This window comes from Pseudomonas sp. 8209 (assembly GCF_028682105.1).
In the GTDB taxonomy this organism is placed as follows: Bacteria; Pseudomonadota; Gammaproteobacteria; order Pseudomonadales; family Pseudomonadaceae; genus Aquipseudomonas; species Aquipseudomonas palmensis.
In genome coordinates, this window is the sequence record NZ_JANIAH010000008.1 from 57,672 (window position 1) to 170,585 (window position 112,914).

General features: G+C 63.6%; 111 protein-coding genes and 1 other RNA gene (2 of these 112 running past the window's edge). 56 read left to right on the plus strand and 56 right to left on the minus strand.

Annotated features, from left to right (window positions below):
• On the minus strand, positions 1-1,304 hold the 5' portion of the coding sequence (gene ftsH, locus NP552_RS18190) for an ATP-dependent zinc metalloprotease FtsH (protein WP_043863825.1). 604 nt of this gene lie to the left of the window's left edge; the window shows 1,304 of its 1,908 coding nt (coding positions 1-1,304); its start codon is at positions 1,302-1,304; its stop codon lies off the left edge, out of view.
• Between the two features lie 212 nt (positions 1,305-1,516).
• Positions 1,517-2,140 (minus strand): 23S rRNA (uridine(2552)-2'-O)-methyltransferase RlmE, encoded by a 624-nt coding sequence (rlmE, locus tag NP552_RS18195; protein ID WP_043863826.1) that lies wholly within the window; start codon positions 2,138-2,140, stop codon positions 1,517-1,519.
• 101 nt (positions 2,141-2,241) lie between these two features.
• Between rlmE and yhbY the strand changes: the two genes are divergently transcribed.
• A complete protein-coding gene (yhbY, locus tag NP552_RS18200; protein WP_038606752.1) occupies positions 2,242-2,550 on the plus strand; it encodes a ribosome assembly RNA-binding protein YhbY in 309 nt (102 codons plus the stop codon).
• A gap of 12 nt (positions 2,551-2,562) precedes the next feature.
• Here the strand turns inward: yhbY and NP552_RS18205 are convergent, their stop codons facing one another.
• The 8 genes from NP552_RS18205 to grpE all read right to left on the minus strand — a co-directional run bounded on the left by NP552_RS18205 (position 2,563) and on the right by grpE (position 12,906).
• Positions 2,563-2,958, minus strand: a complete 396-nt coding sequence (locus NP552_RS18205) for an MFS transporter (RefSeq protein ID WP_104571925.1) — start codon at positions 2,956-2,958, stop codon at positions 2,563-2,565.
• A 28-nt stretch (positions 2,959-2,986) separates the two neighbouring features.
• Complete coding sequence (gene greA, locus NP552_RS18210; RefSeq protein ID WP_078481340.1) at positions 2,987-3,469, minus strand: transcription elongation factor GreA; 483 nt, start codon at positions 3,467-3,469, stop codon at positions 2,987-2,989.
• Positions 3,466-6,687 (minus strand): carbamoyl-phosphate synthase large subunit, encoded by a 3,222-nt coding sequence (gene carB, locus NP552_RS18215; protein ID WP_043863828.1) that lies wholly within the window; start codon positions 6,685-6,687, stop codon positions 3,466-3,468. The genes greA and carB overlap by 4 nt, the downstream gene beginning before the upstream one ends.
• Positions 6,688-6,794: 107 nt before the next feature.
• Complete coding sequence (gene carA, locus NP552_RS18220) at positions 6,795-7,931, minus strand: glutamine-hydrolyzing carbamoyl-phosphate synthase small subunit (RefSeq protein ID WP_043863829.1); 1,137 nt, start codon at positions 7,929-7,931, stop codon at positions 6,795-6,797.
• Between the two features lie 267 nt (positions 7,932-8,198).
• Positions 8,199-9,002 carry a 4-hydroxy-tetrahydrodipicolinate reductase gene (gene dapB / locus NP552_RS18225; protein ID WP_043863830.1) on the minus strand — a complete coding sequence of 268 codons (804 nt, stop codon included), beginning with the start codon at positions 9,000-9,002 and terminating at the stop codon, positions 8,199-8,201.
• Positions 9,003-9,015: 13 nt separating this feature from the next.
• Entirely contained in the window at positions 9,016-10,140 is a 1,125-nt protein-coding gene (gene dnaJ, locus NP552_RS18230) for a molecular chaperone DnaJ (protein WP_043863831.1), read from the minus strand.
• Positions 10,141-10,332: 192 nt separating this feature from the next.
• A complete protein-coding gene (gene dnaK, locus NP552_RS18235; protein WP_043863832.1) occupies positions 10,333-12,249 on the minus strand; it encodes a molecular chaperone DnaK in 1,917 nt (638 codons plus the stop codon).
• A gap of 102 nt (positions 12,250-12,351) precedes the next feature.
• The gene (gene grpE, locus NP552_RS18240; protein ID WP_043863833.1) at positions 12,352-12,906 is read right to left on the minus strand and encodes a nucleotide exchange factor GrpE; all 555 of its coding nucleotides are present in this window, start codon (positions 12,904-12,906) and stop codon (positions 12,352-12,354) included.
• Between the two features lie 229 nt (positions 12,907-13,135).
• On the opposite strand from grpE, the gene recN reads away from it, so the two are divergent.
• Complete coding sequence (gene recN, locus NP552_RS18245) at positions 13,136-14,809, plus strand: DNA repair protein RecN (RefSeq protein ID WP_054916543.1); 1,674 nt, start codon at positions 13,136-13,138, stop codon at positions 14,807-14,809.
• Positions 14,810-14,917: 108 nt separating this feature from the next.
• On the opposite strand, the gene fur is transcribed toward recN, so the two are convergent.
• Positions 14,918-15,322 (minus strand): ferric iron uptake transcriptional regulator, encoded by a 405-nt coding sequence (gene fur, locus NP552_RS18250; RefSeq protein ID WP_043863835.1) that lies wholly within the window; start codon positions 15,320-15,322, stop codon positions 14,918-14,920.
• Between the two features lie 97 nt (positions 15,323-15,419).
• Between fur and NP552_RS18255 the strand changes: the two genes are divergently transcribed.
• The gene (locus NP552_RS18255) at positions 15,420-15,944 is read left to right on the plus strand and encodes an outer membrane protein assembly factor BamE (protein WP_043863836.1); all 525 of its coding nucleotides are present in this window, start codon (positions 15,420-15,422) and stop codon (positions 15,942-15,944) included.
• A 57-nt stretch (positions 15,945-16,001) separates the two neighbouring features.
• Here NP552_RS18255 and NP552_RS18260 read toward each other — a convergent pair whose 3' ends face one another.
• Entirely contained in the window at positions 16,002-16,313 is a 312-nt protein-coding gene (locus tag NP552_RS18260; protein ID WP_078481341.1) for an RnfH family protein, read from the minus strand.
• On the minus strand, positions 16,306-16,740 hold the full coding sequence (locus NP552_RS18265) for a type II toxin-antitoxin system RatA family toxin (RefSeq protein ID WP_043863838.1): 435 nt from the start codon (positions 16,738-16,740) through the stop codon (positions 16,306-16,308). Before NP552_RS18265 ends, NP552_RS18260 begins: the two co-directional genes overlap by 8 nt.
• Before the next feature lie 170 nt (positions 16,741-16,910).
• On the opposite strand from NP552_RS18265, the gene smpB reads away from it, so the two are divergent.
• The gene (gene smpB, locus NP552_RS18270; protein ID WP_043863839.1) at positions 16,911-17,393 is read left to right on the plus strand and encodes an SsrA-binding protein SmpB; all 483 of its coding nucleotides are present in this window, start codon (positions 16,911-16,913) and stop codon (positions 17,391-17,393) included.
• Between the two features lie 99 nt (positions 17,394-17,492).
• Here the strand turns inward: smpB and NP552_RS18275 are convergent, their stop codons facing one another.
• Entirely contained in the window at positions 17,493-18,260 is a 768-nt protein-coding gene (locus NP552_RS18275) for a GntR family transcriptional regulator (RefSeq protein WP_043863840.1), read from the minus strand.
• 253 nt (positions 18,261-18,513) lie between these two features.
• Between NP552_RS18275 and NP552_RS18280 the strand changes: the two genes are divergently transcribed.
• The 14 genes from NP552_RS18280 (at position 18,514) to NP552_RS18345 (ending at position 35,990) form a co-directional block, all read left to right on the plus strand.
• Positions 18,514-20,181: a lactate permease LctP family transporter gene (locus NP552_RS18280; RefSeq protein WP_043863841.1), complete on the plus strand. Its 1,668-nt coding sequence runs from the start codon at positions 18,514-18,516 to the stop codon at positions 20,179-20,181.
• 68 nt (positions 20,182-20,249) lie between these two features.
• Positions 20,250-21,395 (plus strand): FMN-dependent L-lactate dehydrogenase LldD, encoded by a 1,146-nt coding sequence (gene lldD, locus NP552_RS18285; protein WP_274097000.1) that lies wholly within the window; start codon positions 20,250-20,252, stop codon positions 21,393-21,395.
• A 74-nt stretch (positions 21,396-21,469) separates the two neighbouring features.
• The gene (locus NP552_RS18290; RefSeq protein WP_274097001.1) at positions 21,470-24,280 is read left to right on the plus strand and encodes an FAD-binding and (Fe-S)-binding domain-containing protein; all 2,811 of its coding nucleotides are present in this window, start codon (positions 21,470-21,472) and stop codon (positions 24,278-24,280) included.
• A gap of 147 nt (positions 24,281-24,427) precedes the next feature.
• The gene (locus NP552_RS18295; RefSeq protein WP_274097002.1) at positions 24,428-24,709 is read left to right on the plus strand and encodes a hypothetical protein; all 282 of its coding nucleotides are present in this window, start codon (positions 24,428-24,430) and stop codon (positions 24,707-24,709) included.
• A gap of 101 nt (positions 24,710-24,810) precedes the next feature.
• Positions 24,811-25,202, plus strand: a transfer-messenger RNA (tmRNA) gene (gene ssrA / locus NP552_RS18300).
• Between the two features lie 187 nt (positions 25,203-25,389).
• On the plus strand, positions 25,390-26,646 hold the full coding sequence (locus NP552_RS18305; protein ID WP_274097003.1) for an integrase domain-containing protein: 1,257 nt from the start codon (positions 25,390-25,392) through the stop codon (positions 26,644-26,646).
• Positions 26,647-27,597: 951 nt separating this feature from the next.
• Entirely contained in the window at positions 27,598-28,578 is a 981-nt protein-coding gene (locus tag NP552_RS18310; RefSeq protein WP_274097004.1) for an integrase domain-containing protein, read from the plus strand.
• Complete coding sequence (locus tag NP552_RS18315) at positions 28,575-28,850, plus strand: hypothetical protein (protein WP_274097005.1); 276 nt, start codon at positions 28,575-28,577, stop codon at positions 28,848-28,850. The genes NP552_RS18310 and NP552_RS18315 overlap by 4 nt, the downstream gene beginning before the upstream one ends.
• A 212-nt stretch (positions 28,851-29,062) precedes the next feature.
• Positions 29,063-29,950 carry a sce7726 family protein gene (locus NP552_RS18320; protein WP_274097006.1) on the plus strand — a complete coding sequence of 296 codons (888 nt, stop codon included), beginning with the start codon at positions 29,063-29,065 and terminating at the stop codon, positions 29,948-29,950.
• Positions 29,911-30,837 carry a sce7725 family protein gene (locus NP552_RS18325; protein ID WP_274097007.1) on the plus strand — a complete coding sequence of 309 codons (927 nt, stop codon included), beginning with the start codon at positions 29,911-29,913 and terminating at the stop codon, positions 30,835-30,837. The genes NP552_RS18320 and NP552_RS18325 overlap by 40 nt, the downstream gene beginning before the upstream one ends.
• A 527-nt stretch (positions 30,838-31,364) precedes the next feature.
• On the plus strand, positions 31,365-31,748 hold the full coding sequence (locus NP552_RS18330; protein WP_274097008.1) for a nucleotide pyrophosphohydrolase: 384 nt from the start codon (positions 31,365-31,367) through the stop codon (positions 31,746-31,748).
• 24 nt (positions 31,749-31,772) lie between these two features.
• Complete coding sequence (locus NP552_RS18335) at positions 31,773-33,641, plus strand: DUF2075 domain-containing protein (RefSeq protein ID WP_274097009.1); 1,869 nt, start codon at positions 31,773-31,775, stop codon at positions 33,639-33,641.
• Between the two features lie 519 nt (positions 33,642-34,160).
• Entirely contained in the window at positions 34,161-34,592 is a 432-nt protein-coding gene (locus tag NP552_RS18340) for a hypothetical protein (RefSeq protein WP_236177062.1), read from the plus strand.
• Between the two features lie 360 nt (positions 34,593-34,952).
• Positions 34,953-35,990: an ABC transporter substrate-binding protein gene (locus tag NP552_RS18345; RefSeq protein WP_043863846.1), complete on the plus strand. Its 1,038-nt coding sequence runs from the start codon at positions 34,953-34,955 to the stop codon at positions 35,988-35,990.
• Between the two features lie 63 nt (positions 35,991-36,053).
• On the opposite strand, the gene NP552_RS18350 is transcribed toward NP552_RS18345, so the two are convergent.
• Positions 36,054-36,668 (minus strand): helix-turn-helix domain-containing protein, encoded by a 615-nt coding sequence (locus NP552_RS18350; protein WP_054916367.1) that lies wholly within the window; start codon positions 36,666-36,668, stop codon positions 36,054-36,056.
• A gap of 181 nt (positions 36,669-36,849) precedes the next feature.
• Between NP552_RS18350 and NP552_RS18355 the strand changes: the two genes are divergently transcribed.
• The 5 genes from NP552_RS18355 (at position 36,850) to NP552_RS18375 (ending at position 43,026) form a co-directional block, all read left to right on the plus strand.
• Entirely contained in the window at positions 36,850-37,986 is a 1,137-nt protein-coding gene (locus NP552_RS18355) for an NAD(P)/FAD-dependent oxidoreductase (RefSeq protein WP_274097010.1), read from the plus strand.
• 28 nt (positions 37,987-38,014) lie between these two features.
• Positions 38,015-38,395, plus strand: a complete 381-nt coding sequence (locus NP552_RS18360; RefSeq protein WP_058540570.1) for a RidA family protein — start codon at positions 38,015-38,017, stop codon at positions 38,393-38,395.
• A gap of 96 nt (positions 38,396-38,491) precedes the next feature.
• Positions 38,492-39,547, plus strand: coding sequence for a YkvI family membrane protein (locus tag NP552_RS18365; protein WP_043863850.1), 1,056 nt, complete (start codon positions 38,492-38,494; stop codon positions 39,545-39,547).
• Between the two features lie 118 nt (positions 39,548-39,665).
• On the plus strand, positions 39,666-40,445 hold the full coding sequence (locus NP552_RS18370; RefSeq protein WP_043863851.1) for a class I SAM-dependent methyltransferase: 780 nt from the start codon (positions 39,666-39,668) through the stop codon (positions 40,443-40,445).
• A 289-nt stretch (positions 40,446-40,734) separates the two neighbouring features.
• A complete protein-coding gene (locus NP552_RS18375) occupies positions 40,735-43,026 on the plus strand; it encodes an autotransporter family protein (RefSeq protein WP_274097011.1) in 2,292 nt (763 codons plus the stop codon).
• 82 nt (positions 43,027-43,108) lie between these two features.
• On the opposite strand, the gene NP552_RS18380 is transcribed toward NP552_RS18375, so the two are convergent.
• From NP552_RS18380 to NP552_RS18390, 3 genes are all read right to left on the minus strand, one after another.
• Entirely contained in the window at positions 43,109-43,450 is a 342-nt protein-coding gene (locus tag NP552_RS18380) for a type II toxin-antitoxin system HicB family antitoxin (RefSeq protein WP_043863853.1), read from the minus strand.
• Positions 43,450-43,698, minus strand: a complete 249-nt coding sequence (locus tag NP552_RS18385; RefSeq protein WP_078481358.1) for a type II toxin-antitoxin system HicA family toxin — start codon at positions 43,696-43,698, stop codon at positions 43,450-43,452. Before NP552_RS18385 ends, NP552_RS18380 begins: the two co-directional genes overlap by 1 nt.
• Positions 43,699-43,942: 244 nt before the next feature.
• Positions 43,943-44,953, minus strand: coding sequence for a zinc-dependent alcohol dehydrogenase family protein (locus NP552_RS18390; RefSeq protein WP_274097012.1), 1,011 nt, complete (start codon positions 44,951-44,953; stop codon positions 43,943-43,945).
• A 141-nt stretch (positions 44,954-45,094) separates the two neighbouring features.
• On the opposite strand from NP552_RS18390, the gene NP552_RS18395 reads away from it, so the two are divergent.
• The 3 genes from NP552_RS18395 to NP552_RS18405 all read left to right on the plus strand — a co-directional run bounded on the left by NP552_RS18395 (position 45,095) and on the right by NP552_RS18405 (position 49,121).
• The gene (locus NP552_RS18395) at positions 45,095-45,595 is read left to right on the plus strand and encodes a sigma-70 family RNA polymerase sigma factor (protein WP_043863856.1); all 501 of its coding nucleotides are present in this window, start codon (positions 45,095-45,097) and stop codon (positions 45,593-45,595) included.
• Position 45,596: 1 nt separating this feature from the next.
• Entirely contained in the window at positions 45,597-46,544 is a 948-nt protein-coding gene (locus tag NP552_RS18400; protein ID WP_274097013.1) for a FecR domain-containing protein, read from the plus strand.
• Positions 46,545-46,649: 105 nt separating this feature from the next.
• The gene (locus tag NP552_RS18405) at positions 46,650-49,121 is read left to right on the plus strand and encodes a TonB-dependent siderophore receptor (RefSeq protein ID WP_274097014.1); all 2,472 of its coding nucleotides are present in this window, start codon (positions 46,650-46,652) and stop codon (positions 49,119-49,121) included.
• A 66-nt stretch (positions 49,122-49,187) separates the two neighbouring features.
• Here the strand turns inward: NP552_RS18405 and NP552_RS18410 are convergent, their stop codons facing one another.
• The 4 genes from NP552_RS18410 to NP552_RS18425 all read right to left on the minus strand — a co-directional run bounded on the left by NP552_RS18410 (position 49,188) and on the right by NP552_RS18425 (position 51,621).
• On the minus strand, positions 49,188-49,778 hold the full coding sequence (locus NP552_RS18410) for an HAD family hydrolase (protein ID WP_054916361.1): 591 nt from the start codon (positions 49,776-49,778) through the stop codon (positions 49,188-49,190).
• On the minus strand, positions 49,775-50,644 hold the full coding sequence (gene tesB / locus NP552_RS18415) for an acyl-CoA thioesterase II (protein WP_043863859.1): 870 nt from the start codon (positions 50,642-50,644) through the stop codon (positions 49,775-49,777). Before tesB ends, NP552_RS18410 begins: the two co-directional genes overlap by 4 nt.
• A gap of 75 nt (positions 50,645-50,719) precedes the next feature.
• Positions 50,720-51,289, minus strand: a complete 570-nt coding sequence (locus tag NP552_RS18420; RefSeq protein WP_274097015.1) for a GNAT family N-acetyltransferase — start codon at positions 51,287-51,289, stop codon at positions 50,720-50,722.
• Positions 51,290-51,303: 14 nt separating this feature from the next.
• Positions 51,304-51,621, minus strand: a complete 318-nt coding sequence (locus NP552_RS18425; RefSeq protein ID WP_274097016.1) for a TonB-dependent receptor — start codon at positions 51,619-51,621, stop codon at positions 51,304-51,306.
• A 106-nt stretch (positions 51,622-51,727) separates the two neighbouring features.
• Between NP552_RS18425 and NP552_RS18430 the strand changes: the two genes are divergently transcribed.
• Together NP552_RS18430 and NP552_RS18435 are read left to right on the plus strand one after the other, a co-directional pair.
• Positions 51,728-52,420 (plus strand): histidine phosphatase family protein, encoded by a 693-nt coding sequence (locus NP552_RS18430; RefSeq protein ID WP_274097017.1) that lies wholly within the window; start codon positions 51,728-51,730, stop codon positions 52,418-52,420.
• A 2-nt stretch (positions 52,421-52,422) separates the two neighbouring features.
• Complete coding sequence (locus tag NP552_RS18435; RefSeq protein ID WP_274097018.1) at positions 52,423-53,268, plus strand: phosphatase PAP2 family protein; 846 nt, start codon at positions 52,423-52,425, stop codon at positions 53,266-53,268.
• Here NP552_RS18435 and NP552_RS18440 read toward each other — a convergent pair.
• Complete coding sequence (locus NP552_RS18440; RefSeq protein WP_043863863.1) at positions 53,234-53,659, minus strand: EamA family transporter; 426 nt, start codon at positions 53,657-53,659, stop codon at positions 53,234-53,236. The two genes, NP552_RS18435 and NP552_RS18440, sit on opposite strands and share 35 nt — an antisense overlap.
• A 98-nt stretch (positions 53,660-53,757) precedes the next feature.
• Between NP552_RS18440 and NP552_RS18445 the strand changes: the two genes are divergently transcribed.
• The gene (locus NP552_RS18445; protein ID WP_274097019.1) at positions 53,758-54,672 is read left to right on the plus strand and encodes a histone deacetylase family protein; all 915 of its coding nucleotides are present in this window, start codon (positions 53,758-53,760) and stop codon (positions 54,670-54,672) included.
• 151 nt (positions 54,673-54,823) lie between these two features.
• Complete coding sequence (locus NP552_RS18450) at positions 54,824-56,059, plus strand: TIGR03862 family flavoprotein (RefSeq protein ID WP_274097020.1); 1,236 nt, start codon at positions 54,824-54,826, stop codon at positions 56,057-56,059.
• 96 nt (positions 56,060-56,155) lie between these two features.
• Here the strand turns inward: NP552_RS18450 and NP552_RS18455 are convergent, their stop codons facing one another.
• The 3 genes from NP552_RS18455 to yedA all read right to left on the minus strand — a co-directional run bounded on the left by NP552_RS18455 (position 56,156) and on the right by yedA (position 59,337).
• The gene (locus NP552_RS18455; protein ID WP_274097021.1) at positions 56,156-57,487 is read right to left on the minus strand and encodes a DEAD/DEAH box helicase; all 1,332 of its coding nucleotides are present in this window, start codon (positions 57,485-57,487) and stop codon (positions 56,156-56,158) included.
• A gap of 66 nt (positions 57,488-57,553) precedes the next feature.
• Positions 57,554-58,408 carry a hypothetical protein gene (locus NP552_RS18460; protein ID WP_146094979.1) on the minus strand — a complete coding sequence of 285 codons (855 nt, stop codon included), beginning with the start codon at positions 58,406-58,408 and terminating at the stop codon, positions 57,554-57,556.
• A complete protein-coding gene (yedA, locus tag NP552_RS18465; protein ID WP_058540581.1) occupies positions 58,405-59,337 on the minus strand; it encodes a drug/metabolite exporter YedA in 933 nt (310 codons plus the stop codon). Before yedA ends, NP552_RS18460 begins: the two co-directional genes overlap by 4 nt.
• A gap of 152 nt (positions 59,338-59,489) precedes the next feature.
• Here yedA and NP552_RS18470 point away from each other — a divergent pair, with 152 nt between their 5' ends.
• On the plus strand, positions 59,490-59,948 hold the full coding sequence (locus NP552_RS18470) for an Lrp/AsnC family transcriptional regulator (RefSeq protein WP_043863869.1): 459 nt from the start codon (positions 59,490-59,492) through the stop codon (positions 59,946-59,948).
• Here NP552_RS18470 and NP552_RS18475 read toward each other — a convergent pair.
• The 3 genes from NP552_RS18475 to NP552_RS18485 form a co-directional block, all read right to left on the minus strand.
• Complete coding sequence (locus NP552_RS18475; RefSeq protein ID WP_043863870.1) at positions 59,945-60,550, minus strand: 3'-5' exonuclease; 606 nt, start codon at positions 60,548-60,550, stop codon at positions 59,945-59,947. The two genes, NP552_RS18470 and NP552_RS18475, sit on opposite strands and share 4 nt — an antisense overlap.
• Before the next feature lie 18 nt (positions 60,551-60,568).
• Positions 60,569-61,048 carry a LabA-like NYN domain-containing protein gene (locus NP552_RS18480; RefSeq protein ID WP_043863871.1) on the minus strand — a complete coding sequence of 160 codons (480 nt, stop codon included), beginning with the start codon at positions 61,046-61,048 and terminating at the stop codon, positions 60,569-60,571.
• 96 nt (positions 61,049-61,144) lie between these two features.
• On the minus strand, positions 61,145-61,900 hold the full coding sequence (locus NP552_RS18485) for a DUF2076 domain-containing protein (RefSeq protein WP_253086434.1): 756 nt from the start codon (positions 61,898-61,900) through the stop codon (positions 61,145-61,147).
• Positions 61,901-62,052: 152 nt separating this feature from the next.
• On the opposite strand from NP552_RS18485, the gene NP552_RS18490 reads away from it, so the two are divergent.
• A complete protein-coding gene (locus NP552_RS18490; RefSeq protein WP_043863873.1) occupies positions 62,053-62,727 on the plus strand; it encodes a hypothetical protein in 675 nt (224 codons plus the stop codon).
• A 63-nt stretch (positions 62,728-62,790) separates the two neighbouring features.
• Positions 62,791-63,870: an endonuclease/exonuclease/phosphatase family protein gene (locus tag NP552_RS18495; RefSeq protein WP_274097022.1), complete on the plus strand. Its 1,080-nt coding sequence runs from the start codon at positions 62,791-62,793 to the stop codon at positions 63,868-63,870.
• A gap of 3 nt (positions 63,871-63,873) precedes the next feature.
• Here the strand turns inward: NP552_RS18495 and hrpB are convergent, their stop codons facing one another.
• Positions 63,874-66,399, minus strand: a complete 2,526-nt coding sequence (gene hrpB, locus NP552_RS18500; RefSeq protein ID WP_274097023.1) for an ATP-dependent helicase HrpB — start codon at positions 66,397-66,399, stop codon at positions 63,874-63,876.
• Between the two features lie 118 nt (positions 66,400-66,517).
• On the opposite strand from hrpB, the gene NP552_RS18505 reads away from it, so the two are divergent.
• Positions 66,518-66,937 (plus strand): hypothetical protein, encoded by a 420-nt coding sequence (locus tag NP552_RS18505; protein WP_043863875.1) that lies wholly within the window; start codon positions 66,518-66,520, stop codon positions 66,935-66,937.
• A 21-nt stretch (positions 66,938-66,958) separates the two neighbouring features.
• Entirely contained in the window at positions 66,959-67,831 is an 873-nt protein-coding gene (locus NP552_RS18510) for a cation diffusion facilitator family transporter (protein WP_054916351.1), read from the plus strand.
• 90 nt (positions 67,832-67,921) lie between these two features.
• On the opposite strand, the gene NP552_RS18515 is transcribed toward NP552_RS18510, so the two are convergent.
• The gene (locus NP552_RS18515) at positions 67,922-68,719 is read right to left on the minus strand and encodes a DUF6515 family protein (protein WP_078481375.1); all 798 of its coding nucleotides are present in this window, start codon (positions 68,717-68,719) and stop codon (positions 67,922-67,924) included.
• Positions 68,720-69,119: 400 nt separating this feature from the next.
• On the opposite strand from NP552_RS18515, the gene NP552_RS18520 reads away from it, so the two are divergent.
• Together NP552_RS18520 and NP552_RS18525 are read left to right on the plus strand one after the other, a co-directional pair.
• On the plus strand, positions 69,120-69,596 hold the full coding sequence (locus NP552_RS18520; RefSeq protein WP_043863878.1) for an Lrp/AsnC family transcriptional regulator: 477 nt from the start codon (positions 69,120-69,122) through the stop codon (positions 69,594-69,596).
• Between the two features lie 55 nt (positions 69,597-69,651).
• On the plus strand, positions 69,652-69,855 hold the full coding sequence (locus NP552_RS18525) for a DUF2788 domain-containing protein (protein WP_043863879.1): 204 nt from the start codon (positions 69,652-69,654) through the stop codon (positions 69,853-69,855).
• On the opposite strand, the gene NP552_RS18530 is transcribed toward NP552_RS18525, so the two are convergent.
• The 4 genes from NP552_RS18530 to NP552_RS18545 all read right to left on the minus strand — a co-directional run bounded on the left by NP552_RS18530 (position 69,852) and on the right by NP552_RS18545 (position 75,745).
• Complete coding sequence (locus tag NP552_RS18530; protein ID WP_043863880.1) at positions 69,852-70,481, minus strand: pseudouridine synthase; 630 nt, start codon at positions 70,479-70,481, stop codon at positions 69,852-69,854. The two genes, NP552_RS18525 and NP552_RS18530, sit on opposite strands and share 4 nt — an antisense overlap.
• 6 nt (positions 70,482-70,487) lie before the next feature.
• Positions 70,488-71,960 (minus strand): AMP nucleosidase, encoded by a 1,473-nt coding sequence (gene amn, locus NP552_RS18535; RefSeq protein ID WP_043863881.1) that lies wholly within the window; start codon positions 71,958-71,960, stop codon positions 70,488-70,490.
• Positions 71,961-72,029: 69 nt separating this feature from the next.
• On the minus strand, positions 72,030-73,682 hold the full coding sequence (locus NP552_RS18540) for an acyl-CoA dehydrogenase family protein (protein WP_274097024.1): 1,653 nt from the start codon (positions 73,680-73,682) through the stop codon (positions 72,030-72,032).
• Between the two features lie 74 nt (positions 73,683-73,756).
• Positions 73,757-75,745 carry a sensor histidine kinase gene (locus tag NP552_RS18545; protein ID WP_274097025.1) on the minus strand — a complete coding sequence of 663 codons (1,989 nt, stop codon included), beginning with the start codon at positions 75,743-75,745 and terminating at the stop codon, positions 73,757-73,759.
• 261 nt (positions 75,746-76,006) lie between these two features.
• Here NP552_RS18545 and NP552_RS18550 point away from each other — a divergent pair, with 261 nt between their 5' ends.
• The 4 genes from NP552_RS18550 to NP552_RS18565 all read left to right on the plus strand — a co-directional run bounded on the left by NP552_RS18550 (position 76,007) and on the right by NP552_RS18565 (position 79,519).
• On the plus strand, positions 76,007-76,804 hold the full coding sequence (locus NP552_RS18550; protein ID WP_054916370.1) for a hydroxymethylpyrimidine/phosphomethylpyrimidine kinase: 798 nt from the start codon (positions 76,007-76,009) through the stop codon (positions 76,802-76,804).
• Between the two features lie 23 nt (positions 76,805-76,827).
• Entirely contained in the window at positions 76,828-77,454 is a 627-nt protein-coding gene (thiE, locus tag NP552_RS18555; protein WP_058540588.1) for a thiamine phosphate synthase, read from the plus strand.
• 11 nt (positions 77,455-77,465) lie between these two features.
• Positions 77,466-78,746 (plus strand): glutamate-1-semialdehyde 2,1-aminomutase, encoded by a 1,281-nt coding sequence (hemL, locus tag NP552_RS18560; protein ID WP_054916347.1) that lies wholly within the window; start codon positions 77,466-77,468, stop codon positions 78,744-78,746.
• Between the two features lie 224 nt (positions 78,747-78,970).
• Positions 78,971-79,519 (plus strand): tetratricopeptide repeat protein, encoded by a 549-nt coding sequence (locus NP552_RS18565; protein WP_058540589.1) that lies wholly within the window; start codon positions 78,971-78,973, stop codon positions 79,517-79,519.
• Between the two features lie 8 nt (positions 79,520-79,527).
• Here NP552_RS18565 and NP552_RS18570 read toward each other — a convergent pair whose 3' ends face one another.
• Positions 79,528-79,854: a DUF1820 family protein gene (locus NP552_RS18570; protein WP_043863886.1), complete on the minus strand. Its 327-nt coding sequence runs from the start codon at positions 79,852-79,854 to the stop codon at positions 79,528-79,530.
• Between the two features lie 129 nt (positions 79,855-79,983).
• Here NP552_RS18570 and miaB point away from each other — a divergent pair, with 129 nt between their 5' ends.
• The 5 genes from miaB to lnt all read left to right on the plus strand — a co-directional run bounded on the left by miaB (position 79,984) and on the right by lnt (position 85,294).
• Positions 79,984-81,312 (plus strand): tRNA (N6-isopentenyl adenosine(37)-C2)-methylthiotransferase MiaB, encoded by a 1,329-nt coding sequence (gene miaB, locus NP552_RS18575; RefSeq protein ID WP_043863887.1) that lies wholly within the window; start codon positions 79,984-79,986, stop codon positions 81,310-81,312.
• A gap of 122 nt (positions 81,313-81,434) precedes the next feature.
• Positions 81,435-82,436: a PhoH family protein gene (locus NP552_RS18580; RefSeq protein WP_043863888.1), complete on the plus strand. Its 1,002-nt coding sequence runs from the start codon at positions 81,435-81,437 to the stop codon at positions 82,434-82,436.
• Positions 82,429-82,923, plus strand: a complete 495-nt coding sequence (gene ybeY, locus NP552_RS18585) for an rRNA maturation RNase YbeY (RefSeq protein WP_043863889.1) — start codon at positions 82,429-82,431, stop codon at positions 82,921-82,923. The genes NP552_RS18580 and ybeY overlap by 8 nt, the downstream gene beginning before the upstream one ends.
• A gap of 5 nt (positions 82,924-82,928) precedes the next feature.
• Positions 82,929-83,768 carry an HlyC/CorC family transporter gene (locus tag NP552_RS18590; RefSeq protein ID WP_043863890.1) on the plus strand — a complete coding sequence of 280 codons (840 nt, stop codon included), beginning with the start codon at positions 82,929-82,931 and terminating at the stop codon, positions 83,766-83,768.
• 8 nt (positions 83,769-83,776) lie between these two features.
• Positions 83,777-85,294: an apolipoprotein N-acyltransferase gene (lnt, locus tag NP552_RS18595; RefSeq protein WP_274097026.1), complete on the plus strand. Its 1,518-nt coding sequence runs from the start codon at positions 83,777-83,779 to the stop codon at positions 85,292-85,294.
• Here the strand turns inward: lnt and NP552_RS18600 are convergent.
• Both NP552_RS18600 and NP552_RS18605 read right to left on the minus strand, forming a co-directional pair.
• Positions 85,291-86,052 carry a YdcF family protein gene (locus NP552_RS18600; protein ID WP_058540592.1) on the minus strand — a complete coding sequence of 254 codons (762 nt, stop codon included), beginning with the start codon at positions 86,050-86,052 and terminating at the stop codon, positions 85,291-85,293. The genes lnt and NP552_RS18600 overlap by 4 nt on opposite strands.
• 134 nt (positions 86,053-86,186) lie before the next feature.
• The gene (locus tag NP552_RS18605) at positions 86,187-86,504 is read right to left on the minus strand and encodes a hypothetical protein (protein ID WP_043863893.1); all 318 of its coding nucleotides are present in this window, start codon (positions 86,502-86,504) and stop codon (positions 86,187-86,189) included.
• Positions 86,505-86,741: 237 nt separating this feature from the next.
• Here NP552_RS18605 and leuS point away from each other — a divergent pair, with 237 nt between their 5' ends.
• From leuS to NP552_RS18630, 5 genes are all read left to right on the plus strand, one after another.
• Positions 86,742-89,348: a leucine--tRNA ligase gene (gene leuS / locus NP552_RS18610; protein ID WP_054916346.1), complete on the plus strand. Its 2,607-nt coding sequence runs from the start codon at positions 86,742-86,744 to the stop codon at positions 89,346-89,348.
• 58 nt (positions 89,349-89,406) lie between these two features.
• The gene (locus tag NP552_RS18615; protein WP_054916345.1) at positions 89,407-90,012 is read left to right on the plus strand and encodes an LPS-assembly lipoprotein LptE; all 606 of its coding nucleotides are present in this window, start codon (positions 89,407-89,409) and stop codon (positions 90,010-90,012) included.
• A gap of 39 nt (positions 90,013-90,051) precedes the next feature.
• Positions 90,052-91,089 (plus strand): DNA polymerase III subunit delta, encoded by a 1,038-nt coding sequence (holA, locus tag NP552_RS18620; RefSeq protein WP_058540594.1) that lies wholly within the window; start codon positions 90,052-90,054, stop codon positions 91,087-91,089.
• A gap of 137 nt (positions 91,090-91,226) precedes the next feature.
• Positions 91,227-91,391, plus strand: a complete 165-nt coding sequence (gene arfA, locus NP552_RS18625) for an alternative ribosome rescue factor ArfA (protein ID WP_054916343.1) — start codon at positions 91,227-91,229, stop codon at positions 91,389-91,391.
• Between the two features lie 61 nt (positions 91,392-91,452).
• Positions 91,453-92,769 (plus strand): lytic murein transglycosylase, encoded by a 1,317-nt coding sequence (locus tag NP552_RS18630; RefSeq protein ID WP_043863897.1) that lies wholly within the window; start codon positions 91,453-91,455, stop codon positions 92,767-92,769.
• Between the two features lie 135 nt (positions 92,770-92,904).
• Here NP552_RS18630 and lipA read toward each other — a convergent pair whose 3' ends face one another.
• From lipA to NP552_RS18690, 12 genes are all read right to left on the minus strand, one after another.
• Positions 92,905-93,927 (minus strand): lipoyl synthase, encoded by a 1,023-nt coding sequence (gene lipA, locus NP552_RS18635; protein WP_043863898.1) that lies wholly within the window; start codon positions 93,925-93,927, stop codon positions 92,905-92,907.
• 2 nt (positions 93,928-93,929) lie between these two features.
• A complete protein-coding gene (lipB, locus tag NP552_RS18640; protein WP_274097027.1) occupies positions 93,930-94,577 on the minus strand; it encodes a lipoyl(octanoyl) transferase LipB in 648 nt (215 codons plus the stop codon).
• Positions 94,577-94,852 (minus strand): DUF493 domain-containing protein, encoded by a 276-nt coding sequence (locus NP552_RS18645; protein WP_043863900.1) that lies wholly within the window; start codon positions 94,850-94,852, stop codon positions 94,577-94,579. Before NP552_RS18645 ends, lipB begins: the two co-directional genes overlap by 1 nt.
• A 76-nt stretch (positions 94,853-94,928) precedes the next feature.
• Entirely contained in the window at positions 94,929-96,089 is a 1,161-nt protein-coding gene (locus NP552_RS18650) for a D-alanyl-D-alanine carboxypeptidase family protein (protein ID WP_043863901.1), read from the minus strand.
• A 135-nt stretch (positions 96,090-96,224) separates the two neighbouring features.
• Entirely contained in the window at positions 96,225-97,226 is a 1,002-nt protein-coding gene (locus NP552_RS18655) for a septal ring lytic transglycosylase RlpA family protein (RefSeq protein WP_043863902.1), read from the minus strand.
• Positions 97,226-98,236, minus strand: a complete 1,011-nt coding sequence (gene mltB, locus NP552_RS18660; RefSeq protein ID WP_043863903.1) for a lytic murein transglycosylase B — start codon at positions 98,234-98,236, stop codon at positions 97,226-97,228. Before mltB ends, NP552_RS18655 begins: the two co-directional genes overlap by 1 nt.
• Before the next feature lie 17 nt (positions 98,237-98,253).
• Complete coding sequence (rodA, locus tag NP552_RS18665; protein WP_043863944.1) at positions 98,254-99,357, minus strand: rod shape-determining protein RodA; 1,104 nt, start codon at positions 99,355-99,357, stop codon at positions 98,254-98,256.
• Positions 99,358-99,388: 31 nt separating this feature from the next.
• The gene (gene mrdA, locus NP552_RS18670) at positions 99,389-101,341 is read right to left on the minus strand and encodes a penicillin-binding protein 2 (protein WP_054916341.1); all 1,953 of its coding nucleotides are present in this window, start codon (positions 101,339-101,341) and stop codon (positions 99,389-99,391) included.
• A gap of 15 nt (positions 101,342-101,356) precedes the next feature.
• Complete coding sequence (gene rlmH, locus NP552_RS18675; protein ID WP_010222895.1) at positions 101,357-101,824, minus strand: 23S rRNA (pseudouridine(1915)-N(3))-methyltransferase RlmH; 468 nt, start codon at positions 101,822-101,824, stop codon at positions 101,357-101,359.
• A 9-nt stretch (positions 101,825-101,833) separates the two neighbouring features.
• Positions 101,834-102,259 carry a ribosome silencing factor gene (gene rsfS, locus NP552_RS18680; protein ID WP_088514344.1) on the minus strand — a complete coding sequence of 142 codons (426 nt, stop codon included), beginning with the start codon at positions 102,257-102,259 and terminating at the stop codon, positions 101,834-101,836.
• Positions 102,260-102,303: 44 nt separating this feature from the next.
• Positions 102,304-102,990 carry a nicotinate-nucleotide adenylyltransferase gene (gene nadD / locus NP552_RS18685; protein WP_043863906.1) on the minus strand — a complete coding sequence of 229 codons (687 nt, stop codon included), beginning with the start codon at positions 102,988-102,990 and terminating at the stop codon, positions 102,304-102,306.
• Positions 102,991-102,992: 2 nt separating this feature from the next.
• Positions 102,993-104,264 (minus strand): glutamate-5-semialdehyde dehydrogenase, encoded by a 1,272-nt coding sequence (locus NP552_RS18690; RefSeq protein WP_043863907.1) that lies wholly within the window; start codon positions 104,262-104,264, stop codon positions 102,993-102,995.
• A gap of 190 nt (positions 104,265-104,454) precedes the next feature.
• Here NP552_RS18690 and NP552_RS18695 point away from each other — a divergent pair, with 190 nt between their 5' ends.
• Both NP552_RS18695 and NP552_RS18700 read left to right on the plus strand, forming a co-directional pair.
• On the plus strand, positions 104,455-105,147 hold the full coding sequence (locus tag NP552_RS18695) for a DNA-3-methyladenine glycosylase (RefSeq protein WP_043863908.1): 693 nt from the start codon (positions 104,455-104,457) through the stop codon (positions 105,145-105,147).
• Between the two features lie 4 nt (positions 105,148-105,151).
• Complete coding sequence (locus NP552_RS18700; RefSeq protein WP_274097028.1) at positions 105,152-106,468, plus strand: bifunctional DedA family/phosphatase PAP2 family protein; 1,317 nt, start codon at positions 105,152-105,154, stop codon at positions 106,466-106,468.
• A 3-nt stretch (positions 106,469-106,471) separates the two neighbouring features.
• On the opposite strand, the gene NP552_RS18705 is transcribed toward NP552_RS18700, so the two are convergent.
• From NP552_RS18705 to NP552_RS18715, 3 genes are read right to left on the minus strand one after another with little or no spacing between them, the layout of a single operon-like run.
• On the minus strand, positions 106,472-107,062 hold the full coding sequence (locus tag NP552_RS18705) for an LON peptidase substrate-binding domain-containing protein (protein WP_043863910.1): 591 nt from the start codon (positions 107,060-107,062) through the stop codon (positions 106,472-106,474).
• 9 nt (positions 107,063-107,071) lie between these two features.
• Positions 107,072-107,782, minus strand: coding sequence for an LrgB family protein (locus NP552_RS18710; RefSeq protein ID WP_173925073.1), 711 nt, complete (start codon positions 107,780-107,782; stop codon positions 107,072-107,074).
• Between the two features lie 2 nt (positions 107,783-107,784).
• Positions 107,785-108,147 (minus strand): CidA/LrgA family protein, encoded by a 363-nt coding sequence (locus tag NP552_RS18715; RefSeq protein WP_043863912.1) that lies wholly within the window; start codon positions 108,145-108,147, stop codon positions 107,785-107,787.
• A 170-nt stretch (positions 108,148-108,317) separates the two neighbouring features.
• Between NP552_RS18715 and NP552_RS18720 the strand changes: the two genes are divergently transcribed.
• From NP552_RS18720 to NP552_RS18730, 3 genes are all read left to right on the plus strand, one after another.
• Positions 108,318-108,773, plus strand: a complete 456-nt coding sequence (locus tag NP552_RS18720) for a MaoC family dehydratase (protein WP_274097029.1) — start codon at positions 108,318-108,320, stop codon at positions 108,771-108,773.
• Positions 108,774-108,860: 87 nt separating this feature from the next.
• Positions 108,861-110,582 (plus strand): C13 family peptidase, encoded by a 1,722-nt coding sequence (locus NP552_RS18725; protein WP_274097030.1) that lies wholly within the window; start codon positions 108,861-108,863, stop codon positions 110,580-110,582.
• 26 nt (positions 110,583-110,608) lie between these two features.
• Positions 110,609-111,250: an oxidoreductase gene (locus NP552_RS18730; protein ID WP_043863915.1), complete on the plus strand. Its 642-nt coding sequence runs from the start codon at positions 110,609-110,611 to the stop codon at positions 111,248-111,250.
• Between the two features lie 90 nt (positions 111,251-111,340).
• Here NP552_RS18730 and NP552_RS18735 read toward each other — a convergent pair whose 3' ends face one another.
• The 3 genes in view from NP552_RS18735 to mpl are tightly spaced (each overlapping or abutting the next) and all read right to left on the minus strand, a layout consistent with a single transcriptional unit that may run on beyond the window.
• Positions 111,341-111,631 (minus strand): YceK/YidQ family lipoprotein, encoded by a 291-nt coding sequence (locus NP552_RS18735; protein WP_274097031.1) that lies wholly within the window; start codon positions 111,629-111,631, stop codon positions 111,341-111,343.
• Positions 111,628-112,257, minus strand: coding sequence for a flavin prenyltransferase UbiX (ubiX, locus tag NP552_RS18740; RefSeq protein ID WP_043863917.1), 630 nt, complete (start codon positions 112,255-112,257; stop codon positions 111,628-111,630). Before ubiX ends, NP552_RS18735 begins: the two co-directional genes overlap by 4 nt.
• A protein-coding gene (gene mpl, locus NP552_RS18745) for a UDP-N-acetylmuramate:L-alanyl-gamma-D-glutamyl-meso-diaminopimelate ligase (RefSeq protein ID WP_274097032.1) crosses the window boundary here: on the minus strand, positions 112,254-112,914 show its 3' portion. It continues 689 nt past the right edge of the window; only the last 661 of its 1,350 coding nucleotides appear in the window; the start codon falls outside the window, past its right edge; it ends in the stop codon at positions 112,254-112,256. The genes ubiX and mpl overlap by 4 nt, the downstream gene beginning before the upstream one ends.

Sequence of the window (112,914 nt, forward strand, 5' to 3'; positions counted from 1 at the left end):
TTGTACACCGGGTCGTGCTCGGGCACCACGCGACCGACGATGGCGTGACCCGCCTCGTGGTAAGCGGTGTTCTGCTTCTCTTTCTCGGACATGACCATCGACTTGCGCTCGGCGCCCATCATGATCTTGTCCTTGGCCAGCTCGAACTCCTTCATCTCGACCACACGCTTGCCGCCGCGCGCAGCGAACAGCGACGCCTCGTTGACCAGGTTGGCCAGGTCGGCACCGGAGAAGCCGGGCGTACCACGGGCGATCACGGCAGGGTTCACGTTGTCGCCGATCGGCGTCTTGCGCATGTGCACCTTGAGAATCTGCTCGCGACCACGGATGTCGGGCAGGCCCACGACCACTTGGCGGTCGAAACGGCCTGGACGCAGCAACGCAGGGTCAAGCACGTCCGGACGGTTGGTAGCGGCGATCACGATGATGCCGTCGTTCATTTCGAAGCCGTCCATCTCCACCAGCAACTGGTTGAGGGTCTGCTCGCGCTCGTCATGACCACCGCCCATGCCGGCGCCACGGTGGCGACCGACGGCGTCGATTTCGTCGATGAAGATGATGCACGGTGCGTGCTTCTTGGCCTGCTCGAACATGTCACGTACACGGCTGGCACCGACACCCACGAACATTTCGACGAAGTCGGAACCGGAAATGGTGAAGAACGGCACCTTGGCCTCACCCGCAATGGCCTTGGCCAGCAGGGTCTTACCGGTACCGGGCGGGCCGACCATCAGCACGCCGCGCGGAATACGACCGCCCAGGCGCTGGAACTTGCCTGGATCCCGCAGGAACTCGACCAGCTCGCCAACCTCTTCCTTGGCTTCGTCGCAACCTGCGACGTCGGCCAGGGTGGTCTTGACCTGGTCTTCGGAGAGCAGGCGCGCCTTGCTCTTGCCGAAACTCATCGGCCCACCCTTGCCACCGGCACCGCCCTGCATCTGGCGCATGAAGAACATGAACACGGCGATGATGACCAGGATCGGGAAGCTGGCGACCAGCAACTGGGTCCAGATGCTTTGTTGTTCAGGCTGCTTGCCTTCGACCACGACGTGGTTGTCGACCAGGTCGCCGATCAGGCCGTTGTCGGCGATCGCGGGACGCACGGTCTTGAAGCTGTCGCCGTCGGTACGCTTACCAATGATGACTGCACCGTCGACCGTCACACGCTCGACCTTGCCATCCTTGACCTGCTGAATGAAGTCGGAATAGTTGAGGGTCTGCGGCTCGTTCGGGCTGGAGAAGTTGTTCATCACGGTCACCAGGACCGCGGCGATGATCAACCACAGGATCAGATTCTTTGCCATGTCGTTCAATTAGCTACCCTCTGAGGCAGGCCTTAGGCGCAGCCGTGCCTCGCATGATAATCACCGGCTTAACTTACTACATTACCTACATGTCTGCAGGCGCCGTCTGTAACCCTTTGTGAAACCTAGACTACACGATGTTCATCCAGGTCAGGCAGGACATCCGATTGGAAATAGCTATCGGATACCCTGGAAGCTGCCGGCCTGAAGCCCTACTCGCCCTTGTAGCCACGCCCCAGCATGTACTGCTCGCGGGAGCGATCGCGTGAAGAATCGGGCTTGAGCATCTGCACCTTGTCGAATTTCTTGCGGGCGTCCTTGAGGTAGACGTCAAACCCCTCGCCCTGAAAGATCTTGATCAGAAAATCGCCACCCGGCTTGAGTACCCGGGTCGCCAGATCAAGGGCCAGCTCGCACAGGAACATGGCCTTGGGCATATCCACAGCGGGCGTACCACTCATATTGGGGGCCATATCGGAAATCACAAGGTCTACGTGCGAATTACCGACCGCCTCGAGAATCTGCGCGAGCACTTCATCCTGGGTAAAGTCGCCCTGGATGAAGGTAACGTCGGGAATACTGTCCATTTCGAGGATGTCAGAGGCGATCAGACGCCCCTGACCGCCAATCAGACGACTGGTCACCTGCGACCAGCCACCGGGCGCCGCGCCCAGATCGATCACGCTCATGCCCGGGCGGATCAAACGGTACTTTTCCTGGATTTCGAGCAATTTGTAGCTCGCGCGCGAGCGATATCCGTCCTTTTGCGCCTTTTTGACGTAAGGATCGTTGAAGTGTTCTTTCAGCCAGCCAAGGCTTGTCTTGGAACGCGCCACTGGGCACCTCGATGATAAGGGTCGTGATTAACTGGGCGGATCCACGGGCCCTCGGGTAAAATGGCCGCCATTTTTACAGAATCTAGACAAAGGGTCAGATTATGCCGCTCAATAACGAGCAGAAGAAACAGTACAAATCCATTGGCCACGACCTGAAACCAGTTCTGATTGTGGCAGGCAACGGCCTGACTGAAGGGGTTATCGCCGAACTCGAGCGCGCCCTGGCCGATCACGAACTGATCAAGGTAGAGATCCGCTCGGAAGACCGCGAAGAACGTGCCGCCGCCATTGCCGCACTGTGCAAGGCCGGTCGCGCCGAACTGGTGCAGACCATCGGCAAGAAGGCACTGATCTATCGCCGCAACCCGCAGCCCAACAAGCAACTGTCGAACATCCACCGCTACAAGTGATGTTCGCGCCGTTCAGTGGCGCGCCTTGCGCGCCCTGCCCGGCGGCGGCTGCAGCACCAGCAGCAAACCGCTGAGGCCCAGCACCAGGTAGCAGAACAGCTGCCAACGCAACTGCCCCGCCCCGCCAACCCGCAAGACGAAATACATCACGCACGCCGCCACTGCCATCAGCAGCAGTTGCCCACGCATGTCTCGCCACAGGCTGGCCATCCCTTCGGCCTGAATCAGCACCAGCACCTGCACGCCGCAGCCCGCCGCCGCAAAGGCGACCAGCAGCGACGCGGCCAGCACGCCAAAATCTTCGATCAACAGCGGCGCCAGGCCAATCTGGCCCAGCACCGGCAGTACCGCAAAATGCAGCATCCACACGCCGCCGACCCAGAGCACCTGGGCCAGCTGCCAGATCACTGCCGACGCGGCAAAGCCGCGCGGGCGATCAAATGTGACGGACTTCGACAATCTCGTACTCGACTGTGCCGCTCGGCGTCTTGATCACCACAGTGTCACCCTCTTCCTTGCCGATGATGGCGCGGGCGATCGGAGCACCGACCGAGAGCTTGCCGTTCTTGACGTCCGCCTCGTCCTCACCAACGATCTGGTAGGTCACCTGATCGCCGGTTTCGGTGTTTTCAAGGTTCACGGTGGTACCGAAGATCACCTTGCCCGTGTGGGCAATGGTGGTAACGTCGATCACTACCGCATTCTGCAGGCGGCCTTCGATATCGCGGATACGCGCCTCGACCATGCCCTGTTCTTCACGGGCAGCGTGGTACTCGGCGTTTTCCTTGAGATCGCCCAGCTCACGGGCTTCGCCAATCGCCTGGCTCAGGCGCGGGCGTTCGGTCTTGCTCAGGAAGAGATGCTCTTCCTCCAGGGCGCGAGCGCCCTGAACGGTCATCGGGTATTTGGTAATACTCATGCTTTGAGTCCTGCATGCAGATCCTGCAAGCGACGTACGGTTTTTTCCGGACCGAACTTCAGCGCTTCGCAGATGGCTTCACCGGCCGCAATGGTCGTGGTGCAGTAGATCTTGTGCTGCAACGCATTGCGACGAATCGAGTAGGAGTCGGCAATCGACTGGCGACCTTCGGTGGTGTTGATGATCAGCGACACTTCGTCGTTCTTGATCATGTCGACCACGTGCGGACGACCTTCGGTCACCTTGTTCACGCGACGCACTTTCAGGCCTGCCGCCTCGATGATCTTGGCGGTACCGGCCGTGGCAACCACTTCGAAGCCCAGGTTGATCAGGTCGCGGGCAACGCCAGCCACCTGCGGCTTGTCGTCGTCACGCACGCTGATGAACGCGGTGCCGCCGGTCGGCAGCACTTCGCTGGCGCCCATCTGGGCCTTGGCGAAGGCTTCGCCGAAGGTGTCGCCGACACCCATGACTTCACCGGTGGACTTCATTTCAGGGCCGAGGATCGGATCGACGCCCGGGAACTTCGCGAACGGGAACACCGCTTCCTTCACGCTGTAGAAGTTCGGAATGATTTCCTGGGTGAAACCGATCTCTTTCAGGGTCTTGCCGGCCATGACGCGAGCCGCAATCATCGCCAGCGAGGTGCCGATGCACTTGGACACGAACGGTACGGTACGCGAAGCACGCGGGTTGACCTCGATCACGTAGATCTTGTCGCCCTGCAGCGCCAGCTGCACGTTCATCAGGCCGACAACGCCCAGCTCCAGTGCCATCTTCTTGACCTGGTCGCGCACTTCGTCCTGCACGTGGGCAGGCAGCGAGTACGGCGGCAGCGAGCATGCCGAGTCACCGGAGTGAACACCGGCCTGCTCGATGTGCTGCATGATCGCGCCGATCACCACGTCGGTGCCGTCGCAGACCGCATCCACGTCCATCTCGATGGCGCAGTTGAGGAAGTGGTCCAGCAGCACAGGGCTGTCGTTGGACACCTGCACCGCTTCACGCAGGTAGCGCTTGAGTTCGTCCAGTTCGTAGACAATCTCCATCGCACGGCCGCCCAGTACGTAGGACGGGCGCACCACCAGCGGGTAACCGATGACGCCGGCGGCACGAATCGCTTCGTCTTCGCTGCGCACGGTGGCGTTTGGCGGCTGCAGCAGGTTCAGGCGCTGAACCATCTGCTGGAAGCGCTCACGGTCTTCGGCGCGGTCGATGGAGTCCGGGCTGGTACCGATGATCGGTACGCCGGCTTCTTCCAGGGCACGGGCCAGTTTCAGCGGAGTCTGGCCGCCGTAGTGCACGATGACGCCCTTCGGCTTCTCGACACGCACCACTTCCAGCACGTCTTCCAGGGTCAGCGGCTCGAAGTACAGGCGGTCGGAGGTATCGTAGTCGGTGGAGACGGTCTCCGGGTTGCAGTTGACCATGATGGTCTCGTAGCCGTCTTCACGCAGGGCCAGTGCCGCATGGACGCAGCAGTAGTCGAACTCGATGCCCTGGCCGATACGGTTGGGGCCGCCACCCAGGATCATGATCTTGTCGCGGGTCGACGGGTTGGCCTCGCACTCTTCCTCGTAGGTGGAGTACAGATAGGCGGTGTCGGTGGCGAACTCGGCTGCGCAGGTATCGACGCGCTTGTAGACCGGGAAGATCTCGAGCTTGTGGCGGTGACGACGCAGGTTCTTGTCGGTGATGCCCAGCAGCTTGGCCAGGCGCTGGTCAGAGAAGCCCTTGCGCTTGAGGCGCAGCATCAGTGCCTTGTCGATATCGGCCAGGCCCAGGGTCTTGACCTTCTCTTCTTCCTTGATCAGGTCTTCCATCTGCACCAGGAACCAGCGGTCGATCATGGTCAGGGCGAAGATTTCATCCACGCTCATGCCCGAACGCATGGCGTCGGCCACGTACCAGATACGCTCGGCGCCCGGCACGGTCAGCTCGCGCTTGAGGATGCTGGCAGCTTCCGGGCTGGCCAGGTCGACTTTCGGGTCCAGCCCGCATACACCGACTTCCAGGCCGCGCAGGGCTTTCTGCAGCGACTCCTGGAAGGTGCGGCCGATAGCCATGACTTCACCCACGGATTTCATCTGGGTGGTCAGGCGGGCATCGGCTTTCGGGAATTTTTCGAAGGCAAAGCGTGGCAGCTTGGTGACGACGTAGTCGATCGACGGCTCGAACGAGGCCGGCGTGCGACCACCGGTGATGTCGTTCTGCAGTTCGTCGAGGGTGTAGCCAACAGCCAGCTTGGCGGCGATCTTGGCGATCGGGAAGCCGGTGGCTTTCGAGGCCAGGGCCGAGGAACGCGAAACCCGCGGGTTCATCTCGATCACGACCATGCGGCCAGTGTCCGGGCAGATACCGAACTGCACGTTGGAGCCGCCGGTTTCGACACCGATTTCACGCAGCACCGCCAGCGAGGCGTTGCGCATGATCTGGTATTCCTTGTCGGTCAGGGTCTGTGCCGGTGCGACGGTGATCGAGTCACCGGTGTGCACGCCCATCGGGTCGAAGTTCTCGATGGAGCAGACAATGATGCAGTTGTCCTTTTTGTCGCGGACCACTTCCATCTCGTACTCTTTCCAGCCGATCAGCGATTCATCGATCAGCAGTTCCTTGGTTGGCGACAGGTCCAGACCACGGGCGCAGATTTCTTCGAATTCTTCACGGTTGTAGGCGATGCCGCCACCAGTGCCGCCCATGGTGAAGGACGGACGGATGATGCACGGGAAGCCCAGCTTCTCGAGCACCGCATTGGCCTCTTCCATGCTGTGGGCGATACCCGAGCGCGGGCATTCCAGGCCGATGGCCTTCATGGCCTTGTCGAAACGCGAGCGGTCTTCGGCCTTGTCGATGGTGTCGGCGTTGGCACCGATCATTTCCACGCCGAATTTTTCCAGGACGCCTTCGCGCTCCAGGTCCAGTGCGCAGTTCAGCGCGGTCTGGCCGCCCATGGTCGGCAGCAGCGCGTCAGGGCGCTCCTTCTCGATGATCTTGGCCACCGACTGCCACTTGATCGGCTCGATGTAGGTGGCGTCGGCCATGGCCGGGTCGGTCATGATGGTGGCCGGGTTGGAGTTCACCAGGATGACGCGAAAACCCTCCTCGCGCAGGGCCTTGCAGGCCTGGGCGCCGGAGTAGTCGAATTCGCAGGCCTGGCCGATCACGATCGGGCCGGCGCCGAGAATCAGGATGCTTTTGATGTCTGTACGTTTTGGCATGGGTTGTCACTCAAATCCGCGGGTCAGTGGGCAAGCTGTGTCGAACAATCCACTCGAGGAGCGCCTGAACGCGGCCTGTGCCGGTTCAGGGCTGCCTCCGGGGGTGCTCAGCGGCGCTTGGCCATGGCATCGATGAAACGATCAAACAGTGGCGCGACGTCGGTCGGGCCCGGGCTCGCCTCAGGGTGACCCTGGAAGCTGAAGGCGCTCTTGTCGGTGCGTTCGATGCCCTGCAGGGTACCGTCGAACAGCGACTTGTGGATGGCGCGCACGTTGCCTGGCAGGGTCGCTTCATCTACCGCGAAACCATGGTTCTGGCTGGTGATCATCACCACGCCGGTGTCCAGGTCCTGGACCGGGTGGTTGGCACCGTGGTGACCATGACCCATCTTGACGGTCTTGGCACCGGAGGCCAGGGCCAGCAGCTGGTGGCCCAGGCAGATACCGAACACCGGCACTTCGGTTTCGAGGATTTCGCGGATCGCCTGGATCGCGTAGTCGCAAGGCTCGGGGTCGCCCGGGCCGTTGGACAGGAACACGCCATCGGGATTGAGCGCGAGCACTTCGCTGGCCGGGGTTTGCGCCGGCACCACGGTGACGCGGCAGCCGCGCTCGACCAGCATGCGCAGGATGTTCAGCTTGACGCCATAGTCGTAGGCCACGACGTGGTACGGCAGCTCGGCGGCGTCGATGGTCGGGTGGCTGTCGGTCTTCAGGTTCCACACGCTGGAGCGCCACTCGTAGCGGCTCTTGGTGCTGACGACCTTGGCCAGGTCCATGCCCTTCAGGCCCGGGAAGCCGCGCGCGGCTGCGATGGCCGCCTCTTCAGAAATGTTGTCGCCAGCCAGGATGCAGCCGTTCTGCGCGCCCTTCTCACGCAGGATGCGGGTCAGGCGACGGGTGTCGATACCGGCAATGGCCACCACATTGTTGGCCTTGAGGTAATCGGACAGCGACATCGTGTTGCGCCAGTTGCTGGCGATCAGCGGCAGGTCACGGATGACCAGGCCGGCCGACCAGACCCGATCGGACTCGGCGTCTTCCGGCGTGGTGCCGGTGTTGCCGATGTGCGGGTAGGTCAGGGTAACGATCTGCTGCGAGTAAGAAGGGTCAGTCAGGATTTCCTGATAGCCGGTCATTGCGGTGTTGAACACCACCTCACCAACGGTCTGACCGTCGGCTCCAATGGCCTCACCGCGAAAAATGCTGCCATCGGCAAGGGCGAGTATGGCTGGCTTAGTCAAGAAGACCTCCCAAAAATAAAGCCTGAAGGGGCGATCGCAGGTTGCAAAAAAGCGGAATGACGTATAGACACGTCACCCCGCTTTCTTCGTCGAATTATCTGCGCGCTTTTAGTGGACACACTAAAGCTGTAGCTTACAGAAAAAGGCTTTTTCGGTCTACCACTGATGTGCCTGAAAGGCATGGGAATGCGACAGAAAGTCGCTTGTTTCAAACGCTCGGCCAGGGAGGCCGGCGAAGGGGCCGCATGGCAGCCCCTGGTGCAGCGATCAACGCAGGTCGAGCACGTCCTGCATGTCGTACAGGCCCGGCGCACGCCCATCCAGCCACAGCGCGGCACGTACCGCACCCTTGGCGAAGGTCATGCGGCTGGAGGCCTTGTGGGTGATCTCCAGGCGCTCGCCGTCAGCGGCGAACAGCACGGTATGGTCACCCACCACGTCGCCGGCACGCACGGTGGCAAAGCCGATGGTCTTGCGGTCCCGCGCGCCGGTCTGGCCTTCCCGGCCATACACGGCCACTTCCTGCAGGTCACGACCAAGTGCATTGGCCACCACCTCGCCCATGCGCAGCGCGGTACCCGACGGCGCATCCACCTTGTGACGGTGATGAGCCTCGATGATCTCGATGTCCACATCGTCGCCCAGCACGCGCGCCGCCATGTCCAGCAGCTTCAGGCTGAGGTTGACGCCAACGCTGAAGTTGGCGGCAAACACGATAGGGATGTCCTTGCCCGCCTCGGCCAGCAGTTGCTTCTCTTCAACACTGAAACCGGTGGTGCCGATGACCATCGCCTTGCCCGCCTTGCGGCAGAACGCCAGGTTCTTCAAAGTCACCGAAGGATGGGTGAAGTCGATCAGCACATCGAACTCGTCGACCACCCGATCCAGATCACCCGACAGCGGCACACCAATACGCCCCAGCGCCGCCAGCTCGCCGGCGTCAGCCCCGACCAGCGTGCTGTCCGGACGATCCACGGCGGCGGTCAGGCCCGCCCCCGGCGTCTGCTGCACTGCCTCGATCAGGGTCTTGCCCATCCGCCCTGCCGCGCCCATTACCGCTATACGTCGCATGCCCTGTTCCTTCTTACAGATCGCCGAAGAAGCGCTTCACGCCTTCGAACCAGCCATTGGCCTTGGGAGAATGGCAGCTGTCGCCATCCAGCGAAACACGCAACTCTTCGAGCAGCTCACGCTGACGACGGCTCAGGTTGACCGGCGTTTCTACCGCCACCCGGCACATCAGGTCGCCCGCACCACCGCCACGCACCGGCGCAACGCCCTTGCCGCGCAGACGGAACTGCTTGCCGGTCTGGGTCCCCTCGGGGATCTTCAGCTTGACCCGGCCATCGAGGGTCGGCACTTCCAGCTCGCCACCCAGCGCCGCATCGGTGTAGCTGATCGGCACTTCGCAGTACAGGTGCTTGCCGTCGCGCTGGAAGATCGGGTGCTCGCGCACATTGATCACCACGTACAGGTCGCCGGTCGGGCCACCCTGGGAACCTGCCTCGCCTTCGCCCGACAGGCGAATGCGGTCACCGGTATCGACGCCGGCCGGCACCTTGACCGAGAGGGTCTTGTACTCTTCGACACGGCCTTCGCCATGGCACGAATCGCACGGGTCGGTGATGATCTTGCCCTGGCCGTGACAGCGCGGGCAGGTCTGCTGCACCGAGAAGAAGCCCTGCTGCATGCGCACCTGGCCAATACCGCCGCAGGTCGGGCAGGTCGAAGGCGACGAGCCCTTCTTGGCACCCGAGCCATCGCACGGCGCACAGTTGACCAGCGTCGGCACACGGATGTTGACCGTGGTGCCGCGCACGGCCTCTTCCAGGTTCAGCTCGAGGGTGTAGCGCAGGTCGCTGCCACGCTGAGCGCCACCGCGACCACCGCCCCGGCCACCGCCGAAGAAGTCGCTGAACACATCACCGAAGATGTCGGAGAAGTTGGCGCCACCGAAACCGGCACCGCCGCCACCCATGCTCGGGTCGACACCGGCATGGCCATACTGATCATACGCAGCACGCTTGCTGGCATCGGAGAGCACTTCGTAAGCCTCGTTGGCTTCCTTGAACAGCTCTTCCGAGGCCTTGTCATCAGGATTACGGTCCGGGTGGTGCTTCATCGCCAGGCGACGATAGGCCTTCTTCAGGTCGGCCTCGCTCGAGCCGCGCTCGACTCCCAGAACCTCGTAATAGTCACGCTTTGCCATAATTCTTTGCACTCTTGAGGACGTTCGGCATACCTCGGCGCATACCGCGCTGTGCCGCCAGCATTCAAGCACGCTCGAATGCTGTAAAAATTCGGGTATTCCAGACACGCCAACGCGGGAGCAAGCCCCCGCGCGGCGACATCCTACCAGTCACTGCCGAACAGCAGTCAACCGGGCGACAACCTGTAGCTATTACTTGTTGTCTTTTACTTCTTCGAACTCAGCGTCGACCACGTCGTCGTGCTTGGGCTCTTCAGCTTCTGGCTGAGCACCGCCCTGAGGCTGTTCGGCCTGCTCGGCGTACATCTTCTGAGCCACTGGCGCGGAGACCTTCGACAGCTCTTCGACCTTGGCTTCGATGGCAGCCTTGTCGTCGCCTTTGACAGCGGCTTCCAGGGCGACAACGGCAGCTTCGATAGCAGCCTTCTCGTCCGCGGTTACCTTGTCACCGGCGTCGGCGACCATCTTGCGGGTCGAGTGAACCAGCGCGTCACCCTGGTTGCGGGCAGCGGCCAGCTCTTCGAACTTGCGGTCTTCCTCGGCGTTGACTTCAGCGTCACGCACCATCTGCTGAATTTCTTCCTCGGACAGACCCGAGTTGGCCTTGATCACGATCGACTGCTGCTTGCCGGTCGCCTTGTCCTTGGCACCTACGTGCAGGATGCCGTTGGCGTCGATATCGAAGGTCACTTCGATTTGCGGTACGCCACGTGGTGCTGGCGGAATCTCGGCCAGGTCGAATTTACCCAGCGACTTGTTCTGCGCGGCTTGCTTGCGCTCGCCCTGCAGCACGTGAATGGTCACGGCGCCCTGGTTGTCGTCGGCCGTCGAGAACACCTGCGACTTCTTGGTCGGGATGGTGGTGTTCTTCTCGATCAGCGCAGTCATCACGCCACCCATGGTTTCGATACCCAGGGTCAGCGGGCTGACGTCCAGCAGCAGCACGTCTTTCACGTCACCAGCCAGTACGGCGCCCTGAATGGCAGCACCCATGGCGACAGCTTCGTCAGGGTTCACGTCCTTACGTGCTTCCTTGCCGAAGAAGTCGGTCACCAGCTTCTGCACCAGTGGCATACGGGTCTGACCGCCGACCAGGATCACGTCGTTGATCTTGCTCACGTCGATACCGGCGTCTTTCAGCGCGATGCGGCATGGCTCGATGGTGCGCTGAACCAGGTCTTCGACCAGCGATTCCAGCTTGGCGCGGGAAATCTTCACGTTCAGGTGCTTAGGACCGGTGGCGTCTGCAGTGATGTACGGCAGGTTCACGTCGGTCTGCTGGCTCGAGGACAGCTCGATCTTGGCTTTTTCGGCAGCTTCTTTCAGGCGCTGCATGGCCAGCGGGTCACCCTTGAGGTTCATGCCGCTTTCTTTCTTGAATTCGTCGACGAGGTAGTCGATCAGACGAATGTCGAAGTCTTCACCACCCAGGAAGGTGTCGCCGTTGGTAGCCAGTACTTCGAACTGGTGCTCGCCGTCGACTTCAGCGATCTCGATCACCGACACGTCGAAGGTACCGCCACCCAGGTCGTAGACGATCACGGTGTGATCACCCTTGGCCTTGTCCATACCGTAGGCCAGTGCGGCTGCGGTCGGTTCGTTGATGATGCGCTTGACGTCCAGACCGGCAATGCGACCGGCGTCCTTGGTAGCCTGACGCTGGCTGTCGTTGAAGTAGGCAGGTACGGTGATGACCGCTTCGGTCACTGCCTCGCCGAGATAGTCTTCGGCGGTTTTCTTCATCTTTTTCAGAATTTCGGCCGAGATCTGAGGCGGAGCCATCTTCTGGCCGTTCACTTCCACCCAGGCGTCGTTGTTGTCAGCCTTGACGATCTTGTAAGGGACCATCTGGATGTCTTTCTGAACGACTTCTTCGTCAAAACGACGGCCGATCAGACGCTTTACCGCGTACAGGGTGTTGTGCGGGTTGGTCACCGCCTGACGCTTGGCCGACTGGCCGACCAGGATCTCGCCGTCATTGGCGTAGGCAATGATCGAAGGGGTGGTACGAGCGCCTTCGGCGTTCTCGATGACCTTGACGTTGCCGTTTTCCAGAATGGAGACACAGGAGTTGGTGGTCCCCAGGTCGATACCGATAATTTTGCCCATGTTAACTCTCCCGAAACTTTGGATTTGGTTGCCGCAGCGGTGGTTGCCAACTGCGGTAGCACTTAAACGCTTGACACTTAAATGGGGGCCGCCAGGCTAATTTCAAGCCTTCTCGTCAATAGAGGGCGAAACCGGAGCCGGAGCCTTGCTGACCACGACCATGGCCGGGCGCAGCAGACGCCCATTGAGCTGGTAGCCCTTCTGGAACACCTTGAGCACGCTGTTGGGCTCGACGTCCGCACTCTCCTGCATGGCCATGGCCTGGTGCAGTTCGGCGTTGAATGGTTCGCCGTGCGGGTCGATCGCCTCGAGGTTGTAGCGCTTGAGGGTGTCGTGGAACATCTTCAGGGTCAGCTCGATGCCTTCACGCATCGGGCGGATGCTCTCGTCTTCGGCGCTGGACAGCTCCAGGCCGCGCTCAAGGCTGTCGATCACCGGCAACAGGTCACCAGCGAATTTCTCAAGGGCGAACTTGTGCGCCTTCTCGACATCCTGCTCGGCGCGACGGCGCACGTTCTGAAGGTCTGCGGCGGTGCGCAGGGATTGATCCTGGGCCGCCGCCAGTTGCTCTTCGAGCACCTGCACGCGCGTGCTCAGCTCATCGCCGGCCGCCTCGGCGTTCAGATTCTGTTCATCCAGCGTCTGTTCGTCAGCCATAAAATCTCTCCTTTGCAATTTCGTCAGCGAACTTACTCGCACGTCTGCCGGCTATATGGGGTCTGAAAATGCAGCTTCAAGGGCTGATGAACAGTCCGCAGCATTACCCTCATAACCCCTTGCGATCAAAACCCTCACCGAGCAACCGAATCAAACTAAGCACAAGCATTGTCAGGCGATTTCAAAACACTGTATAAATAACCAGACCTTACGCCTGGGAGCCGCCCCAATGCTGGTGCATCTTTCCGTACACAACTACGCCATCGTCGAACACCTGGACCTCGAACTCGCCCGCGGGATGAGCGTCATCACCGGTGAAACCGGGGCCGGCAAATCGATCATGCTCGATGCCCTCGGCCTCACCCTGGGTGATCGCGCCGACAGCGGCGTGGTGCGCCCCGGGGCAGACAAGGCCGACATCCTGGCCACCTTCGACCTGGGCGACATTCCCGAGGCCCGTACCTGGCTGGCCGAGCGCGACCTGGACACCGACGGCCCGTGCATACTGCGTCGGGTGATCACCGCCGAAGGCCGCAGCCGCGGCTATATAAACGGCACGCCTTGCCCGCTGGGCGACCTCAAGGCCCTGGGCGAGCTGCTGATCGACATCCACAGCCAGCACGAACACCAGTCGCTGCTGAAGACCGACACCCATCGCCGCCTGCTCGACGAATACGCCGGCGCCACCGACCTTGCACGCCAGGTGCAACTGGCGGCGCAGCGCTGGCGGCAGACCCGCCAGGAGCTCGAGCGGCTGAGCAATTCCGGGGACGAACAGCGCGCGCAGCACCAGTTGCTCAGCTATCAGCTCGAAGAGCTGGAAAACCTCAACCTGGGCGAAAACGAACTTGAGCTGCTGGAACAGGAACACAAGAACCTGACCAATGCAGAGGCCCTGTTCGGTATCTGCCGCCAGGTCATCGACCATTGCAGCGAGAGCGACTCGGGCAATGTGCTCAGTGCGCTGACCGTCAGCCTCAATCGCCTGACCGCCGTACAGAATGCCCCCAAGGCGCTGGCCGAGGCGGCCAACATGATCGCCAGTGCGCAGATTCAGGTAGAAGAAGCAGTGGGCGAGCTCAACCGCTTTCTCGACCATTTCGACGCCGACCCCGCGCGGCTGCAGCAGCTGGAAGAACGTCTCGACGCCCTGTACACCCTGGCGCGCAAACACCGCGTGCACCCCAGCGAGCTGGCCGACCTGCAGCAACGCTTGATGGAGGAGCTCGAAGGCCTCAACGCCAACGACGAGTCCATTGCCCGACTGGGTGACGAACTTGCCGCCTTTGCCCGCCATTACCAGGAAAAGGCCTCTGAGCTTAGCCGCCTGCGCCAGCAGGCCGCGACCCAGCTGGCTGGCGCGGTGGAGCTTGAGATTCAGCGCCTGGGCATGCCTGGCGGACGCTTCAGCATCGAACTTCGCCCCAACAGTGGCGAAGACTTGTTGCCCCAGGGCCTGGAGCAGGTCGAACTGCTGGTCAGCGCCAACCCTGGCCAACCGCTCAAGGCACTAGCCAAGGTGGCTTCCGGTGGTGAGTTGTCACGGATCAGCCTGGCGATCCAGGTCATTACCGCTCAGACCTCGCGCATTCCGACCCTGGTGTTCGACGAAGTCGACGTGGGTATCGGCGGCCCGACTGCGGAAATCGTGGGGCAGCTGTTGCGTCGCCTGGGCGAGCGTGGGCAGGTATTGACGGTCACCCACCTGCCGCAGGTTGCCGCGCAGGGCCACCATCACCTGTTCGTGCACAAGGTGCGCAACAGCGATGCGACCCATACGGCGGTAGCGAGCCTGGGCAAACGCGAGCGGGTCGAAGAGGTGGCGCGCATGCTGGGCGGCATCGACCTGACCAAGGAATCGCTGGCGCATGCCAGAAAGATGGTCGTCACCAGCAAAGCCTGACTGCCCCCGCAGGAGCCGGCTTTGCCGGCGTACAACATTACAGCCCCCACAAAGCACGAAGGCGACCCCAGGGTCGCCTTCAATGCCGTGCAATTCAAAGCAAAGTGCTTACTTTTTCTTGCGCACGTACAGCACGAGATTGTGATCTACCAACTCGTAGCCGTGCTCCAGCACGATTTCCTTCTGGCGCTTTTCAATTTCGGCATCGAAGAACTCGATGACTTCGCCAGACTCCACGTTGACCATATGGTCGTGGTGGCCGCCGTCGGCCAGTTCAAACACTGCATGACCGCCGTCGAAGTTGTGACGAACGACAAGACCTGCCGCCTCGAACTGGGTCAGAACACGGTAAACCGTGGCCAGACCGACGTCCTCGCCTGCCTCCATCAACGCCTTGTAGACGTCTTCAGCACTCATGTGGCGCTGCTCGGTGGAGTCGAGCATCTGTAGAATCTTGACTCGAGGCAGGGTCACCTTGAGACCGGCTTTGCGTAATTCGCTATTTTCAACCATGGTCAGCTTTCTCGCCGATGCTGCTTCGCAGCTTCTCTGAATACGGGTATGATCGGGGTTTACGTTGTCCAGCCAAGATAGTGGAAGTCGCCCACCGATGCAAAACACCAAGCTCTTGCTAACCAGCCTCACCTTTGTGGGACTGCTCGCACTCGCCGGTTGCTCGTTCCCCGGGGTTTACAAAATCGACATCCAGCAGGGCAATGTCGTCACGCAGGACATGATAGACCAATTGCGGCCGGGAATGACCCGCCGGCAAGTACGGTTTATCATGGGAAACCCTCTGATCCAGGACACCTTCCACACCAACCGTTGGGACTACCTGTACAGTCTGCAACCAGGTGGGGGCGAGCGCCAGCAGGAACGGATGAGCGTGTTCTTCAACGAGAACGACCAGCTCGCCAGCCTGTCGGGTGACTTCATGCCGGGCGTGAGCCGCGATCAGGAAATCCTTGGCGGTGCAGCGGGCACCACTGTCAGCCCTGCCGAAGGCGAGACACCTGCCAAGCAGGAAGCCCCCGCCAAGCCTGGCTCGCTGGAAGACACGATCCAGCGCGACGTCGATACCATCGAAGTCATCCCGGTTCCAGTGCCGGAACCGCTGGACACCTCGCCGCAGTAAGCAAGGCGCAGGCAATAAAAAGCCCGGATCATTCCGGGCTTTTTATTGCGCGGCGTTTCACCGCTTGGCCTTCTTGAACACCCTGGCTACCTTGGCCGCGCGCTGTTTGCGCACCTCCTTGGGGTCGATCAGCAGCGGCCGATACAGCTCGATCCGATCACCCGCCTCGACCGGATGCTGCGACGCAACCACCTTGCCAAAGATACCCATCGGGCAATCCCCGATCGACACCCCCGGCAACTGCCCGGCGATGCCCGACAAGCGTACCGCCTCGCTCACCGACGTACCCGCTGGCACCTCCAGCGCCAGCAACAGCTGCTGCTCGGCGGTGGCGTAGACCACTTCGATGGGCAGCATCGGCTCAGCCATTGAGTTGCTTGGCCCGCTGGCAGAACGCATCCACCAGGGTGTTGGCCGCCTGGTTGAAGATCGGCCCCAGGGTGGCGCGCACCAGCGGCCCGGCGTAATCGAACGACAGGTCCAGGCTGATCTTGCAGGCCTTGTCGCCGAGTGCCTTGAACGTCCACAGCCCGTGCAGCTGATTGAACGGCCCCTCCTCAAGGTTCATCTCGATGGACTGCCCAGGCACCAACTCATTTCGCGTTACAAAACTCTGGCTCATGCCGCCCTTGGCCGCCTCGACTCGCGCACGCATCAGGGTCTCGCTCTGCTCCAGCACCGTGCTGGAGGAGCACCACGGCAGAAATTCCGAATAGCGGGCGACGTCATTCACCAGGTCATACAGCGCCTGAGCGGGGTACGGCAACAGTGCCGAACGTTGAATATGGGTAGTCATCCAGGCGTCACTTCCAAAGCTGAGCGGTAAACACGATGCGAATGCCGAGGGGCGCCACATAGCGCATCAAGAGGAAAAACAGCGCGTATTGTCCGGGATTCACTCCAACGGCTCAAGCGTACCGCTACCCCGTAGCCGACAGCGCGACGACTGCCTATAATGCCGCCCCTATGGCTAAACAAAAGAAGCATCCGACAGGGACCATCGCGCAGAATAAAAAGGCGCGTCACGATTACTTCATCGAGCACAAGTTCGAGGCCGGATTGGTCCTGTCCGGTTGGGAAGTAAAAAGTCTGCGTGCCGGCAAGGCGCATCTTGTGGACAGCTACGTGCTGCTCAAGGACGGTGAAGCATGGCTGATGGGTTGCCATATCACCCCCCTGACCGCGGCCAGCACCCACGTGATCGCCGACCCGACCCGTACCCGTAAACTGCTGCTCAATCGCCGCGAGCTGGAGCGCCTGTTCGTGGGCGTACAGCAGAAGGGCTATACCTGCGTGGCCTTGTCGATGTACTGGAGCAAGCACTTGATCAAGTGCGAGATTGCCCTGGGCAAGGGCAAGAAGGAATACGACAAGCGCGATACCCAGCGCGAGCGTGATTCCGATCGCGAGTTGCAGCGCGCCGTGCGCAGCAAGGGCCGCGACGAGTAGGCACGCCTGCTCTAGCCACTTTGCCAGCAAGGCCGGCTCCTACAGGCCAAGCGAAACCCTGTAGGAGCCGGCCTTGCCGGCGAAAGCCGCAACGCTTGTCTAGCGCCCGTTGCGCCGCTCTGCCCGCGCGACCCGCTGCACTTCCTGACGCACCTCTTCGAGCACCTCCTGCACATACAGAATGTGCTGGCTCGACACCTCCCGTGCATCCTGCGCACGCCCTTCGACAATCGCCAGGTACAGGTCCCGGTGCTGCGCAATCAGCATGTCGCGGGTCTCGCTGCGCTGCTTGTACATACCGCCGATGTTGGTCACCACGTTGCGCTTGAGCAGGTCGAACAACCCGCGAATGGTATGCAGCAGCACCGCGTTATGGCTGGCCTCGGCAATCGCCAGGTGGAACGACGCATCCGCCGCCCCTTCCTCGGCGCGGCTCACCTCATCGGCACGCGCATAACAGTCCTGCAGCGCATCGAACGCCACCTTCAACCGCTCGCGATCCACCGCGGTGGCACGCAATGCGGCGTAATAGGCACACGACGCCTCCAGCGTATGACGAAACTCCAACAGGTCGCGTTCGACCTCCGGATTGTTCTCCAGCAATTGCAACAAGGGGTCGCTGAACGTCGAACCCATCGACTGGGCAACATAATTGCCGCCACCCTGTCGGCTCACCAGCATGCCCTTGGCTACCAGCTTCTGGATCGCCTCGCGTAACGACGGGCGTGACACCCCGAACTGCTCGGCCAGTTGCCGCTCGGCCGGCAACCGCTCACCGGCGGTCAAGGTGCCTTCAAGAATCATCCCCTCAAGCCGCTCGACGATATCGTCGGACAAACGGCGTTGGCGGACCTGGTTGAAAACCATCACATGCTCTCCACAATCCCGAGTTCGTTCGGGGCCGCCTATTTTGGCCTATCGGTGCCCACGCCACACCCACCAGTTGGCGAATTTCGAAGCCGCTCAGCCGACCTTTTTTCAACCGTCCGACGAAAGTTTTAGCGGGGCAAATTGACACACCCACCACAGGGCTCTTAACCTAGCGGCTCGACATTGTAAATTGGTATGACCAATTAGCCAATGCCACTGCATGACCAACAACAATTAGGGGCCACCCCATATGCAAACCTGGCAACAACTCTATAGCCCGCTTGGTAGTCTCGGCCTGTCCGCCCTGGCGGCAGTCATCCCTATCGTGTTCTTCTTCCTGGCGCTGGCCGTGTTCCGCCTCAAGGGTCATGTGGCAGGCAGCATCACGCTGGCGCTGTCGATCCTGGTCGCCATCTTCGCCTTCCAGATGCCCGCCGACATGGCCCTGGCTGCTGCCGGGTACGGTTTTGCCTATGGCCTGTGGCCCATCGCCTGGATCATCGTCGCGGCGGTGTTCCTGTACAAACTGACGGTCAAGAGCGGCCAGTTTGAAGTGATCCGCAGCTCGGTGCTGTCGATCACCGACGACCAGCGTCTGCAGGTTCTGCTGATCGGCTTCTGCTTCGGCGCCTTCCTGGAAGGCGCGGCAGGCTTCGGCGCACCCGTGGCCATTACCGCTGCACTGCTGGTGGGCCTGGGTTTCAACCCGCTGTACGCCGCCGGCCTGTGCCTGATCGCCAACACTGCCCCGGTGGCCTTCGGCGCCCTGGGTATCCCGATCATCGTGGCCGGCCAGGTCACCGGTATCGACGCCTTCAAGATCGGCGCCATGACCGGTCGTCAATTGCCGCTGCTGTCGCTGTTCGTGCCGTTCTGGCTGGTGTTCATGATGGACGGCCTGCGCGGCGTCAAGGAGACCTGGCCTGCAGCCCTGGTGGCCGGCCTGAGCTTCGCCGTCACCCAGTACTTCACCTCCAACTTCATCGGCCCGGAACTGCCGGACATTACCTCGGCACTGGCCAGCCTGATCTCCCTGACCCTGTTCCTCAAGGTCTGGCAGCCCAAGCGCTCGATGACCACCGCCACCGGCAGCGTCGGTGCAGCCGTGGTCAACGGTGGCGGCAGCCAGCCTTCGCCTTACAGCTTTGGCGAGATCTTCAAGGCCTGGTCGCCGTTCCTGATCCTCACCGTGCTGGTCACCATCTGGACCCTCAAGCCATTCAAAGCGGCCTTTGCCGCCGGTGGTTCGATGTACAGCTGGGTGTTCAACTTCGCCATCCCGCACCTTGACCAACTGGTGATCAAGACCGCGCCGATCGTCGCCGCCCCGACCGCCATGCCGGCGGTGTTCAAGCTCGACCCGATCTCGGCCACCGGTACCGCGATCTTCTTCTCCGCGCTGCTGTCGATGCTGGTGCTGAAGATCAACTTCAAGACTGGCCTGACCACGCTGAAGGAAACCTTCTTCGAACTGCGCTGGCCGATCCTGTCGATCGGCATGGTGCTGGCCTTTGCCTTCGTCACCAACTACTCGGGCATGTCGTCGACCATGGCCCTGGTACTGGCCGGCACCGGCGCAGCGTTCCCGTTCTTCTCGCCGTTCCTTGGCTGGCTGGGCGTGTTCCTGACCGGCTCGGACACTTCGTCCAACGCGCTGTTCAGCTCGCTGCAAGCCACCACCGCGCATCAGATCGGGGTCAACGACACCCTGCTAGTGGCCGCCAACACCAGCGGCGGCGTTACCGGCAAGATGATCTCGCCACAGTCCATCGCCGTGGCATGTGCGGCCACCGGGCTGGTTGGCAAAGAGTCGGACCTGTTCCGCTTCACCCTCAAGCACAGCTTGTTCTTCGCCACCATCGTCGGCCTGATCACCTTGATCCAGGCGTACTGGCTGACCGGCATGCTGGTTCACTAAAGTGAAAGAGGCCGGGCGCCCCAAGGGCGCCCGGCAGCTGCCCCTTTCAACCGACGCTGCGAGACACCATGATCATTTCAGCCTCTACCGACTACCGCGCCGCAGCCCAACGCAAGCTGCCGCCCTTCCTGTTCCACTACGCCGACGGCGGCGCCTACGCCGAGTACACCCTGCGCCACAACGTCGAAGACCTGGCCAGCATCGCCCTGCGCCAGCGCGTTCTGAAGAACATGTCCGAGCTCAGCCTCGAGACCCGCCTGTTCGATGAAACCCTGAGGATGCCCGTGGCCCTGGCACCGGTCGGCCTGACCGGCATGTACGCCCGGCGCGGCGAGGTGCAGGCGGCACGTGCCGCGGCGGCCAAGGGCATCCCCTTCACCCTGTCGACCGTGTCCGTGTGCCCGATCGAGGAAGTGGCCCCGGCCATCGACCGGCCCATGTGGTTCCAGCTCTATGTGCTCAAGGACCGCGGCTTCATGCGCAATGCCCTGGAGCGTGCCAAGGCCGCCGGCGTGACCACCCTGGTGTTCACCGTGGACATGCCCGTACCCGGCGCACGCTACCGTGACGCCCACTCCGGCATGAGCGGCCCGAACGCACCGCTGCGGCGCATGTGGCAGGCCATGACCCACCCCCAGTGGGCGCTGGATGTAGGCCTGCTGGGCAAGCCCCACGACCTTGGCAACATCTCCAAATACCGCGGCAGCCCCACCGGCCTGGCCGACTACATCGGCTGGCTGGGCGCCAACTTCGACCCGTCGATTTCCTGGAAGGACCTGGAATGGATCCGCGAGTTCTGGGATGGCCCGATGGTGATCAAGGGTATTCTCGACCCGGACGACGCGCGCGACGCCGTGAAGTTCGGTGCCGACGGCATCGTGGTGTCCAACCACGGCGGTCGCCAGCTCGACGGCGTGCTGTCCAGCGCCCGTGCCCTGCCGGCCATCGCCGATGCGGTCAAGGGCGACCTGAAGATCCTCGCCGATTCCGGTATCCGCAGCGGCCTGGACGTGGTGCGCATGATCGCCCTGGGCGCAGACACCGTACTGATCGGCCGTGCCTTCCTCTATGCCCTCGCCACCGCAGGCGAAGCGGGCGTGAAGAACCTGCTCGACCTGTTCGAAAAGGAAATGCGCGTGGCCATGGTGCTGACCGGCGCCAAGTCCATCAGCGAGATCACTCGCGATTCGCTGGTACGCGAATTCGGCGCCTGACCGCCTGCCCCATCACCGCCTGATTGTCCGGGGCACGCGGCGCGATAGACGCCGTGGCCCCGCGAGGAGTTTGCATGAGCCTGCCCACCGCGTTTCTCGACTCGGTTGAACGCCTGATCCCCCGTGAGCGCCGCTTCGACGACCCCACGTCTACCCTGGCCTTCGGTACCGACGCCAGCTTCTACCGGCTGATCCCCAAGCTGGTGGTGCGCGTGGAAAGCGAAGACGAAGTGGTGGGCCTGCTCCAGCTGGCCCAGCGCGACCGCGTGCCGGTGACCTTCCGCGCCGCCGGCACCAGCCTGTCGGGCCAGGCCATCAGCGACTCGGTGCTGATCGTGCTGGGCGACAACTGGAACGGTCGCGAGATTCGCGAGCAAGGCCGGCAGATCCGCCTGCAACCCGGCGTGATCGGCGCCCAGGCCAACGCCTGGCTGGCGCCGTTCGGACGCAAGATCGGCCCCGACCCCGCGTCCATCAACGCCTGCAAGATCGGCGGCATCGTTGCCAACAACGCCAGTGGCATGTGCTGCGGCACCGCCCAGAACACCTACCACACCCTGGCCGGCCTGCGCCTGGTGCTGGCCGACGGTACCCGCCTGGACAGCGAAGACCCGGCCAGCGTCGCGGCCTTCCAGAGCAGCCATGCCGACCTGCTCGAATCGCTCGCGCGCCTGGGCCGCGAGACCCGCGCCAACACCGAACTGGCTGCGAAAATCCGCCACAAGTACCGGCTCAAGAACACCACCGGCCTGTCGCTCAACGCCCTGGTCGACTACGACCAGCCACTGGACATCCTCAACCACCTGCTGGTGGGCTCCGAGGGCACCCTGGGCTTCATCAGCGCGGTTACCTACGACACTGTGATCGATCACCCGCACAAGGCGTCGGCGCTGATCGTGTTCCCGGACGTGGAAACCTGTTGCACCGCCGTCACCGTGCTGAAAAACCAGCCGGTATCGGCCGTGGAACTGCTCGACCGGCGCAGCCTGCGCTCGGTGCAGGACAAGCCCGGCATGCCGGCCTTCGTGCAGCAGCTGTCCGAGGGTGCGTGCGCCCTGCTGATCGAGTCCCGCGCTGCCACCCAGACACTGCTGCACGAGCAGCTGGGCCTGATCATGGCCTCGCTGGCGCAATTTCCGGTCGAGAAACAGGTCGACTTCACCGAAGACGCCAAGGAAAACGCCAAGCTCTGGGCCATCCGCAAGGACACCTTCCCGGCCGTCGGCGCCGTGCGCAAGACCGGCACCACGGTCATCATCGAAGACGTGACCTTCCCGGTCGAGCAACTGGCCATCGGCGTCAACCGCCTGATCGAGCTGTTCGAGCGGCACCACTATGACGAAGCCATCCTGTTCGGCCATGCGCTGGAGGGCAACCTGCACTTCGTGTTCACCCAGGGTTTCAACAGTGCCGAAGAGGTCGCCCGCTACCAGGCGTTCATGGACGACGTGGCACACCTGGTGGCGGTCGAATTCGGCGGTTCACTCAAGGCCGAGCATGGCACCGGGCGCAACATGGCGCCGTTCGTCGAACTGGAATGGGGCCACGATGCCTACCAGCTGATGTGGACGCTCAAGCGCCTGCTCGACCCCAACGGTATCCTCAACCCGGATGTGGTGCTCAGCGACGACCCGCAGATCCACCTTAAAAACCTCAAGCCGTTGCCGGCCGCCGACGAGATCGTCGACAAGTGCATCGAGTGCGGCTTCTGCGAACCGGTATGCCCGTCCAAGGGGCTGACCCTGAGCCCGCGCCAGCGCATCGTGATGTGGCGCGACATCCAGGCCAAGAAGCGCGCCGGGGTCGATACCACCGCGCTTGAGCGCGACTACCAGTACCAGGGCATCGACACCTGCGCCGCCACCGGCTTGTGCGCCCAGCGCTGCCCGGTAGGCATCAACACCGGCGAACTGGTGAAGAAACTGCGCGCCCAGGCTGCCAGCCACGTGAAGACAGCCGACTGGCTGGCGGAGCATTTCCACACCGCGCTAAGCGGCGCCCGCCTCACCCTGCGCGCAGCCAACGGTGCCCGCCGCCTGTTGGGCGCGCCACGGCTGGCCCGCATCAGCCAGTCGTTGAGCAAAGCCAGCAACGGCCGCCTGCCGCTCTGGACGCCGGCCATGCCGCAGCCCCTGCAGCCCATCCAGTTCAGCCCGGCGAGCAACGATGCGCGGCCCCGCGTGGTGTACCTGGCGGCCTGCGTATCGCGCGTCATGGGCCCGGCCGCTGGCGATCGCGAACAGACCTCGCTGCTGGACAAGACCCGCGGCCTGCTGGAAAAGGCCGGCTACCAGGTGGTGTTCCCCGAGAACCAGGACAGCCTGTGCTGCGGTCAGCCGTTCGCCTCCAAGGGCTATGCCGAACAGGCCGAACACAAGCGCCAGGAACTGATCGGCGCGCTGCTGCATGCCAGCCGCGGCGGGCTCGACCCGATCTACTGCGACACCAGCCCGTGCACCTTGCGCCTGGTGCAAGACCTCAAGGACTCGCGCCTGGACCTGTATGACCCGGTGCGCTTCATCCGCACCCACCTGGTGGACAAGCTGGAGTTCACCCCGCAGGACGCACCCATTGCCGTGCACGTGACCTGCAGCACCCAGCACCTGGGCGAAAGCCAGGCCCTGATCGACCTGGCGCGGCGTTGCAGCAAAGAGGTGGTGATACCCGAGGGCATCCACTGCTGTGGGTTCGCCGGCGACAAGGGCTTCACCACCCCCGAACTGAACGCACATTCACTGCGCAGCCTAAAGGACGCCGTGCAGTACTGCAGCGAAGGCATCTCCACCAGCCGCACCTGTGAAATCGGCTTGAGCGAGCATGGCGGCATCGACTATCACGGCCTGGTGTACCTGGTGGACCGGGTTACCAGAGCCAGGGCGCTGTGAGCCAAGGCGGCTCCTGCACACCGGCAGGAGCTGGCCTTGCCGGCGAACCGGCCATCTGCCACAACATCCGTCTGAACCCCTGGCATCGGCCGCAGTCCATGCAAATAGGCCCCTTATCCTGAGGCCTTCCCAGCCAAGGAGATTCACATGAAGCGTACTGCGATTACCGGACTGTTCCTCAGCGCCGCACTGCTAGCCTCGCCTGTGTTCGCGGCGGATAAAGACTTGTGTGCCAGCAACCTGCAGAAGATCGACGACCAGATGGCAACCATGGGCGCGACCTCCGAAGGGCTGGACGATGCGCTGAAGCAGCACGTGGCTGACGCCAAGGCCGCGCAGGCGGCGGGCAACGACAAGGATTGCATCACCATCAGCGCCAAGGTGCTGTCGCGCCTCGAGAAGACCGACAAGGGCGGCAACGGTCAGTAACCTCGGTGGGCGACCGGACCGGTAGTCGACGTCGCCCGACCGATGGCGTATACTCCGTCACATGCACCCGAAACGGTGCTAGCGCTAGAGCAGTAAAAAATGGGGCCGATTAGGATTCGACGCCGGTGATGAAACTCTAGGTGCATGCCGAGTTGGTAACAGAACTCGTAAATCCACTGTTGCAACTTTCTATAGTTGCCAATGACGAAAACTACGAGGGTTACGCTCTCGCTGCGTAAGCAGCCGAGCCCGCTCTCCTGGTAGCTTCGGCTCCAGCAATCACTAGGGGATGCCTGTAAACCCGAAGTGATTGTCATACAGAACAGGATCGTCGTGTAGCACGTTGGGGGCAAAGCGACTAAAACTTACCCAACTCGTCCAAAGCACCCTGCCCGTCGGGCGGCTGCGGATTAACTCAATAGACACGGCTAAGCATGTAGTACCGACAGCGGAGTACTGGCGGACGGGGGTTCAAATCCCCCCGGCTCCACCAAATGATCAAAAAAAGACGTCCACGGACGTCTTTTTTTGTGCCTGAACGCCAGTAAATACGCGGCCTCCAGCGCTTTTGCGGTCTTTTGAGAGTTTCTGAGTTCCAGCCATTCGGGTATTCCAGACGGTATTCCAGTCCATCCGGTGCTAATCTTTGGAATACCGAATCAGTGCCTGAGGACAATCTCATGCCTGCTCAAACTCTCCGCCTCTCAGATCGACAGCTCAAGGGAGTCAAACCCGCGTCCAAGGATTACGTCCTCACGGACGGTGACGGTTTGCAGCTCCGAGTACGCAGCAACGGCTCGTTGCTGTGGAATTTCAACTACCGCGAACCGGTGACCAAGAAGCGCATCAACATCGGCTTTGGGACCTACCCCAAACTGTCACTGGCGAACGCACGAAAGAAGGCAGTCGAAGCGCGCGAGCTGCTCGCGCAGGGCATTGATCCGAAGGTGCAGCGCGATACGCTGAATGAGGCCAAGCGCGCAGAAACGGAACATACCTTCGAGAACGTGGCCACCGCCTGGTTCGAGCTTAAGAAAGACTCGGTCACCCCGGCCTACGCCGAGGACATCTGGCGGTCGCTCACGCTGCATGTGCTCCCCGACTTGAAAACGACACCACTGGTGAAAATCATCGCGCCGATGGTGATCGGATTACTGCGCCCTATCGAAGCGAAAGGCAGCCTGGAGACGGTCAAGCGTCTTAGCCAGCGGCTAAACGAGATCATGACCTACGGCGTAAATTCCGGCTTGATCTTCGCCAACCCGCTCAGCGGTATCAGGGCAGTATTCAAGAAGCCCAAGAAAGAGAACATGGCCGCGCTTCCACCCGAAGAGCTCCCCGAGCTCATGCTGGAGATCGCGAATGCCAGCATCAAACGCACCACCCGCTGCCTGATCGAATGGCAGTTGCACACGATGACTCGCCCCGCCGAGGCGGCGACTACCCGCTGGGCGGACATCGACTTTGAACGGCGTGTCTGGACTATCCCACCGGAGCGGATGAAGAAGCGCTGTCCACACAGCATCCCGTTGAGTGATCACGCTGTCGCACTGCTGGAGTCACTGAGAACTCACAGCGGCCATCGCGAATACGTCTTCCCGGCAGACAGAAATCCACGTACCCACGCCAATAGCCAAACGGCCAACATGGCGTTGAAACGCATGGGCTTCCAGGATCGCTTGGTCAGCCACGGCATGCGCTCGATAGCCAGTACGATCTTGAATGAACATGGCTGGGGCCCGGAACTCATTGAGGTCGCACTGGCGCACGTCGATAAGGATGAGGTGCGTAGCGCCTACAACCGAGCCGACTACATCGAGCGCCGGCGCCCGATGATGGCCTGGTGGAGTGAGTACATCCAGAAAGCCGCCACCGGCAGCCTGCTCGCCTCAGCGTACGGCCAAGTCAGAGACAAGAACGTGGTGCCGATTCGCTAGCGCTGTACAGGCGCAAGAACTGCAGCAACAACTGAACGTTCAAGGTTCGGGGCAAGCAGCCTCGCTTATCCGCTTCTAAGCGCGGGTCCATCCAAACAGGGCTGCAAAGCCGCCCTGTTTGGATGGACCTTACTTTGAAGAGCTAAAAGCGACCACGTTGTCCAGGATTTACCACGGAATTCCACCGGTGGATAACCGTTCTTCAAGTCCAAATTGGCGCTGAATTTAGAACCTTGACCGGGTTTATCCACAGGCGTAGAACTGGCCGTGCAAGCGCTGTCGATGACAGCAACCCAGGTGGCCCGAACCTTGAAGGTCACGCCGCTCCCGCGGTGGTTCCCCCCATAAGGCGATTAGCGTCCGGCAGCTCGCCCGGTCACCTCCCCGGTGATGGATGCCTACTTCAGATCATGGCCCTCGTGCGCCAGACGACACTTCCTACTCCGCTGCCCTGTAGCAAACTATCCGCTTGGCCGAATCTTGCGCCAACCTGCGCCCGTCTCTTTCTTCTGGAAAGAGACGGGCGCTCATACCACTGCTGCAGCCCATATAGAACTTGGCTTTGCCGCAATCCTCCTCATGACAATCGGCGTGACAAACACCGAAGTCACCAACAACAGCGATGTAGATGATGGTGCCGCAGCCATGGATTGGACTGCACCTGGCTGACAGTCAGGCATGCCCCTGTCATCGCATCGCTGCCTTCACCCGACTCAGGATCTCGCGGCACTGGTTTCGTCAGCCAACGCAGCCTCCACCCGCCCACCGGTTTCGGTGTTCAGGAGGCCAGATCATGAGATGCCCATGCTCCCGGTCGTAAGGAGCCGTCAGTCCCGCGTTAGTGGACACCCCCACAGGCCGCAGGGGCCTTGATCCCTGATAACACTCAACATTCTTGGCGGGATGACGTGGGGAACATTTTCAAGGTTTAGCTTGGAGAGGAGTTTGATCATGGCACTCGTGGGGAGACGGGATGGGCGCAATTTTGGCTGGGGCCGGCAACTGAGCTATGCCGGGCCACAGGCAATACGCGATATGTTTGGCGGCGGGCATTACGGCACGGTCAAGGCACACTGTGATCGGTGGCAGGCATTCGTGAAGTGGTGCCACTCCGAACAGGGACCCGGTATCAATGATGCACGGCAGATTGATCGGAAGGTACTGGTCGACTATACGGCGTATCTGCGCGACGCGGTTTGGCGCGGTGACCTCGCCATCAGCACTGCACAAAACCGGCTATCCAGCGTTAACAGGACCATGGCGGCGCTTCGCGGTGATCAGTGCGTGAAATTGCCAAGCCCGAGCAAGGCGCTGGCAATGCAGCGCAACGGAGTTCGCCAGTCGATGCCACAAGGCCAGGACCGCGAACAAGTTAAGCAGATCGTCGATGCACTTTGCAGTCGTGATCAGAGACGGGCAGCAGCGATCGTTGTGTTGGCGCGAGCCACCGGCATGCGCTTGCGTGAGGCTATTTTGGCTGATCTGCCACGGCTAATCCGAGAGGCTAAAGACCTAGGCAGGATTAATATTCAGGATGGAACCAAAGGCGGCCGCGCCGGGGCCTCGGCGCCACGTTGGATAGCAGTGGACGACCATATTCGTGGCGCACTTGGATTCGCATGGCAGGCGTCACCTGTAGGTAGCCGCAACCTGATTGCGCCACACGAAAGCTACCTAAGTTTTCTGCAAAAGATCATCCGCCCTGCGCGGGACATCTTGCATGCACAGAACCTCAAAGGCTTCCATGAACTACGAGCGGCGTATGCATGTGAGCGTTATGAGCAAATCACTCAACACCGCGCGCCGATCAGCGGCGGCCAATGTTGCGTGGCAGACAGGAGCCTTGATCGTGAAGCTCGAAGGCAAATCAGCTATGAGCTGGGGCACGACCGGATCGACGTAGTCGCTGCCTACATTGGAGGAAGGACATGAGCAAGCCATTCGATATGGAGTTGTTCTTGGCTGGCGTACTGACCGGCTCACACGCAACGCAGCAACGTCATTTACGCCAAGCGAAGCTCATTCAGAGTGAAATTGCAGAGCGTTGGCAGCGAGAAACCCCATGGGCTTGGCAGAGGAAGCATGTGACATGGCTTCTCGAACATCGCATGAGCCAGCGCAGTGAGGCGACGCGGTACTACTATCTGCTAACGGCCAGGCTGCTCGCACGGCGCCTAGAAAAGCCATGGCTTTTCAGTCTCTGAGTGAGAGCGACAGCTTTCGATCCACCAGCCGCTCGTGAAGGGCATCTGACACTCAGGATCTACCGTTAAACTATAGCCCCTAGCCACCAGCAGCTTGGGTTTGTGCGGAGCCAGGGCATACGCGAGCGTGGTAATGTGCGCCAACCGCAAGCTTCTCTAAATTGGTTTTTGATTTTTTTACTCATAATGAAATCGTTGATCGGATATAAAACATGTTGAATTTCAACGAGATAGCTAAAATTTTTTCCAGCAGCAACATCAATTCCGTTTCGGGGGGCGATCTGTCCCTTGTCACGAGAGTGGCTAAATGCTATCAAGACAGCTTTGATGACACCTTTACTGTTGCTAGCGTATTTGAATTTTGTTATCACCTACTGTGCAGGGAATATCGCAATGAATACTATTATAAAAATTCTATTGCAAAGAAAATTCTCCTCGGAAGACATTCAATAAACAGTTCGACTATGCTCACTGAATTCAGAGTAGGTGCAAACAAAGCAGACTGCGTGATCGTCAATGGCATATCAACATGTTATGAGATAAAAACCGATTACGACAACCTAACCCGGCTAAAACCTCAAATCGACTCTTACCTGAAGATATTCGACAAAGTTAACGTAGTTGTCTCTAAGAAAAATCTAACCTCAGTACTGCACACAGCACCTGAAGAAGTAGGGGTCATATTACTAAACAAGAGCGGCACTTTTCGAGAGATGAGATCTGCGCAACTTACAGGTGCACAGATTGATGTTCGGGTCTTAATGAGATCTCTTAGACGTGAGGAATACGTGGGGCTTACCGAATCGTTGTTTGGCTCGGCACCCAATGTGAGCAATACCGAGATCTTTCGTGAGTGTGAGCGCTTACTGACATCTGCCGCCAACGAGAAGATTCGTACTGAGTTTAGAAAAATCATTCGTCAAACCAGAGCTTTGGACAAGGACTTCATACTGTCTTTACCTACATCCTTAATAGCGGCCGGAGTCGAATTTGGATCAACCCGCAAGGCCCGAGCTGGGCTTGTGGAAAACATGAACTCAATCTTAAGTAAGGAAACTTTATGTACTGCCCAATCCTTAAAGGCAAACAGTTTGAACTAACTGCACTCAGGGAACTCGTTGGACATATACCCTCCAGCAATGTATGCCCCATTTTAGAACCTGTAAATTTAAACCTTGCCCCCCTAGCGACTACCATCTCCGAATTGACAGCAGCTGGCATCAGCTCGTGGGTAGTAATTAATCCTTCGCAAAGTGAATTCGCAAGTTCTGCGTCAAACATTTTTGCTTCTCTGAGAACCCACCTTGCAACTATTGGGACTGGCCAAGGTTCATTTGTCCCATGTATAAAAATACGTGATGCGTCTGATGCGCCTGCCATCGCACTATTAAAAAGCTTTACCATACCTTTTGTCGCTTATGTTGAAGGTATTGTTACACCTGGCCTCGTTGTGGATCTAATGAGAGCATCTGCTGTGGCACTCAATCCAGACAAAACGAATGTTTCGGTATGGGGAACTCTTCCAAGAGCCGTCCTCTTTCATGATGGCTTTGACAAAAAAACCAGAAATTTAGATTACGGCACAGAATCGTATTACTCAGACTTTCACAATGGGTATAAAGCGTTCCCAAATGCTATCGGATTCGGCGATTATACGATTCTCAGCGAACGCCTCGTAGAAGGTGGCGGCCCAGCATTTGTCGTTACCCTGCACATATCCTACCTTGATCCCTCACGGTCAACTCAAATGTATGTGCGCCATTTCTCCTCCTACTCTGACAATGACAGCCAAAGTGACCCCGGTGGTAAATTTCGCGAAGCTCTAGATTTGCTTATTTCCCATGTATCAACGAACCCAGGAAACTTTGTCAACACTGCAGGCCTGCAAGAATTTATAACTCTTCATGGCACTCGACACTACCCTGGACTTGGCATAGTTAAAAAAGCATCAATCAAGCATCATATTCAGACGCTATCCATATGGTAATTCATTCCGCATGTCTTATCGGTCCAACTTTCATCCCCTCACAGGGAGTTGTTCGTGAAATCGTTCGAGAGTAATAAAATCGTTTCATCCAAAATATAAATTGCTCGCAAACTTGCGATCAGAGCTTGAACTCTCGCCCAACATCAACTTCATCTATTTCATATAGTCGTGCGGGCTTCTAATATTTAACGAAGCCCTGCACAACTCAATCTATTTTAGCTGGCAGCGCTCAGTACGATTACGTGAGAAGTCTCCATCTATGCGCTCTGAACAACGACCAATGTCCGTCATTTTTTCATAAGCCCCCTCTTCTTGCAAACCTTAGAGGCGGCGGTTTTCAACCCACTGGGCACCTCTAGAAGCTCCCGCCTTTCTGCGCTTGTAGCCCCCACTGCAAGCAATTCTTACCAGCAGATAACATGTGAGAAAAATACAAAAAACTCTGCGAGAGCAGAAAAAACTCTTACAATCCAGGATCTGTTTTCCTACACATTTTTTGCCCCCACTGATACACAAGAGATAGCCCCGTGAGTGACTCAGACAGCTCATCCGTGCCACTGGTTGACGTAGTGAAGCTTGCCGCATCCCTTCAGCGTTTCGCAGATGATCGCGACTGGCAGCAGTTCCACTCCCCAAAAAATCTCATCTTGGCGCTCACTGGCGAGGTAGGAGAGCTGTGCGAGATTTTCCAATGGATGAGCGATGCCGATTCGCTCTCCGTAGCTAAAGATCCCGAAATCGGCCTCGCCGTAAAAGACGAATTGGCGGACGTACTGATGTATCTGGTTCGCCTGAGCAGCGTGCTCGGCATCGACCTCAACGAGGCGGTGACACGGAAACTCGCCTCGAACGGCCAGAAATACCCCGTGGATAAAGCCAAAAGCAGCAGCAAAAAGTACGACCGACTCTGATCAACCCGAATCTAAGGACAACCCGTGATCGTTTACGCTGCGACCAAACAGCAATTTCTAAAAGACAACGATAACGATGACATCGAGGACGTGATCCTCAGGCATTTCAAGGAAGCCACCGGCAAGAACGTTGGCAAGTCGGAAATCAGGTCGTGGCAAGGATCTCTAACGTATATGGCAAAGGTCCTTAGGGATGAAGGCCTGCCGAGCGACGCGGGCCTAGCCATTGAGCTGCACATTCCGCAGTCGTCGAAGCGAATCGATTTTCTGCTCACCGGTCGCGACGAAAATCAGGCAAAAAAAGCCGTCTTGATCGAATTGAAGCAATGGAGCAAGGCCAGCGCCACTACCAAGGATGCCATCGTCAAAACGGCATTGGGTGGCGGCCTCGTTGAGACCATTCACCCGTCCTATCAAGTATGGTCATACGCCGCGCTGCTGGAGGGTTTCAACGAGGCGGTGTATGACAAAAGCATCGAGATCCGTCCGTGTGCCTACCTTCATAACTACGTCAGCGACGGCATCATCGACTCAGCCCACTACGAGCCCCACATCAGCAAAGCCCCACTGTTCCTGAAAGGGCCGGATGAGCTCACCAAACTCAGAAGCTTCCTGAAAAAGCATATTGTTCACGGCGACAACAAAGAGGTTCTCTACGAACTGTCCGATGGGAAAATCCGTCCGTCCAAAGCGCTAGCCGAAGCCCTCGAAGGGCTGATGACAGGCAAGCCAGAGTTCGTATTGATTGACGATCAAAAAGCAATTTTTGAATCAGCGCTTGCGGCAGCAAGCGAAGCCTCGGACCAGGCACCAAAGGTGCTGATCATTGAAGGGGGGCCGGGCACCGGGAAAACTGTTCTGGCTATCAATTTACTGGTGAGGCTCACAGAATTGAGGCTGTTAAGCAAATATGTCTCGAAGAATGCCGCCCCACGCAAGGTCTACGAAAGCAAACTGGTTGGCACCATAAAACGCAGCCATTTCTCGAATTTCTTTTCAGGCTCTGGGGCGTTCATCGACACTGAGCCCAACACATTCGATGCGCTTATCGTGGACGAAGCTCACCGGCTGAATGAGAAAAGCGGGCTTTATGGGAACCTTGGCGAAAACCAGATCAAGGAGCTGATTGAATCAGCGAAATGCTCAATTTTCTTCATCGATGAAGACCAACGTGTGACCCTGAGCGACATAGGCAGCAAGCAGGCGATACGCGCCTTTGCCAAAACCAAGGGGGCTGTGATCGAAGAATATGTGCTGTCTTCACAGTTTCGCTGCAGTGGTTCTGACGGTTACATGGCATGGCTGGATGACGTCCTTGGCATTCGCTCGACAGCAAATCCGACGCTCGACACCTCTGAGTACGAGTTCAAGGTGTTCGACTCGCCTCAGACGCTGCATGACGCCATTGACGAGAAAAACCATGGAAACAAGGCTCGTGTGGTCGCGGGCTATTGCTGGCCTTGGTTGAGCAAGAAAGATCCCACCGCTGCTGATATCGTCATTGGTGACTACAAACGCCAATGGAACCTGGACCAGGATGGCAGCCTATGGATCATCGCTGAGAACTCCATCGAGCAGGTTGGCTGCATTCATACCTGCCAAGGTTTGGAAGTCGATTACATCGGGGTGATCATCGGGCCAGACCTAGTCGTACGTGACGGCAAGGTAGTGACATCCCCGGATGAGCGCGACAAGCGCGATAAATCGATTCGCGGCTGGAAAAAAATGATGAAAGAGCAACCTACCCTCGCGAAAAATGAAACAGACGTGATCATCAAAAATACATACCGAACCCTGATGACACGCGGGATGAAGGGTTGCTACCTGTACTGCACCGACAAAGAGACTGCGCAATATTTCGAGAGTCGGCTTAACCAGCACAGCAATCATTGACGCTATCGTTTGCTAGGAGCCACTGTACGTGCGACGAGTGGGGACATCGTACGCGCAGGGGCATCAATCAACAGCGCGACCATTTGCTTGATAGATTCGATCCCGATTCGTTTATGGGACGGAGCTCAAAAAGCACCGTCCATCGGAATCCAGACCACGCAGCGTTCCAACTGGTATTCCAAGCAAGTTGACAAATAAATTATTAACCAGAAAAAACAGATAGATACCGATTTGTTTCAAATTACCCCGGCCACCACACAAAGAAAAGACGTCCTCGGACGTCTTTTTTTTTGCCTGAAATTCCGCAATACGGAATCTCAGGGCCGCTGGGGCTTTCTGAGTTTTGAGCTCCCACGCAGGCTGGGAAGATGGGGAGACCAAAGTCAATCAGCACCACCCACTCTGATGGAACTGTGTCCAATCCGCCGATGATGGCACAAAAACATCACGCCCCCCTGTAGAATCCGCCGCGGCTCGGCCCGGAGGGGGCCGAGCGCGATTGGTACCAAAGGAATCCAGATGTTCGCTCTTCGCAATTTGACGGCAGCCATGCTCATGGTATTGAGCACAGGCTGCGCAACCGGCCTCAATTCGGTCCAACAATCGGAACTCGCAAGTTACAAGGCAAGTAACCTCGCGGTTCAGGAGAAGAGCCCTGGCGTGGGAGCCGCACTTGGCCTCCTGCCTGGCGGGGGTTCCTTTTATGGACGCTCCTACGGGTTTGGCGTGGTCAACCTTTTGCTCTGGCCTATCTCGATCTTATGGGACCCTGTCAGCGGGTATGACGCTGCAGAATCGATCAACTATCAAGCCACTAAAGCGCACGTGTCCAACTTGAAAAGAACCGAGATGGACAATCTCGACTCAAGGCTGGCCACGGATGAAATCGACCTGAAGCAGTACACGCTTGAAAGACGCAAGGTTGATGAGAAGTACGCACACAGCCTCTGATCACGATCCCAGAAAGCCCGCCAAGCGCGGGCTTTTTCATGCCTGTATGACATCGCATGGCAAAAATCGTCAGCACATCCGGGAGTGACAATTGAACCCCCTCATCCATTCATAGTTTAGTAAACCCCAATCCAAGAATCGAAAAAGTCAGCTTTTACCCTCCTTACCCCCATGAAACCTTAGGGCACCACAAAACCACCTTAGGAGAACACTGCGCTGCGTGGCGAGCCTTGCTGTTGGCTGTGCGGTTTGCCCTGCAGCGCTGGAACGAGAACCGGATGTCTCTCGTCTGGGAGGACCGACTGATCCCGGTGTCTCGAGTGATGTGCAATCACCCTTGAACAGTAGGAGATAACAATAATGATCAAAGCTCTGAAATTCGCAGCACTCGCAACGGGGATAGTCACTGCCAGTCACGGCCTCGCGGCCGACCTCACCATCGTCTCCTTCGGTGGCGCCAACAAGGAGGCCCAGGTAAAGGCCTTCTACAAGCCCTGGCAACAAGCCCGGGGCAGCAAGATCATTTCCGGCGAGTACAACGGCGAAATGGCCAAGGTCAAGGCCATGGTCGATACCCGCAGCGTGTCCTGGGATGCCGTGGAGGTGGAGTCCGCCGAGCTTGCCCGGGGCTGTGAAGAGGGCATGTTCGAGACGCTGGACCCAGCTCAGATCGGCCTCGATACCAAGCATTTCGTTCCCGGCGCCATCCAGCCCTGCGGCATAGGGTTCCTGGTGTACTCGACGGTGCTGGCCTACAACACCAGCAAGCTGAAACAAGCCCCCACCGGCTGGAAGGATTTCTGGGATGTGGAGAAATTCCCGGGCAAGCGCGGCCTGCGCAAGCTGGCCAAATCGACTCTGGAGTTCGCCCTGATCGCCGACGGGGTAGCGCACGCTGACGTCTACACGCTGCTGGCCACCAAGGCAGGCCAGGACCGCGCCTTCGCCAAGCTGGATGAGATCAAGCCGCATATCCAGTGGTGGGAAGCCGGTGCCCAGCCACCTCAGTATCTCGCCGCGGGGGATGTGGTGATGAGCTCGGTGTACAACGGCCGCCTCTCGGCCAAGCAGAAGAAAAAGTACGACCTGGACATCGTCTGGTCCGGCGGCCTCTACGAGTTCGATTCCTGGGCTATCCCGCGGGGCGCTTCACGCCAGGAGAAAACCCGCGAGTTCATTGCCTTCACGCTCGACCCCGCGCAACAGAAAAGCTTCGCCGAACATATCGACTACGGCGCCGCCAACCTGCAGGCCATGCAACTGCTCGACAAGGACCGCATCGCCGAACTGCCCACCGCGCCAGCGAACCTTTCCCAGCAGGTGCCGGTAGACCCGCTGTTCTGGGCCGACCATGGCGAACAACTGGAGCAACGCTTCAACGCCTGGGCGTCGCGCTAACCCCCTGAACGGCCAGCCATGGGGCACTCACCCCATGGCTTTCGGAATCTGCCGAGCACAAGGTCAGACCTCCGTCATCACCACCATCACCTCGGCGTCACTCCCCGCCTCGCCCTCAGCCAGGTAGATGTGCCCGATCGCGCTGTTGAAATACACCGTCTCCCGGCAACCAACGCTGACGGATTCACCCGTTTCGAACTGAATGCGCACACGGCCCGAAAGCACCACGGCAAACTCCTGCCCGGGGTGGCGAATGTAGTCTTCGAACTGGCTCATCTCACGCGCGCAGATGCGGGCATACATCGGCGTCATGTTGCGCCCGGGAAAATCCCCCGCCATCGGGTGGTACTCGTAGTTGCCCGTGCTGTAACCCGCCGCCGTATCGATGGCCGTGCTCACCACCGTGGGCTGTACCGCACCCACGCTCACCTTGGCCGGGCTGAACAGCTGGGCGATGTCCACACCCAATGCCCGCGCTGCCGCCGCCAGCTTCTCGTAACTCACCGATACCTGCGCCAGCTCCATCTTCGACAGGGTCGACAGCGCTACGCCTGAACGCTCGGACAATTGCTTGAGCGTGAGCTTCTGGTTCTTGCGTATGACACGAAGACGGGCACCCACCTGGGCGCGATCTATCAAGGGGTGGGCCGGGGAACGCGAGACTGGATCGGAGCTCATGCAAACTTCTCTGCCATACGGAAACGATGCCTTGGGCCAAGCCGGGCAAGGGCCAAAAATAATACCTCAAGGTAATAGGTTGACTGGAAAATTCTCATATCTTACATTTCTCGTATCTGAGAATTACAAGAACAGCGGCGAAGACATTGCTTCTCCCACTCGGAACAGGAGGCACCTCGGTATGCACGAGAGCGAATGTTTCGATTTCGCCATCATTGGCGGCGGTATTGCGGGGGCCTCCCTGGCCTATCGCCTGGCTGGGCAAGCCAGGGTCGTGGTGCTCGAGCGCGAGAGCCAGCCGGGCTATCACGCCACCGGTCGTTCCGCAGCCATGTTCATGGAAAGTTACGGCACACCGCAGATCCAGGCCTTGACCCGCGCCAGCCGCACTTTCTATGAGCAACCGCCCGCTGATTTCACCGAGCATGCGCTGCTGGAGCCTCGCGGTTGCCTGTATGTCGCAGGCCAGGGGCAACAGCCTCTGCTGGAACAGACCTTCGCTGCCGGTGCAGCACAGGCTGGCAATGTGTCGTTGATCGATACCGAGCATGCGCTCGCGTTGGTGCCGTGCCTGAACCCGGAGGCAATGGTTGGCGCGATGCTCGAAACCGATGCCCGCGATCTGGACGTGCATGCGCTGCACCAGGGCTTCTTGCGCGCCGCGCGCCGTGCCGGTGGTGTGCTGCAATGCGATGCGCAACTGAGCGTCGCCAGTAGTGAAGGCGGTCACTGGCACCTGACCCTGGCCGACGGTCGCCAGTTGCGCGCGCGCACGCTGGTGAATGCCGCAGGCGCCTGGGCTGATGAGGTTGCGCAGCAGTGCGGCGTGAAGCCCATCGGCTTGCAGCCGTGCCGACGCACAGCCTTTACCTTCGACGGCCCCCATGGCATGGATTTCTCGCGCTGGCCCACGGTGATCGGCATCGACGAAAGCTTCTACTTCAAGCCCGATGCCGGCCAGTTGCTGGGCTCCCCGGCCAACGCCGACCCCGTGCCGCCCCATGACGTGATGCCCGAAGAGCTGGACATCGCCACCGGCATCTACCACATCGAGGCCGCCACCTCCCTGACCATCCGCCGCCCGCGTCACAGTTGGGCCGGCCTGCGCTCGTTCGTCGCCGATGGCGACCTGGTGGTCGGCTGGGACAATCACCGCGAAGGCTTCTTCTGGCTCGCGGCACAGGGCGGCTATGGCATCCAGTCTGCGGCCGGCGTGTCGCAACTGGCCTGCGCCCAGTTGCTCGATCAGCCGCTGCCCCAAGCACTGCTTCATCAAGGTGTCGAGCCACAGCGCCTGGCACCTGCCCGCTTGCGTTAATCACTCATCACCCACGAGGTTCAATGCCATGTCCGAACAACTGCAGCGTTACCCCAGCCATCTGCCCTACCCGTTCTCCAAGGCCATCCGTGTCGGCGATTTCCTGTTTCTCTCGGGGCAGGTACCAATGGACCCACAGGGCAACGTGGTGCTCGGGGATATCCGCGAGCAAACCGAGGCGGTCATGAGCCGTATCGGCGAAACCCTGACCGAGTGCGGTGTGGGGTTCGATCAGGTGGTCAAGGCCACGGTCTGGCTGACCGACATGCAACATTTCGCCGGTTTCAACGAGGTGTACAAGCGCTACTTCGACAATGGTTTTCCGGTGCGCTCCACGGTCGGCGGCAGCCAGCTGGCACTGGGGGTCGACGTAGAGATCGAAGTCCAGGCCTGGGTCGGCGCCCGCTAGCACACCCTTGCCGCCTGCCACTGCGATGCCCCGGCATGGCCACGGAAAGTGGCCCGCCCCATAAGCCCTAACAACAATAATTCGAGGGAAATCGTCATGAAAGAGAGCCTGAAAATAGCCGGCGCGTTCGTCGGTGTGATTGTCGGCGCCGGGTTCGCTTCCGGTCGGGAACTGCTGCTGATGTTCGTCGATTTCGGCGTATGGGGATTGCTCGGGGCAGTGGTCAGCGCCTCACTGTTCATCTTTCTCGGCATGGCATTGGCAGGCATGGGCAGCCGCCTGCGGGCCAGCTCCCATAAAGACGTCGTGAACGCCCTGTGCGGGCGCTACCTGGGCGCCTTCGTCGACCTGATGATCACCTTTTTCATGTTTGCGGTGACCGTGGTCATGCTGGCCGGTGGCGGTGCCCTGCTGGAGCAGCAGTTCGGCATCCCTGCCCTGTTCGGCAGCCTGGCGGTGACCGTGATCGTGGTCGCCATCGTGTGCCTGGATGTGCAGAAGGTGATTGGCATGATCGGCGCCGCCACCCCGCTGTTGATTCTCACGGCAGTAGCGGTGGCCCTGTATGGTGTGGCCACCCGAGGCCTGAGTTTCGGCGAGCTCGATCAACTGGCCAGCCAGCAGGACGCCGGCGCCAGCCATTGGCTGCTGGGGGCACTGTTGTACGTGTCCTACAACATCGTGGCCGGGGTGCCCTTTCTGTCGATCATGGGCGGCACCGCAAAGACCGAGAAGCACGCCATCTGGGGTGGCATCTTCGGCGGCGCGTTGCTGGGGGTGCTGATGCTGGTGATGAGCCTGGGGCTGTTGTCGCGCCTGGACAGCGTGGCGGACCTGCCCATGCCCATGTTGTCCATCGCCACCGAGATTTCACCGGTGCTTGGCCTGGTGATGGCCGTGGTCATTTTCCTGATGATCCTCAACACCGCCGTTGGCACCCTGTACTCCTTTTCGGCGCGATTGCTGCCAGCGGGCACCCGCACGTTCCGCATCGGCTCGGCGGCCGCCGGCGCCCTGGCGTTCGTTGGCAGCCTGGTCGGGTTCGTCAGCCTGGTGGGGCAGGTCTACCCGCTGTTCGGCTACCTGGGCTTCCTGCTGATTGGCGCGGTCGTGCTTGGCTGGCTACGCGTCGGCCGCCTGGCCCAGGCTTGAGCAATCGACAGTGACGCGCTGATCGGGCGCGTCACAAATTGCATCGAACCGGCCCTCTCGAAATCGATTGCCAGGCCGATATGCTTGGCAACCGAACTAGCAGCAGAGCAGGTCACCGATGAAAGTCTGCACAACCTACCGTGAAACCTTCTATCACGTACTCAACGCGGTGTTTACCGCCTATGGCAAGCAGCCGGTGGTGGCGGAACTGGGAGTGCTGCGCGGCGAAAACGCGATGAAGCTCTACCAGGCCCTGACCCCGGAAAAGATGGTGCTGATCGACAGCTGGAGCCCTGCCTCCAACGACGACTACAGCCCATTCGACCAGTTGCCGCCATGGGTCGAGCCGCCAGAGAAATACGCCTACTACTACGGCGGCCCGATGCATGAGCAGGCCACCTTCGACAACCTCTACCAGCAATGCCTGGACCGCTTCGCCGACAAGGACAACGTCACTGTCATCCGCGCCGACACCATCAGCGCCATCGACGCGATCCAGCCGCGTACCGGCATCGAGACCTTCGACGTGGTGTACATCGATGCCAGCCACCAGTACGAATTCATCCTGCGCGACCTGATGTACTACCAGGAACTGGTCGGCCCGGATGGCTTCATCCTGCTCAACGACTGCTGCCACAGCCCCAACGGCACCAAGCAGAACCTTGGCGTGCTCGAAGCCTTGAGCAGCTTCATGAAGCGCTCCGACTTCATCCCGCTGGCCATGACCAACACCGACTGGTCGGACGTGATCCTGGTGCGCAAGAACTCGATCATGGTGCAACTGGTGGACATCGCCCTGACCAACTCCGACATTCCGTTCGTGGAGATCCCGCACCAGCTGATCTCTGCCGCCAAAGTCGTTTACGGCCAGCAGCGCATCAACATCAGCTTCGCCTGATTGCGGTTGCAAGACGTCCTGGCCTTCGCCAGGACGACACCGGTCGACCCCACACGACCCATTAAATTCCCGCCAATCTGCCTGTTTTCCCTACAGATGCAGGCTGATTCACATTTTTCCGTGAAAAGCAGCCTACCCGGCTTTTGCTGCTGAATTGTCCTACAACCATCCTGTACAGTACCCAGCGCTTGATTCAGCACTCACTGACAAGCCGGCAGGGATGGCCGATACAGACGCAGCATGCGCTGGTTGTCCCGCGTCGGTTTCCGACCCTGGAAGGGACACCCTCTTGAATACTGCATCGCTGCGCCGCTCACTGCTGGCGCTTTCCATTGCCGCTGCTACAGCCACGGCCAATGCCTCTCCCGCTATCGACTTGAACCACGACCTCAGCTCCGGTGGCTACAGCAATACCGGCGATACCTTCAGCAGCGCCACCTTCAGCGGCACATCGCAGAACGCCGGCGTCGAGCTGATCGATGTCACTGTGCTGGGCAACCTGACCAACAGCGGCGCGATCAACCTCAGCGCGGCGAGTGCCACCGATATTCCCTCGGCCATTTCCCTCACCCTCGATTCCAGCATCGGCGGCAACCTGGTCAACCAGGGCAGCATCAACGTGACCGGCGAAGGCGCCATGGGCCTGGACCTGTACCTGGCCAATATTGCCGGTGATGTGATCAACAGCGGCAGCATTGCCGTGACGGGCCAGAACGCCAACGGCATGATGATCACCTCCACCCAGTCGAGCATCATCAACAGCGGCACCATCACCGCGCGTGGCGCCGACTCGGCCGGTATCGAAGTCGAGAATGCCGTCTTCAGCGGGTCCATCACCCCGCCCTACAAAAGCAACATCAACAACAGCGGCACCATTTCGGCAGATGGCATCGGCATCCATCTGGTCAACCTGAGCGGCAGCAATCTGTTTTCGATCACCCAGACCGCCGGCCTGCTCGAAGGCGGCACTGCGGCGATTCTGGCCGAAGACAGCAACGCGCAGTCGTACTTCTACTGGTCCGGCGGCCAGGTAAAAGGCGATCTGCTGGGGCTGAGTGGCGTGCTGGTCAAAGGCGACGTGGCTTTCGACGGTTCGACCATCCGTGCCGGCTACGTGGACATCGACGGTGGCACCCTGACCCTGCTGGCACCGCACACCACGCTGGACGGCGATCTCGACCTCGACAGCGACACCGCACGCCTGCGTCTGCTGCTGGACAACACGACCCTGCCCGATTCACCGATTCTCAAGGTGACCGGCAACACCTACTTCTCCGCAGGTAGCCAGATCGAGCTGCAAGCCCGCTCCGACGACTTCCGCACCCCGGCCCAGGGCACCCGCTACACCCTGCTGAACTCCGGCACCTGGGAAGAAGCGCAGAACCTGTCGGTGGTCTCGTCCTCGGCGCTGCTCGAAGTGAAAAACTTCGGCATCGAGGGCCAGGATGTGAAGGCGCTGGTCGCAACCCGCAGCGATGAAGCGATCGAGCAGAACCTGCTCGGCGCCCGTGCTTCGCGCAATGCAGTCAATGCCATACAACCGTTCAAGAACACCGTGATGGGCCAGCTCAGCGAAAGCGATCCGGTATTCCAGGCCTTCGCCAACGCCAGCAGCGATGCGCAACTGGCCAGTCTCGCCGAAACCCTGACCCCGGATGTCAGCCGCGGCGTGATCAATGCCGCCACCAGCAGCCAGACCCTGGTGGGCAACGCCGTCACCCGCCGCTCCAGCAATGCCCGCAACGGCCTGTCGTCCGGTGAAGGCCTGTCGGGCACTGGCGTATGGGTACAGGCACTGTCCAGCGATGCCGATCAGGATCGTCGCCACGGTATCGACGGTTACGATGCCAACACCAACGGCATCGCCGTGGGTGCCGACGGCAAGCTCGACCCCGATACCACCGTGGGCCTGGCGTACAGCTACCTGACCAGCGACGTCAAATCCGACCGGGGCAACAAGACCGATGTCAGCGGCCATGCCCTGACCCTGTACGGCAACTGGACCCTCGACAACTACTTCGTCGATGCTTCGGTGATGTACGGCTGGAACGACAACGAGTCCAAACGCTACATCGCCGGCAGCCGCGCCAAGGCCGACTACGACAGCGAGATCTTCGGCGTCAACGCGCTGGCCGGCTACACCTTCCAGCTCGACCGCCAGGTAGTGCTCGAGCCGCAGATCGGCGCGCGCTACGCCAATGTCTCGATCGACTCGTACCGTGAAAAAGGCAGCTCGGCGGCGCTCAACGTCGGCAGCCAGCGTTACGAAATCGGCGAGATGGGCCTGGGCGCACGCCTGGCAGCCGCCTTCGAACTGGGCGTGGGCAGCCTGGAGCCGGAAGCCAAGCTGATGGCCTGGCATGACTTCATCGGCGACAAGGCCGGCACCACCTCCACCTTCGTGCTGGGTGGCACGCCATTCACCACCCGCGGCGCCACCCCGGCGCGCGACAGCTACGAGCTGGGCCTGGGCGCAACCTACCGCGTCGGTGCCTGGAGCGTGGGGGGGTCGTACAACTACCTGACCAGCAGCGGCTTCGATGCCGACACCTTCACCGCCAACGTGCGCTACGACTTCTGACCTCAACCGCCAGACACGACAAAGCCCGCCAGAAGCGGGCTTTGTCGTGGCGCGTATTCAGGCGCGCTGCAAGCGTATCGTACTACTCATGGTGACTCAGGTAGGCGGTCAATGCCCGGCGCGTCAGGTCGTTGAGCGAAATACTCTGCCGGTTGGCAACCACGCTGGCGGCCAAATGCAGGTCATGGCCAACCCTCACATTGAATGAGCCTTTACATGGGGTTTCGGGAGCCTGATGCAAGGTTGCACATGTGTGTAGATAGTCATCCACGGCCTCGCGAAATGCCGCGTCCAACTGTGCCACAGTCTCTCCTTCATAGCTCACCAGAGCCCGGATGAACTGCACCTTGCCGTATAGACAGTTGTCTTCTGGGCTGGCTTCAATGGAGCCGTGATACCCCCTGTAATGCAACAGTGTGCCCATCAAATCAACCCTCCGGCTTTCAAGTGTTCAATAACCTGGCATCTGATGTAAGCCTTCAGCTCGTTGCCGGGATGTGGCTTATGCAAGTTGATCATCGCCAGCGGATTCCCGTTATCGAACTTCACTCGGCTTCCGTTACCGTTGATCTGTCGATATCCAAAGCCGCTCAAAAGCGCGGTCAGCTCACCCCAGGTGAATACGGAATGCTTGTTGCTCAATTTGGCCAGAAGCTTTTCGTGGCGGGACATTGAACCTCCGACTGCGACTGATTTTAGTCGCAAGATTCCGCCAAGACAATTCATGCCTTTTCGCTCACCTGCAGACTCAGGCGCGCCAGGAAACCCCAGATGAACCGCTGTGAACAGGAGCCCCACAGTGGTCAAGACACCTCTCATCCCAATTGAGGAAACTGCCTACCCGCCTTACCTGATTTCCTCGTATCAGACACGACAAAGCCCGCCAGAAGCGGGCTTTGTCGTGTCGGGGCGTGCCTCAGATATCCAGCACGATCTTGCCGAAATGCTGGTTGGTTTCCTGATAGCGGAACGCATCGGCGATCTGCTCCAGGCCAAAGTGCTTGTCGATCACCGGGCGAAGGCCGTTGGCGTCGATGGCACGCACCATGGCCTGCTGCTGGGCACGGCTACCCACCAGTACCCCCTGCAGGCGCAACTGGCGCACCAGCGCCTGCACCAGCGGCAACTGCCCCGCCACGCCGGTGAGGATACCGATCAACGAGATGTGCCCGCCAATGCGCGCGGCAATCATCGATTGCTCCAGCGTGGCTGGGCCGCCCACCTCGATCACATGGTCCACACCACGATTGTGGGTCAGGCTGCGCACCTGCTCGCCCCAGGCCGGAGTGGTGCGGTAGTTGATCAGGTGGTCGGCGCCCAGGGCCTTGAGGCGTTCGAGCTTGGCGTCGCTGGAGGAGGTGGCAATCACCGTGGCGCCCGCCAGCTTGGCGAACTGCAAGGCGAAGATCGACACCCCGCCGGTGCCCTGCACCAGCACCGTGTCGCCTGGCTTGAGTGCGTCGTCGGCCATCAGTGCACGCCAGGCGGTCAAGCCCGCAGTGGTCAGCGTGGCCGCTTCGGCATGGCTCCAACCTTTGGGCGCATGGGTAAACGAAGTGGCACGGGCCGTCACCTGCTCGCGGGCATAGCCGTCGATGCCATCGCCCGGCACCGTGGCAAAGCCTTCGATCAGCGGCGCGCCATCCAGCCAGTCGGGGAAGAAGGTGCTGACCACTGCATCACCGACAGCGAACTCGCTGACCTCGGCGCCCACGGCCACCACTTCACCGGCACCATCGGCCATCGGAATGCGCGGCTCGGCAGGCCCCCACATGCCGCTGACCACGGCAAAGTCGTGGTAGTTGAGCGAGTTGGCACGCAGGCGCACGGTGATCTCGCCCGCCTGCGGCGCCGGTGCTTCGCACGTGCCCACCTGCACCTTGTCATATCCGCCGCCGGGTTGAACGTAAATGGCCTTGTGGCTCATGGGAAGCGCCTCGCTCGTGTCTGTAAAGGGTCAACCAGTCTTCGCCCGTGCCTGACGCAGGTCAAGCACCAGCACTTGCACAATCCGCCGGCAAACCACAATAATGCGACTAATTATCAATTACTCAGTATCCTCCGCGCCATGCCCGCACCCGATCACGCTGCCCTGCACGCGCTCTACAGCGAACACAACGGTTGGTTGAAAAGCTGGCTGCGCGCGCGCCTGGGCAACGCCAGCGATGCCGCAGACCTTGCCCAGGACACCTTCATCCGGGTGCTGACCGCACGCAATGCCCAGACCATTCGTGAACCGCGCAGCTACCTGGGCGCCATCGCCCATGCGCTGATGGTCGACAAGTTTCGCCGCAAGGCCCTGGAACAGGCCTACCTCGCCGAGCTGGCCACCCGCCCGGAGCGCGTCGTCGAGTCGCCCGAAACGCGCCTGCTGATTCTCGAAACCCTGGTGGCCGTCGATACCCTGCTCGACGGCATGGGCGAACGCACCCGGCAGATCTTCCTGGCGGTGCAGCTCGAGGGCCTGAGCTACGTGGCCACCGCCGAGCGCATGGGCGTGTCGGTGACCACGGTGAAAAAACACATGATCCGCGCCATGACCCACTGCCTGCTGCTGACGGACGACTGACATGGCCCAGCCCCTGGACTATTCAACCCTGGAGGCGGCGGCCAGCTGGTACGTCAAGCTCAATGCCGCGCCGCCCAGCGAGGCCCAGGTGCAGGCCTGGCGGGACTGGCTGGGCAAGAGCCAGGCCCATGCCCAGGCCTGGGCGCGGGTGGAAAAACTGCAGCGCCAGCTTGGCCGCCTGCCCGCCGACGTGGCCCTGCCGACCCTGGCCGGCGTGCGCGCACGACGCCGCGCCGTGCTCAAGACCCTGGCCCTGTTGATGGGCGTGGGCATCACCGGCTGGGCCGTGCGCGAAAGCGACACGGGCCGCGAGCTGATGGCTGGGCTGCGTACCGGCAAAGGCCAGCGCCGCCACGTGACACTGGGCGATGGCAGTCAACTGGAACTCAACACCAACACCGCGCTGGATATCGAATTCGACGGCCAGCAGCGCCTGCTGCGCCTGTACAGCGGCGAAATCATGGTGCAAACCGCCGCCGACGCCGCAGGCCGGCCCTTCCTGGTGCAAACCCCGGAAGGACGCATCCGCGCCCTGGGCACCCGTTTCAGCGTGCACAGCGAGGGCGGCCTGAGCCGGGTCAGCGTACTGGAGCACGCCGTGGAGGTCCGCCCCGCCGATCAGCCCGGGCAAGTGCTGCGCCTGGACAGCGGGCAAAGCGTGAGCTTCGACGCGCATCAGCTCGGAGCGGTCGGTAGCGCGGCCCCCGGCACCGGTGCCTGGACCGACGGCATGCTGACCGTGATCGAGTGGCGCCTGGCCGACTTCATCAGCGAGCTGCGCCGCTACCGTCCCGGCCTGCTGCGCTGCGATGAGCGCATTGCCGACCTGCGCCTGTCCGGCGCCTTTCGCATCGACGATACCGACACCGTCCTGCAGAACCTGGGCACCTCGCTGCCGGTCAAGGTGCGCTACCTCACGCGGTACTGGGTGAGCGTCGAGCCGGTCTGAAAAAACATCGAAAACCGGGTTGCCGATTTTCATTCTCATTCGGCTACGCAGTTAAAGCGGAAAAAAAAGCCGCGCCCCTGCCCAGCCAATCGAAGGAAAACCTGCATGTCCGCCCCTTGCCCGCGAGCGCCTCGCCCTCTGCTACGCGCCGTCCACCTGGCCCTGTTCAGCCTGCCGCTGGCACCGTTGCCGTTGCTGGCGGTGCTGCCGTCAAACGCCCTGGCACAAAGCGCAAGCACCCACTTCCAGATCGCCGCAGGCCCGCTGGGCACCGCGCTGAGCCTGTTCGCCACCCGCGCCAGCATCACCCTGTCGTTCGATGCGCGGCAAACCCAGGGCCTGCAATCGGCGGGCCTGCAGGGCAGCTACAGCATCGATGAAGGCCTGGCGCGACTGCTGGCGGGCAGCGGCCTGCAGGCCCAGCGCCAGTCCAATGGCGGCTACGTGCTGGTGCCAGCCGGCAACGGCGGCGCCGTCGAGCTGGGGGCCACCAGCATCGAAAGCAATACCCTTGGCGAGACCACCGAAAACACCGGCGCCTACACCACCGCCGCTACCCGCACCGCCACCAAGCTGCCGCTGTCGATCCGCGAAACCCCGCAATCGGTCACCGTGGTCACCCGCCAGCAGATGGATGACCAGGGCGCGCAGAGCATCACCGACGTGCTGCGCAACACCCCCGGCGTCTCCGCCCAGGCCTACGACAGCGACCGTACCGAATTCTCCAGCCGTGGCCTGGCCATCACCAACTTCCAGTACGACGGCGTCAACACCATCTACGACGGCGTATACGATGAAGGCACCGCGCATGTCGACATGGCGATCTACGACCACGTCGAAGTGCTCAAGGGGGCCACCGGCCTGATGACCGGCTCCGGCGACCCTTCGGCCACCGTCAACCTGATCCGCAAGAAACCCACCGCGCAGTTCCAGGCCTCGCTGTCGGGCAGCGCCGGCAGTTGGGACGACTACCGTGGCGAAGGCGATGTTTCCGGCCCGTTGAACGACAGCGGCAGCGTGCGCGGGCGCTTCGTCGGCGCGCAGCAGGACAGGAAGGGCTACCAGGACCACTACCAGCAGAAGAAAGAGGTGTACTACGGCATCCTCGAAGTCGACGTCACCCCCGACACCCTGCTGAGCGTGGGTATCGACCAGCAGACCACCACCCCGCGCGGCACCTCCTGGACCGGCAACCCGGTGTACTTCGCCGATGGCGGACGCACCGACTTTTCGCGCCGGTTCAACCCGGGGGCCGACTGGAGCCGTCGCGACTTCCAGAACCGCACCTACTTCGCCTCGCTGGAGCAGGCGCTGGCCAACGACTGGAGCCTGAAGCTCAGCGTCAACCAGCTGCAGAGCGACCACGACACGCGCCTGGCCTCGGCCAGCGGCGGCAATCCCGACCGTGCCACGGGCGAAGGCATGTTCATGTTCTGGGGCCGCTGGGAAGGTCACCGGGTGCAGAACACCGCCGACATCAACCTGTCCGGCCCCTTCACCCTGCTGGGCCGCCAGCACGACCTGGTGATGGGTTTCAACGCGGCCAACTCGCGCCAGACCGGCGCCACCTGGGACACCAGCCTGGGCGGCACACCGGGTAACATCTACGAATGGAACGGCAAGATCGGCGTGCCGGACTTCCCGAAAAACGGCAAGTACGAGCAGACCAAGCGCCAGAACGGCGCGTACATCGCCACCCGCCTGCGCCCCACCGACGACCTGTCGCTGATCCTCGGCACCCGCGTCAGCACCTTCAAGTACAACGACAACTACGATTACGACGGCCTCAACCCGGTGTACTTCAGCGACAACCAGGCCGGCTACAAGCAGCATGGCGTGGTGACCCCGTATGCCGGCGTGGTGTATGACCTGGACGACACCTACTCGGTGTATGCCAGCTACACCTCGATCTACCAACCACAGACCTACAAGGACGCAAACCGCACCCCGCTGGATCCGGTGGAGGGCGACAGCTACGAGACAGGGCTGAAGGCGGCCTACTTCGAGGGGCGGCTCAATGCCAGCCTGGCGCTGTTCCGTATCGAGCAGGACAACGTGGCGGTGCAGACCGGCACCACCAACACCAACGAGGGGATCTACAAGGCCACCCGCGGCGCAACCACCGAGGGCGTGGAGCTGGAGATTGCCGGCGAACTGCAGGAGGGCTGGAACCTGTCGGCCGGCTATACCTATGCGCGTTCTCGCGACAAGGACCACCAGCGCATCTTCGGCTCGCCGATGAGCACTACCAAGCCTGAGCAACTGCTGCGGCTGTTCACCACCTACCGCCTGCCGGGGGCGCTGGACAAGGTCACGGTGGGTGGCGGGGTGAACTGGCAGAGCGCGTTCTACGGCCAGATCTACAGCCCTACGGTGAAGGATTACACCTTCATCAAGCAGGGTGGCTACACCCTGATCGACCTGATGGGCCGCTACCAGTACAACGACCACCTGAGCTTCACGCTCAACGCCAACAACGTGTTCGACAAGCGCTACCTGGCAGGGCTGGGCAACTTCGACACCACCTACTATGGCGAAGCGCGCAACCTGATGCTGACTACGCGCTGGGCGTTCTGATCGAAGGCCTGGGTTGATGATCCGGGCCTCTTCGCCGGCAAGGCCGGCGAAGAGGCCAGCACGGACCTACTCCAGCATCCCGTGCAACACCCCACAATCAGCCGCATGCCAATCCACCAGCTGCGGCCACGGGTTCTGCGGCACATTCACCAGCACCGTGCGCGCACCCGCCGCACGCCCGCAGTCCAGATCGAAGCGATAGTCACCGACCATCACCATCTGCGCCGGTGCCACGTCCCACGCCTGGGCCAGTTGCAGCAGCCCGCCCGGGTGCGGCTTGGGCGGAGCCTCGTCGCGGCCGATGATGTCCTGCACCGGGAAGCAGTCGGCCAGGCCGATCGCCTCCAGCGTCACATGCGCCAGCTCGCGCGCATTGCGCGTCAGGATCCCCAGCCGGCAGCCCCGCGCCGCCAGCTCGCGCACCAGCGCCACCGCCCCCGGCGCCGCCTGCGAGGCCACTGCCAGTTCGCGCTCGTGCTCCAGCAGCCAGGCATGCTTGGCCGCCGCCTCTGCCGCAGGCAGGGCCGCCAGATGGGTAAGAATGTCGTCCTGCGCCGGGATGTCCAGCGCCACGCGAATGGCCGCAAAGTCATGCACGGCGACGGTCAGGGTGCCGTCCATGTCGAACACCCAGTGGCGAATCGAGCGCAGGCTCATGCCCAGTCCTTGCGATGGCGAATCAGGCCTTCCTGGCACGACGAGGCCACCAGCTGCCCGGCGCGATTGAAGATGCTGCCACGGGCAAAGCCGCGCGCATTGCCCGCCCACGGGCTGTCCATGGCGTACAGCAGCCAGTCATCGGCGCGCAGGTTGCCGTGAAACCACAGCGCATGGTCGAGGCTGGCCAGCTGCATGTCGCGGTGCCACACCGACTTGCCATGGGGCATCAGTGAAGTGGTCAGCAGGCCGAAGTCCGAGGCGTATGCCAGCATGTACTTGTGCAGCGCCTGGGAGTCGGGCAGGTTGCCGTCGGCACGAAACCACGCGTACTTAACCGGGTCGCCGGGCTTGGGGTTGAAGGGGTCCTTCTCGGTCACCGGGCGCACTTCGATGGGCTTGGCGCACAGCAGCTTGTCGCGAATATGCTCGGGCAACTGATCGGCCATGCGCTCGGCCAGTTCCACTTCCGACGGCAGGTTCTCGGGGCCGACCACCTGGGGCATCTGGCCCTGGTGCTCGAAGCCTTCCTCGTCGTACTGGAACGAGGCGCTGCAGGTGAAGATCGGCTGGCCCTTCTGGATCGCCGTCACCCGGCGGGTGCTGAAGCTGCCGCCGTCACGCACGCGGTCCACCGAATACACCACCGGCATCGACGCATCGCCCGGACGCAGAAAATAGCCGTGCAACGAATGCACGTGGCGCGCCTCTTCGACCGTCTGACTGGCCGCCGACAGCGACTGGCCGAGTACCTGGCCCCCGTACAGCTGACGAAAGCCCAGGTCCTGGCTGCGTCCGCGGAACAGGTTTTCCTCGATCGCCTCCAGACTCAACAGGTCGACCAGATCGTCCAACACGTGGCTCATTCGAGATTCTCCAAAGCAAGGCCCAGGGCGCAAATAATACAGGGTTTGTCATTGGCGGCCTGTATGTTCTGCGATTCAGCCATGCAAGGTGGCCTGCCACTGGGCGCGGTTGATCCGGTACAGCACGTGGGGGCGCAAGGGGTGGCCGGGCTCGAGGCGCGGGTGCTCGAAGTCGCCCAGCGGATCGGGCTGCATGCCGATGGCCTGCATCACCTTCTGCGACGGCAGATTGCCCTGGGTAGTGAACGACACCACTTCGTCCAGGCCCAGCTGGGCGAACGCACAACGCAGGCAGGTCCAGGCCGCCTCGCTGGCGAAGCCCTGGCCCCAGTGGCGCCGCGCCAGGCGCCAGCCGATCTCCACCGCCGGGGTGAACGGCGCATCGAAGCTCACATTGAGCAAGCCGGTCATGCCGATGAACGCCCCGCTGTCCTGGCGCTCCAGGGCCCACAGGCCGAACCCGTACTCGGCAAAATGGCCGCGGATGCGGCCAATCAGTGCGGCGCTTTCGACCCGGTTCAGCGGCGCCGGGAAGTACTGCATCACCAGTGGGTCGGCACACAGGGCGGCGAACTCGGCGAGGTCGTCGTCCTGCCACTGGCGCAACCGCAGCCGCGCGCTCTCCAGTTTAAGTATCGGGGTCATTGCCTGCTCCGTGATCACTGCCTTGCAGTGTACAGCGTAGGCAGGCCCATGTAGTTGGCGCCAGCCCCGACTGCCCCTGCGTGCATCGATGTCGTAGGAGGTCCACAGGCTGAAGCTGTTGGGCGCGATGAACGTGGGCTGGTGCCGTCGTTGACGCCGTTGCCACCGGCCTTCACCACTTCGGCATCCAGGTAGGTGTAGCCGGCCCACACCGCCCAGGCATCGGTGATGCGCCCGGTGGCGCCCAGCTCCAGGCCGCTGACACGCTGATCGCCGTCCAGTGCCACCAGGCCCGAGATTGGGCTTGTTACTTCATTGAATTGAAACTGCAACGTGCTGTTGGCCCCTTGCCCCACAAGGCTTTCACATCGCCTTCACCGATTCACCACAGGCCGTTGCTTACCGTGCAGACATTCTCGCGGTAGCCGGAGCGGCCCCATGTTGCACGATGCAGTACTCGACCAGACCTTGATCCCAGCCCGTCCGGGGCGACGACGACGCCTGCCTTCGGCGACGTTCCTGCTGGGCCTGTGCACCTTGCTTGCACTGGCCGTTTCAAGCCTGTGGCTGGTCAGAGGGTTGGCGATCGTGGACCTGGGTAGCGAAAGACAGATGCGCAACAGCGGTGTGTATGCCGACTGGGCCAAAGGTGAAGTCATCGTGCTGGTGCGGCATGCCGAGCGTTGCGACCGCTCGCGCAACCCGTGCCTGGATGATCCGCAAGGTATCACCCAGGCGGGCAGCCAGGCTGCGGCGCAGGTGGGCGAAGGGCTGCAGCGCCTGGGCCTGGAGCATGCCGACATGCTGGCCAGCCCCCTGACCCGCACCCAGCAAACCGCTCACTTCATGTTCGGCAAGCTGGCAGCCAGTGAGGACTGGCTGCAGCAATGCAACAAGGGCTTCGCCGACAACGCCCTGGCGCGCAAGGCCGCCGAGCGCAACCTGGTGCTGGTGACCCACAGCGGCTGCATAGACCAGCTCGAACGCCAGTTGAACGTGCCCGGTGGCGAACGCTCCAGCGCCTACGCCGAAGCCGTATTCGTCTCGGTGGGCGCCAGCGGCAAACCGAGAATCCTCGGCCGCATGAACGCCCCCGAATGGCGCAAGCTGCTGGCCAGGGCGGAGCAATGAGCATGTCGCCACGCCAGTCGTTCTACCTCACCCACCTGGGCCTGCCCCTGCTGCTGGCACTGGTCGTGTTCGTGGCCTTCGACCTCACCGGCCTCGACCGCTGGTTCAGCCAGTTGTTCATCGACCCGGCCAGCGGCCAGTTCACCCTGCTGCACGACGCCTGGTTCGAGAAAGTGACCCACAAGTGGCCCCGCGTCCTGCCCAACTGGACAGGCGAAGCCGCACTGATCGGCGCCCTGTTGTCCTTCGTGTGGCCGCTTTTCGCCCGCCATCCGCAGGCCGCCGCCACCCGGCTGCTGCAACGCAGCCGCATTGCCGGCGTGCTGCGCTTCACCACCCGGCACCGGCGCGACCTGCTGTTCGTGGTGGTGGCATTCGCACTGTGCACCGCCATCATTCACTACCTCAAGAGCCACACCGGGGTGTACTGCCCGGTAGAGACCACATTCTACGGCGGTACCCATCCGCGCCTGGAGTGGTACCAAAAGTTCGACCTGCTGCACAAGACCGGTGACGGGCGCTGCTGGCCCGGCGGGCATGCCTCCAGCGGCTTCACCCTGATGGCGCTGTACTTCGTGGCCCGCCGCTGGCGCTGGGCGCACGCACGCAAGCTGCTGGGGTTCATCGTGCTGCTGGGCATGGTGTACGGCACCACCCGCGTGATGCAGGGCTGGCACTACATGTCGCACACCTTCTGGGCGGGGATCTTCGTCTGGCTGACCTGCCTGCCGACCGCGCTGTGCTTCTATGGCCGCACCGCGCTGCAGGCACCGCTGAAGGCACCGCTGGAGTTACCGGCAACACCTCTGCGCGCTAACGCCATGCCAGCATCACTACGCCCAGAGTGATCAGGCTGATGCCGCCCCACTGGCGCAGGTCGAGCCGCTCGCCCAGCAGGGTAACGCCGAGCACCGCCACCAGCACCACGCTGAGTTTGTCCACAGGCGCTACCTGCGAGGCTTGCCCCAGCTGCAGGGCGCGGAAGTAGCAGATCCACGAGGCGCCGGTGGCCAGCCCCGACAGCAGCAGGAACAGGTAGCTGCGCGGCGAGATCGACCCCAGTGACTGGTACTGGCCGGTGGCGAACAGAATCAGCGCCAGGCTCACCAGCACCACCACCGTGCGCAGCAGGGTGGCGAAGTCCGAATTGATGCCGGTCACGCCAACCTTGGCAAATATGGCGGTCAAGGCGGCGAATATCGCCGACAGAATCGCCCAGAACGTCCAGGAAGCCAGCATGGGTGCACCCCTGTCGAGAACCTGCGCGCAGTGTAGATCGCTGGCGCTGGCTGTACAGCAACTGGCAAGATCGAGGCCTGCCCCGGTTAGAAGCTGCCATGCCCCTGCCCCTGATCTACCACGACGACTACAGCCCGGAGTTTCCTGCCGGGCACCGCTTCCCGATGGACAAGTTCCGCCTGTTGCGCGACCACCTGGTCGACAGCGGCCTGACCACCGATGCGGCCTTGCTGCGCCCCGAGCTCTGCCCCAGCGACATCCTCGCCCTGGCCCACGAGCGGGGCTACATCGAGCGCTACATGAATGGCGACCTGAGCCGCGAAGACCAGCGTCGCCTGGGCCTGCCCTGGAGCGAAGCGCTGGCACGGCGCACCGTGCGCGCGGTCGGCGGCTCGCTGCTGGCCGCCGAACAGGCCCTGCAGCATGGCATCGCCTGCCACCTGGCCGGCGGCACGCACCACGCCCACTACGATCACCCGGCCGGCTTCTGCATCTTCAACGACCTGGCGGTGATCAGCCGCTACCTGCTCGAAGCCGGGCGCGTGCACCGGGTGCTGATCTTCGACTGCGACGTGCACCAGGGCGATGGCACCGCGCGCATCCTGCACGACACCCCGGACGCGATCACCGTGTCGCTGCACTGCGAACAGAACTTTCCGGCACGCAAGGCCCAGAGCGACTGGGACATCCCGTTGCCGTGCGGCATGGGCGACGCCGACTACCTGAAGGTGGTGCACGACGCGCTGAACTACCTGTTGCCGCTGTACCAGCCCGACCTGGTGCTGTACGACGCCGGCGTGGACGTGCACAAGGACGATGCGCTGGGCTACCTGCAACTGACCGACGCAGGCGTCGCTGCCCGCGACGAAGCCGTGCTGCGCCACTGCCTGGGGCGCGATATCCCGGTGGTTGGCCTGATCGGCGGCGGCTACAGCAAGGACCGCCACGCCCTGGCCCGACGCCACGGCATCCTGCACCACAGCGCACAACGGGTACTCGATTACCCACAATGACTGTGGAGCTGCCTGTGGATAACCTGAGCGCAAGCCCATCCGGCCCTTGTGGCACGGGGCCTGCACCGTACTGATCGTTTTTTGTACAGTGCCTGGGCGGGGCCGTGTCGGGTAGAATGCCCGCTCTTTTATCCCCAGCCTGCAGCCGCCCATGACCGATACCCCCCCAACCACCGCCCCCCACGTTGCCATTATCGGAGGCGGGCCGGCCGGGCTGATGGCCGCCGAGGTCCTCAGCCAGGCCGGTGTGCGGGTAGACCTGTACGACGCCATGCCCTCGGTGGGGCGCAAGTTCCTGCTGGCGGGCGTGGGCGGCATGAACATCACCCATTCCGAAGCCTACCCCGCGTTCATCTCGCGCTATGCAGAACGCGAACACGACATCGCGCGCCTGCTCGACGGCTTCGATGCCGACGCGCTGCGCGCATGGATCCACGGCCTGGGCATCGACACTTTCGTCGGGACATCCGGCCGGGTGTTTCCGCGCGACATGAAGGCCGCCCCGCTGCTGCGCGCCTGGCTCAAGCGCCTGCGCGATGCCGGGGTAGTTATCCACACCCGGCATCGCTGGCACGGCTGGGATGCCGACGGCGCCCTGCGGATCACTTGTCCACAGGGCGAGGTGAGCGTGCAGGCCGATGCCGTGGTGCTGGCGCTGGGCGGCGGCAGCTGGGCGCGGCTGGGCTCGGACGCTGCCTGGCTGCCCTGGCTACAGGCGCGGGGTGTGGATATCTCGCCGTTGCAGGCAGCCAACAGCGGCTTCGAGGTAACGGGTTGGAGCGACGTGCTCAAGGGCAGGTTCGCCGGTGCACCGCTGAAGAACATCGCCCTGAGCCTGGCCGGCCAGGCGCCGCGCCTGGGCGAGTTCGTGCTGACCGAGGGCGGCGTCGAGGGCAGCCTGGTGTATGCCTGGTCGGCGCAGATTCGTGAAGCGATCAACCGCGAAGGTAGCGCGACGGTGCTGCTCGACCTGCTGCCGAACCGGCCTGTGGACAAGATCGAGGCGGCGCTGCGCAAACCCCGTGGTTCGCGCTCGATGGCCAGGCACCTGCACGGTCAGCTGGGCCTGGACGGGGTGAAGGCGGCGCTGCTGCGCGAGCTGACCGGGCCCGAGGTGTTTGCCGACCCGGCGCGCCTGGCGGCAGCGCTCAAGGCGTTGCCGATCACGCTGGTACGACCGCGCCCGCTGGACGAGGCGATCAGCAGCGCCGGCGGCGTGAAGTTCGAGGCGATGGATCGGCACCTGATGCTGACCCAGTTGCCGGGGGTGTTCTGTGCGGGCGAGATGCTCGACTGGGAGGCACCGACCGGCGGCTACCTGCTGACGGCGTGCTTTGCCAGTGGGCGAAGGGCGGGGTTGGGGGTGCTGGAGTGGTTGCGCCGGTGAGGCGTTCGCCGGCAAGGCCGGCGCCTACAGGGTACGCGCAGCCCTTGTAGATGCCGGCCATGCCGGCGAACGGGCTGCAGCGCAGCCCGTGCCCAATCAAGGCTTGCGCTTGCGCGGCCCGGTATTGAACGTCGGCACCTTGCGCACCGGCTTGACCTGCGGCGCGGCTGCGGGGGCATCCCCGCTGTCGGTCCAGCGCCCCAGGCTGCCCTTGCCGCTGCCCTGCTTGGGCTTCTTCGGTTTCTTCGGCTTCTTCACCACCTGCCCGCTGGCGTCGGTTTCCGGCACCCGGTGCTCCGGCACGAAATCCGGCTCTTCATGACGCGGCAAGGTCTTGCGCGTGAGCATCTCGATGGCCGACAGCATGTTCACCTCGTCGGCACACACCAGCGAAATGGCTTCGCCGGTATTGCCCGCACGCCCGGTACGCCCGATACGGTGAATGTAGTCCTCGGCCACGATCGGCAAATCGAAGTTGACCACCAGCGGCAAGTCGTCGATATCCAGCCCGCGCGCCGCCACATCGGTGGCCACCAGGATCTGGATCTTGCGCGCCTTGAAGCTGTCCAGCGCACGCTGGCGCGTGGCCTGGGGGCGATCGCCATGGATGCCGTCGGCGTTCACGCCCTGCGCCTGCAGGCGCTCCACCAGCGCATCCACACCGTTGCGGGTCTTGGCGAACACCAGCACCTGCTTCCAGCGCTGCTTGCGCAGCAGGTGCATGAACAGCTCGGGCTTGCGCTTCTTGTCCACAGGCACGACCCACTGCTTGACGCTGCTGGCCGCCACGTTGCGCGGGCTGACCTCGACGCTGAGCGGGTCATCGAGCATCTGCCCGGCCATCAGGCGGATCTCGTCGGAGAAGGTTGCGGAAAACAGCAGCGTCTGGCGCTTGACCGGCAACGCCGCGTAGATCGAGCGCAGCTCTTCGGCAAAGCCCAGGTCGAGCATGCGGTCGGCCTCGTCGAGCACCAGCGCCTGCAACTGGTTGAACTTGACCGCGTTCTGGCGGAACAGGTCGAGCAGGCGCCCGGGCGTGGCCACCAGCAGGTCGATGCCCTTGCGCAGTTTCATCATCTGCGGGTTGATGCTCACCCCGCCGTACACCGCGTAGGTGCGCAGCGGCAGGTGTTCGGCGTACTCGACGATATTGGCGTGCACCTGTTCGGCCAGCTCGCGGGTCGGCACCAGCACCAGCGCACGCACCGAGTTGCTGGCGACCTTCTCGCCTTCCATCACCAGGCGCTGCAGCAGTGGCAGGGCGAAGCCGGCAGTCTTGCCGGTGCCGGTCTGCGCCGCCGCCATCAGGTCGCGACCGGCCAGCACGGCCGGGATGGCCGCCGCCTGCACCGGTGTCGGGGTGGTGTACTTGAGGTGCTCGAGCGCGCGCAGCAAGGGTTCAATCAGGCCAAGTTTGGCGAATGTCATGGCAATACCGTCTGGGGAATTCAGCAATGGCGCAAGTTTACCCTGTTCGCGCGGGTTCACCGAGCTTCAATCCACAGGCGGCAGGTACACGTACGTCAGGCGATCCAGGCCATTGCCGACAAACAGCGACAGCGGCCTGCCCAGCTGGCTGGCGCGCGAACGGCACAGGCCGTAGATCTCGTTCAGGCTCGAATCGCGCGCCGACATCGGCGTCCAGCTGTGCATGCCCAGCGACCCCAGTTCGAAGATCATGTGGTCGCGGTCCTTCTCGCGGCTGAAGCTGACGGCTACCTGGCCGCGCGCTACCTGACTACGCAACCCGCCATCAGCGAATTCCAGGCGAACCGGCGTGCGCCTGAGCTTCTGGTCCGGGGTGCGCAGCGTCATCACGCCCTGACTGTAGTCGAGCACCTCGAAGGGCAGGTTGGCCCTGAGCCTCACCGGGACCCGGCAATCGACCTCGCCACGCGCCGTGTTCTCGATCAGCGAGCGCATCGCTTCGCTGAGCGTAGGATGGCTCTTGATCGCGACATCGTTGGGGAAGGCCAACCGCAACGCGATCGGCTGGTCAGGTTGATCCGCGAGGGTCAGGGTAACGTTGCCGGTGACTGCCTGGCGCGCAGCCAGCACGGCGTCGACCGTTGCCTGCAGAGCCTCACGCCGCGCCGGGGTCAATACGTCGCCTGGCATGCGCAGGTTCACCACCCAAGGGGTCTCGTCGTCGGCCCACATTTCCACTCGGGCCAGGTCGATCTGCTGTTCGGCCAGCAGGTTACGGACCGCTTCGGCGTAATACCGGTCTGCATGGCCGTGGGCGTAATTGTCGATAACCGATACCTGAAACTCCAGGCCGACTTCCTGTTCATCACAACCGGACAGCATCCCAACCAACAAGCCTGCCATGGCAATACGACGCTTCACTTGGACAACTCACCCCTCAAGGCGTCAGCCGGGGTGGCCACGCTGGCCGGCACCTTGCGCCATTGCGGAACGCCGATCAACACCACCGCGCCGATGATCACCGCCATCGCCACGCACTCCTCCACGCCGATCTGCTCGCCAGCGAACAGGATGCCCAGCAGCACCGCCACCGCCGGGTTGACGTAGGCATAGCTGGTGGCCGCCGCCGGGCGCACATGCTTGAGCAGGTACATGTAGGCACTGAAGGCCAGGATCGAACCGAAGAACACCAGATAGAGCAACGCCCCCCAGCCGGCAGCGGTCGGCATCTGGGTCATGCGTTCACCGCTGAGCGCGCTGCCCAGCAGCAGCGCCGCGCCGCCCACCAGCATTTCGGCGGCACTGGCCATCGGCCCGGCCGGCAGCGGCAGGCTCTTGCTCCACACCGAACCGAAGGCCCAGGACGCTGCAGCAAACAGGATCAGCGCCGCGCCCAGCGGGCTGGCCTGCAGGTTGGAGCCCAGGTTGAGCAGGCCGATGCCGGCCAGGCCAAGGCCGATACCGGCCCATTCCAGACGCGTGTTGCGGTGCCCGAAAAATCGCCCGAACACCAGGGTGAACAGCGGCACGGTCGCCACCGCCAGGGCTGCGACCCCGGACGCCACGCCCGCATGTTCGGCCAGGGTCACGCCGCCGTTGCCGCAACTGAGCAGCAATATGCCGATGGCCCCGGCGGCCTTCCATTGCGCCCAGCTGGGCGCCGGCACCCCGCGCCAGCGCAGAAAGCCATACAGCAGGCTGCCGGCAATCAGAAAGCGCACCCCGGCCATCAGCAGCGGTGGCCACGACTCGATACCGATGCGGATCACCAGATAGGTCGACCCCCACACCAGGTACAAGGCCAGGAAGGCACCGATCAGCACCAGCGGAAAGCGACGGGAGGCAGGCATGGGAGGCTCGAAATCAGGGTTTTGGAGCTGTAGTTTAGAAAGCCAAACGGGTAATTTTAAGTTACAAACCCTGTTTATACGGCCACCAGACTTTCGAAAAAACGGATGTTTGCCCGATTCGCCATCGTTTCAACACCTGGTACCCACGCCCCATGGACAAGTACGATCGCATGCTCCTCGCCGCCTTGCTCGACAACGGCCGCGCCTCCTTCGCCGAACTGGCGCGCAAGGTCAACCTGTCGGCCCCGGCGGTGGCCGAGCGGGTGGCCAAGCTCGAGGCCAGCGGGGTCATCACCGGCTACCAGGCCAAGGTCGACATGAGCCGGATCGGCTTGCCGATCCAGTGCGTGATCGAGCTGCGCCTGGCCAGCCACGGCAACCAGCAGACCTATGAGGACCTGGCGCGTATCCCGCAGATCACCGAGTGCCACCGGGTCACCGGCGATCCGTGCGTGATCATGCAGGCGGCGGTCGGCTCGATGCCGGAACTCGAAGAGCTGATCAACCACGTGGCGCAGTTCGGGTTCAGCAAGACCTCGATCATCCTGTCCAGCGCGGTAGAGCGACGGGTGCCGCTCGGCCAGCTCGACAGCAACGGCAAGAAAGCCTAGCGGTAGCGCTTGAGGGTTTCGGCAACCTTGGCTGCCGGGACCTTCTGCAGGCTGCAGAACAGCGGGTGCGACACCTCGCTGATACCGTGGCGCTGGCGCAGTTCGCCGGCCAGGTGCTGGGCCAGGTTGGCGGCCATCTCGGCATCGGCCATGGCCCGGTGAGCGGTGCCGGTGTCGGGCAGCCCGGCCCAGCGCGTCAGGGTGCCGAGCTTGTGGTTCGGCGCAGCCGGCAGCAGGCGCCGCGAGAGCAGCATCGAACAGGCGAACGACTGCACCCGCGAGCGTCCGATCAGGCTCAGTTCGTAGTCCCAGAACTTCTGGTCGAACGAGGCGTTGTGCGCCAGCAAGGGCGTGCTGCCAACGAACTCGGCCACCTCGTTCATCACCTGCGCATTGGCCGGCGCACTGCGCAGCATGGCGGTAGTGATGCCGGTCAGCCCGGCGACAAAGGCCGGTACCGGCACGCCGGCATTCATCAGGCTCTGGTAGCGATCGACGATGCGCCCGCGTTCGAGCATCACCACCGCCACTTCGGTGGCGCGGCAGTAGGCACCCGGCGAGATGCCGGTGGTTTCAAAGTCGATGACCGCAATACGTTCCACAAAAACCTCGGGTAGCTCTCAGTGCTTGAGCAGGAGTGCGCCTTCGATGGGCACATAGCGGGTGGCGGCGCGAATCAGCGAGTTGGCGGTGAGCCCCGGTACGCCATAGGCCACCGCTTCGGCGCCATGACGGTTGATCACCCGTTCCAGCAGCAGGTCGAAATCGCCATCGCCGGAGGCCAGCACCACTTCGTCGACCCGCGAGGCGGCGTCGATCACGTCCAGGGTGATGCCCACGTCCCAGTCGCCCTTGGCCGAGCCGTCGCTGCGCTGGATATAGGGTTTGAGTTTGACCGTGAAACCGAGGTTGCGCAGGATCTGCTGAAACTGCTGCTGCTTGCTGTCGCCGCGGTCGATGGCATAGGCCACCGCCTCGACGATCTCGCCGTCCTGGCTGACGTGCGCCCAGAAGGCGGCGTAGTTGAAATGACAACCATAGGCCTGGCGCACGGTGTAGTAGAGGTTCTGGACATCGGCGAACACCGCAATCTTCTTCACCGCACTTCCTCGTCACGCCAGGGGCCGGCCCCGCATACCGGGGCCGTTTCGGCGCCCAGTATGCCAGCCTGACGGCAGTACGGGTATGTGCGCGGCTCAGACGAAGGAATCGTCGTCCGAAAAGAAGCCGCCGCCATCGTCACCGTAGTCGGCGTCCATGAAGCCGCCCTGATCATTGCCGTAGCCACCGTTGTCGGCGGTCAGGCGCTGCTCGTCGTTACCGCCCCAGCCGCTGTCGCTGGCCGGTGCCGGCGCTTCGTTGATGATCTCGGTGACTTCCTGGGGCTGCGACCCGTGGTGCCCGAACAGGCTGCTGATACCCTGCGCCAGCATCACCCCGCCTGCCACGCCGGCGGCGGTCTGCAGTGCACCGCCCAGAAAGCTGCTGGCGCCGCCGCGGGCCGGTGCGGCCTGGGGCGCGGCGTTGAAACCCTGCTGCTGAGGGGCCACGCCGGGCCCGCCAAAGCCGCTGGCCGGTTCACGCCAGCCACCACCACTGGTGGCAGGTGCCGGGGCCGGCTGGGCCGCGCGCTGCGGCTGCGGCTCGGGTTGCCGTGCCCCCCCGCCGAAGATGCTCGACAGGAAGCCGCCGCTGCTCGGCGCAGTGGCCGCCACCTGTGCGCGGGCCTGGTTCAGATCGGCCTGCAATTGCCTGTTCTGTTCATCGAGGCGCTTGAGCGCGGCCTCCTGCACCAGAATCGCCTGGGCCATGTAGTAAGGGGCCGACGGCTGTTGCTGCAGGTGCTCGGCAATGCGCGCCTGGGCCTGGGCATCACGCGGTGCGCCTTCGCTCTCGGCTTGCTTGAGGCGGCCGAACAGGCCGTCGATCAAGGTTTGTTCTTCGTGGTTCATGGGGCGACCTCACTGGATAGCCGGGGGATTACAGGTGAGCACTAGATGGGGTTCCAGCATGGGCGATTCAATCGGCCCGCGGCATGAAACTTTGTTCAGGTTCGACCGCTGGGCTAAAGTAGCGGCCTGCTCTGTCACTGCGATATCGACTGATGAATCCGCTTAGCGTTCTGCAAGACTCCTTGTATTTCTTCCGCCGCCACCTGCTGAGTATCGCCAAGCTGTGCCTGCCGCTGATCGTCATCGAAACGCTGCTGGCCCAGGCGATCTATGCACAGTTCGGCAGCCAGACCCGTACCCTGGCCTACGGCATGCTGCTGGGCCTGGTGTTCTACCCGCTCTACAGCGGCGCACTGATCCTCTACCTGGACGCCCGCAGCCAGGGTGAAGAGCCGCGCAAGCGCGACCTGCTGGCCATGTCGCTGCGCCTGTGGCCCTCGTTCGCGCTGCTGATGATCGTCTGCCTGCTGCTGATCGTGGCCGGCTGCGCGCTGTTCATCCTTCCGGGCATCTGGGTGATGGTCAACCTGGTGTTCGCCGAGTACCTGCTGGTGCTGCGCGGCCTGCAACCGCTGCCGGCCATGCGTCAGAGCTTCGAGCTGTGCAAGGGCCACTTCTGGCAGATCCTGGTGTGCATGATCGTGGCCATGATCCCGTTGTGGCTGATCGATGCGCTGACCCGCAGCCTGATCGGCGAAGAGCCCGAGCTGTGGCTGGAACTGCTGGTGGGCAGCTTCAACGGCTTCCTCACCCTGTTCAGCACCCTGGTGAGCTTTCGCATGTTCATGCTGGTCACCGAGCCGCCGCTGGCCCGCGACCCGAGCTGAACCAAGCAGGCGACGAACGGCTCGGGTATGCTGCGGGTTCACCTGCGACGCCAAGCCGAGCCGATGATCCGACTACTGCGCAATGCCCTGCTGACCCTGCTGCTGATACTTGCCCTGCTGTGGCTGCTGGCCAGTCACCTGAGCTGGCAACCCGAGCCGCGCGAGGCCCTGCCGGTGGCCTGCCGTGGCACGGCCACGCCGCTGGTGCCGGGCCAGATGCTCAAGGTCATGAGCTGGAACATCCAGTACCTGGCCGGCAAGGGCTACGTGTTCTGGTATGACGAAGGCCGGGGCAGTGACACCCGCCCTACCGAACAGGACCTGGCGTTCAACCTCGACGAGGTGGCGCGGGTGATCCGCGCCGACAACCCCGACATCGTGCTGTTGCAGGAACTGGACACCAACGCCAAGGCCAGCGCCTACCAGGACCAGCTGGCCCTGCTGCGCGAGCGCCTGGCCGACCTCTACCCCTGTGCGGTGCAGGCCTACGACTGGAAGGCGGACTTCGTGCCCGACCGGCATGTGTTCGGCAGCGTCGGCCGCGGCCTGGCGACCCTGAGCCGCTACCCCATCCAGCAGGCCGAACGCCTGGCCCTGCCCTCGGCCCCCGACAACGCCCTGAGCCGCCTGCTGCAGCCGCAACAGGCGGTGCTGGCCAGCTACCTGCCGCTGCGTGATGGCGGCTCGCTGGCGGTGCTCAACACGCACCTGGCGCCCTTCGTTCCCGGCAGCGATATCCAGCGCCAGCAGGTGCGCCAGCTCGGCGCGCTGCTCGACAAGCTGGAAAGCCAGGGCACGCCGTGGCTTATCGGTGGCGACTTCAACCTGCTGCCGCTGGGCCAGTACCGCCGGCTCACCCCCGAGCAGCGCCAGCACTATGGCGCCGACAGCGACCTGCACTTGCTGTGGGACAAGTATCCGATGATCCCCAACAACGCCGAAGCCGGTGGCGCCGAGCGCAGCGCCTGGCTGACCCACTACCCCAACGACCCGCGCCTGAACGGCCCGGACCGCACCCTGGACTACCTGTTCCACAGCCCCAAGCTGCAGCGCCTGAGCGCCCGGGTGCTGCAGCAGGACACCCTGCAGATTTCCGATCACCTGCCGCTGAGCGCGCGCCTGCTGTTGCCGACGCCGCCCTAGCGGCTACTTGCGCGGCTTGGCCCGCGCGGTGGCTTCGGCCACCAGCGGGTCGTCCGGCCAGTAGTGCTTGGGGTAGCGGCCCTTGAGGTCCTTCTTCACTTCGGCGTAGGTGCTGCGCCAGAAATTGGCCAGGTCCTGGGTCACCTGCACCGGGCGCCGTGCCGGTGACAGCAGGTGCAGCAACACCTGCTGGCGGCCCTGGGCGATGCGCGGGGTTTCGGCCAGGCCGAACAGTTCCTGCAAGCGCACCGCCAGAATCGGCGGCGTCTCGCTGTAGTCCAGGCGGATGTTGGAACCCGAGGGCACGCCGATGTGCACCGGCGCCCATTCGTCCAGGCGCTGCGGCAGCGGCCAGGGCAGCAGGTTGCGCAGGATGGACGACAGGTCGAGCTGGGCAAAATGACTGAGCCGGGTGACCTTGCCCAGGAAGGGTTGCAGCCAGTGCTCAAGGCTGGACAGCAAGGCCGCGTCGCTCAGGTCCGGCCATTCGCTCTGGCCTGCCGCCGCAACATCCAGCCCGCGCAACAGTGCCACCCGCGCCTGCCACTGGCGCAGCTCCGGGGTCCAGGGCAGCAGCTCCAGGCCCTTGCGCCGCACCAGGTCAAGCAGCGCCCGCGCACGCGCATCCTCGCCCAGCCCGGTCAGCGGCTCGCGGCTGAGCATCAGTTCGCCGACCTTGCGCTGGCGCTCGGCACGCAGCACGTTCTCACGCTCGTCCCAATCCAGTTGATCCACGTGGCGCACCTGCTCGGCGAGCACGTCGTCGAACAGCGCCGGGTCGAATTCGGCCGCCAGGTAGATGCGCTCTTCGCGCTGCCCCTGGCGGCTGCCGAGGTCGGCGATCACCAGCCAGGGTTGCTTCATCAGCGCGTCGGCCTCACCGAACAGCGCCGCACGCCCGTTGGCCAACCGGTACTCGGCGCCGCCGGCACGGCGCTGCTGGGCGACCCGGTCGGGGTAGGCCAGCGCCAGCAGGGCACCGAGCCAGCGGGAATGTTCAGGGTCGGCCACGGCCGCGCCGGCCTTGCCGCGCAGGTAGCTGCGGTACTGGCGGGACAGTTGTCGCGCCCGCTGCACCCCGCCCTGCCCACCTCGGGCTGCACGGGTTTCGCCACTGAGCAGGGCCAGCCGGCTGTGCAGGTCGGCGCCCGCCCCGCGCAGAATGTCACGCTCGCCCAGCAGTGCCGCCACATCGCAGGCCATCTGGGCCAGGCCAAGGTCCTGGCCCCGCAGCAGCAGGTGTGCGATGCGCGGGTGTGCCGGCAACTCGGCCATGGCCTGACCATGCTCGGTCAGCGCCAGCAACTGCCCCGGCCTGAGCGCCCCCAGGCGCACCAGCAGGTCCTGGGCCTGGGCGTAGGCCGCCGCCGGTGGCAGGTCGAGCCAGCAAAGCTGCGCCGGGGCCACGCCCCAGCGGGTCAATTGCAGGGCCAGCCCGGCAAGGTCGGCCTGCAGGATCTCGGCGCTGCCGTAGGCAGCCAGTTGGTCATGCTGGGCCTCGGACCATAGCCGATAGCACACGCCCGGCTCCAGGCGTCCGGCGCGCCCGGCCCGCTGGGTGGCGCTGGCGCGCGAGATGCGCTGGGTATCGAGGCGGGTCATGCCGCTGCCGGGGTCAAAACGCGGCACCCGCGCCAACCCGGCGTCGATCACCACCCGCACGCCGTCGATGGTCAGGCTGGTTTCGGCGATGTTGGTCGCCAGCACCACCTTGCGCAGGCCCGCGGCCGGCGTCTCGATGGCGGCGCGCTGGGCCGCGAGATCGAGTTCACCGTGCAGCGGGCACAGCAGGATCTCGCGTCGCTCACCCAGGGCCTCCTGCAAGGCCTGGTGCACACGGCGGATCTCGGCCTGGCCAGGCAGGAACACCAGCAGGCTGCCCGGCTCGTCGGCCAGCGCCTGCAACACCGTGTCGACCACCCGCGGCTCGACGAACTCGCCGGGCTGGAACGGCCGCCCCCAGCGCATCTGCACCGGATACATGCGCCCCTCGCTGCTGATTACAGGGGCGTCGTCGAGCAACGCGGACAGGCGCTGCCCTTCCAGCGTGGCGGACATCAGCAGGATCTTCAGCGGCGGCTCGTCACGCAGCAGCTCGCGGCCGTTGAGGCTCAGGGCCAGGGCCAGGTCGGCATCCAGGCTGCGCTCGTGAAATTCGTCGAAGATCAACAGGCCCACCCCGTCCAGCGCCGGGTCGTCCTGCAGGCGCCGGGTGAGGATGCCTTCGGTGACCACTTCGATGCGGGTGCGCGGGCCGACCTTGCTGTCCAGGCGAATGCGGTAACCGACGGTTTCGCCCACCGCCTCGCCCAGTTCGCTGGCCAGCCGCTCGGCTGCCGCGCGGGCAGCCAGCCGGCGCGGTTCGAGCATCAGGATGCGCTGGCCGGCCAGCCACGGCTCATCGAGCAGGGCCAGTGGCACGCGGGTGGTCTTGCCGGCGCCCGGCGGTGCCTCGAGCACGGCTTCGTGGCGCTGCTGCAAGGCGGTGCGCAAGGCCGGCAGCACGGCATCGATCGGTAATGAATTCATGGTAGCCCTCGAACAATCGGCCGAGTATAACGGCGAACCGAGCCTGCCTTATCATGGTCTTAGCTGCACCCTCCGGCATTTCGCCGGTAGCGGTGCGGCCTACTTTGCGGAGATTCACATGCGTATTCCTTCACGCCTTATCGGCGGTGCCGTGGTTGCTGCCCTGCTGACCCAGCTGACGGCTTGCGGCACCCTGTTCTTCCCCGACCGTCGCGGCCAGATCGAAGGCAAGGTCGATCCGGTGATCGTGGCACTGGATGCCATCGGTATCCTGTTCTACGTGATCCCCGGGCTGATCGCCTTCGGCGTCGACTTTGCCACCGGCGCCATCTACCTGCCCGGCGGCAAGACCGCCCAGGTCGACCCGCACACGCTGAACAAGGCCATCGCTGCCGATGGCAAGGTCGACAAGGTGCGCCTGCAGGCCATCCTGGAGAGCGAGCTGGGCCAGCGCCTGCCGCTGAACGACCCGCGCCTGATACAGCACAAGGGCAGCGTTGAACAACTGGCGATGTACGGCCTCAAGCCCGCCGCCTGACCGCCCGCACAAGGACGACCGATGAACACCAGCGCCGAACACGCCCGCCTGCTGCGCCTGGCGACCAATGCCTCGCTCGGGGTCGCCAGCATCCTGATCGTGAGCAAGGCGGTGGCCTGGTGGCTCAGCGGCTCGGTCAGCCTGCTGGCCGGCCTGACCGACTCGATGCTCGACGGCGTGGCCTCGTTCCTCAACCTGCTGGCGGTGCGCTATGCCCTGCGCCCGGCCGATGACGATCATCGCTACGGGCACGGCAAGGCCGAGGCACTGGCCGGCATGGCCCAGGCGCTGTTCATCGGGGTGAGTGCGGTACTGATCGGCGTACAGGCGGTCGAACGCCTGAAAAACCCCACGCCGCTGGGTGATGCCACGGTGGGCATTGTCGTGATGCTGCTGTCGCTGGGGCTGACCGTCGCCTTGCTGATGGTGCAGGCCAGGGTGGTGCGCCTCACCGGCTCGACCGCCGTGCGCGCCGACTCGCTGCACTACCGCTCCGACCTGCTGCTCAATGCCAGCATCCTGGTCGCGCTGGTGCTGGCGCGGTTCGGCTGGCCACAGGTGGATGCGTACTTTGGCCTGGGCATCGCGCTGTACATTCTATGGAGTGCCTTGCAGATCGCCCGTGAAAGCTCGGCCATCCTGATGGACAAGGAGCTGCCCGGCGAGGTGAGCGAGCAGATGATGACACTGGTGTGCGCGGTGCCTGGCGTGCAGGGCGCGCATGACCTGCGCACCCGGGTGTCGGGCAACCGCTGGTTCGTGCAGGTGGACCTGGAGCTGCCGGGCACCTTGACGCTGACCGAGGCCCACGTGCTGTGCGATGCGGCAGCGGCGGCGATCCGCCGGGAGTACCCCAAGGCCGAAGTGCTGGTGCATGCCGACCCGGTGGAGTGACACAGCAGCCCCCTTCGCCGGCAAGGCCGGCGCCTACGGGATTCACGCTGTGCGTGTAGGAGCCGGCCTTGCCGGCGAAGCTGTTGCGCTTCAGTTGACGCTGTAACCGCGCCCGCTCAAACACGCCCCCAGCGCCCGTCGATAGGTGTCCGTCACCTGCGCCGCAGGCGCGTAGGTCGCCGATGCCGGGTCGAACCCGGTCTGCTGCACCGCCCAGCGGTGACACTGGTAGCGGTCCTGATCGACCTGCTGTGGCGACTGCCCGTTGGCCGGGTAGGCAATCACGTCATAGCCATTGCCCGGTTGCGCCGGCGCCGCAGCCACCGGCGGGCTTACCACCACATAGTCGCGGCTGTCGTCCAGGTACTGGTAATAGGTGCCTGCAGCCAGAAAGAACAGCGCACTGCCCACCCACACCTGCCGCGCATAGTCGGGCAGGTAGTTCACCCGTACCCCGTAAGGCGGCGCCACCACCACGTAATGCGGCCCCTGCGGGCGATACCAGTAGCCACCGGAATAGTAGTAGTCACTGCCACGATACGGCACGCGCCGGTACGGTTCCGGGAAGCGGTCTATGGTGTGCCCCGGCCGATACTGAGGCCCGGGGCCCCAGCCATTGCCGTGCCCTTCGCCAGGGCGCTGCCCCGGCCCGCCAGCCTGCCAGTGCTGATTGGCGTCATTGCGCCGCGGCACGTCCTGATAGTACCCCTGGCGTGGCGGCTGGGTCTGGCGGACCTCGTCCGGGCGTGCGTTGAGCGGCGAGGACGCAGGCGGGCGCTCGCCGCCATTGGGGTCCTGCTGTGGTCCGCGACGCTCGTCCTGGGCCTGTACGCCCAGGCTCAGGCAAAGCAGACCAACACCTGCCAACTGCCAGATGCGCGACTTCATGCTGTTTCTCTCCCGCTGGCATTCATGGCCTACTCTATCAGGCCGCCTGCCACGCGCCAGCAGGCGCCAGATGAAATTGCGGACATTAAAAAAGGGTGACCCTGAGGCCACCCTTCGAGATTTTCGTCCGTGCTCGGCGCTTGTGACGCCGGCTCACCTCACGCTGTCTTGTGAACAGTGTGCAGCCCGGGGGCCGAGCACAACCCGGTGGGGTTGCTGGCCGCAGCGCCCCTGATTGGGGCCGCCGCTGTGGACATGTGTCCGGGCAGTGATTCTGTTGACCATCATAGGCAAGCGCTGCGACAGAGGATTGCGAAAATTGCTCAAAAAAACATTACTTGCGCAATTTTTAACTAAGGATTGATAATCCGCAGCAATCGAAACAGAAAAGGCTTCATTCATGAGCAAGCTCGACCGATACGACCTGAGCATTCTTGCCGAACTGCAGCGCGATGCGCGCATCTCCAACCAGGAACTGGCCGAACGGATCGGCCTGTCGCCCTCGCCCTGCTCGCGGCGGGTCAAGCAACTGGAGGACGATGGCTACATCTCGCGCCAGGTCGCCCTGCTCGACCGCAAGAAGCTGGGCCTGAGCCTCACCGCCTACGTGCTGATCGGCATGGACCGACACACCCCCGAGCGCTTCGAAACCTTCGAGGCCGCCATCCGCAGCCTGCCCCAGGTGCTGGAGTGCAGCCTGGTCACGGGCATGGATGCCGACTACCAGCTCAAGGTAGTGGTGCCAGACATGGACCACTACCAGAAGCTGCTGCTCGGCCACCTGACCCGCATCGAAGGCGTCACCAGCGTGCGTTCGAGCTTCGTGCTCAACCAGGTGCTGGCCAGCACCGAGCTGCCCCTTACGCACCTGCGTTAGTCAGCGCTGCGGGCCGGGCGTATAATCGCGCGCTTCAACCTGGCGGAGAAGATCGATGGATCCTGCGTTGTTCGAAGAATGGATGATGACCATCCTGGTCACCATTCTGATTGGTTTCATGGGTTTCATCGTCTGGGACCTGGCGAAAAAATCCAAGGCTGGCAAGTTCGGCACCTTCATCCTGTTTTTCGTGCTGGGCCTGGGCATTCTCGCCTTCGTCATCAAGAGCGTGGTCATCGGCTTCATCGAAGGCGTCTAGCGCCGCGCCGGCACCTCGCGCCAGCAGCCCTGGTCCAGCCCATCCAGGCTCCAGTCGCCGATCCGCACGCGCACCAGGCGCAGGGTCGGCAAGCCTACCGCCGCAGTCATGCGTCGCACCTGGCGGTTGCGCCCTTCCTTGATCACCAACTCCAGCCAGGCGGTCGGCACGCTCTTGCGAAAGCGTACCGGCGGGTTGCGCGGCCACAGTTGCGGCTCTTCCAGATGACGCGCCTGGGCCGGCAAGGTCATGCCGTCATTCAGTTGCACACCCTCGCGCAAGCGCTGCAGCTGCTCCTCGGTCGGCTCGCCCTCCACCTGTACCCAGTACGTCTTGGGCAACTTGTGCCTGGGGTCGGCAATGCGCGCCTGCAACTGGCCGTCATTGGTCAGCAGCAACAACCCTTCGCTGTCGCGGTCCAGACGCCCGGCCGGGTATACGCCCGGTACATCGATGAAGTCCTTGAGGGTGGCGCGGCCCTCCCCGTCGCTGAACTGGGTCAGCACGTCGAAGGGCTTGTTGAACAGGAGCAGACGCGGCGCGGCCGGCGGCGCCTTGGCCTGGCGACGCGGGCCGGCGGGTTTGGCCGCGGCGGGCCGCGGCTTGGAACGGGGGGGTAACGGCATGGGGCCTCAGCGGAACGGCGGCTCGTCGAAACTGCGCAGTTTACGCGAGTGCAGCGAGTTCAGTTCGGTGCGCAGCAGGTCGAGCGCCGCAATACCTATCTTCAGGTGCTGGCTGACCGCCCGGTTGTAGAAGGCGTTGGCCGCCCCCGGCAGCTTGATCTCGCTATGCAGCGGCTTGTCGGACACGCACAGCAAGGTGCCGTAGGGCACGCGCAGGCGGTAGCCCTGGGCGGCGATGGTGCCGCTTTCCATGTCCACTGCCACAGCCCGCGACAGGTTGATCAATGGGCGCTCCTGGGCCCAGCGCAGCTCCCAGTTGCGGTCGTCGTAGGTCAGCACGGTGCCGGTGCGCAGGCGCTTTTTCAGCTCGTCGCCACGTTCGCCGGTCACCTGCGCCGCCGCTTCCTGCAACGCCAACTGCACCTCGGCCAGGGCCGGGATCGGGATATTGGGCGGCAGCACACGGTCCAGGATGCCGTCGCGGCGCATGTAGGCGTGGGCCAGCACGTAGTCGCCGATGGTCTGGGATTGGCGCAGGCCGCCGCAGTGGCCGATCATCAGCCAGCAGTGCGGGCGCAGCACCGCCAGATGGTCGGTGATGTTCTTGGCGTTGGACGGGCCCACGCCGATATTGACCAGGGTGATGCCATGGCCGTCGGCAGCAATCAGGTGATACGCCGGCATCTGGTAGCGGTGCCACACCACCCCGGCCACCAGCGCCTGTGCCTCGCCATTGTCCATGGCCTTTTCGATCACCACGTTGCCCGGCAGCACCATGCGCACGAAGCGCGGGTCTTGGCGCAGTTGCTCCAGGCCGTGGGTGATGAACTGGTCGACATAGCGGTGGTAGTTGGTGAGCAGGATCCATGGCTGCACATGCCGCCAGTCGCTGCCGGTGTAATGCACCAGCCGGCGCAGCGAGAAATCGACCCGCGCCGCGTCGAACAGCGCCAGCGGCAGCGGGTCGACGTTGGCCCAGTCGTACAGCCCGTCGGCGATGCCGTCGGTGGCCGCCGACAGGTCGGTGCTGGGGAACACCCGCGCCAGCGCCGCAGCGGTGATGCCGGTGCCGGCCAGTTCATCGCCCTGCTCGACCACATAGGGGTAGGGAATGTTCTGCTCGCTCAGCCCCACTTCGACCGTCACGGTAAAGTCGCGCATCAAGGGCCCGAGCTGCTCCAGCAGGTAGCCGCGAAACGCGGCCGGCTGAGTCACGGTGATGCTGTAGGTGCCCGGCAACTGAACCTTGGCGTAGGCCCGGGTGATCACCGGTACGTCACCCTGATACTGGTAGGTCAGGCGCAGTTCGGGGTAACGAAACTGTGCGCGCTCGGCCGCATTGGGCTCGGTGCGGTCCTTGAGGTAGCGCTTGAGCGCCTGGCTCAGTGCGGCGGTGGCGGATTCGTGCAAGGCGGCCAACTGGTCGACGGCTTGCTCGGCGGTTTCCACGACAACGAAGGTTTCATCGGTACGGCTCACAATGTACTTCCTGTCTGTCTGACATGCATGGGCCCATCTTGCCTATATCCGCCGGCAAAGGCACGCACGTTAGAGCGGCCAGTTCGGTGTGGCCCGCTGCACCAGCGCCGCCACGTCCGCCCCGCGCGGCAACGTGCCGTAGACCCGGCCGCTGCCGGACAGCCGGCTGCCGATGAAGGCGTCACTGACCGCCGCATTGCCGGCCTCCAGCAACAGCTTGGCCTGCACCGCCAGGGCGATGTCCTCGGTGAGCTGGCGGGCGCGGTACTGGATGTCGCCGGTATCGGCGAAGGCCGCCTTGAGGTTGCCGATGTGTGCGGCCAGACGCGGGTCGCCATGGCCATCGCCCAGCTCCGCAAACAGCGTGTCCAGTACACCGGGCTCCTTGGACAGGGCACGCAACACGTCCAGGCACTGCACGTTGCCCGAGCCTTCCCAGGTCGAGTTGACCGGGGCCTCGCGGTACAGCCGGGGCAGGATGCTCTCTTCCACGTAACCGGCGCCGCCCATGCATTCGGCGGCCTCGTTGATCATGGCCGGCGCGCGCTTGCAGATCCAGTACTTGCCCACCGCCGTCATCAGCCGCGCAAAGCGCGCCTGGTGCGGGTCGTCGGGCTGGTCCAGCGCATGCCCCATGCGCAGGCTCAGGGCCAGCGCCGCCTCGCTTTCCAGGGCCAGGTCGGCGAGCACGTTCTGCATCAATGGCTGCTCGGCCAGCACCCGGCCCCCGACCGTGCGGTGGGCGCAGTGGTGCGCGGCCTGGGTCAGGGCCTGGCGCATCAGCGCGCTGGAGCCGACCATGCAGTCGAAACGGGTCATGGCCACCATCTCGATGATGGTCGGCACGCCACGGCCTTCCTCGCCGATCATCCAGGCCAGGGCGCCGCGAAACTCCACCTCGCTGGACGCGTTCGAACAGTTGCCCAGCTTGTTCTTCAGGCGCTGGATATAGAACTGGTTGCGCGTGTCATCCGGGCGATGGCGCGGCAGCAAAAAGCAGCTCAGGCCCTTGTCGGTCTGCGCCAGGGTCAGGAACGCGTCGCACATCGGTGCCGAACAGAACCACTTGTGGCCCACCAGCTCGTAGGCCTGGCCCGGCCCCGGCGCGCCCACCGGGTAGGCCCGGGTGGTATTGGCACGCACGTCGGTACCGCCCTGCTTCTCGGTCATGGCCATGCCCAGCGTAACCCCCACCTTGTGCCGGTCGCCGGCATTGCGCGGGTCGTAGGCGGTGGCCAGCACCTTGGGTACCCAGTACTCGGCCAGGTCCGGTTGCAGCCTGAGCGCCGGCACCGCGGCAAAGGTCATGGTCAGCGGGCAGCCGCTACCGGCTTCGGCCTGGCTGTGCAGGTAGGTCATCGAGGCACGGGCGACATGCGCGCCGGCACGCGGCTCGGCCCAAGGCAGCGAGGGCAGGCCATGCTCGATGGCAGTCCGCATCAGCTCATGGTAGGCCGGGTGAAACTCCACCAGATCGATCCGATGCCCATAACGGTCATGGCTGCTGAACTGCGGCTTGTTCTGATTGGCCAGAAAGCCTGCGGCCATCAGCGGCCCACCGGCCAGCGCGCCGTAGGCATCGATGCGCGACTCGGCCCAGCCCGCGCCGTAATGGCGCGACCATTGCTGCAGCGGCAGGTCGAGGCGATACAGATTGGCGCCTTCGAGGCTGGGCGGCTGGTTGGTGACTTCGTGGGTTTCGGCGTACTGGTGCAGGTTCATCGGGGGCTCCTGGCAGATCCGGACGTGACCCCAGTGAATCACGCCCCGCCCCCGGCTCAAAGTGACAAAAACGCCTAATCAGCCGCGATTTGCCCCGATCTGGGCGCCCCGGAAAACCCGCTGGGCACCCGGGCCGTCAGGGTCAGTTCGAAGCAACTGCCCTCGCCCGGGCTCGACTGATGGCTCAGCTGTGCGTCGATCAACAGCGCCAACTTGCGACAGATCGACAGGCCAATGCCCAGGCCGCCGTACTCGCGGGTCATCGACCCATCGACCTGGAAGAAACGCTGGTAGGGCGCTGCCTCGTCCAGGCAGTGAAAGCCGATACCGCTGTCGCGCACACTGAAGGTCAGGCTCGTCTGATCGACGCCCATGGGCGTGGCCCGCACCTTGAGCAGCACGCCGCCGCGATGGGTGAACTTGAGCCCGTTGTCGAGCAGGTAGCTCAGGCACATGGCCAGCTTGCGCCGGTCGCCGTGGATCACGTCCGGCAGATCCATGCCCGGGTCCAGGTTGAAGAACAGGCCCTTTTCCTGGGCCTTGGGCAGAAAGCGCACACGCAGTTCGTGAAGCAACCCATGCACGCTGAACAGCTCGGTCTGCACCTGCAGGCGACCGGCCTTGAGCTCGGTGAGAATCAGGATGTCGTCGACCATGCGCATCATGTTCTGCGCGGCAGCGTTGGCGGTGTGCTGGTAGGGGGTACGCTCCTGCTCGCTGGTGGCCATCTGCATCAGTTCCAGCGAGCCGATCACACCGTTCATGGGGGTGCGCAGCTCATGGGTAACGGTGGCCAGGAACTCGTCCTTGAGGCGATTGCTGCGCGCCAGCTGCAGGTTGGCCTGCTCCAGGGTCAGCCCGGCCTCACGCAGCGTGCGCGCCTGTTCTTCGCGCATGCTGTTGATGCGGTCGGCCAGGGCCAGCGACAACAGCCCCACCTCCAGCGCCGAACCGATCTGGCTGGCGTACATGGTCAGGAACACATTGGGCAGGTAGCCCAGCACCATCAGGGTGTTGACCAGCCCGCCGAGCAAAAAGGCCGACCAGGCGATGATGAAGTAGCGTGCCACGCGCATGCCGCGCCACCAGGCAAACAGCCCGGCGGCGAAGATGCTCACCGTGAACAGCAGCGCCAGCGCGGTAGCCAGGCGCAGGGCGATCCCGTAGTCCTGCGCCAGCGACATCACCATCACCAGCACCGAACAGGCCATCAGCCCCTGCAGGAAGCGGTCGAAGGCGCGGCTGTGGCTGGCCATCTGCAGGAAACTGCGCGCGAACTGGCAACCGAACAGGCCCGCGGCGCCGATGAACAACGGGGTGGCGGCGTTGGCCCACCACGGGTGGTCCGGCCAGAAGTACGCCACCCCGGCGCCATTGACCGAGACCTGGTACAGGCCGAACGAGGCGATGTAAAGGATGTAGTAGAGGTAGCTCCTGTCGCGCACACTGATGAAGATGAACAGGTTGTACACCAGCATCCCCAGCAGCACGCCGTAGATCAGCCCCAGCACATACAGCCGCGTGGGCTGCGCCTCCAGGTACGCATCGCTCGACCACAACGTCAGCGGCGCCTGTACCGAACCCTCGCTGTGCAGGCGCAGGTACAAAGTGGTCGCCTGGCCGGGGGCGAACGGCAGATTGAACAGGTAGTTGTTCTGGCGGATCTGGCGGCTGGCGTAGGGCAAGGCATCCCCGGTGCGCTGCGCCAGGTAGTAGTGCCCGGCGGCATCGGGCAGGTAGAGCTCCAGGTAATCGAGTGGCGGGTAGGCCAGTTCCAGCAGCCAGTGACGTGGCGCCGCCTGGGCCGTGGCGGTGTAGCGCAGGTCGAGCCTGATCCAGAAGACCGAGGTCGAATAGCCGGCGTTGAGCACGTCGGCCTGGTGCGGCTCGAAGCGGCTGGCGAAGTCCGGCGAGCTCACCTGGGCGATGCTGGCGCTGCCATCGGGGTCTTCATACACCTGCATCAGGCGGCCCAGCGGCAACTGCCGGGTGGTGTCGTCGAAATCGGCAGCGCTGGCCAACAGTGGCAAACAGCACAGCAAGAAAGTCAGCAAATTACGCATACAGCCCCGGCGTGGCATGTGCAGTCGCGTCGCGTTGGCCTCCTGTCCGTTTGAGGCGACGAAATCCGACAGTACCTGTTATCGATTGGCGAGCACTCTAGCATAGGTTCCCGGCGCTTCCAGCGGTGTTGTTTCAATTCAATTCAGAGGCTCTATCTCGAGGCTTTCAGCCTATATCAGAGACGCAATCTGACCTGTCGATCAAAAACACCGCCTGCCTGGAAGACCCGCCAAAAGCGTTTGGTGGTAAGCTCGCGCACCATGAATACCTACAGCTCCCGCCCCGTTGTCCTCTGTCTCTCCGGCCACGACCCCAGTGGCGGCGCCGGCTTGCAGGCAGATATCGAAGCCCTGATCGCTCAAGGTTGTCACGCCGCCCCGGCCGTCACCGCCCTGACCGTGCAGAATACCGTCAATGTCAGTGACTTCCGCGTGCTCGACCGCGAGTGGGTGCTGGCCCAGGCCAATGCCGTGCTGACCGACTCGACCGTCGCAGCGGTGAAGCTTGGCATGCTTGGCTCGCTGGCCATGGTCGACACCATCGTCGAACTGCTCAGCGCCCACCCGCACCTGCCGCTGGTGTGCGACCCGGTGCTGCGCGCCGGTGGCGGTGGTCGCCTGGGCAAGGACGAGGTCGGCTACGCCATGCGCGAACGCCTGCTGCCGCTGGCCACCATTGCCACGCCCAACCTGCCCGAGGCCCGCATCCTGGCCGAACTGCCCGAAGGCAGTGCCGATGAATGCGCCGAAAAACTGCTGCCATTCGTCAAGCACCTGCTGATCACCGGCGGCCACGGCGACGAACACGAAATTCACAACCGCCTGTACAGCCGCGACGGCGAGCACCACACCTGGACCTGCCAGCGCCTGCCGGGCGACTACCATGGCTCGGGCTGCACCCTGGCCAGCGCCCTGGCCGGACGCCTGGCCCTGGGCGAGCAGTTGCACAGCGCGGTACGCTCGGCGCTGGACTACACCTGGCGCACCCTGCGTGACGCCGAAAAACTCGGCCAGGGCCAGTACGTGCCACGCCGCCTGCCCCTGGATTTCTGTTCCTGACCGACCGCCCCGAGGCCTGCACGATGAAGTTACGTGGTTTGTATGCCATCACCGACAGCCAACTGTTGGCTGGCCGCTTTCTTGCCTACGTCGAAGCGGCCCTCGAAGGTGGCGTGACCCTGCTGCAATACCGCGACAAGAGCCAGGACCACGCACGTCGCCTGGGCGAGGCCGAAGCGCTCAAGGCCCTGTGCGAGCGCTACAACACCCGCCTGATCATCAATGACGATGCCGAGCTGGCCGCGCGCCTGGACGTCGGCGTGCACCTGGGCCAGACCGACGGCCCGCTGACCCCGGCGCGCACCCTGCTGGGGCGCAGCGCGATCATCGGCGCCACCTGTCACGCCCAGCTCGACCTGGCCGAGCAGGCGGCCCGCGAAGGCGCCGACTATGTCGCCTTCGGCCGCTTCTTCAACTCGGTCACCAAACCCGGCGCCCCGGCCTGCAACGTGCAACTGCTGGACGACGCCCGTGGCCGCATCAAATTGCCGATTGCCGTGATCGGCGGCATCACCCTGGACAACGCCGCACCGCTGGTCGCCCATGGCGCCGACCTGCTGGCGGTGATTCACGGCCTGTTCGGCGCCGACAGCACGGCCGAGGTCACTCGCCGCGCCCGCGCCTTCAACGCCCTGTTCGCATCTGCCTGAGAGAGCCCGACATGTCTCGTTCCGAAACCCTGTTTGCCAATGCCCAGAAGCACATCCCCGGTGGCGTGAACTCGCCCGTGCGTGCGTTCAAGAGCGTGGGCGGCACGCCGCTGTTCTTCAAGCACGCCGAAGGCGCCTATGTCACTGACGAAGACGACAAGCGCTATGTCGACTACGTCGGCTCGTGGGGCCCGATGATCCTCGGCCACAGCCACCCGGACGTGCTGGAGTCGGTGCGCAAGCAACTGGCCCACGGCCTGTCCTATGGCGCCCCGACCGCGATGGAAACCGAGATGGCCGACCTGGTCTGCTCGATCGTGCCGTCGATGGAAATGGTGCGCATGGTCAGCTCCGGCACCGAAGCGACCATGAGCGCGATCCGCCTGGCCCGTGGCTTCACCGGTCGCGACAGCATCATCAAATTCGAAGGCTGCTACCACGGCCACTCCGACAGCCTGCTGGTCAAGGCCGGCTCCGGCCTGCTGACCCAGGGCGTACCAAGCTCGGCCGGCGTGCCGGCGGCGTTCGCCAAGCACACCCTGACCCTGCCGTTCAACGATATCGACGCGGTAGCGAAGATGCTCGGTGAAGTCGGCCAGGACGTGGCGTGCATCATCGTCGAGCCGGTGGCCGGCAACATGAACTGCGTGCCACCGGCACCGGGCTTCCTCGAAGGCCTGCGCAGCCTGTGCGACCAGCACGGCGTGGTGCTGATCTTCGACGAAGTGATGACCGGTTTCCGCGTGGCCCTGGGCGGCGCCCAGGCGCACTACGGGGTAACCCCGGACCTGTCGACCTTCGGCAAGATCGTCGGTGGCGGCATGCCGGTGGGCTGCTTCGGCGGCAAGCGCCACATCATGGAGCAGATCGCGCCGCTGGGCCCGGTGTACCAGGCCGGCACCCTGTCGGGCAACCCGCTGGCCATGGCCGCGGGCCTGACCACCCTCAAGCTGATCAGCCGTCCGGGCTTCCATGACGAGCTGAGCGCCTTCACCAGCCGCCTGCTCGATGGCCTGCAGCAGCGCGCCGATGCGGCCAGCGTGCCGTTCGTCACCACCCAGGCCGGTGGCATGTTCGGCCTGTACTTCAGCGGCGCCGACGACATCGTCACCTTCGACGACGTGATGGCCAGCGATGCCGAGCGCTTCAAGCGCTTCTTCCACCTGATGCTCGAAGGCGGCGTATACCTGGCGCCTAGCGCATTCGAAGCCGGCTTCACCTCCATCGCCCACGGCGAGACCGAGCTGAAGATCACCCTGGATGCTGCCGAGCGGGCCTTCGCCAAGCTGTGAAACCGCTTCGCCGGCCAGGCCGGCCCCTGCAGTTTGCATGCAATCTCATGCAAACTGCAGGGGCCGGCCTGGCCGGCAAAGACGCCAGAACAGCCACCGCAAGCCTCCCCGCCTTCCTCCCTCGGCAGAAAATCGAGTAAAGACTTTGTAAGGTGGGCGCTGCTTATCCCATAATGTGCCACCAGACACATTGGCCGCAGCTTTGCAGAGGTAAGTCGATCACCATGAACCGCGCCGGCCGCGCCCTCGCACTGGGCTGCCTGTTGCTACTTCAGCCCCTGCTGGCCACCGCAGGCGGTAACTCGTTGCTGATCCCGGCAGCAGGCCGCTGCACCCTCAATACGCCTGCCGAAGAACTGCAACAGGCCCTGGCCAGCTGCCAGCAGGCCGCGCAGTCCGGCGACGCACAGGCGCAGTACGAGCTGGGCGAGTTCTATTACGACGGCAAGAACGCCCCGCAAGACCTGAACAAGGCACTCAACTATTTCGAGCAGGCCTCGCTGCAAGGCCACGCCGAAGCGCAATATCGCCTGGGCAGCATGTTCTTTCGCGGCGAAGGCGTCGCCGCCAACAACGTGCAGGCCTATATCGTGCTGAAGATGGCCGCGGTGAACGGCGCTGAAGACGCGCTGGACATGGCCGACGAAGTGTCGGCAAAAATGCAGCGCGACGAACTGGAGATGGCCACCCAGGTACTCGGCCAGATCTTTCGCAAGTACCTGCTGGAGCTGCAGACCGTCGACGGTCGCACGCCCTTCGCACCCCTTCCGTAACGCAGCCGTTACTTCTCGGGCATCGGCATCGGGAACGGCATCACGTTGCTGACGCCACGGGCTTCACTGACCTTCGGCGTGCCCAGGCGCTCGACCTCGTCGATGCGCACGATCGAATGCATGGGCACGAAGCTGCGCACCACACCCTCGAACTGAGCCTTGAGCTTCTCCTCGCTCGGGTCGACCACGACCTGAGTGCGCTCGCCGAACACGAATTCCTCGATCTCCAGAAAACCCCACAGGTCACTCTGGTAGATCTGTTTGGCGTACATCTCGAACACCTGGCCCTGGTTGAGAAAGATGACTTTGTAGATGGGAGCTTCGCGTTTGGTCATTGGGGGCTGGAACAGTCACAGGGGGAAATAAGCCGCAAACTATAACATAGCCGCCCGAACGACAGCGCTAGGAACCCTCGACCACGCGCCCTATAATGCGCGGTTCTTTGAATCACCTGATGATCACGCATGGCCAAGAAGCTCTATATCGAAACCCATGGCTGCCAGATGAACGAGTATGACAGCTCGCGCATGGTCGACCTGCTGGGTGAACATCAAGCGCTGGAGGTGACCGAGCGGGCCGAAGACGCCGACGTCATCCTGCTCAACACCTGCTCGATCCGCGAACGGGCCCAGGACCGCGTCTACTCCCAGCTCGGCCGCTGGCGCGAGCTCAAGGACGCCAAGCCCGACATGGTGATCGCCGTGGGCGGTTGCGTGGCCAGCCAGGAAGGTGATTCGATCCGCAAGCGCGCGCCCTATGTCGACGTGGTGTTCGGCCCGCAGACCCTGCACCGCCTGCCCGAGATGATCGACGCGGCGCGCACCACGCGCCTGCCGCAAGTCGACGTGTCGTTCCCCGAGATCGAGAAGTTCGACCACCTGCCCGAACCGCGTATCGACGGCCCCACCGCCTACGTGTCGGTGATGGAAGGCTGCAGCAAGTACTGTACCTTCTGCGTGGTGCCCTATACCCGCGGCGAAGAGGTCAGCCGCCCGTTCGACGACGTGCTGGCCGAGATCATCCACCTGGCCGAGAACGGCGTGCGTGAAGTCACCCTGCTGGGCCAGAACGTCAACGGCTACCGGGGCCAGACCCACGACGGTCGCGTGGCCGATCTCGCCGAGCTGATCCGGGTGGTGGCGGCCGTCGACGGCATCGACCGCATCCGCTACACCACCTCGCACCCGCTGGAGTTCTCCGACAGCCTGATCCAGGCGCACGCCGAGGTACCGGAGCTGGTCAAGCACCTGCACCTGCCGGTGCAGTCGGGCTCGGACCGCGTGCTGGCGGCGATGAAGCGCGGGCACACGGTGCTGGAGTACAAGTCCAAGCTGCGCAAGCTCAAGGCGGCGGTACCGGGCATCTGCATCAGTTCCGACTTCATCATCGGCTTCCCCGGCGAAACCGAGAAAGACTTCGAGAACACCATGAAGCTGGTGGCCGAGGTCGGCTTCGACTTCTCCTACTCGTTCATCTACAGCCCGCGTCCGGGCACCCCGGCCTCCGACCTGCCGGACGACACCCCCGAGGCGCTGAAGAAGGAACGCCTGGCTGCACTGCAGCACCGCCTGGACCACCAGGGCTTCGAGATCAGCCGACAGATGGTCGGCACCCTGCAGCGCATCCTGGTAACCGACTATTCGCGACGCGACCCGGGGCAGTTGCAGGGGCGCACGGAGAATAACCGTATCGTCAACTTCCGCTGCGACAATCCCACGCTGATCGGCCAGTTCGTCGACATCCATATCGACGATGCACGGCCACATTCGCTGTTCGGTTCGCTGGTGCAATAAGGGCCTGTGCCGGGCCCGACGAGCGGCCCGGCGACCCTTGATCGTTTCAGCGCTTTCACCGTAGCGCGGGTGGGGTTATCCTTGAATTCATCCAAATTGCCGTAGGGCGGCTAAAAACGACCTTGAACGCACCCATAGAACCTCATCGCTTCATCCTCGAGCCCTTCGAGGCTCATCGCTTCGCCAACCTGTGCGGGCAGTTCGACGAGCACCTGCGCCTGATCGAACAGCGCCTGGCCATCGAGATCCGCAACCGCGGCAATCAGTTCGAACTGATCGGCGAACCCAAACTGACCTCCTCTGCCGAGCAGCTGCTGCGCCGTCTCTACCGCGAGACCAAGGCCACCGAGCTGTCCCCGGAAATGGTCCACCTGTTCCTGCAGGAATCGGCCGTTGAAGCGCTGGAGAACCCGGCAGTCAACGAAGTCAGCGTTTCGCTGCGCACGCGCAAGGGCATGATTCGCCCACGCGGGCTCAACCAGCAGCGCTACGTGAAGGAAATCCTCGGCAACGACATCAACTTCGGTATCGGCCCTGCCGGTACCGGCAAGACCTACCTGGCCGTGGCCTGCGCGGTCGACGCGCTGGAGCGTGAACAGGTACGTCGCATCTTGCTGGTACGCCCGGCAGTCGAGGCCGGTGAGAAGCTCGGCTTCCTGCCCGGCGACCTGGCCCAGAAGATCGACCCGTACCTGCGCCCGCTGTACGACGCCCTGTACGAGATGCTCGGCTTCGAACACGTGGCCAAGCTGATCGAACGCCAGGTGATCGAGATCGCCCCGCTGGCCTACATGCGCGGCCGCACCCTGAACAACAGTTTCATCATCCTCGACGAGAGCCAGAACACCACCGTCGAGCAGATGAAGATGTTCCTCACCCGTATCGGCTTCGGTTCCACTGCCGTGATCACCGGTGACATCACCCAGGTCGACCTGCCGCGCGGCACCAAGTCGGGCCTGGCCCACGTCATCAGCGTGCTCAAGGACGTGCCGGGCATCAGCTTCACCCATTTCCAGCCCAAGGACGTCGTGCGCCACCCGTTGGTCCAGCGCATCGTCGAAGCCTACGAGCGCTTCGAGAATGCACAGGCGGGCCCGACCGAAGGCAAACCGCACGATGCTTGAGCTCGATCTGCAACTGGCCACCCAGGCAAGCGCCCCGAGTGAAGAACAGTTCCGCCAATGGTGCGCCCTGGCCCTGCGCCAGCGCAGTGCCGATTCTGAACTGACCATCCGCCTGGTCGACGAAGCCGAAGGTCGCGAGCTGAACCACACCTGGCGGCACAAGGACTACGCCACCAACGTGCTGTCCTTCCCGGCCGATGTGCCCGACGACCTGCTCGACATCCCGCTGCTGGGCGACCTGGTGATCTGCGTGGCGGTGGTGGAGCGCGAGGCCGCCGAGCAGGGCAAAGCCCTCGAAGCCCACTGGGCCCACCTGGTCATCCACGGTTGCCTGCACCTGCTGGGCTACGACCACATCGACGACGATGAGGCCGAGGAAATGGAAGCACTGGAACGAACGTTGCTTGCCGAACTGGGTCACCCCGACCCGTACGCCGACGACGAACACGACGCACCCCACACTGATATCTGCAAGGATCACGAGTAACCGCCATGAGCGAAGATCGATCGAGCAACGGGCAAAAGTCCTGGCTGGGCAAACTGACCCAGGCTTTTGCCCATGAGCCGAAAAACCGCCAGGAGCTCCTCGAGCTGCTGCGCGAAGCGCACCAGAACAAGCTGCTCGACAGCGAGGCCCTGACCATCGTCGAAGGTGCGATCCAGGTCGCCGACCTGCAGGTGCGCGACATCATGGTGCCGCGCTCGCAGATGATCAGCATCAAGGCGTCGCAGACCCCGCGCGAGTTCCTGCCGGCAGTGATCGACGCTGCGCATTCGCGCTACCCGGTGGTCGGCGAGAGCCACGACGACGTGCTTGGCGTATTGCTGGCCAAGGACCTGTTGCCGCTGATCCTCAAGGAGAACGGCGACAGCTTCAACATCAAGGACCTGCTGCGCCCGGCCACCTTCGTGCCCGAGTCCAAGCGCCTGAACGTGCTGCTGCGCGAGTTTCGCGCCAACCACAACCACATGGCCATCGTCATCGACGAATACGGCGGCGTGGCGGGCCTGGTGACCATCGAGGACGTGCTGGAGCAGATCGTCGGCGACATCGAGGACGAGCATGACGTCGAGGAAGACAGCTACATCAAGCCGCTGCCCAGCGGCGACTTCCTGATCAAGGCCCTGACGCCGATCGAGAACTTCAATGCGTTCTTCGACAGCGAGTTCTCCGACGACGAGTTCGACACCGTCGGCGGCCTGGTCATGAGCGCCTTCGGCCACCTGCCCAAGCGCAACGAAACCACCGAGATCGGCCCGTACCGCTTTCGCATCCTCAATGCCGACAGCCGCCGGATTCACCTGCTGCGCCTGACCCCCATCACCCGTTAAGGACAACCATGCGCTGGATCACCCGCCCCGGCTGGCCCGGTAACCTGCTGGCCGTGGCGGCCGGCGCCCTCACCCCGCTGAGCCTGGCCCCGTTCGATATCTGGTCGCTGTCGCTGCTGTCGCTGGCGCTGTTCTACCTCGGCCTGCGCGAGCTGAGCCCGCGCCAGGCGCTGTGGCGCGGCTGGTGCTACGGCTTCGGCCTGTTCGGTGCCGGCACCTGGTGGATCTACGTCAGCATCCACGACTACGGCGGCGCCTCGGCGCAGCTGGCCGGCGGCCTGATGCTGCTGTTCTTCGCCGCCATCGCGTGGTTTTTCGCCCTGCCGGCCTGGCTGTGGGCGCGCTGGCTGCGCCGCCCTGAAGCACCGCTGGCCGACGCCCTGTGCTTTGCCGCCCTGTGGGTGGGCCAGGAGGCGTTCCGCGGCTGGTTTCTCACCGGTTTCCCGTGGCTCTATGCCGGCTACAGTCAGCTGGACGGTCCGCTGGCGGGCCTGGCCCCGCTGGGCGGCATGTGGCTGGTGTCCTTCACCCTGGCCCTGACCGCCGCCCTGCTGTGCAACCTGCATCGCCTGCGCGAGCGCAAGGGCTTCATGGCCATCGGCGCACTGCTGCTGTTCGCCCCGTGGATCATCGGCCTGGCGCTCAAGGGCCATGCCTGGACCGTGCCTTCGGGCGAGCCGCTGCAGGTCGCGGCAATCCAGGGCAACATCGAGCAGGAACTGAAGTGGGACCCCGAGCAGCTCAACCGGCAACTGGCGCTGTACCGCGACATGAGCTTCAGTTCCCGGCCCGTGGACCTGATCGTGTGGCCCGAAACCGCAGTGCCGGTGCTCAAGGAGCAGGCCCAGGGCTACCTGGACATGATGGGCAGCTTCGCCACTGACCGGCATTCGGCGCTGATCACGGGTGTGCCGGTACGTGAGGTGGTGCACCAGCAGCGGCGCTACTACAACGGCATCACCGTGGTCGGCGAGGGTGACGGCACCTACCTCAAGCAGAAGCTGGTGCCCTTTGGCGAGTACGTGCCCCTGCAGGACATGCTGCGTGGCCTGATCGCCTTCTTCGACCTGCCGATGTCGGACTTCGCCCGCGGCCCCGAAGACCAGGCCATGCTGCAGGCCAAGGGCTACCACCTGGCGCCGATGATCTGCTACGAAGTGGTCTACCCGGAACTGGCCGCCAGCCTTGCCGCCAAGAGCGACATCCTGCTGACCATCAGCAACGACACCTGGTTCGGCAAGTCGATCGGCCCCATCCAGCACCTGCAGATGGCGCAGATGCGCGCCCTGGAAGCCGGGCGCTGGATGATCCGCGCCACCAACAACGGTGTCACCGGCCTGATCGACCCGTTCGGCAAGATCACCGCGCAGATTCCGCAGTTCGAACGCGGCATCCTCTACGGTGAAGTGGTGCCGATGCAGAAACTCACGCCCTACCTGCACTGGCGCTCCTGGCCGCTGACCCTCCTGTGCCTGGGCCTGTTCGGCTGGGCCCTGCTGGCCAGCCGCATTGCCAAGACGGTCTAGTAGAACAGGCGATAACCCAGCAGGCCGACTGCTTCGTTGAGCAGTTGGCCGCTCTGCCACATGGCCCGGCTCTCGGGCATCCAGCCGCCGAACGGGCGTGCATAGGCATGCCCCAGATAGCCAACCGGCGCCGCCACCACGTCGAACCCCGCCTGTTCGAAACTCCACACCGCACGCGGCATGTGCCAGGCCTGGGTGACCACCACCACACGCTTCACCCCCTGCGGCAACAGCAGCGCGGCGCTCATCTGGGCGTTCTCCCAGGTGGTACGGCTCTGCTCTTCGAGCCAGCGTACCGGCACGTCGAAATCGCGCTGCAACGAATCGGCCATCAATCGCGCCTCGCTCGGCGGCGTACCGTAGTGCAGCCCACCGCTGGTCAACAGCGGCAGGCCGCTGGCCTTGGCCAGTTGCGCCGCGTAGCGCATACGCTCCAGTGCCACGCCGGTGGGCTGGTCGGCCCCACCCCAGGCCGGGTCACCGCGCTCGCGCCCGGCGCCCAGCACCACGATCGCGTCGGCCTGCCCGGCCAGCGCCTGCCACTGCTGCGGCGCAAGCGGCGGCACACGCTCCAGCTGGCGCGCCGCGAACTCCACCACCACCGGCAGGCTCATCAGCCACAGCCCGCCCAGGCCGGCGATGAAACACAACAGCGAGGTACGCGGCCAGGACCGGCGCAGCCACCACGCTGCCAGCAGCAGCAACAGCAGCACGCCGGGCGGCAGAATCAGTTGTTTGATGAAATAGCGAAATGGCATCAGGCACCTCCATGGATGCCCAAGGCTACAGACAAACGGCGCCTGGCAACAATGCCGCCAGGCGCCGATCAATGGGAATCATGGTGCCAGTGGCGCACTCCGCCTGCGCCTGATTGTGCCCGGCAACTGCCTATCTATTTGCAGTGCAGCTTTCCGGGCTTTGCCGTGTGGGTGGAACGCGCCGCCTGCTTGAGCCAGACGACCTTGGCCCTGGACGGCGGCTGCGCTTGCTGCATCGCTTCGGCACGACCCGGCGCCCCCTCCGGCAACGACGCCAGATAGGCCCTGATCACGTCGAATTCGGCGCGGCTCAGGCCACGCAGTTCCAGTTCGGCAGGCATTTCATCACGCAATCGAGCGGCCGTACGGGCGACATCCAGGGCAAGCCCCAGGCGATCGAGCAACCGCTCGTAAATCTCCGGCTTCAGTGGTTCCAGCTGCGACTCTCCCATCCGTTCACCTCATTGAAGATAAGATTCATCTCCCCCCACACGTCAGCTTAGCGGCACTCCCAAAACCAGCCCGTTGCCGCGACCAACGGAACGCCGGCCGATCCGGTGCAATCAGGGTTTCCCACGATGGACGGGGGTCATGTATGCTACGGCGTTCACTCTTGACACCGGATTGCCGGGCACAACGGTTTTGAACCAGCCTGGATAAGGTCTCCCATTTCTCAGCGCAAAGTAGCCATGCACGAACTCTATCAGCCCCGCGAAATCGAAGCCGCCGCCCAGTCTTACTGGAACGAGCACCACTCTTTTGACGTCAGTGAACAGCCAGGCAAGGACACCTACTACTGCCTGTCGATGTTCCCTTACCCAAGCGGCAAGCTACACATGGGGCACGTGCGCAACTACACCATCGGCGACGTGATCGCGCGCTACCAGCGCATGCTCGGCAAGAACGTCCTGCAGCCAATGGGCTGGGACGCCTTCGGCATGCCGGCGGAAAACGCCGCGATGAAGAACAACGTGGCACCGGCCAAGTGGACCTACGAAAACATCGATTACATGAAGACCCAGCTCAAGAGCCTGGGCCTGGCGATCGACTGGACCCGCGAGATCACCACCTGCAAGCCGGACTACTACCGCTGGGAGCAGTGGCTGTTCACCCGCCTGTTCGAAAAGGGCGTGATCTACCGCAAGAACGGCACCGTGAACTGGGACCCGGCCGACCAGACCGTACTGGCCAACGAGCAGGTCATCGACGGCCGTGGCTGGCGTTCCGGCGCGCTGATCGAAAAGCGCGAAATCCCGATGTACTACTTCAAGATCACCGCCTACGCCGACGAGCTGCTGGAAAGCCTCGACGAGCTGCCGGGCTGGCCTGAGCAGGTCAAGACCATGCAGCGCAACTGGATCGGCAAGTCGCGCGGCATGGAAGTGCAGTTCCCCTACGACCAGGCCAGCATCGGCGAAGCGGGCACGCTGAAAGTCTTCACCACCCGCCCCGACACCCTGATGGGCGCCACCTACGTGGCAGTGGCCGCAGAGCACCCGCTGGCGACCCTCGCAGCCAAGGGCAACCCTGAGCTGCAGGCGTTCATCGACGAGTGCAAGAGCGGCAGCGTTGCCGAAGCCGACGTCGCCACCCAGGAGAAGAAGGGCCTGGCCACTTCGCTGCTGGTCGAGCACCCGCTGACCGGCGAGAAGCTCCCGGTGTGGGTCGCCAACTACGTGCTGATGCACTACGGCGACGGCGCAGTCATGGCCGTACCGGCCCACGACGAACGCGACTTCGAGTTCGCCACCAAGTACAAGCTGCCGATCAAGACCGTGGTGCGCACCAGTGCCGGCGATCAAGTGGGCAGCGAATGGCAGGCCGCCTACAACGAGCACGGCCAGCTGATCAACTCCGGCGCGTTCGACGGCCTGGACTTCCCCGGCGCCTTCGATGCCATCGAAGCCGCCCTGATCACCAAGGGCCTGGGACAATCCCGCACCCAGTTCCGCCTGCGCGACTGGGGCATCAGCCGCCAGCGCTACTGGGGCTGCCCGATCCCGATCATCCATTGCGACGCCTGTGGCGACGTACCGGTGCCGGAAGACCAACTGCCGGTCATCCTGCCGGAGAACGTGGTTCCGGACGGCGCCGGCTCGCCGCTGGCGCGCCTGCCTGAATTCTACGAATGCAGCTGCCCGAAATGCGGCCAGCCGGCCAAGCGCGAAACCGACACCATGGACACCTTCGTCGAGTCGTCCTGGTACTTCGCCCGTTATGCCTCGCCCAACTACGACCAGGGCCTGGTCGACCCTAAGGCGGCCAACCACTGGCTGCCGGTCGATCAATACATCGGCGGTATCGAGCACGCGATCCTGCACCTGCTGTACGCGCGCTTCTTCCACAAGCTGATGCGCGACGAAGGGCTGGTCACCTCCAACGAGCCGTTCAAGAACCTGCTGACCCAGGGCATGGTCGTGGCCGACACCTACTACCGTGTCGCCAGCAACGGCGGCCAGGACTGGTTCAACCCGGCCGACGTCGAAGTCGAGCTGGATGCCAAGGGCAAGGCCATCAGTGCACGCCTGAAGACCGACGGCCTGCCGGTGATCATCGGTGGCACCGAAAAGATGTCCAAGTCCAAGAACAACGGCGTCGACCCGCAATCGATGATCGAAGCCTACGGTGCCGACACCTGCCGCCTGTTCATGATGTTCGCTTCGCCGCCCGACATGAGCCTGGAATGGTCAGACTCCGGCGTCGAGGGTGCCAACCGCTTCCTGCGCCGCGTCTGGCGCCTGGCCCAGGCCCACGTTGGCCAGGGTCTGCCGGGCAAGCTGGAGCTGGGCAACCTGAACGACGCACAGAAGCTGGTACGCCGTGCCACCCATTCGGCGATCCGCCAGGCCAGCATCGACGTGGGCCAGCACAACAAGTTCAACACCGCCATCGCCCAGGTGATGACCCTGATGAACGTGCTGGAAAAGGCCTCGCAAGCCACCGACCTGGACCGTGCACTGATCCAGGAAGGCCTGGAGACCGTGGCCCTGATACTGGCGCCGATCACCCCGCACATCAGCCACGAGCTGTGGCAGCGCCTGGGCCACACCCAGGCCATCATCGATGCCGGCTGGCCGGCGGTCGACGAAAGCGCGCTGGTGCAGGACACCCTCGAACTGGTCATCCAGGTCAACGGCAAACTGCGCGGGCACATCGAAATGCCGGCCGGCGCCAGCCGTGAAGAAATCGAGGCCGCCGCGCGCAGCAACGAGAACGTGCTGCGTTTCACCGAAGGCCTGAGCATCCGCAAGGTCATCGTGGTACCTGGCAAGCTGGTCAATATCGTCGCCAACTGAGAGCAACGGGCGCCTTGATGGCGCCCGCACCGCCTACAAGGTTCAAGGGAGCAACAAGATGATCAAACGCAATCTGCTGGTGATGGGCCTGGCGGTCCTGCTCAGCGCCTGCGGTTTCCAGCTGCGTGGCACCGGTGTCACCGAGCTGAGCCTCAAGGAAATCGACCTGAGCGCGCGCAATGCCTATGGCGAAACCGTGACCCAGCTGCGCCAGGTACTGCAAACCAGCGGCGTCAACGTGCACACAGGTGCGCCGTACAAGCTGATCCTGACCAACGAACAGGAAAACCAGCGCGCGGCCAGCTATGCCGGCGCCGGCCGTTCGGTGGAGTACGAGCTGACCACCGAGCTTAGCTACGAGATCAAGGGCCTGGACAACCTGAGCCTGCTGAACGACAAGATCGAAGTGCAGAAGGTCTACGTGCACGACAGCAACAACCTGACCGGTTCCGATCAGGAAGCCGGCCAGATCCGTGACGAGATTCGTCGCGAGCTGGTGCAGCGCATGGTGCTGCGCCTGCAGCAACTGACCCCCGAGCAGCTCGACAGCCTGCAACAGCAGGCCGATGAGCGGGCCAAGGCCGAAGCCCAGGCGCTTGAAGCTGCACGCCGTGCCCAGGATGCAACCCCCCAGCAATCGCCGCTGGAACTGCCGGCCAACTGAGCCTGAACGGGGCGCTTCGGCGCCCCGTCTATCTGTCCTATGAAGCTCACACCTGCCCAACTGCCCAAACACCTGCAAGGCAACCTCGCACCGGTCTACGTGATCAGTGGCGACGACCCGTTGCTGTGCCAGGAAGCCGCCGATGCGGTGCGCCTGGCGGCTCGCCAGCAAGGGTTCGACGAACGCCAGGTGTTCAGCGCCGACGCCAACTTCGACTGGGGCACCCTGCTGCAGGCCGGTGCCAGCCTGTCGCTGTTCGCGCAAAAGCGTGTGCTGGAGCTGCGCCTGCCATCGGGCAAGCCCGGCGACAAGGGCGCGGCGGCACTGATCGAATACTGTGCGCGCCCGGCCGACGACACCCTGCTGCTGGTCAGCCTGCCCAAGCTTGATGGCAGCGCGCAGAAGACCAAGTGGGGCAAGGCCCTGATCGAAGGCCAGCAGGTGCAGTTCGTGCAGATCTGGCCGGTCGACACCCAGCAGCTGCCGCAATGGATCAACCAGCGCCTGGCCCAGGCCGGGCTCTCGGCCCAGCGTGATGCGGTGGAGCTGATCGCCGCACGGGTCGAAGGCAACCTGCTGGCCGCAGCGCAGGAGATCGAAAAGCTCAAGCTGCTGGCCGACGGCAACACGATCACGGTGGAAACCGTGCAGGCAGCAGTGGCCGACAGTGCACGTTTCGACGTGTTTGGCCTGGTCGATGCGATCCTCAACGGCGAGGCCGCGCATGCGCTGCGCATGCTCGAGGGGCTGCGCGGCGAAGGGGTCGAGCCACCGGTGATCCTCTGGGCACTGGCGCGCGAGCTGCGTGTACTGGCCGGCCTGGCCCAGCAGTTCGCCCAGGGCGTGCCGCTGGACAAGGCGTTCAGCCAGGCTCGCCCGCCAGTGTGGGACAAGCGCAAGCCCTTGATGAGCAAGGCCCTGCAGCGTTACTCGGCGCAACGCTGGGCGCAGCTGCTGCAGGATGCCCAGCGCATCGATGCGCAGATAAAGGGCCAGGCCCAGGGCTCGCCCTGGGTGAGCCTGTCGCGGCTGTCGCTGTTGATGGCGGGTCAGCGGCTGGCATTGCCTGCCGAGTAACCCCCCTGACGGTCAGCACCGGCGAAGCTTCTGGGGGCCGCTGCGCAGCCCATCGCCGGCAATGCCGGCTCTGCCCTTGCCTGCGAGGGGTTCAGCGCCTATATTGCGCCCACACCCATCTGAGCAGGACCTCTGCCTTGAGCAAAAAGCCCGCAAAGCACCGGCCCAACAAGGCCAAATCGATCATCGCCCAGCCCTTGTTCCGCAGCCGTCAGGAACCCGCCGGCAAAGGCAAAGGCAGCTACCGCCGCGAAGCCTTCCAATCGAGAGATTGGGAGGCTTCTCACTTTTTGGCCGCATGAAAGCAAGAAACCCACAGGCATGATATGGTCGTCACCTGACCTGAAATACCTGGCCCCATGCATGCCCTTATGCCCCTCCCGTCGCCGGCAACTTCGCCAGCTGACCGCAGCTTCCAGCCTTATCCTGCTCGTCGCCTGTGCCGAGCAACCTACCGTCGCCGACACCCTGCCCCTGGCTCCCGCGCAACCTGCCCCGGTGGTCACCCTGCCCACCCCGAACACCGACGCCAGCCCGGAAATCCAGCCCCTGCAGACCTTTGCCCAATGGCAAGCCGGCTTTCGTCAGCAGGCCCTGCAGGCCGGCATCACCCCGGCCACCTTCGACCGCGCGTTCATCGGCATCACCCCCGACATGGACGTGATCAAGGCCGACCGCAGCCAACCCGAATTCACCCGGCCGGTGTGGGAATACCTCGAGGGCGCGCTGTCGCCCCTGCGCGTTCGCAACGGCAAGAAGCTGCTCGACCAGCATGCCGTTCTGCTCAGCCAGCTGGAGCAACGCTATGGCGTGGACCGCAGCGTACTGGTGTCGGTATGGGGCATGGAGAGCAACTTCGGCCAGTTCCAGGGCAGCAAGTCGGTGATCCGCTCCCTGGCCACCCTGGCCTATGAAGGACGCCGCCCGGCATTTGCCCAGGCGCAGCTGATCGCGGCCCTGCAGATCCTGCAGAACGGCGATATCCAGCCCGAGGCCATGCTGGGTTCGTGGGCCGGCGCAATGGGCCAGACCCAGTTCATCCCGACCACCTACAACACCCACGCCGTGGACTTCGACGGCGACGGTCGCCGCGACATCTGGAAGAGCTCGGCCGATGCGCTGGCCTCCACCGCGCACTACCTGCAAAGCTCCGGCTGGAAACGTGGCGAGCCCTGGGGCTTCGAAGTCCAGGTGCCAGGCAGCTTCGACTACTGGCTGGCCGATGGCAGCCTGCGCAAGAGCGTGGCCGAGTGGCAGCAACTGGGTGTGACCCTGCCAGCCGGTGCCCGTGCCCCGGCTGGTACCGAACAGCTGTCGGCCGCCCTGCTGCTGCCGGCGGGCGCCCGTGGCCCGGCATTCCTGGTGCTGGACAACTTCCGCGCGATCCTCAAGTACAACAACTCGTCGTCCTATGCGCTGGCCGTAAGCCTGCTGGCGGAACGCTTCGACAACTCGGGCTTCATTCGCGGGTCGTGGCCCAAGGATGACCTGCCGCTGAGCCGCAGCGAGCGGATCGAGCTGCAGCAACTGCTCAGCGCCAACAATTATGACGCGGGTACCGCAGACGGGATCATCGGCGCCAACACGCGCAAGGCCATCCGCAGTGCGCAGCAGGCGCAGGGCTGGCCGGCCGATGGCTACCCGACGCACAAGCTGCTGGAAAGCCTGCGCAAGCGCTGACAGCGCGACGGCAGGGCCGGCTCCCACAGCCTGTAGGAGCCGGCCTTGCCGGCGAAGAAGCCAGTGAGCCATCAACAAAAAGGCCCCCGTACCATCGCTGGTACGGGGGCCTTTTTTCAGCCAGTCACACGCCGGTCACAGCTTGATCTTGGCCTCGTGCGCCTGTTGGTCGGCATGGTACGACGAACGCACCAGCGGGCCCGAGGCGACGTTCTTGAAGCCCATCTTGTAGCCTTCCTCGGCGAACCAGGCGAAGGTGTCCGGGTGCACGAAACGCTGCACCGGCAAGTGGCTGCGCGATGGCTGCAGGTACTGGCCCAGGGTCAGCATGTCGATGTTGTGCTCGCGCATGCGATGCATCACCTCGATCACTTCCTCGTCGGTCTCGCCCAGGCCCAGCATCAGGCCGGACTTGGTCGGTACGTGCGGCACCAGCTCCTTGAACTTCTGCAGCAGGGTCAGCGACCACTGGTAGTCCGAACCCGGACGCGCGGCCTTGTACAGGCGCGGCACGGTTTCCAGGTTGTGGTTGAACACATCCGGCGGCTCTTGGGCCGTGATCGCCAGTGCCACGTCCATGCGTCCGCGGTAGTCCGGCACCAGGGTTTCCAGCTGCACGCCCGGCGACAGCTTGCGGATCTCGCGCAGGCAGTCGGCAAAGTGCTGGGCACCGCCGTCACGCAGGTCGTCGCGGTCCACCGAGGTGATCACCACGTACTTCAGGCGCAGGTCGGCGATGGCCACGGCCAGGTTCATCGGCTCGTCGACATCCAGCGCTTTGGGCCGGCCGTGGCCGACGTCGCAGAACGGGCAGCGACGGGTGCAGATGTCACCCATGATCATGAAGGTGGCGGTGCCGCCCGAGAAGCACTCGCCCAGGTTCGGGCAGGAAGCCTCTTCGCACACGCTGTGCAGCTTGTGCTTGCGTAGCAACTGCTTGATGCGGTCGACTTCCGGCGACACCGGGATGCGCACGCGGATCCAGTCAGGTTTTTTCGGCAGTTCCTCGGTCGGGATGATCTTGACCGGGATACGTGCAACCTTTTCGGCGCCACGCAGCTTGACGCCAGCTTCGACCTTGGGCCGTGGGGCCGGGCGCGCGCTGACGTCCTGAGTGGGAATAAGGGTTTGCTGCGGTTCTTGCACAACAGTATTCATATTCAGTCGATTCCGCCCGCAAGGGTCGTCTGCTCAGCATAGTCGAGGTGCTTGACCAGCTGCCCGCGCAGCCTTGCCCTTACCTCGGTGAGTTCGATCGGGCCTGCCTGATCGCGCAGCTGGGTCATGGCCAGCCCCGCATACCCGCAGGGGTTAATCCGGCGGAATGGCGCAAGGTCCATGTCCACGTTCAAGGCAAGGCCATGGAAAGAACAGCCATTGCGAATGCGCAAGCCGAGGGAGGCGATCTTCGCCCCGTCGACGTAGACGCCAGGCGCGTCGAGCTTGGCCGCCGCCTCGACGCCATAACTGCCCAGCAGCTCGATCAGGCAGCGCTCCATGCGGCTGACCAGGTCACGCACGCCAAAGCCCAGGCGGCGTACATCGAGCAACAGGTAGGCCACCAGCTGACCCGGTCCATGGTAGGTCACCTGGCCACCGCGGTCGGTCTGCACCACCGGAATATCTCCCGGCAGCAGCAAGTGCTCGGCCTTGCCGGCCTGGCCCTGGGTGAACACCGGCGGGTGTTCAACCAGCCACACTTCATCGGCCGTGCCCGGGCCACGCTGGTCGGTGAACCGACGCATGGCCTCGAGCACGGCCGTGTAAGGCAGCAGGCCGAGGTCGCGAAAGCCGAGGCTGGCCGACATCAGAGCACCATTTTCACGATTCCGGTCGCGCGCAGGGCACTGTTGATGTTCTGCAACTGGTCTTCACTGGTGGCAATGATGTGCAGCTGCACCGTGGTGTACTTGCCTTCCTTGCTCTGGCGCTCGGCCAGGGTCTTGAGGTCGACCTCGGCGTATTTCTTGAGAATCTCGATCACCGTGTCCCTGAAATGGACCACGGTGTCGCCGATTATCTTGATCGGGTAATCGGCGCAGGGGAATTCGATCTTGTGCGACTTGACGTCTGGTTCGGTCATGGCAGTAACGGCCTCGTAAGCCGTGGCAACAACAATGCCCCCGCGTGAGTGTGCGGGGGCATGGCAGGTCACGATATCAGTTGAACAGCCCGTAGAAGAATAGCCGAATGCTATCCCACGCACGACGCAGGAAACCACCTTCCTCCACGTCGTCCAGCGCGATCAGGTCGGCGCTGTGTACCACATTGTCATCCAGTTTGACTTCCACTTTACCGATCACGTCACCTTTGGCGATGGGCGCGGTCAGCTGCGGGTTCATGGTCATGCTTGCAGCCAGCTTCTTCAATTGGCCTTTAGGCAAAGTCATGCTCAGGTCTTCGGCAAGACCTGCCTTGACCTGGGCTGTCTTGCCCTTCCACACCGGCGCCTGGGCCAGTTCGGTGCCCTTCTGGTAGAAGGTCTGGGTCTCGAAGAAGCGGAAACCGTAGGTCAGCAGCTTCTGGGTTTCGGCAGCGCGCGATTGCTCGCTGTTGGTACCGAACACCACGGCGATCAGGCGCATGCCGTCACGTACTGCCGAGGACACCATGCAGTAGCCCGCCTCGTCGGTGTGGCCGGTCTTCAGGCCGTCGACGGTCTTGTCGCGCCACAGCAGCAGGTTGCGGTTGGGCTGCTTGATGTTGTTCCAGAAGAATTCCTTCTGCGAGTAGATCGCGTAGTGCGCCGGATCCTCGTGGATGATCGCCCGTGCCAGCACCGCCATGTCGTGCGCCGAGGAGTAGTGCTCGGGGTTCGGCAGGCCGGTGGGGTTCATGAAGTGGCTGTTGCTCATGCCCAGGTCGGTGGCAGTCTTGTTCATCATGTCGGCGAAGGCGTCTTCACTGCCGGCAATGTGCTCGGCCAGGGCGACGCTGGCGTCGTTGCCCGACTGGATGATGATGCCGTGCAGCAGGTCGCTGACGCTGACCTGGGTGCCGACCTTGATGAACATGCGCGAACCGCCGGTACGCCAGGCGTTTTCGCTGACGGTGACCGGATCGTTCTCGCCGATCTGCCCGCGACGGATGTCCAGGGTGGCGATGTAAGCGGTCATCAGCTTGGTCAGGCTCGCCGGAGGCAGGCGCTGGTCGCCATTGTTCTCGACCAGGATGTTGCCGCTGGAGGCTTCCATGAGCACGTAGGACTTGGCTGCCAGTTGCGGCGGCGACGGCATCATCTGCTCTGCCGCGAAAGCGGCAGGAGCGATCATCAGCGGTACAAGCAGGCAAAGGCGTTTGGCAAAGCTGGTTATGTTCATCCGTCTCTCGAAATGGCTATTGGGCTCATGCCCTCGCGGGCAAAACGTATTCCAGGCGCTGGGCCTGGCGAGCAAAACGGCCATTGTACATGGCTGCTCTGCCCGACTGCATGACAAACCGATCAGTCCCCCCGATCAGTCTGCCGTGACGACTTTGGGTTGCCCCAGGTTGGCCAGGCGTACGCTGTCCTGCATCTGCTGGGCCTCGCCCTGGCTGTTGATCGGCCCCAGGCGCACGCGGTGCAGGGTCTGCTGGTTGCGCACGATGGAACTGATGAACACCGGCGCGCTGACCATGCCGCTGAGCTTGGAGCGCAGCAGTTCGGCCGCATCCGGGTTGGCGAACGCGCCGACCTGCAAGTAAAGACCATTGCTCGCCGGCCCGCTGCCGTTGTTGGCAACCTGCACCGGCACCACGGCCGCCGCGTGCTGCTGCGGCGGCGGGGTCCATTGCTCGACGGTGCCGGTACTGGCCGGCAGCGGCTGGGTCTGGGCCACCTGGGGCTGGTTGAGCACCATCGGCGCCTGCTGACCACGCTGGGCCCACCATTGCTGCGGGTCGATGCCCTCGACGCGCACCCGGGCGGTACCGGTTTCGGCGTAGCCGAGCTTCTTGGCCGCGGCGTAGGACAGGTCGATGATGCGGTCCGAATAGAACGGACCACGGTCGTTGACCCGCAGGATCACGCTGCGCTGGTTGTCCAGGTTGGTCACCTTGACGTAGGCCGGCAGTGGCAGGGTCTTGTGCGCCGCACTCATGCCGTACAGGTCGTACACCTCGCCATTGGCGGTGTTCTGCCCGTGGAACTTGGTGCCGTACCACGACGCCGTGCCCTCGGCGCGGTAGTTGCGCGAGTCCTGGATCGGGAAGTAGGTCTTGCCCAGCACCGTGTAGGGGTTGGCCTTGTAGTTGCCGGTGTGCACCGTTGGGGTGGCGTCGGGGATCTTCGAGACATCCACGTCCCACCACGGCGCGCCGTCCTTGTGGGCCCGGTTGATGTCCAGGCCCGGCTTGGCGCGAACCACGTTGCTGCCACCTTGCGGCGTCGGGCGGCTGGAGGAGCAGCTGACCAGCAACAGACCCAGGGCCGCGCAACCGATCAGTTTGAGAGATGTGTCAGTAAACAGTACGCGCATTACCTGGCGCCCCTTGCCTGGACCAGCTGATCCGAGAGTTGATGTACCGCCATGGCGTACATCACGCTGCGGTTGTAGCGAGTGATCGCGTAGAAATTCTTCAGGCCCAGCCAGTATTCCGGGCCGTTGTCGCCTTCGAGCCGGAAGGCGGTGACCGGCAGATCATCGCGCAGCGCATCATGACTCGACCAGCCCAGTGCCCGCAACTGCGCGACGGTCTTGACCGCCTCGATACCCGGGCTCAGGCCCTCGTCGACACGTTCGCCACGCACCTGGGCGCGGCTGACCACGCCCTCGCCGGCCACCCAGCCATGGCGCTTGAAGTAGCTGGCCACGCTGCCGATGGCATCGTCCGGGTTGGTCCAGATATTGATGTGGCCGTCGCCGTCGAAGTCCACGGCATAGGCGCGAAAGCTGCTGGGCATGAACTGCGGCAGGCCCATGGCGCCGGCGTACGAGCCCTTGAGGGTCAGCGGGTCGACCTGCTCTTCGCGGGCCAGCAGCAGGAACTCGCGCAGCTCCTTGCGGAAGAACTCGGCCCGCGGCGGGTAATCGAAGCCCAGGGTCGACAGCGCGTCGATCACCCGGTAATTGCCGGTGTTGCGGCCAAAGAAGGTCTCCACGCCGATGATCGCCACGATCACCTGGGCAGGCACGCCGTATTCCTTTTCGGCGCGCGCCAGGGTGGCCTCGTGCTGGCGCCAGAAGTCCACACCGCGGGCGATGCGCGCGTCGGTGATGAACATCGGCCGGTATTCCTTCCACGGCTTGACCCGCTCGGCCGGGCGCGAGATCGCATCCAGGATCGACTGCTTGCGCTGCGCCTCGCGAAACACCGCCATCAGTTGCTCGCCGGCAAAACCGTAGTCGCGGGTCATCTCGCCGACGAACTCGGCCACCTGGGGCGAGCCGTCATAATCGGCGGCACTCGCCTGCTGACCTGGGGCCAGCAGCCCCAACAGCCCGACCCAGGGGGCACAGCGAGCCACCCAGCCACGCATTGCTTGCATTGAATTGTTCACCTTATTCAAACCTGCGCGATCCATTTGCGGTGCGTGTGGATCGACATCAAAACCCCAAACGCTGACAGCAGCGTCACGAGCGAAGTTCCGCCATAGCTGATGAAGGGCAGCGGCACACCCACCACGGGCAACAGGCCGCTCACCATACCGATATTGACGAACACGTATACGAAGAAGGTCATGGTCAGGCTGCCGGCCAGCAGCTTGCCGTACAGCGTCTGCGCCTGGGCCGTGATCACCAGGCCGCGACCGATCAGCAGCAGGTAGATCAGCAGCAGCGCGCAGATGCCCACCAGGCCGAATTCCTCGCCGAGCACGGCGATGATGAAGTCGGTGTGGCTCTCGGGCAGAAAGTCCAGGTGCGACTGGGTGCCGAGCAGCCAACCCTTGCCGAATACCCCACCCGAGCCGATCGCCGCCTTGGACTGGATGATGTTCCAGCCGGTGCCCAACGGGTCGCTTTCCGGGTCGAGGAAGGTCAGCACGCGCTGCTTCTGGTAGTCGTGCATGACGAAGAACCACATCGCCACCGCCACCGGCACTGCCGCCGCCAGCACGCTGAGGATCCAGCGCCAGCGCAGCCCGCCCATGAACAGCACGAACGCGCCCGAGGCCAGGATCAGCAACGCGGTGCCCAGGTCGGGCTGGCGCACGATGAGAATGAACGGCACACCGATCAGGATCAGGCTGATCATCACGTGCTTGAGGTGCGGCGGCAGGGTGCGCTTGGCCAGGTACCAGGCGATGGTCGCCGGCATGATGATCTTCATGAACTCCGACGGCTGGAAGCGGATCACCCCGGGGATGTTGATCCAGCGCGTGGCGCCCATGGCGTTGTGGCCCATCACGTCCACCACCACCAGCAGGATCACCCCGCCGACGTACGCCAGTGGCACCCAGCGCGCCATGAAGCGTGGCTCCAGCTGGGCGATGACGAACATCGACACCAGGCCCAGGCCGAACGAGGACGCCTGCTTGAGCAGCATGTCCCAGTTCTTGCCGCTGGCCGAATACAGCACGAAAAGGCTGCCGGCGGCCAGGGTCAGCAGCAGCACCAGCAGCGGGCCGTCGACATGGATGCGCTGCAGGAAGCTGGCGCGGCGGCGCATCACGTCCTCGCTGGAGAGCATGCGATCGAAATTACTCTTCACGGGCCGTTTCCTGCGCGGTTGTAGGGTTGGCTGGCGGGGCGGCCGGGGTGGTCACCGACACATTGGTCGGGGCGCCCGCGGGGTTGGCGTATTCAGGCTTGAGGCGACCGTTCTGGTCGAGCAGCCAGGCGTCCATCACCTGGCGTACCACGGGGGCGGCCACGCCGGAGCCGGACTCGCCGTTCTCGACCATCACCGACACCACAATCTTCGGGTTTTCGGCCGGGGCGAAGGACACGAACAGGGCGTGGTCGCGGTGACGCTCCTGCACCTTGTTGCGGTCATACTTCTCGCCCTGCTTGATCGCGACCACCTGCGCAGTACCACTCTTGCCGGCGATGCGGTACTGCGCGCCGATGGCGGCCTTGCGCGCGGTACCACGGGCACCGTGCATCACCATCTCCATGCCGTGGGTGACCCTGTTCCAGTCGGCCTTGTCACGCAGCACGATGTCTTCCATCGGGTTCTCGTCCACCGGGCGCACGCCCTCGACGGTCTTGGCCAGGTGCGGGCGGTTCCACTTGCCCTTGCTGGCGATCAGCGCGGTGGCCTGGGCCAGTTGCAGCGGCGTGGCCTGCATGTAGCCCTGGCCGATGCCGAGGATCAGTGTCTCGCCGGGGAACCAGGCCTGGCGCCGGGTCGCGCGCTTCCAGTCACGCGACGGCATCAGCCCGGAGGATTCCTCGAACATGTCCAGCGCGACCTTCTGGCCGATGCCGAAGCGGTTCATGTAGGCCGAAAGCCGGTCGATGCCGACCTTGTGCGCCAGGTCGTAGAAATAGGTGTCGTTGGAACGCATGATCGCCGTGTCGAGGTCGACCCAGCCATCACCGGTGCGGTTCCAGTTGCGGTACTTGTGGTCATAGTTGGGCAGTTGGTAGTAGCCCGGGTCGAACACCCGCGAGGTGGCCGTGACCGCGCCGGTGTCCAGGCCGACGATGGCCACTGCCGGCTTGATCGTCGACCCCGGCGGGTACAGGCCGCGCAGTACGCGGTTGAACAGCGGGCGGTCGATCGAGTCGCGCAGCTCGGCATAGGCCTTGAAGCTGATGCCGGTGACGAAGGGGTTGGGGTCGAAGCTCGGCTGACTGACCATCGCCAGCACTTCACCTGTGTTCGGGTCGAGCGCCACGATCGCGCCACGACGACCGCCCAGCGCCGCTTCGGCGGCTTCCTGCAGCTTGATGTCCAGGCTCAGGACGATGTCCTTGCCGGGGATCGGATCGGTACGCTTGAGCACCCGCAGCACCCGGCCACGGGCGTTGGTCTCGACCTCTTCGTAGCCGACCTGGCCATGCAGCTCGGCTTCGTAGAAGCGCTCGATACCGGTCTTGCCGATATGGTGGGTGCCACTGTAGTTGACCGGGTCGAGGGACTTGAGCTCTTTTTCGTTGATGCGCCCCACATAGCCGACCGAATGCGCAAAGTGCGCACCCTGCGGGTAATGGCGTACCAGCTGCGCCGCCACCTCCACACCCGGCAGGCGGAACTGGTTCACCGCTATCCGGGCGATCTGCTCTTCGGTCAGCTCGAACAGGATCGGTACCGGCTCGAAGGGCCGACGCCCCTGGCGCATGCGTTTTTCGAACAGTGCCCGGTCGTCCTCGGTCAGCTCCAGCACCTCGACGATGGAATCGAGCACCTGCTGCCAGTCACCGGAACGCTCGCGGGTCATGGTCAGGCTGAAGCTTGGCCGGTTGTCGGCGACGATCACCCCGTTGCGGTCGAAGATCAGCCCGCGTGTCGGCGGGATCGGCTGCACATGCACCCGGTTGTTCTCCGACAGCGTGGAGTGGTAGTCGTACTGAATGACCTGCAGGTAGTACAGCCGGGCGATCAGCACGCAAATCAGCAGCACGATCGCGACTGCGCCGACCACGACGCGGCTACGCACCAGGCGGGCGTCTTTCTCGTGGTCCTTGAGGCGAATCGGCTGCGACATTGAAAAGGCTTACGACTATTTGTGGTAAGGGTGCCCGGACAACACGGTCCAGGCGCGGTACAGCTGTTCGCCGATCAGTATCCTTACCAACGGGTGCGGCAAGGTCAGCGGCGACAGCGACCAGCGCTGCTCGGCCCGCGCACAGACTTCCGGCGCCAGCCCTTCGGGGCCGCCGACCATGAAGTTGACGGTACGCGAGTCGAGGCGCCAGCGGTCCAGTTCGACCGCCAGCTGTTCGGTGCTCCACGGCTTGCCGTGCACCTCGAGGGTGACGATACGCTCGCCCGGCTGGACCTTGGCCAGCATGGCCTCGCCCTCCTGACGGATCAGGCGGGCAACGTCGGCATTCTTGCCGCGCGTGTTGAGCGGTATCTCCACCAGCTCCAGGGACAGCTCCGACGGCAGGCGCTTGGCATATTCATGCCAGCCGTCCTCGACCCATTTGGGCATGCGCGAGCCGACCGCGATCAGACGCAGACGCACGGGGCTACCTTATTCCTGGTCTTTGTTGAGCTTGGCGAAGTGCTCGTGGGTGTGCTCCGGGCTGTGGTGCTTGCCATCGGCGGCACGGCTCTGCTCGGCACCTTTCCACAGGCGCTCCAGGTCGTAGAACTGACGGGCCGAGGCGGTCATCATGTGCACGATGACGTCGTCCAGGTCCAGCAGCACCCAGTCGCTGTCGCCCTTGCCTTCTTCGCCCAGCGGACGAACGCCCTTCTCCTTGACCATCTGGCGGACCTTGTCCAGCATCGCGCTGATCTGGCGGTTGGAGGTACCGGTGGCGATGATCATGTAGTCGGTGATGCTCTGCTTGTCGCGAACGTCGATGACCAGGACGTCCTGGGCCTTGACGTCTTCAAGGGCAGCTACCGCGACCTTGACCAGCTCTTCGCCTTTAATCATTTCTTGCTTGCTCATATAAAACTCATTCAACTCGTAGGTATGAGGCGCCGTTGGCGCACTCAGTTCGGCACACGGTACAGGCCGTGCGCATCGATATAGGCCAGTACTGCGTCCGGCACCAGAAACCGCACCGACTTGCCGCTGGCCAGCAGCTGTCGGATCTGCGTGGCCGACACCGACAAGGGTGTCTGCCAGACGAATGCTATGTGCCCGGCCGGCCCCTGCAGGGCTTGCGGGTCACTCACCGAACGTGCGGCCAGCAGGTTGCGCAGGGCATCCGGCGACTCGACGTCGGCATCCGGGCGCTGAAGCACCAGGATATGACAGTGTTGCAACAACTCTTCCCAGCGATGCCAGCTCGGCAGGCCGCAGAATGCGTCCCAGCCCAGCAGCAGGAACAACTGGTCGTCAGCGGCCATTTCGGCGCGCATCAGCTCCAGCGTATCGATGGTGTAGGACGGCTTGTCCCGGGCCAGCTCACGCGCATCGACGCTCAGCAGGGGCACGCCCTCGACCGCTCGTTCGACCATGGCCAGGCGATCCTGCGCCGACACCTGCGGCATGTCGCGGTGCGGCGGGCGCGCATTGGGCATCAGGCGCAGTTCGTCCAGCGTCAGCACTTCGGCCACCTCCAGCGCACTGCGCAGGTGACCGATGTGCACCGGATCGAACGTGCCGCCGAGCACGCCGATGCGCCGGGCGGGCGACGGCGTGGCAGCAACGGCGAGCGGGCTGTGCTCGGCCAAGGTCAGAACGACTCCTGACCGCGCAGCTGGCCGTCACCGATCACCACGTACTTCTCGCAGGTCAGCCCTTCCAGGCCGACCGGGCCGCGTGCATGCAGCTTGTCGGTGGAGATGCCGATCTCGGCCCCCAGGCCGTACTCGAAGCCGTCGGCAAAGCAGGTCGGGGTGTTGATCATCACCGACGAGGAGTCGACCTCGGCGGTAAAGCGCCGGGCCTGACCCTGGTGTTCGGTGACGATCGAATCGGTATGGTGCGAACCATAGTGGTTGATGTGCTCGATGGCCGCATCCAGGCCATCGACCACGCGAATCGACAGAATCGCCGCCAGGTACTCGGTGCTCCAGTCGTCTTCGCTGGCCGGCAGTGCCTCGATGATCTGCCGGGTGCGCTCGCAGCCCCGCAGCTCCACGCCCTTGTCGCGAAACTGGCTGGCCATCGCCGGCAGGAACGCCGCAGCGACCGACTGGTCGACCAGCAGGGTTTCCATGGCGCCGCAGATGCCGTAGCGATAGGTCTTGGCGTTGAAGGCGATGCGTTGGGCCTTGTCCAGCTCGGCGTGCTCGGCCACGTACACGTGGCAGATGCCGTCCAGGTGCTTGATCACCGGCACCCGTGCGTCGCGGCTGACCCGTTCGATCAGGCCCTTGCCGCCACGGGGCACGATCACGTCGACGTACTCGGGCATGCTGATCAGCGCGCCCACCGCCTCGCGGTCGGTGACCTCGACCACCTGCACCACCGCCGCGGGCAGGTCGGCCTCGGCCAGGCCGCGCTGGATGCAGGCGGCAATGGCACGGTTGGAATGAATGGCTTCGGAGCCGCCACGCAGGATGGTGGCGTTGCCCGACTTCAGGCACAGGCTGGCAGCGTCGATGGTCACGTTGGGGCGCGACTCGTAGATGATGCCGATGACGCCCAGCGGTACGCGCATCTTGCCGACCTGGATGCCGGAGGGGCGATAGCTCATGTCGCGGATGGCACCGACCGGGTCCGGCAGGCTGGCCACCTGGCGCAGGCCGACGATCATGCCGTCGATGCGGGCCGGGGTCAGCGCCAGGCGCTCGAGCATGGCCGGCTCCAGACCATTGGCGCGGCCGGCAGCCAGGTCCAGTTCGTTGGCGGCGCCCAGCTCGGCGCGGGCGGCGTCCAGGGCATTGGCGGCAGCGTGCAGGGCGCGGTTCTTCTGCGCGGTGCTGGCGCGGGCAATCACGCGCGCGGCCTCACGGGCGGCGCGACCCAGGCGGGTCATGTAGTCAAGAACGGACTCAGTCATGGGCTCAGTGTCTTGGCGGAGGGGAAAATCGGCTGATTATAACTGCCATGCAGGTATACGCCCAGCGGTGTCAGGCGGATGGTCGAAAACAGTGTATGAAGATGTACCGTAGCGCGTCCCTTCGCCGGCAAGGCCGGCTCCAGCAAAGCCCCGCCGCCGACCCGGACCATAAATTGCTATTATCGCGCCCATGACCGAATTCGCCCCCTGCCCGCCCCGGGCCCTCCCCGACAGCTTCTTCGACCGCGACGCCCAGACCCTGGCCAAGGCCCTGCTCGGCAAGGTAATCCGCCATCGTCAGGGCGAGCTGTGGCTGTCGGCGCGCATCATCGAGACCGAAGCCTATTACGTCACCGACAAGGGCAGCCACGCCTCGCTGGGCTACACCGAAAAACGCAAGGCCCTGTTCCTCGACGGCGGCCACATCTACATGTACTACGCCCGTGGCGGCGATTCGCTCAACTTCAGCGCCCACGGCCCCGGCAACGCGGTGCTGATCAAGTCGGCCTACCCCTGGGTGGATGCCGTCAGCGACCACAACAGCCTGGCGCAGATGCAGCTGAACAACCCCGACGCCAGCGGCCAGCCGCGCGCCGACCAGCGCCTGTGTGCCGGCCAGACCCTGCTGTGCAAGGCCCTGGGGCTGAAAGTCCCGCACTGGGACGCCCAGCGCTTCGACCCCGAGCGGCTGTTCGTCGAAGACTGCGGCATAACCGTGAAACACATTATTCAGACCACACGCCTGGGCATTCCCCAAGGGCGCGACGAACATCTGCCCTACCGTTTCGTCGACGCCGACTTCGCCGCGCACTGCACCCGGAACCCACTGCGCCGTGGGCAAGTCGAAGGCCGCGACTATTTCTTACTGACACAAGGAAACTGACACCATGGGCCCATGGCTCGACAGCCTGACCGGCTGGCTGACCGCGAACCCGCAATGGCTCGGCCTGGCAATCTTCATCGTGGCCTGCGTCGAATGCCTGGCCATCGCCGGGCTCATCGTGCCCGGCACCATCCTGCTGTTCGCCGTGGCGGTTCTCGCCGGCAGCGGCGCACTGGGCCTGAGCGAAACCCTGCTGCTGGGCTTTCTGGGCGGGCTGCTGGGCGACGCGATTTCCTACACCCTGGGCCGGCGCTTCCACCAGAACATCCGGCGCCTGCCGCTGCTGCGCCACCACCCCGAATGGATCGGCAGCGCCGAGAGCTACTTCCAGCGCTATGGCATCGCCAGCCTGCTGGTGGGGCGCTTCATCGGCCCGCTGCGGCCGATGCTGCCGATGGTGGCGGGCATGTTCGACATGCCCTTGCCACGCTTCATCGCCGTCAGCCTGTTGGCAGGTGCCGGCTGGGCGGTGGCCTACCTGCTGCCCGGCTGGGCCACCGGCGCGGCCATGCGCCTGCCGCTGCCCGAAGGGTTCTGGACCGAAGCAGGCATCATCGCCGCCGGCCTCGCACTATTGATCGGCCTGAGCATCAGCACCAGCCTGCGCAGCAAGCGCTACGGCACACGGCTGATCGCCGGCCTGAGCCTGGTAATGCTGGCTACGGTGTTCATCGGCTGGCCGTACCTGAACGATTTCGACCAGGGCCTGATGACCCTGGTGCAGGAACACCGCCGCGCCACGCTGGACGGCACCATCGTACTGATCACCCGCCTGGGCGACTTCCGTACGCAGTTCGTGGTGGGCGGTGTGCTCACCGGCCTGCTGCTGCTGAGCCGGCAGTGGCGCCCGGCGATCTTCGCCGCCTGCACGCTGATGGGCACGGCGCTGGCCAACGGCACACTCAAGTGGCTGTTCGCCCGCGCGCGCCCCGAAGTGCTCAGCGACCCGCTGACCTCCTACAGCATGCCCAGTGGCCACAGTTCGGCGTCATTCGCGTTCTTTCTGACGCTGGCGGTGCTGGCCGGTCGTGGCCAGCCGCCACGCATGCGCCTGACCTGGATTCTGCTGGGGTGCCTGCCGGCGATGTCGATTGCCCTGTCCAGGGTCTACCTGGGTGCACACTGGCCCACCGACATCCTCGCCGGCTCGCTGCTGGCCTGCTGCGTGTGCGCCGCCAGCCTGAGCCTGGTGCAGCACCGCGAGCCGCTCGGCGCCATGCCGCTCAAGGTGTGGTGGCTGATCCTGCCGGCCTGCGCCGGCACCCTGGCGTTCTTCGCCCTGCATGCCTTGCCCCATGCCCTGCTGCGCTACCAGTACTGAGACCTAGGCGAACAACTCGCCCTGCAGCCGCTCGAGCAGCGCCTGGATCGCGTCCAGGCGCTGGCGGGGTGAATCGATGGCCAGCAGGTCGAGCTTGTCTTCATCCTCGAAGGGCAGCAGGTAGGCCAGCTGGTTGGCCAGTGCCTGCTGGCCGATGACCTCGACCGGCATGTCCAGTGCCGCCACCATCGGGTGCTCGCCCAGCGCGCCGAGCAAGGCCAGCAGGTCGTGATCGTCCTCCTCCAGGGGGGCGTCGGGCTGTTCGCTGCGCCAGTTCACGTCGGCCAGCAGCAGTTGGTCCTTCTGCACCTCGTAGGGGCCGACATCGAAGCGCCGCACACCCTCGACGCGAATGCCCAGCAGGCCGTTGTCCTGCTGCTGGAAGTCGCGTATCAACGCCTCGCAGCCGATTGTCGCGAACCCCGACGGGGCATTGCCCACCTGCTCGCCTTCGAGGATGCACACCACGCCGAACCCGCCGCCCTGCTTCATGCAGCGGCCGATCATGTCCAGGTAACGCGCCTCGAAGATCTGCAGGTCGAGCTTGCAGCCGGGGAACAGCACGGTATTGAGTGGAAACAGGGGCAATGTCATCGAATATCCTCAGGCAACCAAGCTGACCGCCAACGGCAGGAACACCGCCGTGACCACTCCCATCAGGCTCATGCCCAGGGCCGCGAAGGCCCCGGTTTCCTCGCTTTCTTCCAACGCCACCGCCGTGCCCACCGCGTGCGCACTGATGCCCAGTGCCATGCCGCGGGCTTCCGGGCTGCTCACCCCGCAGGCCGACAGCAGGGCCGGGCCGAAGATCGCCCCGATCACCCCGGTGATCAGCACGAACACTGCCGCCAGCGCCGCCACCCCGCCGATCTGCTCGGCCACCAGCATCGCAATCGGCGAAGTCACCGACTTGGGCGCCATGGTCATCAGGATCATGTGTTCGGCACCGAACCACCAGCCCAGCAACAGGCAGGCACAGGTCGCGACCAGGCCGCCGATTACCAGCGTAGTCAAGGTCGGCCACAACAGCTGGCGAATACGCCGCAGGTTCAGGTAGAGCGGGACCGCCAGGGCCACGGTGGCCGGGCCCAGCAGGATGTTCATGATTTCGGTGCTCTTGCGGTACTCGGCGTAGGACACGCCGCACGTCACCAGTACACCGATCACCACCAGCATCGATACCAGTACCGGCTGCAGGAAGATCCAGCGGGTCTTGTCATAGGCCGCCAACACCAGCTGATAGGCCCCCAGGGTGATACCGATGCCGAACAGCGGGTGGTGGATGACCGCATCGAGGGCGCCGTGCCAGTCCATGCTCATGGCTTTTCCTCACGACGGGCCTGACGGGCAATCATCTTCTGCATGAGCACGCCACAGAACGCCAGGGCGATCAGCACCGACAGCACCAGCGAACCGACGATGGCCCAGAAGTCGGCAGCAATGTCGGCGGCGTACACCATCACCCCCACCGCCGGCGGCACCAGCAGCAACGGCAGGTAGCGCAGCAGGCTGCTGGCCGCCTCGCTCAACGGCGCACTGACCTCGCCGCGCAGCATCAGGTACGCCAGCAACAGCACCAGCCCGATGATCGGCCCCGGCAGCATCGACAGAAACAGGTGATTGATCGCCGTCCCCAGCAACTGGAACAGCACGAGCCACGTCAAACCACGCAACAACATTGCACTTCTCCCTCAGGCCTGGCGGCCATTATAAGCACGCTAACGACTGGTCTATACCCCGATATTCGCTGAAACAACGGTGACTTGACCGCATCCGGTCGGCGTGCTGATCTTAAGCAGTCGAACCTGTAGCAGTCACAACAAAATCAAAGACAACCAGGAGAGTCGCAATGCCCTATGTACCCGTTGCAGAGCTGGCGCAGTACGTTGGAAAGGAACTGGGACGTTCCGAGTGGCTGACCATCGACCAGGAGCGCATCAACCTGTTCGCCGAGGCTACCGGCGACTTCCAGTTCATTCATGTGGACCCGGTGAACGCGGCAAAAACGCCATTTGGCAGCACCATTGCCCACGGTTTTCTAACCCTTTCGCTGATTCCCAAGCTGATGGAAGACATCCTCGTGCTGCCCGAGGGGCTGAAGATGGTCGTCAACTATGGCCTGGACAGCGTGCGCTTCATCCAGCCGGTGAAGGTCGGTTCGCGGGTTCGGCTCAAGGTCGACCTGAGCGAGGCCGTCGAGAAGAAACCGGGCCAGTGGCTGCTCAAGGCCACCACCACCCTGGAAATCGAAGGCCAGGACAAACCCGCCTATATCGCCGAGCCGCTGTCGCTCTGCTTCGTCTGACCCGCCCAAGGTGAAACAGCTGCCAGCGGCTGTTTCACCCGCGACAAACTGCGGCATACTCGGGGCCTGACTTGCCCGGACCCCGCCATGCGCCCATTCGTACCCCTTGCCCTGACCCTGCTGCTCGCCGCCTGTGGCGACGGTGAACCGCTGTCACCGCTCGATGCCCGCCTGCCCGATGGCGGCCGCTACCGTGGCGACGTGGTCAATGGCCTGCTGCAGGGCCCGGGGCGCATCGACTACCCCAACGGCAGCTGGTATGCCGGCAACTTCCAGCAGGGCCAGTGGCAGGGCCGCGGCGAATGGCACGGCAGCAATGGCGAGGTGTACCGCGGCGAGTTCCAGCAGGGTCTGTTTCACGGCCAGGGCGAGCTAACCACCCCGGGCAGCCACTACAGCGGCGGCTTCAAGCTTGGCCGGCGTGACGGCGAAGGCACCCTCAGGGAAGGCCAGGTGCAGTATCGCGGGCAGTTCAAGGACGACCAGTACAACGGCGCCGGCGAACTGACCCTGGCCGACGGCAGCCAGTACCAGGGCCTGTTCGCCAAGGGCAAACCCCACGGCGAAGGCATCCGCAGCGATGCCAGTGGCAACCAGTTCAGCGGGCGCTTCGTCGACGGCCAGTTGCAGGGCAGCGGCACCTTCAACAGCGCCGAAGGCGACCAGTACATCGGCGAATTCAAGGACAACCACCTGCAAGGTCGCGGCCGTTACGAAAATGCCGATGGCGACGTTTGGATCGGCCAGTTCCGCGACGGCTCGCTGACCGGCAAGGGCGAGCTGTTCGGCAGCGACGGCAGCCACTACAAGGGCGAGTTTCGCGACTGGCGCTTCGCCGGCCAGGGCCGTCTGCAATTGCCCGACGGCAGCCTGTACGTCGGCGGTTTCGAAAACGACACCTACCAGGGCAAAGGCCGGCTGACGCAGGTCGACGGCAGCGTCGAAAGCGGCCACTGGGTCAACGGCCTGCGCGTGCGCGACGAACACGGGCGCCTGTTGCCCGACCCCCTGGAGCTGGCCCTGCTCAAGCAGGGCACCCTGCTCGACAAGGCGCTGGCCCAGGTACCGGCCTCCACCCCGGCCATCGAACTGTACAGCCTGGCCCTGGCCGGCGATGGCAACCAGAGCGTGTTCATGCGCGAGGCCGACTACGTCAGCGACATGCTCAAGACCCGTTTCGGTGCCACTGGCCAGGTCGCCCTGGTCAACCACCGCGACCACATGGCCGACCGCCCCCTGGCCACCCGCGAGAACCTGGCGCGGGCCGCACGCACCCTGGCCGAGCGCAGCGGCCCCGAAGACCTGGTGTTCATCTACCTGACCAGCCACGGCAGCCACGAACATGAACTGGTGCTGGATCTGCCGCGCCTGCAACTGGCCGACCTGCCCGCCGATGAACTCTCGGCCGCGCTTGCCCCACTAAAGGAACGTGACAAGATAATCGTGATCTCTGCGTGCTACTCGGGGGGTTACATCGATTCACTCAAGGACGACAAGACCTTGATCATGACCGCATCGCGTGCCGACCGGGTGTCATTCGGCTGCTCCGAAGAGGCCGACTTCACCTATTTCGGCGAAGCACTGTTCGCCCGGGCACTGAACCAGACCGACGACCTGCAGCAGGCCTTCGAACTGGCCAAGACCACGGTGCAGCAGCGCGAGCAGGCCGATGGCTTCGAGGCTTCAGAACCTCAGCTGTGGGCGCCGCAACGGGTGCTGCAGCACTGGCAGAAACTGCGCCAGCAACAGGCACGAAAAGCACTGCAAAGTGCCGATGCGGTACAAGCAGAAAATACAAGCAGCCACTAAGCTGACTGTATCAAGGGAGAGACATCATGTACCTGACGCCTCAGCACATCCTGATTGCCGGAGCCACCGGGCTGACTGGTGAGCATTTGCTGGATCGGCTGCTCAACGAGCCGACCGTGAGCCGTGTGCTGGCCCCCACGCGCCGGCCGCTGGCCGAACACCCGCACCTGGAGAACCCGGTCGGCGACCCGGCGGTGTTCCTGCCGCAGTTGAGCGGCCGCGTGGACATCGCCTTCTGCTGCCTGGGCACCACCATCAAACAGGCAGGTTCGGAAACGGCGTTTCGCGCCGTCGACCTGGACATGGTGGTGGCGTTCAGCAAGCGGGCGCGGGAAATGGGTGCACGGCACCTGCTGGTGGTCAGCGCGATTGGCGCCGACCCCAAGTCGTCGGTGTTCTACAACCGGGTCAAGGGCGAGATGGAACAGGCACTCATGGCGCAGGACTGGCCGCAATTGACCATCGCGCGGCCGTCGGTGCTGCTGGGCGAGCGTATCGAGCCTCGGCTCGGTGAACAGTTTGCCGGGCCGTTGTCGCGGCTGCTGCCGGGCAAGTACCGCGGCATCGAAGCCTGCCAACTGGCGCGGGCGCTGTGGCGCCTGGCGCTGGAAGAGCAGGACGGGGTCCGGACCGTGGAGTCCGATGAACTGCGTAGATTGGGTAAGTAATTCAAAGGCCTCATCGCGGGTCGAGCCCGCTCCCACAAGGACAGCTCAGCCCCTTGTGGGAGCGGGCTCGACCCGCGATAAGGCCGCTGGCTACAACCCGCCGGTAGCCTGAAACCCCACCCCCAGCACCGTAAGCACCGACAACGGCAGCAACACCGTATCGAGCACTGCACTGCCCGGCAGGTCCAGCCCCGGGTACGCCGGTGCCGGCGCGCCAAAACGGTCTTCAGGGCAGCAACCGCCCCGCAGCGCATACAGATCCAGCCGCGTACCCGAATACACCACCGGTGCCCCCGGCTTGGCCGCATCCAGCGTGCGCACCGTGGCGCAGCCGCTGCTCAGTGCCAGCACCGCCAGGCCTGCCACCAGCAGCGCCTTCACTCCTCGCCGCCAACATGGTGCTCGCCCCAGCGCGGCAGCATGTCCTGCGGAACATCCAGCAGGTTGAGAATCCGCGCCACCACAAAATCCACCAGGTCGTCGATGGTCTGCGGTTGGTGATAGAAGCCCGGCGAGGCCGGCAATATCACCGCGCCCATCTGCGACAGCTTGAGCATGTTCTCCAGGTGGATGGTCGAGAAAGGCGCCTCGCGCGGCACCAGAATCAACTGCCGACGCTCCTTCAAGGTCACGTCCGCGGCCCGCTCGATCAGGTTGTTGCAGGCCCCGGTGGCGATTGCCGACAGCGTGCCGGTGGAACAGGGCACCACCACCATCGCTGCCGGCGCCCCGGAGCCCGAGGCCACCGGCGACATCCAGTCCTCGCGCCCGTATACCCGGATCTGCCCGGCCGCAGCGCCGGTGTACTCGGTCAGAAACGCCTGGATCGACTGCGGCTTGGCCGGCAACACCACGTCGGTCTCGGTCGACATCACCAGTTGCGCAGCCTTGGAGATCAGAAAATGCACCTCGCGGTCTTCACGCACCAGGCAATCGAGCAGGCGCAACCCGTACTGCGCCCCGGAGGCACCGGTCATGGCCAGCGTGATGCGCTCCGGGCCGCTCATCGCAGTGCCTCGGCCAGCTTGCCGTGCAGCCCGCCAAAGCCGCCGTTGCTCATGATCACCACCTGGGTGCCCGGCGCGGCCTGGCTTTTGACCCGCTCGATGATCGCCTCGAGACTGTCGGCGACAATCGACGGCACCGTGCACTCGGCGGCGGTGGCGGCCAGGTCCCAGCCCAGATTGGGCGGTGCATACCAGATCACCTGGTCGGCATCGCACACGCTCTGGGGCAGGCCATCACGGTGGGCGCCCAGCTTCATGGAGTTGGAGCGCGGCTCGATCACCGCGATCAACGGGGCGTCGCCGATGCGCTTGCGCAGCCCGTCGAGGGTGGTGGCAATGGCGGTCGGATGGTGGGCAAAGTCATCATAGATGGTCACACCCTGGACTTCAGCGACCTTTTCCATGCGCCGCTTGACGCTCTTGAACGCGCTCAAGGCGGCAATCCCGATGGCCGGCACCACGCCCACATGGCGGGCAGCGGCCAGGGTGGCCAGGGCGTTGGCCACGTTGTGCTGGCCGGTCAGCTCCCACTCCACCACGCCCTGGCCTTGGCCTTCAAAACTGACTTCGAAGCGCGAACCGTCGGCGCTGAGCAGTTTCACCTGCCACTGGCCACCGGCGCCGGTGGTCTGCACCGGGGTCCAGCAGCCCATCTCG

Bases quoted from the DNA above. Each gene is read 5' to 3' on its own strand.
- yhbY (WP_038606752.1), top strand. From the start codon at position 2,242: ATGCCGCTCAATAACGAGCAGAAGAAACAGTACAAATCCATTGGCCAC.
- greA (WP_078481340.1), bottom strand. From the start codon at position 3,469: ATGAGTATTACCAAATACCCGATGACCGTTCAGGGCGCTCGCGCCCTG.
- carB (WP_043863828.1), bottom strand. From the start codon at position 6,687: ATGCCAAAACGTACAGACATCAAAAGCATCCTGATTCTCGGCGCCGGC.
- dapB (WP_043863830.1), bottom strand. From the start codon at position 9,002: ATGCGACGTATAGCGGTAATGGGCGCGGCAGGGCGGATGGGCAAGACC.
- dnaJ (WP_043863831.1), bottom strand. From the start codon at position 10,140: ATGGCAAAGCGTGACTATTACGAGGTTCTGGGAGTCGAGCGCGGCTCG.
- dnaK (WP_043863832.1), bottom strand. From the start codon at position 12,249: ATGGGCAAAATTATCGGTATCGACCTGGGGACCACCAACTCCTGTGTC.
- grpE (WP_043863833.1), bottom strand. From the start codon at position 12,906: ATGGCTGACGAACAGACGCTGGATGAACAGAATCTGAACGCCGAGGCG.
- recN (WP_054916543.1), top strand. From the start codon at position 13,136: ATGCTGGTGCATCTTTCCGTACACAACTACGCCATCGTCGAACACCTG.
- fur (WP_043863835.1), bottom strand. From the start codon at position 15,322: ATGGTTGAAAATAGCGAATTACGCAAAGCCGGTCTCAAGGTGACCCTG.
- NP552_RS18255 (WP_043863836.1), top strand. From the start codon at position 15,420: ATGCAAAACACCAAGCTCTTGCTAACCAGCCTCACCTTTGTGGGACTG.
- NP552_RS18260 (WP_078481341.1), bottom strand. From the start codon at position 16,313: ATGGCTGAGCCGATGCTGCCCATCGAAGTGGTCTACGCCACCGCCGAG.
- NP552_RS18265 (WP_043863838.1), bottom strand. From the start codon at position 16,740: ATGACTACCCATATTCAACGTTCGGCACTGTTGCCGTACCCCGCTCAG.
- smpB (WP_043863839.1), top strand. From the start codon at position 16,911: ATGGCTAAACAAAAGAAGCATCCGACAGGGACCATCGCGCAGAATAAA.
- NP552_RS18275 (WP_043863840.1), bottom strand. From the start codon at position 18,260: ATGGTTTTCAACCAGGTCCGCCAACGCCGTTTGTCCGACGATATCGTC.
- NP552_RS18280 (WP_043863841.1), top strand. From the start codon at position 18,514: ATGCAAACCTGGCAACAACTCTATAGCCCGCTTGGTAGTCTCGGCCTG.
- lldD (WP_274097000.1), top strand. From the start codon at position 20,250: ATGATCATTTCAGCCTCTACCGACTACCGCGCCGCAGCCCAACGCAAG.
- NP552_RS18290 (WP_274097001.1), top strand. From the start codon at position 21,470: ATGAGCCTGCCCACCGCGTTTCTCGACTCGGTTGAACGCCTGATCCCC.
- NP552_RS18295 (WP_274097002.1), top strand. From the start codon at position 24,428: ATGAAGCGTACTGCGATTACCGGACTGTTCCTCAGCGCCGCACTGCTA.
- NP552_RS18305 (WP_274097003.1), top strand. From the start codon at position 25,390: ATGCCTGCTCAAACTCTCCGCCTCTCAGATCGACAGCTCAAGGGAGTC.
- NP552_RS18310 (WP_274097004.1), top strand. From the start codon at position 27,598: ATGGCACTCGTGGGGAGACGGGATGGGCGCAATTTTGGCTGGGGCCGG.
- NP552_RS18315 (WP_274097005.1), top strand. From the start codon at position 28,575: ATGAGCAAGCCATTCGATATGGAGTTGTTCTTGGCTGGCGTACTGACC.
- NP552_RS18320 (WP_274097006.1), top strand. From the start codon at position 29,063: ATGTTGAATTTCAACGAGATAGCTAAAATTTTTTCCAGCAGCAACATC.
- NP552_RS18325 (WP_274097007.1), top strand. From the start codon at position 29,911: ATGTACTGCCCAATCCTTAAAGGCAAACAGTTTGAACTAACTGCACTC.
- NP552_RS18340 (WP_236177062.1), top strand. From the start codon at position 34,161: ATGTTCGCTCTTCGCAATTTGACGGCAGCCATGCTCATGGTATTGAGC.
- NP552_RS18345 (WP_043863846.1), top strand. From the start codon at position 34,953: ATGATCAAAGCTCTGAAATTCGCAGCACTCGCAACGGGGATAGTCACT.
- NP552_RS18350 (WP_054916367.1), bottom strand. From the start codon at position 36,668: ATGAGCTCCGATCCAGTCTCGCGTTCCCCGGCCCACCCCTTGATAGAT.
- NP552_RS18355 (WP_274097010.1), top strand. From the start codon at position 36,850: ATGCACGAGAGCGAATGTTTCGATTTCGCCATCATTGGCGGCGGTATT.
- NP552_RS18360 (WP_058540570.1), top strand. From the start codon at position 38,015: ATGTCCGAACAACTGCAGCGTTACCCCAGCCATCTGCCCTACCCGTTC.
- NP552_RS18365 (WP_043863850.1), top strand. From the start codon at position 38,492: ATGAAAGAGAGCCTGAAAATAGCCGGCGCGTTCGTCGGTGTGATTGTC.
- NP552_RS18370 (WP_043863851.1), top strand. From the start codon at position 39,666: ATGAAAGTCTGCACAACCTACCGTGAAACCTTCTATCACGTACTCAAC.
- NP552_RS18380 (WP_043863853.1), bottom strand. From the start codon at position 43,450: ATGGGCACACTGTTGCATTACAGGGGGTATCACGGCTCCATTGAAGCC.
- NP552_RS18385 (WP_078481358.1), bottom strand. From the start codon at position 43,698: ATGTCCCGCCACGAAAAGCTTCTGGCCAAATTGAGCAACAAGCATTCC.
- NP552_RS18390 (WP_274097012.1), bottom strand. From the start codon at position 44,953: ATGAGCCACAAGGCCATTTACGTTCAACCCGGCGGCGGATATGACAAG.
- NP552_RS18395 (WP_043863856.1), top strand. From the start codon at position 45,095: ATGCCCGCACCCGATCACGCTGCCCTGCACGCGCTCTACAGCGAACAC.
- NP552_RS18400 (WP_274097013.1), top strand. From the start codon at position 45,597: ATGGCCCAGCCCCTGGACTATTCAACCCTGGAGGCGGCGGCCAGCTGG.
- NP552_RS18405 (WP_274097014.1), top strand. From the start codon at position 46,650: ATGTCCGCCCCTTGCCCGCGAGCGCCTCGCCCTCTGCTACGCGCCGTC.
- NP552_RS18410 (WP_054916361.1), bottom strand. From the start codon at position 49,778: ATGAGCCTGCGCTCGATTCGCCACTGGGTGTTCGACATGGACGGCACC.
- tesB (WP_043863859.1), bottom strand. From the start codon at position 50,644: ATGAGCCACGTGTTGGACGATCTGGTCGACCTGTTGAGTCTGGAGGCG.
- NP552_RS18420 (WP_274097015.1), bottom strand. From the start codon at position 51,289: ATGACCCCGATACTTAAACTGGAGAGCGCGCGGCTGCGGTTGCGCCAG.
- NP552_RS18430 (WP_274097017.1), top strand. From the start codon at position 51,728: ATGTTGCACGATGCAGTACTCGACCAGACCTTGATCCCAGCCCGTCCG.
- NP552_RS18435 (WP_274097018.1), top strand. From the start codon at position 52,423: ATGTCGCCACGCCAGTCGTTCTACCTCACCCACCTGGGCCTGCCCCTG.
- NP552_RS18440 (WP_043863863.1), bottom strand. From the start codon at position 53,659: ATGCTGGCTTCCTGGACGTTCTGGGCGATTCTGTCGGCGATATTCGCC.
- NP552_RS18445 (WP_274097019.1), top strand. From the start codon at position 53,758: ATGCCCCTGCCCCTGATCTACCACGACGACTACAGCCCGGAGTTTCCT.
- NP552_RS18450 (WP_274097020.1), top strand. From the start codon at position 54,824: ATGACCGATACCCCCCCAACCACCGCCCCCCACGTTGCCATTATCGGA.
- NP552_RS18455 (WP_274097021.1), bottom strand. From the start codon at position 57,487: ATGACATTCGCCAAACTTGGCCTGATTGAACCCTTGCTGCGCGCGCTC.
- yedA (WP_058540581.1), bottom strand. From the start codon at position 59,337: ATGCCTGCCTCCCGTCGCTTTCCGCTGGTGCTGATCGGTGCCTTCCTG.
- NP552_RS18470 (WP_043863869.1), top strand. From the start codon at position 59,490: ATGGACAAGTACGATCGCATGCTCCTCGCCGCCTTGCTCGACAACGGC.
- NP552_RS18485 (WP_253086434.1), bottom strand. From the start codon at position 61,900: ATGAACCACGAAGAACAAACCTTGATCGACGGCCTGTTCGGCCGCCTC.
- NP552_RS18490 (WP_043863873.1), top strand. From the start codon at position 62,053: ATGAATCCGCTTAGCGTTCTGCAAGACTCCTTGTATTTCTTCCGCCGC.
- NP552_RS18495 (WP_274097022.1), top strand. From the start codon at position 62,791: ATGATCCGACTACTGCGCAATGCCCTGCTGACCCTGCTGCTGATACTT.
- hrpB (WP_274097023.1), bottom strand. From the start codon at position 66,399: ATGAATTCATTACCGATCGATGCCGTGCTGCCGGCCTTGCGCACCGCC.
- NP552_RS18505 (WP_043863875.1), top strand. From the start codon at position 66,518: ATGCGTATTCCTTCACGCCTTATCGGCGGTGCCGTGGTTGCTGCCCTG.
- NP552_RS18510 (WP_054916351.1), top strand. From the start codon at position 66,959: ATGAACACCAGCGCCGAACACGCCCGCCTGCTGCGCCTGGCGACCAAT.
- NP552_RS18515 (WP_078481375.1), bottom strand. From the start codon at position 68,719: ATGAAGTCGCGCATCTGGCAGTTGGCAGGTGTTGGTCTGCTTTGCCTG.
- NP552_RS18520 (WP_043863878.1), top strand. From the start codon at position 69,120: ATGAGCAAGCTCGACCGATACGACCTGAGCATTCTTGCCGAACTGCAG.
- NP552_RS18525 (WP_043863879.1), top strand. From the start codon at position 69,652: ATGGATCCTGCGTTGTTCGAAGAATGGATGATGACCATCCTGGTCACC.
- NP552_RS18530 (WP_043863880.1), bottom strand. From the start codon at position 70,481: ATGCCGTTACCCCCCCGTTCCAAGCCGCGGCCCGCCGCGGCCAAACCC.
- NP552_RS18540 (WP_274097024.1), bottom strand. From the start codon at position 73,682: ATGAACCTGCACCAGTACGCCGAAACCCACGAAGTCACCAACCAGCCG.
- NP552_RS18545 (WP_274097025.1), bottom strand. From the start codon at position 75,745: ATGCGTAATTTGCTGACTTTCTTGCTGTGCTGTTTGCCACTGTTGGCC.
- NP552_RS18550 (WP_054916370.1), top strand. From the start codon at position 76,007: ATGAATACCTACAGCTCCCGCCCCGTTGTCCTCTGTCTCTCCGGCCAC.
- thiE (WP_058540588.1), top strand. From the start codon at position 76,828: ATGAAGTTACGTGGTTTGTATGCCATCACCGACAGCCAACTGTTGGCT.
- hemL (WP_054916347.1), top strand. From the start codon at position 77,466: ATGTCTCGTTCCGAAACCCTGTTTGCCAATGCCCAGAAGCACATCCCC.
- NP552_RS18565 (WP_058540589.1), top strand. From the start codon at position 78,971: ATGAACCGCGCCGGCCGCGCCCTCGCACTGGGCTGCCTGTTGCTACTT.
- NP552_RS18570 (WP_043863886.1), bottom strand. From the start codon at position 79,854: ATGACCAAACGCGAAGCTCCCATCTACAAAGTCATCTTTCTCAACCAG.
- miaB (WP_043863887.1), top strand. From the start codon at position 79,984: ATGGCCAAGAAGCTCTATATCGAAACCCATGGCTGCCAGATGAACGAG.
- ybeY (WP_043863889.1), top strand. From the start codon at position 82,429: ATGCTTGAGCTCGATCTGCAACTGGCCACCCAGGCAAGCGCCCCGAGT.
- NP552_RS18590 (WP_043863890.1), top strand. From the start codon at position 82,929: ATGAGCGAAGATCGATCGAGCAACGGGCAAAAGTCCTGGCTGGGCAAA.
- lnt (WP_274097026.1), top strand. From the start codon at position 83,777: ATGCGCTGGATCACCCGCCCCGGCTGGCCCGGTAACCTGCTGGCCGTG.
- NP552_RS18600 (WP_058540592.1), bottom strand. From the start codon at position 86,052: ATGCCATTTCGCTATTTCATCAAACAACTGATTCTGCCGCCCGGCGTG.
- NP552_RS18605 (WP_043863893.1), bottom strand. From the start codon at position 86,504: ATGGGAGAGTCGCAGCTGGAACCACTGAAGCCGGAGATTTACGAGCGG.
- leuS (WP_054916346.1), top strand. From the start codon at position 86,742: ATGCACGAACTCTATCAGCCCCGCGAAATCGAAGCCGCCGCCCAGTCT.
- NP552_RS18615 (WP_054916345.1), top strand. From the start codon at position 89,407: ATGATCAAACGCAATCTGCTGGTGATGGGCCTGGCGGTCCTGCTCAGC.
- holA (WP_058540594.1), top strand. From the start codon at position 90,052: ATGAAGCTCACACCTGCCCAACTGCCCAAACACCTGCAAGGCAACCTC.
- NP552_RS18630 (WP_043863897.1), top strand. From the start codon at position 91,453: ATGCCCTTATGCCCCTCCCGTCGCCGGCAACTTCGCCAGCTGACCGCA.
- lipA (WP_043863898.1), bottom strand. From the start codon at position 93,927: ATGAATACTGTTGTGCAAGAACCGCAGCAAACCCTTATTCCCACTCAG.
- lipB (WP_274097027.1), bottom strand. From the start codon at position 94,577: ATGTCGGCCAGCCTCGGCTTTCGCGACCTCGGCCTGCTGCCTTACACG.
- NP552_RS18645 (WP_043863900.1), bottom strand. From the start codon at position 94,852: ATGACCGAACCAGACGTCAAGTCGCACAAGATCGAATTCCCCTGCGCC.
- NP552_RS18650 (WP_043863901.1), bottom strand. From the start codon at position 96,089: ATGAACATAACCAGCTTTGCCAAACGCCTTTGCCTGCTTGTACCGCTG.
- NP552_RS18655 (WP_043863902.1), bottom strand. From the start codon at position 97,226: ATGCGCGTACTGTTTACTGACACATCTCTCAAACTGATCGGTTGCGCG.
- mltB (WP_043863903.1), bottom strand. From the start codon at position 98,236: ATGCAAGCAATGCGTGGCTGGGTGGCTCGCTGTGCCCCCTGGGTCGGG.
- rodA (WP_043863944.1), bottom strand. From the start codon at position 99,357: ATGCGCCGCCGCGCCAGCTTCCTGCAGCGCATCCATGTCGACGGCCCG.
- mrdA (WP_054916341.1), bottom strand. From the start codon at position 101,341: ATGTCGCAGCCGATTCGCCTCAAGGACCACGAGAAAGACGCCCGCCTG.
- rsfS (WP_088514344.1), bottom strand. From the start codon at position 102,259: ATGAGCAAGCAAGAAATGATTAAAGGCGAAGAGCTGGTCAAGGTCGCG.
- NP552_RS18690 (WP_043863907.1), bottom strand. From the start codon at position 104,264: ATGACTGAGTCCGTTCTTGACTACATGACCCGCCTGGGTCGCGCCGCC.
- NP552_RS18695 (WP_043863908.1), top strand. From the start codon at position 104,455: ATGACCGAATTCGCCCCCTGCCCGCCCCGGGCCCTCCCCGACAGCTTC.
- NP552_RS18700 (WP_274097028.1), top strand. From the start codon at position 105,152: ATGGGCCCATGGCTCGACAGCCTGACCGGCTGGCTGACCGCGAACCCG.
- NP552_RS18705 (WP_043863910.1), bottom strand. From the start codon at position 107,062: ATGACATTGCCCCTGTTTCCACTCAATACCGTGCTGTTCCCCGGCTGC.
- NP552_RS18710 (WP_173925073.1), bottom strand. From the start codon at position 107,782: ATGGACTGGCACGGCGCCCTCGATGCGGTCATCCACCACCCGCTGTTC.
- NP552_RS18715 (WP_043863912.1), bottom strand. From the start codon at position 108,147: ATGTTGTTGCGTGGTTTGACGTGGCTCGTGCTGTTCCAGTTGCTGGGG.
- NP552_RS18720 (WP_274097029.1), top strand. From the start codon at position 108,318: ATGCCCTATGTACCCGTTGCAGAGCTGGCGCAGTACGTTGGAAAGGAA.
- NP552_RS18725 (WP_274097030.1), top strand. From the start codon at position 108,861: ATGCGCCCATTCGTACCCCTTGCCCTGACCCTGCTGCTCGCCGCCTGT.
- NP552_RS18730 (WP_043863915.1), top strand. From the start codon at position 110,609: ATGTACCTGACGCCTCAGCACATCCTGATTGCCGGAGCCACCGGGCTG.
- ubiX (WP_043863917.1), bottom strand. From the start codon at position 112,257: ATGAGCGGCCCGGAGCGCATCACGCTGGCCATGACCGGTGCCTCCGGG.